Source organism: Kitasatospora sp. NPDC028961, from assembly GCF_055564815.1.
The window spans coordinates 67,701-179,769 of the sequence record NZ_JBVHVO010000014.1; the positions used below are offsets into that span (position 1 = coordinate 67,701).

The window sequence follows — 112,069 nt, forward strand, 5'->3', positions numbered from 1 at the left end:
TCAGGGGTGGGGGGGGGAGTAGCTTTGGTGTCCTCCCCCCCCAAACCTCGGACCAGCGAGGTTGCGCGGGGGGGTGCTTCGGGGGGGGGGGGGGGGAGGGGGGCCACGGCCGGGGTCCTGGCGACCCCGGCCGTGCCCGCCCGCGCGTTCTGCTCCCGTGCCCGTCCGGACACCGGTACCGCGCTCGGCGGCGCCGGTGGCTCAGCGGCGCCGGTCCTTGCCCGTCGCGGGCGGGTCCTCGGGCAGCTCCGCCTCGATCCGCTCCTTGCGGACCGTGCCGGTCACGGTCTCCTGCTCGACGAGCTCCTCGGTGGTCAGCCGCACCCGTTCCACCGGCACGGCCTCGGTCCGGACCACCGGCCGTTCCTCGTGCAGCACGACCTCGTGCTCGGCCTCGCCGATGGGCTCACCGGCGAGTGCGGCGTCCCGGTTGGCCTCGGTGATCGGCTCGCGTTCGACGCGGACCTCCTCGTGGCGCACCGGTACGGTCCGCTGCTGCTCCTCCTCCACGACGTACTTGCGCAGGCGGGCGCGGCCGGCCTCGTGGCGTTCGGTCCCGACGGTCATCCGTTCCTCGGAGCGGGTCATCGCGTCGTCCTGGTCGGCCGCGGTACCCGCCCGGGCGCCCGTACCCGCGGTGGCGGCGGCAGCGCCTGCCGCGCCGGTGGCCGCGGTCCGGTCCCCGGAGTGGGCCCACCCGCCGTCGCCGGGCTGGTTGGCCTCGTGCCAGGCGTTGTCCCAGGCGATGCCGTAGTGGTCGTACAGACGGTGCTCCTCCTGGGCGGAGAGGTGGTTGCCGCCGTCGACGTCGACGTTGGGCGCGTCCTTGACGGTGGCCTTCGGGTAGGGCACTTCGAGGTGGTCGTCGACGATCCGGGCGTCGCGGATCGGGACGAACGACTCGCTCGTCCCGAACCATCCGGTCTTGACGCTCACCCACTCCGGCTTGCCCGTCATGTCGTCGAGGAACAGGTGGTCGGCCTTGCCGATGCGGTGGCCGTCGGCATCGTGGACCGGGTGGTCGAGGACGGTACGGATCTGCTGTTCGGTGATCATCAGTTACGCCTCCTCCATGGGTCTGAGGAGCGCCTTGCCATCGGGACCGAGCCGAAACGGCCTCCCGCATGACGTTCGCTCAGCGTCACCGGTCTCATGAACCCGCTTGCGCCATGGCCCGGATGGGGCTGCGGCCGTGGTGGCGACGGAGCGTTGCCGGTGTCGGCGAGCGGGCCCCGGGAACGGGGCGTACCCGTGCTGGTGGCGACACGGTGGGTGGCGGGTGGTCGGCGGCGGGAGAGCTTGCGGTTCACCCGTTCGGCCCACCGCCGGGGTCGGTGCCGGTCACCCTCCGGAGCCGGTGGGGAGGACCTGGGTCGGGTGGATCCGGGACCGGCCGCCCGAGGGTCTCCGGCCTGCGGCTTCGGCCCGTGACTCCGGCCCGTGACTCCGGCCCGTGACATCGGCCCGTGACATCGGCCCGTGACTCCGGTCGACCCGTGGGGCACCATCGCCGGTGCGTCCGGAGCCACCGCTGCGGACGCACCGGCGATGGTGCCGGGTGGCCCGGCCTCCGCGTTCCCCGGACTTCGTCCTCGAACCTCCCGTACAGTGCGGTCCAGAGGGTGGGCCCATCGGTCGGCACGAGCCGATCCCGGGTCCCGGACGTCCTCGCCCCTTCGACGGGGGCGGAACTCCGGACCTTGCTTCGAGACCGGCCCCGGTTCCGGCCGGGACGCCGACGGGGGGAGACGACGTGGGGGAACTGGACGGCAAGGCCGCCCTGGTGACGGGCGGCTCGCGCGGGATCGGGCGCGCCGTCGCCCGAAGGCTCGCCGCCGAGGGGGCGTTGGTCGCGGTCCACTACGGTGCGAACCGAGCGGCCGCCGACGAGACGGTGGCGCTCATCGCCGAGGCCGGCGGTGTGGCGTTCGCGGTGCGGGCCGGGTTCGGCGAAAGCGGCGCGGTGGACCGGCTGTTCGAGGGACTGACCGCCGGGCTGGCCGAGCACGGCGCCGACGGTCTGGACATCCTGGTCAACAACGCGGGTGTCCACTCGGCCAGTTCGATCGGGCAGCTCACCGAGGAGGAGCTGGAACGGCTGCTCGCGGTCAACGTGCGCACGCCGATCTTCGTGATCCAGCGGGCGCTGCCCCTGCTGCGGGACGGCGGCCGGATCGTCAACGTGGGCTCGGCGGCCACCCGGATCGCGAGCCCCCTCCAGATCGGCTACACCGTGACCAAGGCGGCGCTGGCCGCTCTCGGCCCGTCGCTTGCCAACGAGTTCGGCCGACGCGGGATCACCGTGAACACGGTCGAACCCGGAGTGGTGCTGACCGACATGACCGCCGGGTGGACGGGCGCTCCCGAGGCGGTGGCCGGACTGGAGTCGATCACCGCGCTCGGACGGATCGGCGAACCGGAGGACGTCGCCGATGTGGTGGGCTTCCTGGCGGGGCCGCGGGGCCGCTGGGTGACCGGCCAGACCCTCGACGTCTCAGGCGGCACCTACCTCGGCCCGATCCCTGCGGGGTGATCCGCAACCCCCGACGGGTTGACACCGGACCGGGCGGGCGGAACATCCACCGGGCACTCGACCCACTTCACCTACTGAGCGGGGCTGGCCCGTTCATCCGCTGCTTGTCGGGTGCGCGCGTGCGGAACGCTCGACCGGGAGATCCCGGTCGAGCGTTCCGCGGTAGCTGACCCGCAGTCAGTTGGCGGCGAGGAGCTGGAGCGTGTCGATCACGCGGTTGGAGAAGCCCCACTCGTTGTCGTACCAGGCGACCACCTTGACGTGTCGGCCGTCGACGCGGGTCAGGGCCGAGTCGAAGATGGACGAGGCCGGATTGCCCGTGATGTCGGACGACACGAGCGGGTCGTCCGAGTACTCGAGGATGCCGGCGAGCGGCCCCTGCGCCGCGGCGCGGTACGCGGCGAGGACCTCGTCGCGCGTCACGTCGCGGGTGACGGTGGTGTTGAGTTCGACGATCGAGCCCACCGGCACCGGCACGCGGATCGAGTCGCCCGACAGCTTGCCGTCGAGGTTCGGCAGCACGAGGCCGATCGCCTTGGCGGCGCCGGTCGTGGTCGGCACGATGTTGACGGCGGCGGCACGGGCCCGGCGGGCGTCGCGGTGCGGGCCGTCCTGCAGGTTCTGCTCCTGCGTGTAGGCGTGCACCGTCGTCATGAAGCCGTGCTCGATGCCGGCGAGGTCGTCGAGCACCGCGGCCAGTGGCGCGAGGGCGTTGGTCGTGCAGGAGGCGTTCGAGACGATCGTGTGCGCGGCCGGGTCGTAGGCGTCGGTGTTGACCCCGTACGCCAGCGTCACATCAGCACCGTCCGACGGTGCGCTGACCAGGACCTTCTTCGCGCCGGCGGCGAGGTGGGCGCGGGCGGCCCCGGCCGAGGTGAAGCGGCCGGTCGCCTCCAGCACGATGTCCACGCCGAGTTCGGCCCACGGCAGCTGCGCGGGTTCACGCTCGGCGAGCACCGTGATGCGACGGCCGTCGACGACGAGGGCGTTCCCGTCGACGGTCACCGGGCGGCCGAGCCGGCCGGCCGTCGTGTCGTAGGCGAGCAGCCGCGCCAGGATGGCGGGCTCCGTGAGGTCGTTGACCGCGATGATCTCCAGGTCGCTGTCACGTTCCAGCAGCGCACGCAGCACATTGCGTCCGATGCGGCCGAATCCGTTGATGGCGATGCGCGTCATGAGTGGTGTCCCTTCGGTTCACCACCAAATCTCGCGTACGGCGCCCGCTCACGACAGCGGCGTGATTGCCACGGTTCAAAAGGATCACGCCAGCTCACCCGTCCTCGAAGGTGATCCGAGCGGGCCCCGGCCCTCGTCCAGGAAGGCGACGAGGCGAGGTCGTGCTCGGCTCCTGGTCCTGGACCGGCCCGGCCGCCCTGGGCAGCTTCGACGCCGACATCGAGGTCGTCGGCCCGCCCGAACTCGGGTGCGCGCTCGCGTACCTCGCCACGCGTTGCGCCCAGGCCGTCGGCGCCTCCGGCCCGCCCCCGGCCGGGACGCCGTAGACCCGGAACACCCCGCGTGGAACGGCCCGGCCCGGGCTGCTCCTAGGACTGCTGGGCCGTGAAGGTGCGCCGGTACTCGCTCGGCGTCGTGCCGAGGATGCGACGGAAGTGCAGCCGCAGATTGGCACCGGTGCCCAGCCCGACGTCGGCGGCGATCTGCTCGATGTGCCGCTCGGAGCGTTCCAGCAGCTCACGGGCCCGGTCGAGGCGGGCCCGCATGACCCACTCCATCGGCGTGTACCCCGTGTCGTCGACGAAGCGCCGCGAGAAGGTGCGCGGCGACACCGCGGCGTGCCGGGCGAGCAGTTCTAGGGTGAGGGGCTCGCCGAGCCGGTGCAGCGCCCACTCGCGGGTGGCGGCGAACCGCTCGCCGAGCGGCTCGGGCACGCTGCGCGGCACGTACTGCGCCTGGCCGCCGCTGCGGTAGGGGGCGGCGACCAGGCGCCGGGCGGCGTGGTTCGACGCGGCCACCCCGAGGTCGCCGCGCAGGATGTGCAGGCACAGGTCGATGCCCGAGGCCGCGCCGGCGGACGTCAGGACGCTGCCCTCGTCGACGAACAGGACGTTCTCGTCGACCTGGACGAGCGGGTGCTTCGCCGCGAGCGCCCGCGCGTAGTGCCAGTGCGTCGTGGCGCGCTTGCCGTCGAGCAGGCCCGTGGCGGCGAGCGCGAAGGCGCCCGTCGAGATGGCGGCGAGCCGCGCGCCCCGGTGATGGGCGGCGATCAGCGCGTCCACGACGGCCCGCGGCGGGTCGTCGCGGCCCGGGAACCGGTACCCGGGGACGAAGACGATGTCGGCCCACGCCAGCGCGTCGAGGCCGTGGGCGACGAGGTACGACAGGCCGTCGCCGCCGGTCACCGGACCGGGCGCGGCCCCGCACACCCGCACCTCGTACGGCATGCTCGCGCGGGTCGTGAAGACCTGGGCGGGAATGCCGACATCGAGCGGTTTCGCGCCCTCGAGGACGAGGACGGCGACGCGGAGCAGGCGGGAGTCGGGCACAGGACGAGGTTACGTGGAGCCGTGACCCCGGTCGGCCCCGGACGCGGGCCGGCCGGCGGCGCACCGGCCGGCCGTCGGCGGTGCGCCCGGTGGGTGCGTCAGTCGCCCTGGCCGGCGCTTCCGATCGGGCCGACCTCCACCGGGGAGCCGCCGCCGTCCGTGACGGGCAGGGCGCCGGTGCCCGGCCAGGTGAGGGAGACCGGCCTCGTCTCGTCCGGCGGGGTCACGACCGGCCCGGTGACGCGAACGCCCGAGCCGCGCCCGTCCCGCCACGCGCTCTCACCCCCGGCGCGCGCGGGCGGACCGGCCTCGGCTAGCCTGCCCCCTCGTGGACGATCGACCCGAGCCCTCGACCCTGCGCGTCTTCGTGGCGCTGGCCCCGCCCGACGATGCCAAGGACGAACTGGCCCGGGCCCTGCAACCCGCCTACGCCGGGTACCCGCGGCTGCGGTGGAACCGGATCGAGGACTGGCACATCACCCTGGCCTTCCTCGGTGAACTGCCCGCCACGGCGGTGCCGCTGCTGCGGTCGGCGCTCGCCGGCCAGGCCGCGTCGCGCCCGGCTCTGCGCCTGGGCCTGCGGGGCGGCGGCCACTTCGACCAGCGCCTGCTGTGGAGCGGGATCGACGGCGACCTGGACGGACTGCACCTGCTCGCCGCCGACGTCCGGAGCGTGATCAGGTCCTGCGGGATCGCGTTCACGGAACGCCCCCTGCGCCCCCATCTGACGCTGGCACGGTCCCGCCGCGACGACCCCACCAGCGTGCCGCAGGCCGCGGCCGGACTCGCCGGGTTCGTGGGCCGGTCCTGGCGGACCGAACGCCTCCACCTCGTCGGCAGCAACATCGGCCGCGGCCCCGGGCCGATCCGCTACCGCGACATCGAGGCATGGCGATTCGCCGCCGCCCGCTCCGGCGGCGAGGACGCTCCCAGCGAGCCGTGACCGACGGCCTCGCGGCCTTGCAGCTGCGGTGGGCGGCCCGGGGGATCAGCCGCCTCCGAGCGGCCCCCGAACGCCGGCCGGGGCGCCGTGCCCGGCGGTGCGTTCGGCGGTGCGTTCGGGGAGGTGACGGGGGGCTGTCGGTGATGACGGCGATCTATCAGTGATCGGTGAGTCGGCCGCTGTGTGATGGGTCAGGTCGGCGCCGCCGTCCGCACACCTCCCCCAGTCGAAGGAGCCACTCGTCATGACCCCCGCACCCCTGAGCCCGCCGTGGGACGTCCACCGGTTGCCGTCCGCCGCCGGCAAGTCCTTCCTGGTCACCGGAGGCAACGCCGGGATCGGCTACTTCGTCGCGGAGCAGCTCGCCGCGACCGGGGCCGTCGTGGTGCTCGGCTGCCGGGACCGGGGGAGGGCGGGTGCCGCCATGGCGGCGATCCGGTCGCGCGTTCCCGCCGCCCGGCTGCGCCACCTTCCGCTGGACCTCGCCGACCTGGCGTCCGTGCGCGGTGCCGCGGACGGCCTCGGGCTCGACCACCTCGACGCGGTGGTCCACAACGCGGGCGTCGCGCTCGACGACCCGCCGCGGCGGACGACGGGGGACGGTCACGAGCTGATGTTCGGGGTCAACCACCTCGGCCACGTCGCGCTGACCCGGGCACTGGCGCCCCTGCTGTCCGCGGCGCCGGCCGCCCGGATCGTCACGGTGGGGAGCTTCGCGGCGCGCTCCGAGCGGCTGGACCCGGACGACCTCCAGTCACTCCGGGACTACCGCCCCGGGCGCACCTACGGCCGGTCGAAGCTGGCGCAGATGTCCTTCGCCTTCGAGCTGGACCGCCGCCTGCGCGCCCGCGGCAGCACCCTGCTCAGCGTGGTGGCCCACCCCGGCGGCGCCCTGGACTCCCTGACCCCGAGCCGCCCGGGGGTGCACGCGGCGTCCCGGGGCACCCGGCTGCGCGCGCTGCCCGCCGGGCTGCTGCTCCAGGGCAAGGACGCCGGGGCGTGGCCGATCGTCCGGGCGGTCCTGGACCCGCGGGTGCGGGGCGGGCAGCTGTGGGGACCCAGGGCGTTCGGCCTGCGCGGCGCGCCGCGGCTGGAGCCCGCGCGGGCCCACATGACCGATCCGGCCGTCGCCGGGCGCCTGTGGGACGCCAGCTGCGACGGGGCCGGCGTCGAGCCCCACCTGGGCCTCCTCTAGACGCGGCTCCCGGTGCTCCGTGCCACCGTCGTGGTCGGCGCCGCCCCGGGAGCCGGGGCGGTCAGCGGGGGGCGGGTCAGCGCCGGGCGGTGGCGGTCAGCTCCGCGGTGGCGAGGATGTGTCCGCTCATCGCCATCGAGAAGGAGGCCACGGCGGGGGTGCTGGTCGCGGCCAGGCCCAGGCCGGGCACGTCCAGCGCCACCACCCGGAGCACGTAGTGGTGCGCGCGGTCGCCGGCCGGCGGGCAGGGGCCCAGGTAGCCGGTGGCACCGGTGTCGTTGGGCCCCGCGACCGCGCCGGCCGGCGTGGCGCCGGTGAGGGTCGTGACGGTGGCCGGGATGTCCCAGGTCATCGCGTGCCAGAAGCCGCTGCCGGTCGGCGCGTCCGGGTCGAAGAGCGAGACGGCGTAGCTGTGGGTGCCGGCGGGGGCGCCGGACCAGTGGACGGTCGGTGCCTGGTTGGCACCGGAGCAGCCGAAGGCGTTCGCGTAGCCGGCCGCCGGGACCGTCCCGCTCCGCCAGTCGGGGCTGGTCACGGTGAACCGGGGCGTGTGCCGGGGGATGCCCGCGCGCACCTCGGTGTGCCCGAAGCGGTCCGGGTGGGTGGCGGAGTGGGCCGCCGTCGAGGCGGTACCGGCGAGGGCGAGGGTGGCGGCCGTGGTGGCGGCGAGTGCGGTCACGCGGGTCGAGCGCTTCATGGGTGGTTCCGTTCCGGGTCGCACGGTGGTGTTCGGTCGGGACCAGCCTTCCGGCGCCCGGCATCCCGGGGGAGGCCGCGCGCATCCTGGTACGCGGCGTGCCACCCTCCGGCGTGGACCGCGCGGCGCCCGACCGGCGACGATGTCGCTGTGAACGATCGACGGAACGGGCCCCGCGCCGAACTGGGCGCGTTCCTGCGGGCGACGCGCGAGCGGACCCTGCCGGGCGACGTCGGCCTGCGGGCGGGCGCGCGCCGCCGCACCCCGGGCCTGCGCCGCCAGGAGGTGGCCGAGCTCGCGGCGGTGAGCGTCGACTGGTACATCCGGCTGGAGCAGGGCCGCGCCGGGACCCCCGGCTCGGCGGTGCTGGAGGGGATCGCCGACGCGCTGCGGCTGACCCCCGCGGAGCGCGAGTACGTGCACCTCACCGCGCGCGGCGAGGTGCCCCCGCGCCGGCATGTCGCCACCGCGCCGGCGGCGTCCCTGCGGGCGGTGCTGGACGGCATGCCGCTGCTGCCCGCCTACGTCATCGACCACCGCCTCGACGTCCTGGCGTGGAACAGCGCGGCCCGCGTGCTGTTCGGCGACGGGTTCGGCACCGGTACGGCCGCCAACACGGCGTGCCTGACCTTCCTGGACCTGGAGAACCGCCGGACCCAGCCGTCCTGGGAGCAGTTCGCGCGGGAGACGGTCGGCGCGCTGCGCTCGGCCTCCGCACGGCATCGAGGTGACCCGCGGCTGCACGCGGTCGTGGCGCAACTCCTGGACGGCAGCCCGGAGTTCGCCCTCTGGTGGGAGGACAGGACGGTGCGCGAGCGGTCCCACGGCAGCAAGCGGATGCGACACCCGGTGGGCGGGGAGCTGGCCCTCTGCTACGACCAGCTCGCCGCCACGGACGGCTCCGACCAGCGGCTGATGGTGCTCACCCCGGCGGACGGGGTGACCGAGCGGGCGCTGCGCCTGTTGATCGCCGGCTACTCGCAGGGCGCCGTGGGCACGTCGGCCCAGGTGCTCAAGGCGGCCCGGACGGCCTGAGCCGCCGGACCGTCCGGACGGGCCCCGCCCGGGCGCTGGTTCGGCCTGTGACGCTCGTGCCGGTGATCCCCGGTCAGCGGCGGCCGGTGGCCAGGGTGACGAGGAACTGGCCGCCGCCCGGCTCGATGTGGGCGGTCACCGGCAGGTCCGGTACCAGTCGGGAGAACCGGTCCACCAGCCAGTCCGCGGCTTCCTGGGCGTCCTGCCTGGTCGGGCAGCGGCCCACCATCTCGCGGCCGCCCTTGCGCTCCAGCCTCGCGGCCACGGCGATCAGCGGCGCGGGCTCGACCACGTACAGGCGGTCCGGCCAGGCGATGACCACCTTGACCGCGCCCTTGCGGGAGTTGCACCCGCGGTGCGCGAGCCGCTCGGCGACCTTGGCCTTCCGGTCGGCGGTCCGGCTGTCAACGCTGGGCCCGCGCGGGTCGTTCACCGACTTGTCGGGGTCGACCGGTTCGTCGCACACCCAGCATCGCCAGCTGTCGTGCTCGGCCACATCATCGAGGAGACTCACCCGAGTAAACTAGCCTGCCCCGCCGCGGCCCCGCGCAGCAGGGCCTCGGCGATCGGGTGGAGCGGCGCCCGCCCCTCGCGCGGGCGAGGCCGCGTCGGCCCGGCGCCGGCCGGTCCCCGGTCCTGCCGGCGTCCGCCATCCGGGTGCGGCGGACGCCCGCGCTCTCCGGGCCGGTCGGAGCCGGTCGGAGCCGGTCGGGCCTCGGCCGGAGTCAGCCGGGGCTGAGGAGACAGAACTCGTTGCCTTCCGGGTCGACCAGGATCGTCCAGTGGATCTCGGACTGGTCGATACCGGGGTCGGTGGCGCCCAGGGCGCGCAGCCGGTCCGCCTCCGCCGCGTGGTCGTCACCGCGGTAGGGGCGGAGGTCGAGGTGGACGCGGTTCCACCCGCTCTTGGTGTCGGGGGTGCGGATGAACTCCAGGTAGGGGCCGACGCCTGCGGCGGAGCGCATGGTCGCGTAGTCGTCGGTGACCTCGTGCAGCGTCCAGTCCATCGCCTCGCCCCAGAACCGGGCCATCGCCCGTGGGTCGGCGCAGTCGACCACCACCGCGGCGATCGGCCCGGTGTCCCGGTAGACCGGGCGGGGCTCCAGGACGCAGAACTCGTTGCCCTCCGGGTCGGCCATGACGGTCCAGGGGACGTCGCCCTGACCGACGTCGGCGAGCGTCGCGCCGAGGTCCCGCAGCCGTGCGACCAGCTCCGTCTGATGGGCCGTCGAGGTGGTGGCCAGGTCGAGGTGCACCCGGTTCTTGACCGTTTTGGGTTCCGGCCGGGCAATGAGGTCGATGCAGACGGCCGTGGGATCGGGATAGCTGAAGCCGACGGGTTCGAGGTTGGTCACGCCGGGCCCCTCGCTGTCGAGGCCCCAGCCGAGCGCCTCCGCCCAGAACCGGCCGAGCGCGGAGTCGTCCCGGGCCTTCATGTTGATCTGCACAAGTCGGGTTGCCATGCCGAAGATCATAGAAGCTGTCGCGGGCCCGCACCCGAGTGCGCGCGGAAGACCCGTCTCCCCGGCTGCCTCACCGGCCCGCGGCGTGGAGCCCGGCGGTGGCGACGACCGGCCGGACCTTGGTGAGCATCAGGTGCAGGAACTGGTCGGGGTGGCGGAACGACGCGAAGTGGCCGGCGCCCCTGATCAGGGCGAACTCCTTGACCGGCGCCTGCACGTCGTCGAGGAAGCACCGGGCCCGGCCGGTACGGGGCGTGGGCGTGGGTCTGGGAGCACGGCAGTTGGCTGTGCGTCGAGGACGACGGCCTGCTCGGTGAGCTCTCGGCGGGGACGGTGGCGCTGTCCCTGCACGCCAACGAGAAGCCCCTGGTGGACTTCCGCTACGCCGAGGACGGGCAGCTGGTCACCGGTCTGCACACCCTCCTAGGCATCGAGCCCCGGCACCGCACCGGCCGGGACCCCCACCGCTTCGACGCCGAACTGCGGGCGCTGGCCGCCTGCCCGGACACCGGGGAGACCGGACCCCTGGGCATGCGCGGCCTCTCCTACCGTCTCGCCGAGGGGCTCGGTGCGGGTGTCGACCCCGCCGGTCTCACCGGGGGGACGGTGCTCAGCGCCCAGCTCCGGCCACGTCCCGACCGGGTCGCGTGATCTGGCCGATCCGGTCGCCCGGCGCGGGCTCCTCCGCCGCTCCGCGCGCGCGGGCGGTCCGCCGCCGAGGTACCGGTTCCCGGGAGTGATCATTTAGCGTGTGCTCCCATGGAGAAGGCTCAGGAGTTCGAGGCGCACCGGCCTCGCTTGTTCTCGTTGGCGTACCGGATGCTCGGGTCGGCGGCGGAGGCCGAGGACGCCGTGCAGGACGCCTACCTGAGGTGGCACGGTGCCGAGCGGGAGCGGATCGCCGCGCCGGGGCCGTGGCTGGCCAAGGTGACCACCAACCTGTGTCTGAACCGGCTGACGTCGGCGCGGGCCCGACGCGAGGAGTACGTCGGACCGTGGCTGCCGGAGCCGGTCCGGACCGACGGCGGGGCGCTCGGGCCGATGGAGACGGTGGAGCAGCGGGACGCGGTGTCGCTGGCCGTCCTGGTGATGATGGAGCGGTTGACCCCGCCCGAGCGGGCGGCGATGGTGCTCCGCGACGCCTTCGACTACAGCCACCGGGACGTCGCGGGCGTGCTCGACTGCTCGGAGGCGAACGCGCGGCAGCTGTACCGCAGGGCCAAGCAGCATCTGGGCGACGAGCGGCCGAGGTTCGTCTCCTCCCAGGGGGAGAGCGGTGAGTTGGTGCTGCGGTTCCTGGCGGCCGCAGCGCAGGGCGAGCTGGCGCAGCTGGAGGAACTGCTCGCCGGACAGGTCGTCGCCTGGTCGGACGGCGGCGGCAAGGTGGGAGCGGCGCGGCGGCCGGTCGTCGGCCGGGAGAACGTGGCCCGGTTCCTGGCGGGTCTGTTCGCCCGGTGGGCGAACGGGGTGCGGATCGAGGTCGTCGAGGCGAACGGCACGGCGATGGTGCTCGGGTGGGAGGGCGGGGAACTGACGTCCTGCGGTGCGCTGGAGCTCGGTGGTGCCGGCATCACCGGCGTGCGGCTCATCAGGAACCCGGACAAACTGGCCTTTCTGGCGCATCAGTGCTCCGGGTTGTCACAGAACACGTGAGTCGTCGGTTCCTCATCGGTGACGGCAGAACGAGAAGGGCTGTGACTGATGAAGAACGACGCGATCATGGTGACCGGCGCAACGGGCGTGCTCGGCCGGGAGGTACTGGACCGGGCGCGCCGCGCCGGGCTGCCGGTGCGGGCCCTCACCCGCAGGTCGGTGCTGCCGGACGACCCGGGGGTGACCTGGTTCACCGGTGACCTGGCCGCCGGCACCGGGCTGGACGAGGCGTTCGCCGGGGTCCGCACGGTCATCCACTGCGCGACCGACGTCCGGCACTTCAAGAACGACATCCCGGCCTTCGAGCACCTGCTGGAGGCCGCGGCGCGCGCCGGGGTCGAGCACATCGTCAACATCTCGATCATCGGTGTCGACCGGATCCCGTACCCCTACTACCGGATCAAGCGGGAGGGCGAGCGGCTGCTCGCGGCCTCGGGCATCGGCTGGACCAATCTGCGCGCCAGTCAGTTCCCCGAGCTGCTGAACACGGCCTTCGGGTTCCTGTCCAAGCTGCCGGTGGTCGTCGTGCCGTCCGGTACTCCCTGCCAGCCCGTGGACCAGGGCGAAGTGGCGGACCGCCTGGTCGAGTTGGCCCTGGGCGATCCGGCCACCGGTGCGCCCCCGGCCGAGGGCTGGGGGCGGGTGCCGGACCTGGCCGGACCCACCGTGTACCCGGCCGACCGCCTGGCCAGGGACTGGCTGCGAGCGGCGGGCAAGCGCCGTCCCGTCCTGCCGGTCTTCATTCCGGGGAGGATCGGGGCCGCCTTCCGCTCCGGCGCCCTGACCGCGCCCGACCGCCCGGCGGGCAGGCGGACCTGGGAGGAGTACCTGGCCGAGAAGGTCGCCCGCTGACTCCGACACGACCGTACGCGGCGGCGCCGGTCGGGGCGGCGCCGCCCGTGCGGCCGGCCCGCCCGTCGGTGCGCGCCGCGGGCGTCCCCGCAGGCGCCTCTTCGGACGCCCATCAGGACTTCCCGGGGAAGGTGCTCGCCGGGAGGTACACCGAGGCGACCGCCACCCGGGCGACCGCCGAGGCGGCTCCGTTCCGATATATGGCCGTCGGGTGCTCCGAGGCGGCGATGACGGTGAGGATCGAAGGCGTCGAGGCCTCGGCCGAGATCCGGAACAAGGCGGGGGATTCGCTGACGTCCTGGTGGGACGGCCAGGGCGTGGTCATGGCCGTCGGGCTCCCCGGGGCCGTTCACCGGCCTGGGCCTGGGTCTCGGTCTGGGCGTGGCGCCTGATCGGCGGAGCGCGAGGCTGACGGGGCCCACGAGGAGCGGGCGCCGTCAGTGCTTCGGCGAAGTGGGTCGGCCGGTCGCGATACCGGCAATCGGAGGAGGCATCGCGCTCCTGCCCGCCGCACTCGGCGAGTCGCGGCTCGACGTCCGAGGCGCGGCTGGGGGCCGGTCCCGGCGTGGATTCACGGGACGGAGGCCGAAGTCGGCCGATGCCGCAGCGCTCACGGCATCGGGTGTGGGCTGGGGGAGGGTCGCGGTGGTCGGCTGTGCTCCGGTAGATTGCGTTCCATTGGTGTCACCATTGGTTCGAAATGATCGTTCGGGCCGCGGATCCTGGGAGTGCATGGTGCTGGGTGCAGGTTCGACGGGTACCGCGGTGGCGGGGGCCGCGGTGCTGGCCGGGGTGGCGGCGGGCGGCGCCTGGCTGTGGCGCAACCAGGGCGCGCTGGCGGTGCGCCGGCCCTTCAACGAGTGGACCTTCACTCACATGTCCGCCCTCATGCCCACCGAACCGGTCACCGGCTCGGGCCCGACCCGCCGCCTGCCCTCCGCGCCGCGCGACCTGGGCGACTTCCGCTACGGCCACGCGGGCGAGCGGCGCACCCTGGCCGACCTGCACCGGCGGACCGACACCACCGGGTTCGTGGTGCTGCACCGGGGCGCCCTCGTCCACGAGGAGTACCCGGGCCGGTTCGCCGCACCGGACCGCCGGTTCCAGCTGTTCTCGCTGACCAAGTCGGTCACCTCGATCCTGATCGGCTGCGCGCTGGCGGACGGCACGCTGCCCTCGCTGGACCGCAGCGCCGCCTCCTACTGCCCGCAGCTGGCCGGCTGTCCCTACGGGGAGCCGACCGTCGAGCACCTCCTGCAGATGACGAGCGGCGTCGGCGAGGTGGAGGACTACACCGACCCGCATGCCCTGATCAACCGGTTCGAGCGGGCGGTCACCGGGACGGGTTCGGTCCTGGAGGTCGTGCGGTCGGCCCGCGCCTTCGCCGAGCCCGGAACCGCCTTCAACTACTCGACCCTGGACAGCCAGGTCCTGGGATGGATCCTGGAGGCGGCCACCGGGAAGCCGCTGGCCCGGTACGCCGCCGAACGGCTCTGGACGCCCATCGGTGCGGAGCGCGACGCCTACTACTTCCTCACCCGCGGACGCCCCCGCACCGCCGTCGGCGGCGGCTCGTTCAACGCCACCGTCCGTGACCTGGCACGGGTCGGCCTGCTGATGGCGCGGCACGGGAACGTGGACGGCGTCCAGGTCGTCCCCGCCGCCTGGACCGAGCGCGCCCGCGGAACGGATCTGCCGCAGCTGCGGGTCGGCGCACTCGGGCCCGGAGGAGCACCGCACTACGGCTACGCCAACCAGTGGTGGACGCTGGGCGGCCCCCGCCGCGCCTACACCGGGCTCGGCATCCACGGCCAGTACCTCTGGGTCGACCCCGAGGCGGACACGGTCGTGGCCAAGACCAGCGCCTGGCCGACCGCCGACGACGAGGAACGTGACCGCGAGACGGTGGCGGCGCTGACCGCGCTGGTCGACTTCCTGGGCCGCGACGACCGGCCCGCCCGCGGTACGGCCGGGCCGGTGCCCGCGACCTAGGATGAGTCGCATGACGGACCCCGGGGCGAGCACGCCGACGACCAGACCGAGGCGCGGCCGACCGCCCACGACCTCGCTCAACCGCGGGCTGATCCTGGACACGGCCAGAGCGCTGATCGAGCGTGAGGGCCCCGACGCCCTCACGCTCCGCCGCCTGGGCACGGAGCTGGGCTCCAACCACACGGCGGTGCTGCGCCACTTCGCCAGCAAGGACGAGATCGTGCTCGGGCTGGCCGAGCGGCTGATCGAGGAGTCGCTGGAGGGGTTCGTCCCGCAGGAGGCCTGGCGCGAGACGCTCGCCTCGCTGGCGCGGCGGGTCCGCGCCGCCTGCCTCGCCCACCCCTCGATCGCCGTGCTCGTCGCGACCAGGGTCTCGCGTCGGGCGGCCGAGTTCCGCGGCGCGGACGCGGTCATCGGGGCCCTCCGGCAGGCCGGGTTCGGCGACCTCGACGCCGCGCGCTACTACCGGGCGCTGGCCGACACGGCCCTGGCCCTCTCCTCCTACGAGGCGTCGGTCGCGTTCCTGGACCAGGACGCGCGGCAGGGCGACCGGGCGGCCTGGCAGCGGGAGTACCTCGCCGTCTCGCCGGCCGACTACCCGCACCTGGCCTCGGTGGCCGGGCACCTGGCCGGGATCGACGCCGAGGACCAGTTCGAGACGGTCCTGGAACTGCTGCTCGACGCCGTGGAGTTGCGCGCGCTCCGGGCCGCCGGCCGGGGGACCGCGGGGCGGTAGCCGCGCCCTGCCGGGTGCGTCCGGGGTGGCACAGCGGGCGGCCGGATCGTCCGCCCTCCGGGCTTCAGTGCCCGGTCGCCGGGCGGGCCGCCCCGGTGCTGACGACCCGGCGGACCACCCGCAGCAGCGGGACCGCGGCGGCCGCGGTCGACACGGCCAGGACCGCGCCGAGCCGGGGCGCCCCCGCGGTGTCCAGGATCCAGCCGGTGGCGGCCGGGCCGAGCCCGGTGCCCACCGCCAGTGCCCCGCCGGCGGACGCGGCCCAGCGGCCGGTGGGGTCGGCCGCCGCGACCACGGCCAGCAACTGCACCAGCAGCGCCAGGTAGCAGACCTGCCAGACGACGGTGGACACCGCGTACACGGGCGGCAGCGGGCACGCCGCCACCAGCATCTTCGCCACCGCTTCGAGCGCCAGGACCAGCGCCACGGTGACCGGGCGCCCCCACCGGCGCGCCAGGACGGCGCCGCCGGCCACGCCGCCGAGCGCGGCCACCCCGGCGACGGCCAGCACGGTGGCCACGGCGGTGGGCGCCATCCCGGCGTGCCGTTCGCCCAGCACGTCGGCGTAGGACCAGGCGCCCTGGTCGGTGGCCGCGATGAGCGCGACCGCGCCGAGGAACCACCAGGGCGGCGCGCCGCCCACGGTCCCGGGCCCCGGCCCGCACTCCTCGGGCAGTGAGCGCACCAGCCACCAGGCCGGCAGGCAGCAGGCGGCCACGACCGCGAACCCGGCCGCGCCGCCCCACGCCGAGGCGGCCTGCGGGATCCCGATCAGCAGCAGCGCGATCACCACGGTGCTCCCGAACACGGCCGCGGTCGAGGCGCGGTCGCTGTCCCCGGTGGCCGCGAGCGCGGCCGCGGAGGCCGCGAAGACCGCGCCGAGCCCGGCGCCGGCCACGATGTTGGCCAGCACCAGCGCGGTCGCGCCGGGTGCGAGGGCCGAGCCGAGCAGCCCCGCCATCGCGACCGCGAGCCCGCCCCTGGCCATCGCCGCCCGCCCGGGCCGGGTCGCGCGGCGGGCCAGCGAGAGGGCCGAGGCGGCCGTCGACAGCAGCTGCGCGGCGGCGACGAGGCCCGCGGCGGTCCCGGACAGGTGGAACCGGGTACTGAACCCCGCCAGCAGGACCGGCATCACGTTGCCGCCCGCGCTGCCCATGGCGGTACCCGCGATCAGGGCCGCGCAGACGCCCGCCGTCAGGGCGGTGCCGCGCGGCTCACGGGAGCCGCGCGCGAGCGCGGTCGTCTCGGGCACGGCGGGCTCCTCGGCGTCCGGAGGCGCCCCGGGCCGGGGCGCGGCGATTTTTGAACCATAGCTGTCACCACTGGTTCATAACAAGATGAGGCGACCCGCCGGCTTCCGACGGAGGGGGGAGGGGGTCAGTGCGAGACGGGGGCTTCCAGGCGGAAACCGACGCCGCGCACGGTGTACAGGTAGCGGGGCCGGGCGGGGCTCTCGCCGAGCTTGCGGCGCAGCCAGGAGAGGTGGACGTCGATGGTCTGGACACTGCCGTAGCTGTCCTGCCACACGGCTGCGAGGATCTGTTTGCGGGTGACGACGGTGCCGGGCCGGGCGGCGAGGTAGGCGAGCAGGTCGAACTCGCGGCGGGTGAGTTCGAGTGGCAGCCCGTCGAGCGCGGCTTCGCGGCGCCGGGTGTCGACGGCGAGCCCGCCGACCCGCAGGACGTCCGAGGTCGGGGGTGCGGTGGCCGCGAAGCGGCGGAGCACGGCGGCGATCCGGGCGCTCAGGTGGCTGCCGGAGAACGGCTTGACCAGGTAGTCGTCCGCGCCGTCGTTGAGCAGCCGGACGATCTCGTTCTCGTCGTCGCGGGCGGTGGAGATGATCACCGGGATGTCGGTGACGCTGCGGATCATCTTGAGCGCGTCGCCGCCGTCCAGATCGGGCAGCCCGAGGTCGAGCACCACGAGGTCGCAGCCGGAGGCGGCGACCTCGCGCAGCGCGCCGAGGGCGGTGCCCACGCTGCGCACGGGGTGGCCGGCGGAGGTGAGGTGACGGATCAGCACGGTGCGGACGAGCGGGTCGTCCTCGACCACCAGGACGGTGGGCGCGGTCGGGTGCGGCATCGCGGGGGCGGATGCCGCCGGGTGCCGCGAGGAGGATTCGGGCATGCTCGGACTCTCTCGTGGGGCGGGAGGTGCCCAGGCCTCGGCGGCGTCGAGCACGGGGACGGCGGGGTACGGCGGGACGGGGGCAGGGCTGGACGGGGGTACGACGGGGGAGGGGCCCCCGTCGGGTGATCGTCCACCGCCCACCGTCCGCCGCCCGGCGGGCCCGCCCGGTGGCTTCGCCGCCATTCCTCCGCCGGGCGCCCGGCCCGGGTGGCCGGTCGATCGGACGGTATTCGATCATCTGCCGCCCACCTCGATCGCTTGCCGGGCGGTTGAGGCGGTGGCAGTCCAAGATCACCCTCAGTGAAACATGAGGGTGCCTCGGATAGGTCAGCATACTGTTGCCTGCGTGACCAATACTGCCAAACGGGAGAGTGCCGACAGGAATCCACGCCGAATCGGCACTGGACGTACCCGACGTCCGATTTATCCGCCCCCTGGGGTGATCACCGTCCGTGACGGAAGTGTCCGCCCGTGAGTGAGCCGGCGAAGGGGAGGTGCCGCCCGGTCAGGTGACGGACCAGCGCCAGGGTGCGGGGCCGACCTCGCCGCGCAGGCAGGCCAGGCGGTGCAGCGCCTCGCGGTGGTGCCGACCGCCCAGGTCCACCCGGCGCACCTCGCGCATGGTGTCGGCGAGTGCGAGGATCTCGCGCAGGACCGGGTAGCCGTCCCAGTCCGTCAGGTCGCCGCCGTACAGCGGGCCCGGGCTGAACTGCGCGTAGGCGGCGGCGAATTCCCGGTACGCGCCCTGGTGCCCGTGCAGCAGGTCGGAGCGCCAACGGGCCGCCGCCACGTCCCACTCCCGCTGTCCGCGCACGAGGGGCCTGGTGAGCACGAGTTGGCGCGTGCCCAGGTGCCGGTAGCAGGTCGCGGGATTGCGGCCGCCCAGGATGGTGGTGGGCGGGGTCGGCCAGTCGAGCCGCTGCCAGAGGTCGGCCAGCCACGCGGCCCGGTGGCGGATCCACTCGGCGTCGCCGGCCCGCAGCGGTGCCCCGTCGAGACCGTCCAGCAGGCCGTCGAACGGGTCGTGGGCACCGGCGGAGGAGGGCCGCAGCGGCGGGAGCAGGTGTACGGCGGCGGCGGCGTAGGCACTGGGGGACAGGTCGCCGTCGTCCCGCTGCCCCCGGGGCTGCTCCCAGAAGGTGACGAACCGGGTGCCTCCGGCGACGGCCTGGTCGAAGCGCGGCAGCAGGACGTCGAGGCCGCAGGCGCCGATCCGGTGGGCGCCGGCCATCAGCGGGTGCGCCTGCCAGGCCCGGTCGGGCGGGTGGACGTAGGCGAGTGCGTCGGCCCGGGGCAGTGACCAGACCGCGAAGGCGTCCTCCTCCCCGGCGAACTCCGCCTGCTCGGACGGGAGTCCGAGGGTGGCGGCGGCCTGGACGACGGCGTCGTGGTCGGCCTCCATCCGGCGTGCGCGGGCGGTGTTGCCGAGGCGGATCAGGGTACGGGTACGCGGTCCTGGCGACATGGGGGCCTTCCTGAGGTGGCTTCGCACCCGGCGCCGCCGGGGCCGGTGGGGGGCGCGGCAGGCGGTCGGGGCATGGCGGCGGCAGCGACGTTAGGGGACGCACGGGCCGACGGGGACCGCTGTTGGGAATCGTTGAAGGGGGGTTGGGGAGTTCTTCGAAGTCTGAGCCCCGCCCCGTCACTGCTCGTAGGTCTCCACCAGTGGGGCGTGACCGTTCCAGGTGGCGAAGACCGAGGAGGTGCGGCCGTCCTTGGTGAAGTCGACCCGCAGCCAGGTGTTGGTGCGCCACACCTGGACCGTCCAACCGGGGCCGGGTGAGGCGGAGATGAGGGTCGCCGAGTCGCGGCCGAGGGCCAGCGCCACCCGGCCGCCCCGGACGGTGTAGCCGCGGTTGTCGTCGCCCCCGGCGGCCGGGGACGCGGCCGGTGTCGCGGCGGCGGCCGGCGCGCCGGGGGTGGCGCTCGCCGGGCCCGGGCCGCCGGCCGCCGTGCCGGGGGCACTCGGGGTACCCGTGACGCTCGGACCGCCGCCGGCCTGGCCGGCGCTCCTGGTCGCTGGGGCCGCAGGGGGTGCGGCGGACGCGCTCGGCGTCCTGCTCCCGGACGGCGCGGGCACCGGGATGGAGACCGGCGGCAGGGTGCCGGGGGCGGCGTTCGTCCGGGCGGGAACGAATACCGCGTCCGGCGGGCCGAAGACCGCCTCCCGCAGTACCAGATTGACGCCGGCCCAGGATATCGTGGCCGCCGCCGCGGTGGCGGCGAGCCATGCCGTCGCCATGGTCCGAATTCGCATGGCCGCTATCCTGCACCACGCCGCCGCGCCACGGGGACGGCGGTCCGTAATTCGCGTGAAGTGGCGGTCCGGGTGCCGAGGGGTATTCGCTCACGAGCGGCCGGGGCCCTCGAATTCAGAGGTGGGGAAATATGTCGTGGACAGCGCGGGAAACAGCCGGGGCGCGGCTCCGGTGAGGGGCGCGATGGCCCGGTTCGCGGTCGCGGTGGCCGCGATGGTCGCACTGGCGTTCCTGATCCCGCTGGCCCTCACCGTTCGCGAGTTCGCCCGGGAGCGGGCGTTCACGCAGGCGGAGCAGCAGGCCGCCGCGATCGAACCGGTGCTCGTGGTGACGACCGAGCAGGAGCAGTTGCGGCGCGCCCTGGCGGGCATCCCGGCGGGCCAGGCGGGCCGCATCGCCGTCCACCTGCCGTCCCGGGTGGTGGTCGGCGCGGCCCACGCGGACGCCGAGCGGGTCGGCGCCGCCGCCGCCCAGGGGCGGGCGTACACCGCGCCGGTCCCGGGCGGGTACGCGGTGCTGCGGCCGGTGGTCCTGGAGCCGGGCGTGGTCGCCGTGGTGGAGGTGTACCTGGTGGACGCCGACCTGACCCGGGGCCTGCGGAGCACCTGGCTGGTGCTCGGCGGGGTCGCCGCCAGCCTGGTGCTGATCTCCAGTCTGGTCGCCGACCGGCTGGCGGCCCGGCTGGTGGGCGCCACCCGGGACCTGGCGGCGGTCGCCCGGACGCTGGGCTCGGGCGACCTGGAGGCGATCGCCGACACCCGGGGGCCGTACGAACTGCGCGAAGCGGGGCTGGCGTTCAACGCGATGGCCCGGCGGATGCGACAGATGATCACCGCTGAGCGGGAGTTCGCCGCCGACCTGTCGCACCGCCTGCGCACCCCGCTCACGGCGCTGCGCTTCACCGCGGCCGCGCTCGACGACGGGCCGCTGGCCGATCAGGCCCGGGAGGTGGCGGACTGGCTGGAGCGCGAGGTGGACGCCGTGATCACCAGTGCGCGGGCCGGCAGCGGGGCGCGCGAACCGGCGCAGTGCGACGCCGTCGAGGTCCTCGGCGAGCGGATGGCGTTCTGGTCCGCGCTGGCCGACGACCAGGGGCGCCGTTGGGACTGGACCTCGGACCCGGGGCCGGCCCCGGTACCGGTCGCCCGGGCGGACCTGGCCGCCGCGCTGGACGCCGCGCTCGGCAACGTCTTCCGGCACACCAGGGCGGGAACCGGCTTCGCGGTGGCGCTGCGGACCGGCGCGCATGTGGTGGTCACCGTCGGCGACGCGGGACCGGGCATCGCCGACCCCGTGGCCGCCCTGCGCCGCGGCCACGGCACCGCGCGGGACGGCTCCACCGGGCTGGGCCTGGACATCGTCCGGCGGCTGGCGTCCGACGCGGGCGGGGCGTTGCGGCTGGGCCGGTCCGTGCTGGGCGGCACGGAGCTCGAACTGACCCTGCCGGCCGGCCCGGCGCCGGACCTGTTCGTCCCCCCGGCCGGTGTCCGGCGGCCACGGGCCGGCCGGCGGCGCGCACGCCGGTCCGGCCGGGGTCGCACCGGGCCGGCGCCGGCTTCCGGCGGGCCCCGGCACGGCGAGTTGTAGCTTCTTTAAGAACGCCGGAAAGTGCCTTAAAGCATTCGTCACCGGAACGTTACCGGGCCGGTTTTCGGCGGCTCTCGCGCTGTTAGAGTCCGTTGTCGTGAAGACCGGAACCATAGACCTCGCCCGTATTTCCGTGACGCTTTCCACGGCACTCGCCGCAACGGCCTGCTCGGGAATTCTATTCGCCAGTCCGGCGCAGGCCGCCGACGCGCCGGGAAACGGCCGCTCGGCGTCCTGCCCAGGGCCCGGCCAATTCCCGCCGATCGGACACGACCCGAAATTCACCGACGCCAATCCGGCACTCTTCGCCGGCGGCGGCTACACCGTCGACGGCGGTGCCGCCGAGGCCGAGGGCCTGCTGGTGGTCGCCGGGGACGCCACCTTCGCCAAGAGCCCGGGCGGGGGAGTGTTCAACGTCGGCCGGGTCGGTGCCGGCTCCGGCATCCTGCCCGCGTCCGGCCAGGTGATGCTGGCCGTCGGCGGGAACCTGCGGATCGCCAAGGGCACCACGCTCGACATCGGCTCCGGCCTGACCAGCGGGCCCGGCTACGGCGGCGGCGTCCGGGCCGGCGGCGCCATCGACGAGCAGGGCGCGCTGCAGACCAACGGCGGCGAGCGCCGCTCCGGCGAGGGCGCGGCGGCCGCCCTCGGCCTGTACGCGGGCTTCGGCGCGACCGTGCAGGCCCAGTCGGCCGCGCTCGGCGCGATCAGGCCCACCGGCACCGCGCAGCGCTCGGGCGCGACCGTGACCTTCCGCAGCACCGGCCCGTCCACCGGCGGCCTGCAGGTGTTCGAGCTCGCCTCCGCCGACCTCGACGGGGCCTCCACCTTCGTGTTCGAGTCGATCCCGGCGGACGCCTCGGTGCTGGTCAACGTCACCGGCACGCACCCGGTGTCGATCGCGCCGATGGCGGTCGGCTACAACGGCGACCGGGTCGACCTGTACAGCTCCGCGCACTTCGGCGAAGCCTCCGCCAAGGTGCTCTACAACCTGCGCGAGACACCGAAGTTGACCCTCGGCGGCGGCGGCAACTTCATCGGCTCGCTGCTGGCCCCGAAGGCGTCCGCCGAGCTGACCGCCAGCACCAACGGCCGGGTGTACGTCGGCGGCGACGTCCACACCCACGGCTCGGGCAACGAGAGCCACAACTACCCGTGGACGGGCACCCCCGTCTTCTCCTGCACCCCCACCCCCGCACCGCAGCCCAGCCCCCCGGCGACCCCGGGCCCCACTCCCTCCACCCCGGCCACCCCGACGCCGTCCACCTCGGTCCCGGCCGCCACGGGCGACACGCCCTCCGCCGGACCGAGCGCCCCCGGCACGCCCGGCACCCCTGCCGGGCAGCCGAGCACCCCTGCCGGGCGCAAGCCCGCCCCGACGGCCACCGCCCCGCAGCCGGCCTCGCCGGGAGCCCCCGCCCCCGGCCCGTCCGCCTCGCCCGACAAGCCGTCGGCGCCGGGCAGTTCGCTCGCACTCACCGGCTCCACCGGCACCTTCGCCGTGGCCGGAGCCGGCGTGGTCGCGGTGGCCGGCGGCGGCGGCCTCCTGCTGGCCGCCCGCCGCCGTCGTCGCCGGAGCTGAACGCCTCCCGCCGTCGCCGGAGCTGAACGCCCCTCAGCCGCGGGCGCGGTGCCCCCTCACCGCGCCCGCACCCTACCGCTGTCCGCCCGCACCCCTTCGTCCAGACCCGCCCGACCGACCGTCCAGACCCGCCCGACCCGCCCAACTCCGCCCGTCCCGGAGGAACCGGACCATGTCGTACCCGCGCTGCAACCACTGCGGCTCCCCGCGGACCCGCGACACCTGCCGCTGCACCCCCGCGCCGACCGAGCCGGTCCCGCTGGTGCGCCCGTACGTCAGCACCGCCCGGACCGTCCAGGTGGTCGAGCAACCCGAGCCACCGGGGCGGTCCGCCCTCCCGGCCGCGGCGCCGGACCGCCGGACCGCGAGCCTGGGCGGGTACGCGATCGCCCCCGCGCGGGCGCTCCCGGTCGCCGCCGGCCGGCGCGGCGGCGCGCACCGGCTCCGGACTTGGACGGTGCGCCGCGCCCGGATCCTGCTGTCCTCCTCGTGCGTCCTCGCGGTGTGCGGGGGTCTCGGTGCGGCGCTGACGGCCCCGCCGCACGCCGAGCGCGCCGACCCGCCGCACCAGACCCTGGTCCTGCTCGAACCGACCGGCGCCGCCCCCACGACGGCCACCACCCCCACCGCCTCCCCGGGCGTCACCGGCCTCCCCACCGCCGCGCCGCACAGCACCCCGCCCCGGACAGCCCCGGCCCGTACCCCGCCCGCCGCCGCACGCCCGACCTCCCCGGGGACCACCCCCGCCGCCCCGCCGCCGCCCGCCGCCGCGACCACCCCCGCCGCGCCGCCCAGCGCCCCCGCGACCGCCCCGGCCGCTCCCGCCACCCCGACGACCCCCCGGCCGCCGACGCCCACGGCCACCCCCGACCCGGTGCTCCGGCTCGGCGACACCGGACCGCAGGTGCGCCGCCTGCAGACGCTGCTGCTGGACCTGGCCTGCGCGCCCTCCCGCTACCGCAACGCCACCGGCACCTTCGACGACTGGACCAGAGCCGTCCTGACCTCCTTCCAGCGCGGCGCCGGCGTCCACGGCGAGGACGGCACCTACGGCCCGGCCACCCGGGCGGCGCTGGAAGCCGCCGTGCCCCGCTGCTGACGCGGCTCCGGTCCGGCCTCCGCCACCACCCCACGAACCAGCGACCACCCGACGGGACGGACACCGTGAACGCCCCCCCAGCCCGGCGACGCCCTCGCCACCGTCCTCGACGCCCTGCCCGACCCCGCCCTGCTGATCGACAGCAACGGCACCGTGCTGGCCGCCAACACCACCGCCCACCAGGCCTTCCAGGCCCCCGGCACGGTACTGGTCGGCCTGGGCGTCCTCGACCTGCTGCCCGGGCTCGACCCGCGCCGCATCCCCGGGTCGATGCGTCCCGCGGGCGGCCTCGGTCCGACCGAGACCGTCCGGACGACCGCGCGCCGCACCGACGCCACCACCTTCCCCGCCGAGGTCCGTACCAGCGAGATCGACAGCGCCTCGGCCGCCCTCCTCCTGTCGCCCGGCGAACACGTCCGCCCCACCGGCCTGCTCCTGCTGGTCGCCCGGGACCTGACCGACAGCCGGCGCACCCACGCCGAACTGCTCCGGCTGCGCGTCGAGACGGAGACGCTGCTGCGCACCTGCTCCGAGGGCATCGTCGGGGTCGACGCCGACGGGAACTGCGTCCTGGCGAACCCGGCCGCGCTGCACCTGCTGCACTATCGGGCCGGCGAACTCGCCGGCCGCCCCGTGCAGTCGCTGCTCCACCCCGGGACGCCCGCCGCACCGCCCGCCGTCCTGGCCGCCCTCACCACCGGCCGGCGCCGCACCGGTCGCGCGACGCTGCGTCGCAAGGACGGCGCACCCGTCGCCGTCGACCTGCGTGCCCTGCCCCTGCACCTCGACGGTCAGGTGGTCGGCGCGGTGATGGCCTTCACCGACCGGCGCCGCGAACTGTCCGCCGCCGCCGAACACGCCTACCTGACCGCCGTGCTGCGCAACAGCGTCGCGCCGTCCACCGCCTCCCTCGCCGCCCGGCTCGCCCGGCTCGCGCACGACCCGGCGACCCGGCTGTGGCCCGAGGCCGCCGGCGAACTGCGCCACCTCGCCGAGGAGTTCGCCCGCGCCCAGGCCCTGGTCGAGCAGGCTCTCGGCGACCGCCCGGCGGCGGTTCCCGTCGGGACCGTCGATCCGCTGCGGGTCGATCCACGGTGGGGCGAAGCACTGCCGGCTGATGCGCCGCGCTTCGATCCACCGCGGGCCGAAGCACCGCGGCTCGACCCGGTGCGCGCGAAGCCGGTGGCGCTGCACCAGGTGCTGCGGCGGGCCGTCGACCGGGCCGACGTCCTCGCCGGGTTCGACCGGGTGCGCTTCACCGTGCACGCCGCGGCCGTCGAGGTCAGCGCCGACCCGCACCTGCTGGCCGAGGCACTGGCCCACCTCGCGGCCGACGCGGGCGCCACGGGCCGCCGACCCGCCGTCGCCGGACCCGTCGGCGGCGGGCCGGCCGGTCCGGACCTGCCGACGGTGCTGCTGGTGGGCGAACAGGACGCCGACGGCATCAGGATCGAGATCACCGGCCCCGGCGGCGACGGCCGCACCGGGTACCTGCGGCTGGCCCGCGAAATGGTCGAGGTGCACGGCGGCGTGCTGCAACCGCGCCGCCCGGCCGGCCATGACGGCATCACCTACGTCGTCGACCTGCCGCTTCCCGCCGTCGCCCACGCCGAGCCGCCCCCGCGCCGCCGGCACGCCCGGCCTGTCGCCGGACCGGGGCTGCCCGGCGGGACACCTGCCGCCATCGCGCCGGCCCGGCCGACGCCGCCCGCCCTCGCACCGCCACCCGGCCGGACCGGCGGGCGCCACCGCGCGGGCTCCACGCTGTCCGCGCCGGCCGTCGGTCGGTCGGCCTGACGGTCCGTCATGTCCACCGGATTCCAGTCGTGAAGACGGCCCAAGCGTCGGTGTGTTCGTCACTTCCGGGCCGTTCCTTCCGGTCGCCGAGGACGGCCCACGTCCGGACGGGCTGCGGCGCCGAACGGGATTGCGTATCGCTCCACAACCTGATTTCGAGGGCACCCCGGCCGTCCCCACCGGCGCACAACCGGCCCGCCGCCGTGCCCTGATCCTCCCCGTGCCGCACGGGGTGGACGGCGTGGACCGGTGCCTGGCACGCCGTCGGTGGTGGCGCTGTGGCGCTGTGGCGGTGGCCTGCGGACCTGGCCGGCGGAGGTGGCCGCCTCGCGCGGTCGCTGCCGCGCGAGGCGCCCGGTTGATGCGGGTGGGTCGAGCCTCAGCGGAACGCGGCGATGTTGCGGGTGACCCACGCGGTGAAGGGGTGCGGGGCACGGCCGAGGACTCGTTCGACGTCCGGGCTGATCCGCAGTTCGGCCGGGGTCGGGGCGGAGATGATGTCCAGGGTGTCGTCGGCGAGTTCCACCGGCACGAACCGGGTCATCGTGGCCCTGGCCTCCTCGCGGGTGAGTTCGTGGAACCGCAGGGGGGAGCCGAGCACGGCGGCGATCGCCGCCGCCTGCCGACGGGGCGTGATCACCTCCGGTCCGGTCAGCTCGTACACCCGGCCGGTGTGCCGGTCGTCCAGCAGGCAGGCCGCCGCGACCCCGGCGATGTCCGCCGGGTCGACGACCGGCACCCCCACGTCGCCGAAGGGTGCGGCGACCGTCCCCTCGGTGCGCACGGACTCCGCCCAGGCCGAGGCATTGGAGGCGAAGCCGCCCGGACGCAGGACGGCCCAGTCCAGGCCGGACTCCCGCAGGGCGTCCTCCACCGCGCGCATCGCCACCCGTGACGGATCGAGCGGCCTGGTCGCCACGCCCTGCGAGGAGAGCAGGACGACCCGGCGGACCCCGGCGGCCGCGGCCTGGCCGATGATGTCGGCCGGCGTGGCCCCGGCGGCGTGCAGGTCGCCGGACAGCAGGAGGAACAGCGCCTTCGCCCCGTCCAGCACGGGCGCGAGGCTTGTCGGCTCGGCCAGGTCGGCCACCACGTGCCGGACTCCGGCCGGTACCGCCGCCGCGCGCCGCGACACCGCCGTCACCTGCTCGCCCGCCTCGGCCAGCGCCTGCGTCAGCGGTCGGCCCACGTTCCCGGTAGCCCCGGTCACCACGATCATGTTCAGCTCCTGGTTCGTTGTGTACTGCGGCAACTGACGCTAGGAAAGGGGCTTACTTCTCGTAAGAACGTACCCGGAGGTAAGCTCCGGACATGAGGGAAGGCGCGCAGCTGAGGCAGGCCGGGGAAGGCCGTCGGTATGAGGTGTTTCACACCGACTGCCCCGCCCGTGACGTGGTCGACCACGTGACCAGCAGGTGGGGCGTCTGGGTGCTGATCGCCCTGCGGAGCAACGACCTCCGGTTCTACGAGCTGCGCGACAGCATCCAGGGCATCAGCGAGAAGATGCTCGCCCAGACGCTGCGCGCCCTGGTCCAGGACAGCCTGGTCTGGCGGGAGGTGGAGCCGACGACACCGCCTCAGGTCACCTACGGGCTGACCGAGTTCGGCCGCGAGGTCAGCGAGCCGCTGACGGACCTGTTCGACCGGATCACCGAACGGCTGCCGCCCCGCGGCGCGCAATAACGCCCGGTCCCGTCACCCGCCCGCCTCCGCCGCCGTGTTGCGGTGACCGTTGCCTCGGCCGGGGGACCGTTCCGTCACGCCTGACGGTTCACGGGACCACCGTCCGGGCCGGTGTCGGTCCCGGCTGGGATGCTGGCGGCATGGACGACGAGGCACTGATGCGCGGCCGCGTGTACGGGGCTGACCACGACGACCCGGACCCCGGGCCGCGCCCCGGGCACGAGTACCGGGAACTGGTCGGCGGCCCGCTCGACGGGCTGCTCCTGGACGTCACCGGCTGGGACGCCGAGCGGCTCGACCACGGCGCGGCACTGGCCACCGAACTCGGCGCGTTCGGTGCCGGCGGCCGCGCCCACTACCGCCGGCGCCCCGCGGACCGGCGCCGCTGGGACTGGCAGGGCGACAGCCCCTGACGGCGCCGGTCCGGTGCGTCCGCCGGGCTGTCCGCCGCCGTTTGAACTCCGGCGAGAAGCATTTTTATACCCTGTTACGGTTGCCTCGGAATTGGCCGAGGGACGGGGTGGTGTGATGTTTTCGGTGGATGAGGTTCCGGAATTCAAGGTCGCCTACATGAGGCGTGTGGGGCCGTACGGGGCCGGGAACCAGGAGCAGATGGAACGCCTCAAGGGGTGGGCCGCCGCGAGCGGTCTGCTCCGGGACGGCTCGGTCGTCCTCGGGATCGCGCAGGACGACCCGGGGGTGGTCGCGCCGGAGGACTGCAGGTACGACGTCTGCCTCGTCGTGCCGCGGGACACCGGGATCGGCGGGGCCGGAATCGAGGAGGCGTGGCTGCCGGGCGGGCGGTACGCGGTCCGCACCGTGGCCCATACGGCCGAGGCCCTGGCGCGCGCGCCTGGGCCGGTCTGCTCCCGGCGCTGGCGGACGCGGGATTCCGTTTCGATTCGGCACGGCCGATTATCGAGCGATTTGCTCCCCGCATGCTTGAGAACCACTTGTGCGAGATCTGTGTCCCGGTAATCTGAGTTTTGGGGCCGGACAGTGGCGGAAGGTCGCGGTCAGCGCTCGCCAGGCGGTGGCGTCGGCGAAGCAGCGCCCCCGACGCCGCCCCGCCCGCGTCCGGCGGTCCACTACTGCTGCCGGGGGGCGTCCATGTGCAGGCGGATGGTGGTTCCCCCGGCGCGGCTGGAGCGGATCTCGACGAGGTCGCAGAGCTGGTGGGCGAGCCACAGGCCGCGGCCGCCGATCTGTTCCGCGGTGGGGCGGCTGCGGCCGGCCATCACGTCGGAGATGTAGCCGGAGTCACGGAACTCGCAGAGGAACGTCGCGTCCTGGGCCCAGGTGCGCAGGGTGCCGTGGCCGCCCCCGTGGCGGATGCTGTTCGTCGCGATCTCCGTGACCGCGACGGCCAGTTTTGGCAACCGGTCCCGCAGGACGCCCGCGTCGGTCGCGCACTGCGTCACCTTCGCGCGGATCGCGGCCATGTCACCCTCTGTGTAGCTCAGTTCCTGGAAGGGGTCGCACGGGCCGGCCAGCTCCTCGAAGGGGTACTCCTCGGCGCTCAGATACTCCTCGTTGGCCGCATTCCGGTCGCCCCGGCGGATCAGCGGATGGCAGAGCGAGAGCGATCGCAGGGCATCCTCGTCGTCGTCGGCGGCGTCGTAGGGGCACAGCATCGACCAGGTGGCGCTGCGCGCGAAGGCCCGGTTCAGCAGCCACTCGTGGTACCGCAGCTCCGAGAGGTGCGCCGTGCTGCGCGCATGGCGCCAGGCGGTCTCACCGATGGCCCGCACCGGCCTGCCGCCTTCACCCCGCTCGGTCATCCAGGCCGACCAGGCAGCGATGTGCCGACCGGGATTGGGCCCGGCCGTCGTCGTGTCGACGAAGGTGACGGCGGGCTCGTCGACGAGTTCGCCGCGCAGCAGCGAGGTCTTGTCCGAGGGGACCGCGACGACCACCGCCTCGTCGGCCTCCAAGGCCTCGTGGATGAATCCCAGGGTCCCGGACAGGAACTGCGCGTCCCCGCGATAGGGGTACAGCTCGTGGCGGAACGGGCTCTCGCCCCGGTCGGACGTCGGGGGCACGGTCGCGGTCATGTCGCCATCACCACCGGCAGGTCGGCGGCCGCGTAACCCGCCAGCTCCCAGCAGAGGAGCACGGTCTCGTTGGCGCCTTCCACGACGATCCGGCGGCCCGGCAGGTGACGGGCCGCTTCGACCAGAGCCTGCATGCCGGCAGCGTCGATGAGTTCAAGATCGTCGAACCCCAGCTTCACCATCGACGAATTCCTGACCGCGGCGCGGACCGCGGCATTGAACGCGGCCGCGCCCTCAGAGTCGACCACGCCGTCCACGCTCCACCTGTTGGCGCCCGTGCTGAACATCCGAAAGGACGGACGCGGAGCACGTGTGCCCACCTCGTGAGGATGCATGCACGCCACACCGTCCAGGGTAGTCCGGTCCCACCGCGACGGCCGGAACGCGCACACCACCATGGCGCCGCTCTCCGAAGCGAACTCGTCGAGTTTGAGCTCCCCGGCCAGTAGTTCCTCCGCCCCGGAGGCTGCCGTCGGGGGCATCCGCTCGGTGAGGACCCGTACGGACCGGAAGCCCTCGCGGGTCGCGGTGTGGACTTCCCTGCGCACCGCAGCCAGCATCATGTCCATGTCCAGTGCGTCCGGCAGATCGAGGACCACCGAGGTGGAAGGACTGCCGTCACGCTCGATCCCGGCGGTGCCGTGGGAACCGATGACCACGACCTTGTCCCCGTACAGGGCGCCGTCCGCCAGATAGGCCCGCGCGTCGGCGAACGTGGCAGCGGGGCCCATCCGCCAGCAGACGTGGTCACCGAGACCGACCTCGTCCAGTGTCGCCAAAGCCCGCGCCGCTCTCACCCCGCCCCCTTCCCAGGTCACCCCTGCCAGCAGTGATAGGAGAATAACGGTTTCCGGCAGATGCCCCGCTGTTTCGGGCGGCCGGAGTGCGGTCTACGCCTGCCCACCAGGGGCGACACCAACCCTCCTGCGTCGGAGCCCGTCCTGCGAGGACGACCCGCCCCGTCCGCCATGGAGGGCATGGGTGACTCGCCACGGTCGCTCATTACGCGGAGTAGCCGCCGCTGGGGGGCCGGATCGGTCCGCGGTGGAATTTCGACCAGTGCTGCGACCAGGCCGGGTCACCAGGTCACCACCGAATCCGGCGCCTCTGCGGGTGATCCGCAGCGGCCGCCGCGCCTCGGCGTCATCGAGCCCGCGCACGCGCACACGGTCAGCAACCTCAGCACCGCGACGCGCCGCCCGGCACGGAACCCGGCGGCGCGTCACCTCACTCGGAGCTGATGTCACCTGATCCGGCGTCACACACCCGTGGTGCCGTCGATGCACTCCCGGAGCAGGTCGGCGTGGCCGTTGTGGCGGGCGTACTCCTCGGTCATGTGCACGTAGATCCAGCGGAGGCTGACGTCCTGCTCCATGAAGCGGCCGGTGTCGGTCAGGGGGCGGTCGGCGCAGAGTTCGCGCGCGCGGGTGACCTCCGCCTGCCAAGTGGCGAGGGCGTCATTCAGTGTCGCGCCCTCGGCCAGTTCAAAGCCGCCGTCGGGGGCCGACGGGTCGGCCTGCGGGTCGTAGATGGGCGAGGCCTCTTCGCCGGCGAACACTCGGCGGAACCAGTTCCGCTCCACCTCCGCCATGTGCTGGACGAGGCCGGTCAACGTGAAGCCGGACGGTGGCACGGACGCGACGGCGGCCTGCTCATCGTCCAGACCCTCGCACTTCATGGCGAGGGTGGCACGGTGAAAGTCGAGCCAGCCTTCGAGCGTGGTGCGCTCGTCGGCGTTCAGGGGCGGGAAAGGGCGTTCGATGGTCATCGGTCGATTATCGCCAGCTTCTGAGGCCACCGACCGGCAGGCCCTCTGAAAGGGCCGAACGTAGCCCGATGCGGCACCCGGTAGTGGCGAGTCCGCAGCCCGACCTCGTCCATGCCCGCCCCGTTCCCACGCACCTCCACGGCACCTGTTGTCGCGATCGCCCGACACCGGGTCCGGCCGTCACGTCCTGCCCCGGCCTTCCCGGTCGGCCGGCGGGGCCGTCACGGCCGGGCGTGGCCTCGAGGCGGTTGAGCCGCAGGAGCGCGGCGTGCAGGTGGGCCGTGAGCTCCGTGCCGCGCAGCAGGAAGCCCGGTGAGTGGGGCGCTGCGGACAGGACCAGGGCGCTGCTCAGCGCGTCCAACGCGCCCTGCCGCGTGTGAGGTTGGTGGAGCAGGGCGGCGTCCCCGGTGGCCAGGTGCAGCCAGGCGGGCCAACCGAGTGCGCGCACCTCGTGGGTGGGAACGCCGTGGATGCACGCCATGGCGAGCTGGGCCGACAGCTCGGGCGCGATCCGGCCCGATTCCCAGCGCGCCACCTTCTCCCGGCGGGCGGCCGTCGGCCCGAGCCCCAGCGCGGCGTGCGTCTGCGCGACGAGGCGGGCGTATTGCGGCTGGGAGAGTCCAATCGCCGTTCGCAACAGTGAGAGGGGGTGTGCCATAGCTGATGCCTCGAATGATCACGACGATGCCGGGTGGGACTGTCGGCGCCTGTGGTCGGATCCTAGGCAACGCGTTGACCAGACACGAGAGATCGAGGCACCCCCGGAGGCACGACCGCGGCCCTTGCCCACGGAGGCGGTTCCGGTCGCGGGCGGGCGGGCCGCACATCGCGGCGGTCCCGCTCCGGCGGGGCGTCTCGGGGAGTGGAAGACCCACCCGGCTGCCCGTCCGCCCGCATCCGCGCCTTCCTGACCGCGCTGGCGCCCAACGGTCAGGCCCCGGGCGCCGTGAGGCCACCACCCTCCGACACCGTTCAACCGCCGCAACCCCGCACTTGAACACCCGCATTGGGCCCCGATGACCGCACAGCGTTGCGTCTGCTTCTCGCACTGGATCTCGCGCGGTACTGGTGTGCGTGGGGCCCTCTGAAGGGACGAGCTGCGCCCTCAGTGGGAGAGTCCGCCGGTCGCACGTCGCCGCCGGGAGTGTGGCTCGGTGGCGGAAGCCGGCCCCGACAGTGACCGGAGTGGGAGCGCCTGCTCAGTACCGAAGACCTTGATCGGGCGGACGAGCGGGAGTGGTCGAGGCCCGGGGCCTTCCTGCAGCAAACGGCCGAAAGAATCCCACCTTTTGCGTGTTCGAGCGATTGCGCAGCGTATGGTGGTGTCGCATTTCGTTGCGGCTGGGTACCGCATCGAGCTTTGACTCTGGGGGGAGATTGCGGTGGCCGACGTCAACGTCGTTCCGCAGGAACTGCACGCGTCGGCCCAGGTGGTGAGGGGGCTCGCGGAGGAACTGGGCACTCCGGTCCAAGCTGCGCTGACCTCGGCCACGACGACGAGCGGCCAGCTCGCCGGTTGGTCGGTCGCCGCCGGACTGGGGCGGTTGGGGAGCAGTTGGAGCGCGCCGCTCGCGGCGCTCCAGGAGCGGATCGCGGCCACGGGGACCAACCTCGACGCGAATGCCGATGCTCACAGCCACAACGAGCAGGCGGTGGCCGGTGCCTGGAGCCGGCAGGGGGCGAAGCAGTGAGCAACGTGTACGAGCTGTTGGTGAAGTTCGACCCACAAGGGCTGCGCGACGTCGCGAAGAACTGGAAGGCGCTGGCACACGCCGCGGAGACCGTGGGCTCGCGTCATCGCAACCAGGCGAACGGGCCGCTTCACCAACACTGGCAGGGCGCCGACGCCGAGGCGGCGTTCCCGTTCATGGCGCGGACCGAGCAGCAGCTGGACGTCGTCCGGGTGGAGGCGGAGGCGGTCGCGCTGACGCTGAACACGGTCGCCGACCGGATGTACCAGGCACAGACGAACCTGGCGAACGCGGTACACCGCGCGCAGGACTCCGGCCTGATGGTCTCGGCCGACGGAAGGGTCGACCTTGCGCCGGAGCTCCCGGAGGAGCGCAACGACCCGGACGCCCAGACCGCACGCCGCAACCTCATGGGCCTCAAGGCCGGCTACCAGAGCCGGATCGACCAGGCGCTCAAGGACGCCCAGGCGGCGAGCGACCAGGGCAACACCGCCCTCGGGCGCCTGAGCGGGGAGATCCTGGACGGCCGGAGGGTGGACGGGGCCGTAGCCGAGACGCGCACCGACGCCGCGGACGTGATGAAGGACCTGGGCCTGGCCGAGGCCTACATCCCGGACGGCAAGGACCCGCAGAAGAACGCCGAGTGGTGGAAGGGCCTCACGCCCGGCCAGCAGGAGACCTACCTCGCCCTGAACGCGGCCAGGATCGGGAGTCTGGACGGCCTGCCGGCCACCGTCCGGGACGAGGCCAACCGGCTCGTGCTGGACCAGAAGCTCGACGCCCTGCAGGCCGGCACTCCAGCCTCACTCGGCCTCGACCAGACGACGTACGACAAGCGCAAGGCGGCGCTGGGCGAGATCAAGAAGAAGCTGGAGGACAAGGCCGACGCGAAGGACGAGGAACACCAGATGTTCCTCCTCGGCATCGACCCCGAGGCATATGGCGGGGACGGACGCGCCATCGTCTCGACCGGCAACCCGGACAAGGCCACCCACACCTCGGTCTTCGTGCCCGGGACCAACACCGAGCTGCCGGGTGTTCCCGGGCAGATCGACCACATACGCAAGCTGCAGAGGAATGCCGGGGCGTACGCGAAGGAAGGCGAAACCGTCGCCGTGATCTCCTACCTCGGCTACGACACGCCGGAGAGCATCCCGGCGGCGGCGAACCCCATGCGCGGCCTCGACGCCGCCGACGACATGCGCCGCTTCTCCGACGGGCTCAGGGTGGCGCACGGCGAACCGAAGACCCACCTAAGCTACATCGCCCACAGCTACGGCAGCTTCGCAGTCGGCGTCGCGGACAGCGAGAAGGGCGGCCTGCGGGCCGACGACATCGTGACCCTCGGCAGCCCGGGCATGGGAGTCCTGACCGCGGACCAGCTGACCGTCGATCCGGACCACCTCTGGATCGGAGAAGCCACCGACGACGCCACGAGGGTCGTCGGCGGGTTCTCCCTGGGACCCAGCCCCCACATCGTGGGATTCGGAGGGCACAACATCAACATCGACACTTCCGGGCACGGCGGCTACTGGGATGACGGCTCGCAGAGCCTGATCAACCAGGGCAAGATCATCGCCGGCCGGAAGCCCAGCACTGTCCCCAAGGAAGACCCGTTCTGGGGCTCGTTCCCCCACTGAGCCGCCGCCCCGGAGAAGCCATGCCCCGCCCGCGCACCCGCTCGTCCGCCACGGCACTGAAGTACCTCGTGGCAGCGACCCTGACAGTCTCAAGCCTTGGAGCCTGCATGGCGAACCCCAGCACCGGAAAAGACGCCCCGCTACCGGTCAAGTCCCGCGATGAAGCGCTCACTTGGGCACGTCAGATCACTGAGCACTTGACCCAGACCGCCGGGATCCAGATCAACGCCGAACCGGCCGACCCGTTCTACAGCCCCTGTGTCGGACGCAACGGAGAATCCGCACCCGACGACCGCTACACACTCTTCTACGCAGTCCACAGCTACGTGCCCAACACCCAGCACAACGACGTGGTCCGCAAGGTCAGGGACCTCCTCACGAAGGAAGGGCTCACGATCTCCGACTATCAGGAGGCGCCCGCCACCCAGGCGAACTCGACCGTCACCGCACGCCATCCCGACAGCAGGTACGTCGTCGACGTCTCCAGCACCGCCGGGGACAACCGCATGGTCCTGAGCGTCACCACCCCGTGCCTGAAACCCCCCTCCGCCCCGGACACGCCCACCCCGTAACGCCCCGGCCACGGCGGCGCCGCAGTTACCGCGTTACCGCTGAACCGGACGGCGTGTCCGGCCGACCGGCTGTCGCGCCTGCGGGGCGACGGCTGCGGTGAACGCCTCCTCGACGCGGGCGCCGTGCCGTGCGGAACGCAATCGCGAGGTGCTCCCGCGACCCTGGCCGGCAGAAGCTGGGGTCGGCGGTCGAGAGTTCCGGCGCGTCAACGAGGCGCTGCTCGGCCCGGAGAGGCTGTTCGCGGAGGCTGCGAGAAAACCCGTTTGGTGGACGCGGGGTGCGCTGCTACATTTCCGGTGGCCGTGCGAGAGATCGAGGAGGTGGTACCCGTGAACGCAATATCGACATGGGTGCTCCCCTCCGGGGTCACGGTCGGGCGATAGGCAGGTCGTCCGGGAGCGCCGTTCAGTGCACTCCCGAAAGGCACGACCATGCGCTTCACCTCCGAGCAGCGCCTCGACGAAGGCGTCCTCGAACGCGAATTCACCCTCGGTGAGATTCCGGGCATCCTGTGGACGCCCGCGGCCGTATCCTCACCGCTGCCGCTGATCCTGCTGGGCCACCCGCCCCTCGGACTGCGGAAGATGTACCCCCGGCTGGTGGACCGGGCCCGGCACTCCGCGGCGGAGGGCTTCGCCACGGCCACGATCGAGCTCCCCGGAAGCGGTGACCGGCCCCGTTTGGCCGCCGTCGATCAGGCCCGCGCAGACCTGCGCCGGGCGATGGAGGCGGGTGAGCCGGTCAGCGACGAGATCGTCGACGCCCTCGTCCTCCCGCTGGTCGAACAGGCGGTCCCGGAGTGGCAGGCCGCCCTGGACGCCCTCCTTGCGCTGCCCGAGATCGGCGGCCCGGTCGGGTACTCGGGGGGTGTGATCTCGATCGGCATCCGGCTCGCTGTGGTCGAGCCGCGCATCGTGGCCGCCGGGCTCTTCGCCGGGAGTCTCGTGCCCCGCGCCATGTTCGAGGAGGCCCGGCAGGTGACCATCCCGCTGCACGTCCTGCTGCAGTGGGACGACGAAGGGAACGACCGGCAGGCGGCTCTGGACCTCTTCGGCGCCTTCGGCTCCCAGGAGAAGTCCCTGCACGCCAACATGGGCGGACACACCGGCGTCCCGCAGTTCGCGGGAGACGTCGCGGTCCAGTTCTTCGCCCGCCACCTGAGGAAGTGAGGTCGGCGTCGGACCGGTGACAGGCGGTCGCTGAGGTCGGCCGGTGTGCCGCTCGGACAGCGGCCGACCCTCCACAGCGCTCCAGACCGTGGGCCCTCGCTGAACTCCGGCAGGGGCCCACGGCGGCGCCACGCCTCCTCGATGTCCTTCGTCATTACTCCGGGCTGCCCCAGGCGCCGGTGACGGCGATGATGTCCCGGGCCAACGCCACGGGGCGCTCCCGCGCGATGAGGTGTCCGGCACCGTGGACGGACCGGACGGTGGTGTGCGGGGCCAGGCGCAGCAACTGGTCGATGTCCTCGGCGGTGACCGATGAACCGGTGTCGCCGTGGACGAGCAGGAGGGGAAGGTCGAGCGCGCCGGTGATCTCCCGTAGCCGGGGGACCTGGGCGAGGATGTCCTCGACGAGCTCGGTGTGGGTGCCGGCCAGGCCGCCGGCGGCGAGGAAGCGGCGGACTCGGGCAGGTTCGAGGCAGGGGACGACGTCGACCAGTACCAGCCCTGCCACCCTGGCCCGCACCGCCGGATCGCCGAGGGCGGCGACGGCGGCGAGCCCGCCCAGTGAGGCACCGACGACCACGCACCCCGGCGGTTCGGCGAACAGCATCGCGGCGACGTCCGCCGCGCACGCGGTCAGCGTTCGAGCACGGCCCTCGCTGTCGCCGTGGCCCCGCTGGTCGAAGGCCACGCAGCGGAACCCGGCGTCGACGAGCACCTCGCTGACCGGTGCCCACACCTGACGGCGTTCGCCACCGGCATGCAGCAGGAGACAGGTCGGTCCGGCACCGATTTCCTCCCCCCGCAGGATCGCATCGGGGCGAGCGATCCGCCGCGCCCGCGGAACGGTCGGGTCGATCGTGTGACTCATACCTTCCCCTCTCCCACGCGCGCCCGCGGAGGTCGCAACGCCGGGGGCCGGTCGCTCCCCGAGCCGAACGCGGTTTCTCCCCCTGCCCGAAGGGGCGCTCCGGGAACCGAAGCTACACCGACCGGATGCCCGCGGGGAGGTAAGGCCGTCCTGTCACGCACAGGCCGGCGGCAGCGGGTTCCCGGGTCCTGAGTCGGGCCGCCAGGCGGTGTCGGCCGGGCGGTCGCCGCGACGTCCGCCGCGACGTTCGCCACCATGCCGGCGATGCTGCGGGGACCTCGCGGCATGCGCTCGACCCTGCGGGACCCAGGCCGCATCGAGTCGGTCATAAACGACGAGCGCTTGGTCAGCGGGAGCAGGCACCACCAACTGGCGCTGAGCTCGCGGCCGCCGCCGGTCAGGACGAGCCACGACACCGACGCGCCCCCGGGCCGACTGTCGGGGGCGGCGCTACACACCGGTGGTCCCGGCGGCGCTCGGCCCGGTGGGCGACCAGCGGTGGGGCGCGGCCCACAGCCGCCGGGCGGCGGCGACCTCCGAGCGCCCGACGGCCGGTCTCCGGGTGCGCGTCCAGGAGCCCCACCAGTCGGGGGCGAGCGGCAGGGCGGCGCGGGCGGTCGGCTGGTCCGGGTGCAGGCCCAACGGGCGTAGCGCACCGGCCCGGACCGACACGGTCACGAAGCCCCGCCAGCGGCCCGACTCGCGATCGGGCCCGCAGGTCAGGTCGCAGCGGATGTCCTGCTCGTCGACCGGCGACCAGTCGATGCCGTGGTCGCGCAGTCAAACGGCGAGGGCCACTCCGGGGTGCGGCATGCCGGTCGCGTTCTCGACGGTGAAGATCCTCACCCAGTCCTCGTCAGCCATCCGTTCAGACTGTCACACGGGCTGCCGGGCCGTCGCCTCGGTTTCGCGGCGCCGGCCGGGTCGTGGTCGGGGCCGGAGAGTGGCCCTGTCGGAATTCGGCTCCGAACTGACGGCTGCCCGTGGGCTATCGCGGGAGGTGGCCTACGACGTGGGCCCCCGAGCCGAGGAAGGAGCAGTGGGCGCCGGCCAGGAACACCCACTCCAGGGGCGCCAACCGCCACCGACCGCGGGCCGTCAGCACCCACTCGTTCACCGCAGAACCGACGGCGAGCCCGAGCAGGGGGAGCGGCAGGGCGATCCAGTAGGACCAGACATCAGCAAGTCGAAGACGGCGAGCAGCGCACCGCACACTGCCGCGGTCAGGAACCGTCCCGGCTTCCGCTCATCCGCGTCGGCGCGTTCCAGGCTTGAGGCGGCCGTCACTTGAGAGCCTGCTTTCCCAAGAGGCGGATCCGGTTCCGCGGTCAAAGCGGCCGAACCGATCGGCGCCTTCGGGCATGTGTGCTGAGGCTCAACTCGAGCTATCCGCAGAGGATTTACCGGACCGGTCGGTCGGTGCTGTGACCGACCGGCCGGTCCGGGTGGAGGGTCAGCCCATCGTGCAGGCGAGCTGGGCCTTCACCGCGTCGCGGAGGTTCTCCTGGGCGCGGCAGTCGGCGTTGAAGACGTCCTGCCACTGGGGGCTGATGAAGTGGACGTTCACGATCTCGGTGACGATGTTGACGTCCTGGGCCTTGATGGTGTTCTTGGCGATCAGCACCTGCGGTGTCGGAGCCGTCTGGGCGCCGATGACGCCGCCTTCACCGTAGAACAGGTTGGTGATCTTGGTGTAGACGGTGACCCTCTTCCCCTGGATGTCGTTGCCGACGATGGCGACCGTCCAGTCCTTGTAGTTGCGCTGCCAGCCGAAGTTGGTCGCCCGGTTGAGGGCGGACACGGTGCCGTACTGGGCCTTGATGATCCAGTGGTGCCTGAGCAGTGGGCGGCCGCCCGGGTGGTCCCGGGGGTGCGCCGGTTCCCCCGCCTGCACGGCGTCGCGCAGGTCCTGGTTCCCGACGACCGGACGGTCCGCCGTCGAACCCGGGGCGAGCGTCGCCGCGCCGGCCGGTGTGGCGACGCCGCCGGCGACGGCGAGGGCCGCTGCCCCGGTGACCACGACGGTCCTCCACCGTGCGACGGACCGCTGACTGGTTGCCATCCTGGTACTCCTCGTTCACGTGCGTCGACGGTCCCCGCGGCATGCCCGCGCGCCCGCCACCGGGAAGTACCCGGTGCCCTCGACCCTGGCGGACCCGAGTGCGGTGCACATCAGTCGTATGACTGACGGAACAGACGATCCGTCAGTGACCGACGACGTCGGTCACGGGGGAGGCCCCGGGTAGGGGTGCGCCGGGTGCGGGCGGCCGTCCCGGGCCTGCCGCGGCCGTGGACCGCCTTGCCCGCCGCCGGTCAGCGCCGCGGACCGCTCCCGGCCGCCGGCTCGGCGGGCCTCCGTCCCTTCGGTACGCATCGCTGCGCCGACCGGGCCGATCGGGCTGACTCGGGGGTCACCCGGAGGTGCAGAGCGGCGAGCAGGAGGCAGAACGCGGCCATGGCCGACCACAGCGCGGTCGTCCCCACGTGAGCGAGCAACTGGGTACCGAGGAGGGGCGCGAGCGTCGCGGCGATCCCCCAACTGGTGCCGAAGACGGCCAGGTAGCGGCCGTTTTCGCCGGGCGGCGCGAGGTCGGTGACCGGTGCGTAGACGCGGCCCATGACCAGGAGGTCCCCGAGGCTCTTCACGGCAGCGAAGGCGAGCAGGGCCGGCAGGGTGCGGGTGAGGGCGAAGCCGGTCAGGCCCGCGGCCAGGAGGAGATGGGCGAGGGCAAGGGTGGCCGGTGTGGTGAGCCGGGTCGTGAAGGACAGCCGGATCAACGGCTGGGCGAGCACGGTGGTGGCAGCGGCGGCGGTGAACAGCAGCCCGGCGTCGGCGGCCGGCAGGCCCTGCCGTTCGAGGGCGAGCGGCAGGGTGACCACGGTCTGCTCGATGCGCACCGAGCCGCCGGGCCGGAGCCGCCCCGAGCCGGCTGTTGACCATGTTCGCGGGGTCACTCCCGAAGGTTCTTCTCCTCGATGTCCACGCCCACCCCCGTCAGCCGCCCGTTCTCGCCGGAGGCTATCCGCCCCCGGTGACACGGGAGGCGGTAGGGCCCTGGCGACCGAGTTGTGCACGAGGCCGTACCTTCATGCTCGGCCGACCAGCGGATCACCCGACCGGGACGGAAGACTCGACCTCACTTCGTTGCCGTGCTGAGGATCGACGCCTGCGAGCCGGCCGTACTGGGGAGGCCGCGAGTCGGGCGCGGCCGGGGCGCCCGTGATCCTCGCGGCCCTTCTGCTCAGTGCCAGCCGGAGTTCCAGTCCTGGTTCGCCGGTCCGGCGTCACCGCCCAATGAGGACAGAAGGCCGACCAGGAAGAGGACCGCCACGATCAGCCCGAGCAGCACCAACCAGAAGGTGTCCTCAAAGCCGGGACGATACGGGCCTTTTGGCCGGTCCGGTCGATTCGGCTGGTCGCCGTCGCCGTCTTCCTCGTCGCTCCGGCCCTCGGCGTCGCTGTCCTCGTCGGCCACCGTGTGCCCCCCTCCGTCCGGACTCATGGCACCGCGTCGCACGGCCGGCGTCAAGCCTTCCGGCGGTGGCTTCTTCTGCGGCCCTGGCGCGGTGCGAAGTCCACGGGGTCGGCCGGGCAGTACCCGCGCACGACCGTCAGCGCCCGGGCGTGCGACATCGGACGGCCCCGTCCTTGGTACGGGAGCCGAGGGCGTCGGCCCTGTAGAGCGCCCACGCCATCGGGACGGCGGTGACCGCCGCAACGGTGAGTTGCGCCCAGTACGACGGGATCAGGTGATCGCCGACCACGACGACGGCGATCCACGAGGCCAGTACGGCGGCCTTGGCGGCTACGAGGCGCAGCCGGTTCACCGGAGGAGCGAGGTCAGGCACCCCGGTGCCCCGCTCGCCGCTCGCGACGTTTTTCACTGGTCTGGTCCTTTGATTCGGGCGTGCTTGCGCCGCCGCCGGGTCACGGCAGCGGCGTGTCCGGGCTTCACGGTAGGGATGGCTCACTGGTGGGCGAAAGCACTCGGGACGTGCCCAGGGGGTGCCTCCGGTCGCTGTGGCCCCCTCCCGCCGCCCGGGAGGGGGCCGGTTTCGACAGGTGGCCGGAACACCGGTGGCGCGGGGGCGTGGTGGACGGCGCCGAGGGCGCGCTCGGCGCCGTCCGTCGCTTCAAGTCCGGTGGAACGGCGTGATCCAATCCGATCAGGTGGTCTTGACGGATCCGCCGTCGATCAGCAGGTCGGCGCCGGACATGCCGGCCGCCAGCGGCGAGGCGAGGTAGGCGACGGCCGTGGCGACCTCGGAGGGCTCCAGCAGGCGGCCGGTGGTCATGCCCATCGCGGCCGGGAGCCCAGCCAGCAGCTGTTCCTGGGTGACTCCCATGGAGCGGGCCAGCTCCGCGCCGTAGCCGTCCGGGCTCTCCCACATCGCGGTGCGTACCGGGCCCGGCGAGATGGTGTTGACGCGCACGCCCTGCGGTCCGAACTCCTCGGCCAGTGCCTTGCCGAAGGCGGTCAGGGCGGCCTTCGCGGTGGTGTAGGGGACCGGCCCGGCGTGTGGCATCCGGGCGCCGTTGGAGGAGATGTTGACCAGTGCGCCGCGGCGGCGCAGCAGGCTGGGCAGCGCCGCCCGGCTGGTCCGTACGGCGGCGAGGAAGTTCAGGTCGAAGGACTGTTGCCACTGCTGGTCGGTGAAGGAGAGGAAGCCGCCGGTCTGGCCCGCTCCGCCGTCGCCGCCGCCGACGTTGTTGACGAGCAGGTCGAGGTCGCCGAGTTCGGCGGTGGCGTGGTCGATCAGCCGGGCGGGGGCGTCGGGGGCCAGCAGGTCCACCGATACGGCCAGGGCGCCGGTCTCCTTCAGCTCCGGGGTGATGGTGCGGGCGGCGGCCACCACGCGAACGCCCTCGGCGGTGAGCGCTCGGACGGTGGCCAGTCCGATGCCGCGGCTCGCGCCGGTGACCACGGCGGTGGTGTTCGTCAGCTGCAGGTCCATGGATGTGCTCCCGTCGGGGCGATGCATGAGTCGCGACTTGAATGACGCCATCAAGCTAATAGATGCAACATCGATGATGCAAGTAGGTCGTGATCGGCGTCCCCGATGTACTGTCTGGTCCATGGAGACGAGAGGGCGCGCGCTGCGCGCCGATGCCGAGCGGACGGTGCGGGCGATCCTGGAGGCGGCCGAACGCGTCCTGGCCGCCGATCCGGCGGCGACCATGGAGCAGATCGCGGGGGCGGCCGGGGTGGCCCGCACCACCGTGCACCGGCGGTTCGCCAGCCGCGAGGCGCTGGTCGAGGCGCTGGCGGCCTGGGCGACCGAGCGGTTCCACCAGGCCGTGGAGGCCGCCCGCCCGCTCACCTCCCCGCCACTGGTCGCCCTGCACCAGGTGACCGCCAACGTCCTTCAGGTGAAGATCGGGTGGAGCTTCGCGATGAGCCGGAGCGCTCCGTCCGACCCCGAAACCGCGCGCGTGCAGGCCGACGTCCTGGCCCAGTGCGATCAGCTCTTCCGTCGCGCGCAGGAGGCCGGCCTGCTGTCCCCGGACACCGACCTGGAGTGGGCCCGCCGGGTCTACTACGCTCTGATCCACGAGGCGGCCGAAGAAGGGCGGAAGGCCGTCGACATCGGCGCCGTGGACCGGCTGGCCGCACGCGTGGTGGACACCCTCCTGCACGGGGTCGGGACGGCTCCCGCGTAGAGCACACCGCCAGGGCCGGCCGGGAGAGGCGGCCGTCCGGCCTCGATCCCAGCGCGCGTCGACAGCCGGCGGTCCCTTCGCGCCGTGGGCGTAGCGCCACCCGGGTGGTTCGGTGCGCGAAGCCCCCTTCAACCACAGCTGGTTGAAGGGGACTTCGACGAGTCGACCGGAGGCGGCGGGTCGACGTGGCACGCGGTAGGCCGTACTACTCGGGCGGCTGCGCCTCCACGGCGACGGGCGGCGCCAAGTCGCCTCCGAGAGCCGACCCGGTGTCGGCCCGCCCGCTGCTCGCCGACGAGGTCGGTCGGCAGGTGGCATCCGCGTGTGGTGTACGTGCGGATCAGCCCGGGTCGGTACCGCAGACGTAGTACGCCTTGCCCAGCCCGGTGACGGTGCCGGTCAGCATCCCGAGGGCGGCGCCCGCCGCCGCTCCCTCGGGGCCGGCGGCGGCGCCGAGCTGGCCGCCTCGCAGGGCACCCAGCAGGGCGGCCTTGGCTGCGCCTTCCACCATGCTCTTGCCCAGCTCCTTGGCCATGCACTTGTTCCACTCGTCCGAGTTCTTCGGGTGCTCGCGGTCGGGAATCGGCCAGAACGCGGGGCGCACGGTCGACTTCGCGGAGGTGGTCGTGAAGGCGGCGGTCGTGACACCGGCGGTCGTGGCACCGCCGGTCGCGAGGCCGCCGGGCTTGGCGGCCGGAGCGGTGGTGGTGTTGTAGCTGACGGACGGCATGGTCATGGAGCCGTCGATGGTGTCGCCGGGAGCGTTCTCGATGGTCTGCGTGATGACGTTGCCGGAGACCGTCAGACTGACCGGGTGAGTGGTCCCTTTGGTGTCCACGACGGCACTCGGCTTGATCGTGCCGATCCTGGCCCCGGTGGCGGTGTCGACGAGCTTCACCGTGTTCGGGCCGTCCTGCGACGCCGTGGTGCCGTCGGGGAGGTCCGGGGTGAACGAGGCCTTGGTGGCCATGGTCAGCGCCGGCGCGTCAGCGCTCGTCACGCTCGTGGTGCCCGGCTGGTCCGGGCTGGTGTGGGCGACGTACATCGTGGAGCCGGCCGTGGAGTTGATGACCGGGACGGTCACGGTCGCGTCGGTGGTCCACGGCTGGTTGTCGGTGTCGAAGGTCCACGTTCCCGTGACCTTCTTGCCGACGGCCGCGAAGTCGACCCATCCGTAGTTCTTGGCGGGAACGGTCACCGCGATGCCGTTGATGGTCGACTGGTCGGACTCGTAGGTCGTGGTCGTCTGCAACTGGGTGGAGACCATGGCCTGGACCGGGACGGACACCCCGACCGAGGAGGACAGGCCCACACCGAACGACTGCGACCAGCCCGAGTGGTAGATCGTGGTGAAGACCTGCGTCACCTTGTCGGCGGTGTCGTTGTACCAGACCGACGAGGCGGGCTGGCGGGGCAGGACCTCGGGCTGCCCCTCGGACTTCTCCGTCCACGAGCAGGTGGCGGTCTTCCTGGCGCACAGGTCGGCGTAGTAGTCCAGCGCCAGGCTCCTGGCTTCGGCCGCCTTCGCCGCGGGGACCCTCCACTCCTGGGCCGCGCTGCCGTTGCAGACGTTGGGCTGCGCCAGGATCCCCCACAGGTGCAGGCCGCCCCGGTTGTCCATGCACCACTCGGTGCCGCTGGCGTCGTCGCGGCGGACGATCCCGAAGGAGTTGGGCTTGCCGTCCACCGGGCGGAAGTGCCACTGTTCGCCGTCCTGCCCGCAGGACTTCTGGGTGGCCGGCTGGGTGGCGTAGACGCACTTCCCGGACGACGTACTGGCGATGTTGAACTGGCCGGGGGTTCCCAGCTTGATGAGGCGGAAGTTCTGGTAGTTGGTGCCGTCCGGCGTGACGGAGATCTGGTTCCCGTCGTTGTTGCCCGTGGCGTTGAGGGTGCCGTCGCCGTTGGTGAACGTGTAGGCGTCCGTCGCGGCCGCGGCGGTGGCCGCCGTGGTGGAGGTCGCCGCGGCCGGGGTCGCGGCCAGGGCGAGGGCCGGGCCCAGCAGGGCGGTGACGGTAAACGGGACGGACAGGAGTCGTCCGACGCGCCTGAAAGAGAGCTTCATCTCGGCCTTCCTATGAGGTGTCCATGCCATGCTCACCTACCGGGCATGCCGGGCCGGGCGGAATGTGACCTTCCCTCATGTGATCCACGTCTCGTACACGTTCAAGACATGTCGATGAACGGTTCTCCGTGCCCGTACTTCGCGCACCGCGCGCCGCGGATCCACGCCGAGCGTTGCCGCATCAGGACGTGAGCGGCGCACATCCGGTGACACCCTCACCGGATGTGCGCCTCATCGGCATCCGCCGGACCTGTCGCCCGGCAAGCCGAAGCACTCGTTCGACGGCAGCCGCGATCGGCAGCGATTCGGCGGCGAACCGGCAGCGATTCCGCGGCGGTTCAGCCGCGGTGAAAGACCCGGCGGCGCCCTACCGGCGGACCGCCGAGATCAGTCCGCCGGGTCGTTCCTCGCGCCGCGGCGGGGTGCTGATCGGGCGGCCGTAGGCGGTACCGCACTCGCGCAGCGTGTGGCAGTCGGCCTCCCAGCCGTGCCCGGCCAGCCAGCGCGCCGGGTCGTCGGGCATCTCCGAGACCCACAGGGACGCCGCCGACCCCGGCGCGGCGTCCGCGCCGAAGCGGTCGATCACGCCCCGCGAGCCCAAGGTCAGCCCCATCCGGCTGCCCGCCGCCGACCGTGCGCCGATCCGGGCCAGCAACAGCTCCACCGCGCCCTCGGGCAGGTAGATCAGCAGTCCTTCGGCGATCCACACCGTCGGCGCGGCCGGGTCGTGCCCTGCGGCGGCCAGCGCGCCCGGCCAGTCCTCGCGCAGATCCACCGCGACGGTGATCCGATCGCAGCGTGCGACGGCCCGCTCCTGGCGCAGCACCGAAGCCTTGAAGTCCAGTGGCGCGGCGGTGTCGACCTCGAACAGTCGGGTGCCCTCGGGCCAGTCCATCCGGAAGGCCCGGCTGTCCATGCCGGCACCGAGCAGCACGACCTGCCGGATCCCGGACGCGCAGGCCTGCCGCAGCAGGTCGTCGAGGAACTTCGTCCTGATGACGATGGAGTACGACACGGCCAGCCGGCGCCGCCGCGCGGCCTCGTCGTCGGGCAGCGGCGGCGAGGGGGGCCACAGGCCGCCGGCGGCGGCGAAGGCCCGGGCCAGTGGGTCGCGGAACAGCGCGTTCTCCCGCGCGGTCTCCAGCGCTCGCACCCTGGCCACCCCGACCGCCGTGGCCCACACTCCCGACGGCTGCGCCCGCTCCCGCTCATCAGTCACCGCGCCAGCCTAGATGACCGGCTCCAAGGGGCCGGGTGGAGGGAACCGGGTAGCTCATGCGGGTGGAGCGGTCCGGAGCGTGCCGGCTACGGCGCTGCGCAGGCGGCCAGCGCGGTCCGTGCCAGCCCGCGCAGCCAGGCGTGGGCGTGGTCGCTGTCGTGACGCTGATGCCACGACAGGTATACCGGCGCCGACGGCAGTTCGAGCGGCAGGGGTAGGGCGACCAGGCCGAGGTCGGCGACCGCGGTGCGCGTGGTGGCTTCCGGGACGCTGACCAGGACGTCGGAGCCGCGGGCGAACTCCAGCGCGGCCGCTTCCGTCGGCGCGCTCGCCACGACGCGGCGGCTGAGGCCGAGCCGGGCGAGGGCGTCGTCGAGGGCGTTGGCGAGGTTTCCGCGTCGCGAGACGGTGATGTGTTCGGCGGCGGCGTAGTGCTGCGCGGTGACGGCTTCGACGCGAGTGAGGGGGTGTCCGTGCCGCACGATGATGACGAGGGGGGTCTCGCCCACGTTCTCGGCACGGATGTCCGGTGCGGCCGGGCGGTTGGCGTTCGCCTCCAGATCGACCTCGCCGCGCCGCAGCCCGGGGGTGTCGCCGCTCGATTCGGCGAGGAAGCGCAGGCGCACGCCCGGCGCCTGCGCGCGGACGGCGGCGAGCAGGGCGGGGCCGCTCGCGGCGACCAGGGAGTCGTGCCAGCGGAGGGTGAAGGTGCGCTCCAGTGTCGTGAGGTCGAGTTCACGGCTCGGCGCCAGCACCCCCTGGACCTGGTGCAACAGCTCGTGCACCTGTTCCCGGACGGCGATCGCGTACGGGGTCGGGGTCATCGTGCGGCCGGTGCGTACCAGGATCTGGTCCCCGGTCGTACGGCGGATCCGGCCCAGACTCCGGCTCATCGCGGGGGCGGTGACGTGCAGGCGCGCGGCCGCCCCGGTCACGCTGCCCTCCTCCAACAGCGCGTCGAGCGCGGCGAGCAGATTCAGATCCAGTTGCATGGGAGTAATCCTAGCCTTGCTTGACATGCAGTTGTGGTTAATGGCTGGGCTGTCTACCTTCGAGATGTGAGCGCGGGACGCAACGGACCGCTCGGCCCGACCGGCCCTCATCAACCCTGCTGGGAAAGGAAGTTCCGCCATGTCCGCGATGCTTCAGAACACCACCGCCGTCGCCGCCTCCGACGCCGACCTGCTCGCCCAGGTCGCGATCGCCGTGCGCGAGGCCGGCTCCGCGCTGCTCGCACGCTTCGGTGACGTGGTCCACTACCGGACCCGCGAGGAGTTGATGCACGCGCTCACCGCCAACGACGACACGGCCCTCGACATCCTGCGCCCCCGCCTCACGCAGCTGCGCCCGGAGGCCGGGTGGGTGGAGGACGAGCTGGACGGCGGGGCGCTGCCGCCCGGCGAGTGGTGGGTCGTCGACCCGGCCGAGGGCAACGTCAACCACCTGCACGCCCTGCCGGATTGGGCGGTGACCGCCACCCTGGTACGCGAGAACCGGCCGGTGCTCACCGTGGTCCACCTGCCGTTGACCGGCGAGACCTACACCGCGCTCGCCGGCGCGGGCGCGCACCTCGACGGCCGGCCGCTGCACGTCTCCCCGACCGCGGACCTCGGCCTGGGCATCGTGGCCACCAGCCAGGCCCGGCCGGACGAGAACGAGGAGGTCGTGCGGCGCGTCGGCTCCTCCATCACCGCGATGCTCTTCGACGCGCTGGTCGTCCGCACCGCCGTGCCCGCGACCCTGCACCTGGTGAACGTGGCCGCCGGCCGGATCGACGCCTTCTGGCAGTTCGCCGGCGCCCGGGCGGACCTGCTGCCCGGGGCACTGCTCGTCACCGAGGCCGGCGGGCGGATCTCCGACGCCCAGGGCCGCCCCTGGACCCCGCTGAGCGAGAGCTTCCTGGCCGCCGCGCCCGGCGTCCACGCCCAGGCCGTCACCACGCTCTCGCGCTGAGCGCGCCCCCGCACCACGGCCACCCGCACCACGACCACCACGATCCCGTACGAACGGAAGGACCCCCTCACCATGACCACCATCGCAGTTCTCGGCAACGGCCGCGTCGGCGGCAACCTGGCCACCGCCCTCACCCGGGCCGGACACGAGGTGACCGCGGCGGACCGCACGCCGGGCGCCGCAGCGGACGCGGCCCGCACGGCCCGGATCGTCATCAACGCCACCCCGGGCGACGGCTCGTTGGAGCGGCTCACCGCCCTGCGCGACGAACTCCGGGGCAAGATCCTCGTCGACGTCTCCAACGCCACCGCGGACGGACCGGACGGATTGCCGGGCGAACTGCTCCACCCCGGGTCGAGCCTCGCCGAGCAACTCCAGGAAGCCCTCCCCGAAACGCACGTCGTCAAGACCCTCAACACCATGCTCTTCCCGGTGATGACCGCACCGGCCATGCTTACCCAGGCACCCGACGCCTTCCTCTCCGGCGAGGACCCGCAAGCCAAGCAGACCGTCCGCGAACTGCTCAACGACCTCGGCTGGCACGACGAGTGGATCACCGATCTCGGCGGCATCCGGACCGCCCGCGCCACGGAGGCCGCGATCCTGTTCGTCCCGCACATGATCCGCTCCAACGGCTTCTCGCCCTTCGCGATCTCGATAGCCCGCTGACCCGAGCACAGCGCACCGCACCGCACCGTGTCCCGGTGCGGTGCCGCCAACCCGTTAGGTGGGTTGGGCGTGGCGTGGTGCGGGAAGCGTCTGTTGCACGGCGGGGATGTTCTCGCGCTGCGGTACGGGGGACGGGGGAGAGCGGTGAGCGGGGAGTTACGCGTCGAGGAGAGACTGCAGCTCGCCCAGTGGCACCTCGTGCGGGCGGACGGACTGCGTCTCGGTCTGGTGAATCGGGCCGGCACGCTCCTGAGCGCGGACGCGCTCGTCATCACGGGTGTGGTGTTCGCCTCCGGAGCGACGTCGTCGGACGTGTCGCCGGTGATCGGGGCTGCCGCGCTTCTCGCGCTGGTGGTGAGCGCGGGTTCGGCGGCCCTGGCCGCCTCGGTGCTCACCGGGTTCCGTAGGCTCCCGGGAATGTCGCGGCCAGCCGGCTTCCCGGTGCCGATCGCCTTCGGCTACGGCGACACCGTGGGTGCGTTCGGCTCTCCGGAGGAGTTCCGGTCCGGCTTCTCCGCCCAGAGCGTCGAGGCGGCGGCCGACTCCGCGGTTCTGGAGCTGTGGCGCTGCATCAGCGTTCACCAGCTCAGGGCGAGAAGGATGCAGCGTGCGACGCAGTGCCTTCTGGCCGGCGCGGCCCTCCTGGTCGTCATGGCTGCGGCGCGACTGGTCACCGCCCTGGCGTGAGGGCGCGCGGTGGCCGCTCCGCCGCTCTGGTCACGGCGCGAAGTACCGGCAGTACAGGTCGAGATGCTGGTCCGCACCACTGCCGGCCAGGGCCGGCACACGTTCAAGGACGTCCACCGCGCTGTCCGGTGAGATCTCGTCGTCCACCACGCAAGAGCTGTGGCGCGGAGCCGGTCTCTTCCCGCGGCGGCCAGAGCCGTGCACGGTGGTTCCGGGACGGCGAAGGCGGCGAATCCGTCGTTGGCCGGGGGCACCACCGCTCGGAGTGCGCTCTCGGCGCCGGTCAGCTGAATCTCCCACTTCAGAACCGCGTCATCCGGGTAGCTGCCGTCGCACGGCACAGCCGGGAAGTCGTGACGACTGCGGGGGCCCCTCGCTGGGCCAACTCGTCGTCTCGTGCGAGGAAGAACTCGCCTGTGCGCACCATCCGCCGATCTTCGCATCCAGTCATGCGGGCGAGGTTGGCGAAGCGGCGGGCTGAATCGGCGCCTGGCGAGAGCCCCTGGGGCCGGTGGCCTTCCGTCCACCGGCCCCAGGGTCCACCTGTTCAAGCGATCGACGCTCCGGAAATCTGTTCCTCATCCACCGGTGAACCCCACACAAAGGCAGGGCCGGACCCCGGCGATCGAAGAGCCGGGCACCCCGCCTGCCCACCGGAATCGTCTTGGAAGGAACCACCATTCCCATGCGCACCCATGTGCGGGCAGCCTCCATCGCCGTCATCGCTACCGCCACCCTGATGGCGGCCGCACCGCTGGCCACAGCCGCACAGCAGCACACCACCCGGACAGCCTTCGAGGCCTCCGTCACTGATGGCGAGACCGTCGAGCTCACCCCGGCCGAGCTCGCCGGGATTCAGCGCATCGCGGACGAGATCAAGCGTGAGACCGGCGAGAGCGACGGTCCCACGCCGGGGACGTCCATGTTCAGTGCCAAGGGCGACGCCGCCAAGAAGATCGTCGCGCTCCTGAAGAAGTCGCCCAAGCTCTTCAAGTCGGCCATCGGCAAGGCCAAGGAGGGCAAGGACGCCTTCGACAAGTGGATGGGCAAGCAGAACGTGGTCGTCCGCGCTGCCTGGTGGGCCGCGGGCGGTTACGCCCAGGGCGTGGTCATCGACGAACTGGCCAAGATGGTCGGCTGACAGTCCCGTCGCCCCCGGTCCCTGGGCCGGGGCGGCCCGGCGGGGACGACTGCCGAGCGCGGCCGGAGCACCTGACGAGCCGCCGGTGGTGTCCCAGCCCCCATCCCTCCTGGCCTCCCCGATCCGTCGGGTAACCGACCTCCTCGCGGTGGCGCGGAACAGCCATACGCCACCCGTCGTCAAGGAATCAGCGTGACCGACCCCGCCCGTCGCACCTCCACCCTCCAGGACATCGTCGCTCACACGAGCGTGCCACTGCTCCTCTCCTCCCTCGTCCTTCGCATGGCCGCCGACCGCACGGGCACCCACCCCGGCTATCTCACGATCGCCTGGATCGCCCAGGGCCTCGCTCTGCTCTGCCTCCTTGTCGGCATCGCCATCGCCGTGCTGCGCAAGGACCGCCCGTCCCCTGGCGTGTGGCTCCTGCTGGTCGTGTGGACGTTCGGTACGGGAGTGGCCGTCCTGCACGAACTCCCGTAAGAGCGGGGGCCGGTCCGCACCGCTGGTTCGGCCACCAGGAGCCGGAACGTGTCGAGGCCAAGTTCCCTGCCCGCCGCCGGAGTTCCGGCACAAGCGAACGACCCCGGGGGCATTGATCCACCCAGGTTGCCGAAGGGGCACGGGAAGGCCCTGGAGGCCTTTTCGATCTTGGGTCGACGGTCGACGGTCGTCGACGGCGATGGCCGGTTGAGCGCCCGCCCCCCGCAGCGAGGGGGAGAGCAGGAGCGACAGCCCGGGCTGAACAGCCGATCCCGGGCGCGGGCGAAACCCCTTGACCAATGGTCAAGAAACGTTGACCATTAGACCCATGCCTACCGCTGATCTTCCCGAGACGTTCCACGTCACCACTGACGAGCAGCTACGCGCCGTCTCCAACCTCACGCGCCACCGGATCATGGCCGTGCTCCGCTTCGAGCCCGCGACGATCACGCAGATCGCCGACCGGGTGGGCCTCGCGAAGGGGAGCTCCAGCTACCACGTGCGGCTGCTGGAGCGGGCCGGCCTGGTGAAGGTGGTGCGGACGCGGAAGGTCCGGGGGGTCACCGAGCGGTACTACGCCATGGCCGCGCGGTCGATCGTGCTGCCGGATCCGGGCGAGGGAGGGCCGGACCTGCTGATGCGGCATGCGGTGGCGGACCTGGAGGCGGCGCCGGCGGACGGCGAGCGGCACGTGCGGATGGCGCACCTTCGGCTCACCGACGAGCAGTTCGCGGAGCTGGGGGCACGGCTGCAAGCGCTGGCGGACGAGTACCGGGAGCTGTCCGATCCGTCCCTGCCGGACGCGTCGCTCGTCTTCGCGCTGTTCCACCCGGCAACCCGCGTGCAGGCCGAAGGAGACGCCAAGTGACCTCAGAGCTTCGGAAGTTGCCGGCCGGGTTCGGACGACTGTGGACCGCGCAGACGGTGTCCTCGCTCGGTGACGGCGTGACACATGCCGCGCTGCCGCTGCTCGCGTTGACGCTGACGCGGGATCCGATGGCGCTCGCCGTCGTCACTGCCGCCGGAACGCTGCCGTGGCTGCTGTTCGGGGTGCTCGGCGGTGCGCTGGTGGACCGCTGGGACCGTCGGCGCACGATGTGGGTGACGGACGCGGCGCGTGCGGTGCTCCTCGCGATACCGGCGGCAGCGGCCGCGCTCGACCTGCTGAGCGTTCCCCTGCTCGCGGCGGTCGCCTTCCTGCTCGGCCTCGGCGGACTCTTCTTCGACACGGCCGCCACCGCCTATCTGCCGGACCTGCTCGGCCGCGACCCCGCACTCCTGGAGCGCGCCAACTCCCGCCTGCGCGGCGCCCAGACCGCCGCGTCCGGCTTCGCGGGACCGCCCGCGGGCAGCGCCCTGCTCGCGCTCGGACGGGCGGTTCCGCTGCTCGCCGACGCGGTGTCGTTCGCGTTGTCCGCCCTGCTCGTACGCTCGCTGCCCGCCGCGCCGCGGCCCGTGCCGCAGGCCCGCGAGTCGCTGCTGCGGCAGGCACGGGACGGCGCCTCGTACGTCTTCCGGAACCAGCTGCTGCTCGGGCTCGCGCTGCGTCCGGCGGTCGGGAACATCGCCTTCCTCGCCGTGGAGACCGTGCTCGCCCTCTTCGCGCACGACCGCCTCGGCATCGGCGCCTTCGGCTTCGGCCTGCTCCTCACCGCGGAGGCCACCGGCGGTCTGCTCGGCGCGGGCATCGCCTCCTTCCTCGGCCGACGGCTCGGCACCGGCACCGCGCTGACCTGCACGGCCGCCCTCGAAGGGCTTGCCGTCCTGGTCCTCGCCGCCGCCCCGAACCCGTACGTCGCCGGTCTCGCGCTCGCCGTCTGCGGTGCGGGCATGGGTGCCACGATGGTGCTGGCCCCCTCCCTCCGGCAGACGATCGTCCCCGCCCACCTGATGGGCCGGGTCGCCTCGACCTCCCGCATGCTCTCCATGTGCGCCGCCCCGTTCGGCGCCTTCCTCGGCGGCTGGCTGGCCACCACCTACGACGTACGGACCCCGCTCTACACCGCCGCCGGTCTCCTCCTCACCATGACCGCCGTCACCGCGACCATGACCAGCAACCGCCAGGTCGAGGCGGCACTGCGCGCCGCCGCCCCGGCCGACGATCCGGCCCACCCGGGATCCCGGCAGCTCGTTCACGAGGGTGCCGTGTAGGACGCCGCGGAGGCCGTCGAGCCAGTCGGGCGCACGACGGCGACGGCGACCGCGACCACGGCGCCCGGCCGGCCCCGCAGACCGCGCTACCGGCGGGCCGCGCGGCGGTAGTGGTCGAGGACGTCCTGGCGCAGCAGTCCGGCGAAGCCCGCGCCCTCGATCCGCAGGCCGAGCTGGGGCTCGGTGAGGCCGAGGGAGGCGGCGGCGCTCGGCAGGTGCCACTCGTGGGCGGCCAGCCGGTCCAGCAGGTGGCCGCGCCGGACCTGGGACTCGGACAGGCGGAAGGTCTTGAGGTAGGCGAGCCGGCCGTGCTCGTCGGTGATCGCCTCGCCGATGTGGTTCTCCTGCTTGGGACGGAACTCCGGCAGGAACCGGGCGAGCCTGAAGCGGCCCAGTCGACGCACCTCCCGGGCCCGGTAGTCGGGGTCGAGCAGGCCGCCCGCCATCGTGTCGTCGTGGAAGTCCGCCCAGGCGCGCTCCTGCCCGGCGACGGCCGCGCGCAGCTCGGCCACCGAGTTGACCGGGCCTGCCGTGCGCAGGTCGGCGCGGAAGTCCGGGACGGCGGCGGACAGGAGGGCGTAGTGGTGGATCAGCTCACCGTAGAGGTCGAGCAGCAGCGTCCGGTGCAGCGCCCGGTAGTCGTCGGGGTGCGGGACGACGAACGCCGCGGCGAGGGCGTCGGCGACGTACACGAGCAGCCCGCACTGGCCGGGGTGGATCTCGAAGACCCGCAGCGCGTCGGCGAGGCCGCGGACCCGGTCGCCCGCGTACGCCTCCTCGGCGCGCGGCGACAGCCCGTGCCGCACGGCGCGGTCGGACCACTCCTCCCAGGCGATGGTCGGGCCGCCGAAGTGCAGCGCGAGGTACCCCTCCAGGGCGAGGTGCAACGGCAGGAAACGCAGCCGGGTCCGGCTCTCGCGCTTGGCGAGCCGACGCGGCGCCCGCACCCGGATGCGCTCGGGCGGGGCGCTCGCGCCGATGGCGGAGGGCGCGTCGAGCCGGGTGCCGTAGGCGGCCGCCGGGGTGCCGTCGCGGGTCCAGTCGGCGACGAAGCCGTGCGGGACGTAGACGAGGTAGTCGGTGTGCCGGCCGACCGGGACGGCGGCGTACTCCGGCTCGTACAGCTCCTGGTGGAGGCGGAGGTCCTCGATCGGTTCGGCGCGGACCAGCGGGACGAGGCGCACGCCGCCCCACACCTGGGCGGGGCGGGTGTCGAGGCCGGCGAGGTCGATCCGGAAGGCCGGCCCGGACGGGGTCGTGGTCATCGGACGGTCTCCTGGGCGGTGGGGCGGCGCCCGGTCGCGCCGGCCGCCAGGAAGCTCTCGGTGCGGGCCGCCAGGTGCGCCGTCAGCTCCGCGAGGTCGGTGCGGCCCTCGGCGAAGCGCGCGAACTCGACCAGCGCCGGCAGGTCCTCGGCGTCGCGCAGCCCGGCCGTCGGCACCGTCGGGGCGAGCCGCCGGACGTCGAAACCCTCCGCGTCGTACACCGGGTTGAGGTGCACGACGCTGGTCCGGTGCTCCGGGTCCAGGCGGGTGCGCCACACCCGCAGCACCTCCGCGGCCAGGCCCGGCGGGGCGTTGTCCCAGCCGTCGGAGACGATCACCAGTCGCTGCGGCGCGGTGTCCAGGGCGTCCAGGATGCGGCGCCCGAGCGGGGTCGGGCCGGCCGGGCGGGCGAGCAGCGCGTCGGTGCGCCCCGAGGTCCACAGCCCCGTGTACTCGCCCGCCAGCGCCGCCAGCAGGAAGTGGCAGGCGAGCGCGGCGGCGAGCGGCCGACGGCGCTTCACGCCCGAGCCGTACGCGGACCAGCTGTCGTCGAGGACGGCCGCGACCCGGCCCCAGCCACCCTCCTCGGCGCCGGCCGCGCGCACCGCCCGGCGCGCCGCGCCGCGCAGGGCGCCGGTCAGCTCCGCGCGGCGGGCGACCCGGTCGGCGGGCGGCAGACCCAGCACGTACGAGGCGAGCCGGGTGAGCGGCATCCGGGCGAGCGCCGCTTCGTCGGCGGTGACGGCGGTGGCGCCGGCGGCGCGCGCGGACTCCTGGAGGCGCAGCCGCTCCAGGCCGGTCAGCCGGGGTTCGATGCGCTCCAGGAACGCGGCCCGGGGGATGCCGTGGCGCCGGGCGAAGCCCTCCGCGACGGTGTACGGCAGCTCGTAGAGGGCGGATTGCTGGTGGTGGGCGCGGCGCCAGGCGTCCAGCAGCGGTGCCTGGTACGCGCCGCGGCGTCGCGGGGCGTACAGGAAGTCGCCGGTCTCCGCGGCGGCGGGCCGCAGGTGGGTGTGGCGCAGCGCGCGCTTGAGCCCGGCACGGTACTTGACGGCGTCGAGGGTCTGGTCGGGACGGGCGGCGAGCCAGTCGCGCACGATCGCACGGGTCCGCCGGTTGTTGACCTTGGCGCGGCGCAGCTCGCCGATCAGCCGGTAGACCCGCTGTGGCGGCAGCAGCTCCAGCCGGCGGGCGATCAGCCGCCCCTCGGTGTGCCGCTGCTGCGCGGTGGCGTCGCGCGAGGTCTCCAGCAGCCGCCGGACGATCAGGGCGGCGTTGTGGTCGTTGATGTCGAGGGCGAGCGCGGCGGCGTACGGGCCGCGGTAGTTGACGAGCATGTACTCGTGCAGGAATTCCAGCGAAAGCTGCTGCTCGGCGGCTCCGCCGTGGAACTCGCGCTGGCCGGTGCCGGTGATCGCGGCGTTGACGAACAGCAGCACGTCCTCGGCGGCGACGAGGTCGCCGTACGTCTCCACTGCGCGCCCCCGGTGGTCGTGTGGGAAAGGCCGGCCGGGGAATGGGGGCACGAGCTGCGAATCATTGCGGTAAAGGCACATTCCGGAAGTCGCACCGGAGTCCCGCGGCCGGCCGGTCGACCCTAACACCGGGCGGCGGCGGGGGCTCAGCTGTTATCCGCCCGCGGCCCGCGGACCGAGCGCGCTGCCCGTCCGGGCGACGACGCGGCGTCGCACTGCGCGACCCGCACGGCCGCGAGGGCCGGCCCGACCAGCGGTCCGGACCCGGCCGCCGACGCGGCGGGCGCGAGCTGCGTCGGCGGCCGAGCCCGGTCACCACGGGGTCGAGCAGGACCGGCTACAGACCCGGTGTGGTGCCGGCCCCGGCGGCGGGTTGGTCCCCGGTCAGCCGAGCGTGGTGCCGCGCTCGTGGGCCAGCGACTCCAGGCCGTACCGTGCCACGTGCTCGGCGTTGCTCAGGTCGATCGTCCGGGTGCCCTCGGCGACCAGCCGCGCGTTGATCTCGTCCAGGTGCTGCTGGACGAGCTGCTTCTCGGCATCGGTGGTGCGGCCCTTGTGCGGCCTACCGGCGTGCTCCAGGCTGGCGTAGTTGACCCGCTCCCTGGTGCCCGTCGGCACCGCGGCCTGGCTCGGGACGGTCCGGGCCACCCGCTTGGCGCCGCGCAGCACGTCGGCCATCGGAGCGGCCGAGGCAAGCCGGTTGAACGCTTCGGCCTCCAGGACCACCGTCTCCGGCTCCTCGGCGTCCGGGAAGTGCAGCTCGATCGTCACCAGGTCGAGCGCCAGCTCTTCCACTGGGGCCAGCTCTTCAGCCAGCGCCTCGATCTCGACCGGCCCGCCCTCCAGGTCGGGGTGCTGGCGCACCACGACGCGCACCAGGTCGCCGTCGTTCTCGACGTGCTTGCCGGTCAGGTCCGAGAACCGAATGATCTTCTGGCCCATGTCCACCTCTCGTGACTGCTGTGATCATCGGAGAGCCTACGCCGGGACCGATCGGTGGCGTCGCCGAACGTTCGGAAGCGCGGGGCAGGCGCGGCGGCGGCTCTGCAAGCGGCCCGTGCGCTCGAACGCCGTGGCCTCATGGGCTCCTGGCTGCCCGACGGGGCCCCCAAGCGGACCGAGCCCGCCGCGGAGTGCCCCACGGATCAGGCCTCGGTCTCTACCGCTGGGTCGTTGGGCGCGTGGAAGGTAGGACAAGCTCAGGAGCCGGCCCCCTGCGTGATGAGGCCGGTGAGTGCCCGCCGCATGATGCGCTCGAACCGCAGTTGCCCGTCCTCCGCCGGGTCCGCTTCCGCCTGCTGAGCCAGGGCCGCTGCGACGTGCGGGTGCCCGCCGCGGGCCGCCGTCTCGCCGAGGTACGCGGCCTGCGCCCCCTGGCGGCTTGTGAGTCCGCGGTCGGTCTGCAACTCGGCGCGGGAGAACTGCTCGGTCAGGGCGTTCAGCAGGGCGACGATCTCCATGCTGGTCCGGCTGGGCAGCCCGGCGGGGGCGAGCGCCTGGAGCGCGTACTCCAGGAAGTCCATCCCGTTCGGGCCGATCCGGAGCGGCTCCGGGGGGACGTCGAGGAGCCAGGGGTGCCGCAGCCGCGCGTCCTTCGCCCGGACCGCGAGGGCGACCAGGTCCTCGACCGGGTCACCGGTCAGCGGGACGTCCAGGTCGATCTCGCCCGCGACCGCGTCCGTCATCAGGTCGAGGAGGTCGTCGCGGGAGCCGAGGTAGCGGTACAGCGACGCCTGGCCGGTGCCCAGTTCCGCGCCGACCTGGCGCATGGACACGGCCGCGAGGCCGCCGCGGTCCGCCAGCCGGACGGCAACCTCGGCCAACTCCGCACGGGTGTGCACGGCGGCGGGCCCGCGTGTGCCGCGCTCCGGCCGGGTCCAGACGATGACGGGCTCCTGGGCCACTCGTGCACCTGCTCTCATCCGTTGTCGTGCTGCTGCCTGCGAGCGCCCCCTATACTAAAACTGCGAACATCGATCGCACTTTATTGGGAGGCCGCCATGTCCGAGTCCACCGCGTACCCGTGGACCCCGGTCCGCTTCGCCGAGAACGAGCCGGTCAAGCTCGCGTACGACCGGCTCACCGAGGGGACCGGCGGGGAGCCGCTGCTGCTGATGACCGGTCTCGGCGTCAACCGGCTCTGGATCCCGGACGGCCTGTGCCACCTGCTCGCCGACGCGGGCTTCGCCGTCGCCCGCTACGACCAGCGCGACGGCGGCGAATCGACCCACCTGCCGCCCGCCGCCAGCGGGCACCCCGTCTCCGCGCTGTTCCGCAAGCGCGGCGAGGCCTATACGGCCGAGGACATGGCGGACGACGCGATCGCCGTCATGGACGCGCTGGGCTGGGAATCCGCGCATCTGCTGGGCGTCTCCCTCGGCGGCGCCATCGCCCAGCGCGTGGCCCTGCGGCACCCGGAGCGGGTGCGGACCGTGACGACCATGTCCGCGGTTCCCGGCGATGTCGCGGGCCTGAGGACCATGCGGTTCATCCGGATGGGCACCCTCGCGAAGTTCGCCAAGCTGAAGTTCCCCGCTACCCGGGAGGGCGCGATCGCCGCCAGTGTCGAGGTCTCCCGGCTGCTCGCTTCGCCGGCCCGCCCCTTCGACGAGCACGCCGCGAGGGAAGCCGCCGAGCGCACCGCCGACGCGGGCGTCCACGACCAGCAGGCGCAGAGCCGCCAGATCGGCGCCCAGTGGCACGGCGGGCCGATCAGCGGCATCCAGCGGCCGACACTGGTCCTGCACGGCGCGGACGACCCCCTGATCAAGCCCGCCGCCGCGACGGCGATCGCCTCCCGGATCCCGAACGCTCGCAAGCTGCTGCTGCTGGAGGTCGGTCACGAACTGCCCGAACCGGTCTGGCACACCATCGTCGGCGAGATCCGCGCCCTGGCCGACGTGGCGGCGCGCAGCTGAGGGGAGCTTCGACGAAGGCCCGGCCATCGGCCTTCGCGAAGGCCTCGAACAGTCGGCCCGTCGGGCCGCCGCGTGTGGACCCGGTGCCGGGGGAGGTCGCCGAGGCCGTGGTCGGCGCGCTCGGTGCCAACCCCGCAAGAGCTTCTCGCACGACTGGGACGACGTACGCGAGGAGGCCTGCGACGTGGCGCTCACCGCCTTGGTGACGCTCGCCCGTATGCGCGGCGACCCCCGCCGCTTCTTCGGCGAGCACCTGCGCCGGGTCGCCGCCCGCGACACCGCCGGCGGCGCCCCGGACTGACCACCGGGTCGCTGCGCCACAGGGCTACCGTGCAGCGATGACCAGTTCTGCACAGCGTCCGCTGCTCTTCCTCGATGTCGACGGACCGCTGATCCCGTTCGGGGCCACCGCGCAGGAGCTTCCGGACGGTTATCCGACGTTTGGGACGGCTACCGGACTGCGGGGGGCCGGCGCGAATCCGCTTCTGGCCAGGATCGATCCCGCGCACGGGCGCCGCTTGGCGGCGCTGCCGTGCGATCTGGTGTGGGCCTCGACCTGGATGGCCGAGGCGAACGAGTACGTCGCACCGCTGATCGGCCTGCCGGAACTGCCGGTGGTGACCTGGCCCGAGCCGACAGACCAGGACGAGCAGGACGAGCTGGACGGCCTGCACTGGAAGACCCGCGCCCTGCTCGACTGGGCGGCCGGCCGCCGTTTCGCCTGGGTCGACGACGAGATCACGGACATCGATCGGGCCTGGGTGTCGGCGCGCCACGGCGGTCGGGCCCTCCTCCATCGCGTCGACCCCCGGTGGGGTCTGACCGACGCCGACTACGCCGTGCTCGACCACTGGCTGCGCCAGGCCTGAGGCAGATCCCCGGCCAGGCGGCCGGTGCTGTCCGGGCCCTCGTGGACGGGACAGGGCGTCGCTCGGCCACTGGGTCGTCAAGTCGGCACGAGGCCGCGAGGCTGCGGTACTGCCGGGACCGCGTCGGCGACGGCGACGGGTTGGGCCCGGCAGGCACCGGCCGGGGGTGCCGCGGCTCGGAAACCGGCTGCGGCAGGACCGAGGAGGCTGTCAGGATGCCGGGATGACGACCATCTCCGCTGCTCGCGACTCGTTGGAAGGTTTGGCTCTGGGGGACGGATTCGGGGAGCGCTGGTTCCCCCTCTTCCGCTCGCCCGAGGAGGCGGTCGAACAGATCCGGGCCCGGCGCACCCCGGAGGAGGGGCCCTGGCACTGGACCGACGACACCGCGATGGCGCTGTCGGTCTACGGGATCCTGACCGCCTTCGACGCGGTCCACCAGGAGCGGCTCGCCGAGGCCTTCGCGGCCAGCTACCGGGCGGACCAGGGGCGCGGTTACGGGTACGGCATGCACGTGCTGCTGCCCGAACTCGGTGCGGACCCGGCGAGTTGGCGTACCGCCGCACGGGCGCTGTTCGACGGCCAGGGCAGCCTCGGCAACGGCGCGGCGATGCGGGTGGCTCCGCTGGGCGCCTGGTTCTGCGCCGACCTGGACGAGGCGGCCGAGCAGGCGGCGCTGTCCGCCGAGGTCACCCACGCACATCCGGAGGGCGTGGCCGGCGCGGTGGCCGTGGCCCTGGGAGCGGCCCTCGCCGCGCGTGGCCGCTCCGGGACGGCGCCCGCCGGCGCGGACCTGCTGGCCGAGGTCGCGGACCGCACCCCGGCGGGCGCCGTTCGCGACGGGCTGCGCCGGGCCGCCGGGCTGCCCGCCGCCACCGAGCCCTGGCGCGCTGCCGACCTGCTCGGCAACGGGCAGCGGGTCCGGGCGAGCGACACCGTCCCGTTCGCCCTGTGGTCCGCCGCGCATCACCTGGACAGCCTGGCCGACGCCCTCTGGACCACGGCGGAGGGCCTGGGCGACGTGGACACCACCTGCGCCATCACCGGCGGCGTCGTTGCCGCCCGCACCGGCCTGGCGGACGTGCCGCGGGCCTGGCTGGCCTGCCGCGAGCCGCTGCCCGCCTGGGTCGCCGAGGCGGAGCCGGAGTCGGAGGACCGGGCCTGACCCTGCGTGGGTTCGGGCCCGGTCCCGGCGATCGCCGGGACCGGGCCCCGGAGCGCCGGAGGACGACTGGCACCCGGATACCGCCGAACCCGTCGAATGTCGGCGCCGCCGAACCAGGAGGACGTGCGGCCCGCCGGATCGCGTTGTCGCGTCCGCCGGTCACGGTGTGTCCGGTGGGCGGCGCCGACCGGGGCAGGCGGTCAGACGGTGGTGCGCTGCCACTGCTGGTTGTAACCGGTGTTGCAGGTCCACTGCTCCAGCGAAGTACCGTCCGCCGTCGACTGGTTGGTCACGTCGAGGCACTTGCCGCTGTGCCGTGCGACCAGCTTCACCGCCGTGGTGCCGGTGACCTTCTGGGTCTTCCACTGCTGCGAGGTCGCGGTGCTGCAGGTGTTCTGGACGATGGCCGCACCGTCGGCGGTCGACGCGCCGGCGACGTCGAGGCACTTGCCGCTGTGCCGCGCGATGATCTGGGAGTAGCCGGTGCCGAGGTCCTTGAACCAGAAGTTCTGGTTGGCTCCGGCGCCGCACGACCACTGGACGACCGGCGAAGACTGGGAGAAGTCGTAGTTCGCGACATCGGCGCACTTGCCGCTGTTGCGGGCGGCGAGCTTCTCCCACGGGCCCCCCACGCTCGCGACCGTGCCGGCGGCGGCGTCGATCGAGACCTGCGGGGAGTAGTCCATGGCCATGGTGGTCGTGGTCGGGAACCGGAGGGACGCCCACACGTACTGCGAGTCGTTCACCATCCCGCCCATGGAGTTGCCCCACCGGTCGCCCATGTACAGGTAGTTGGTCCCCTGGGTGCCCTGCACCGGCAGCACGAACGCGGTCTGGCTGCGGTACGTGGTCGGGTCGCCGACGTCCTGGAGGCCGCTCCACGAGCCCGTGAGGCCGGTCGCCGTCTGGTACCTCTGCTGGTTGGGGGACCAGCCGGTGGCGCTGGAGGTGAGCAGGAAGTACACGCCGTCGCGCTTGAACAGGGCGGGGGCCTCGCGCCACTGCCCGGGGGAGGGGTTGGCGACCAGGGCCTCCGCCGTGAGGTAGTCGGCGCTCAGGCGGTAGATGTGCAGGTCGGCGTTGCCGCTGGAGGACGAGATCAGGTAGGCCGTGCCGTCGTCGTCCTTGTACAGCGTCATGTCGCGCGAGTCGTAGCCGAGCGGGCGGAAGCTGCCCTGGTAGCTGTAGTCGCCGTCCACGGTGCCGGACGTCGCGACCGCCACCTCGCCCTGGCTGTAGTCGGTGCTGCTCCCCTCCTTGTGCATCCACATCACGAACTGGTTCGTGCTGCTGTTGAAGATCACCTTGGGCCGCTCGATGCTGGCGCCGTTGGCGAGTTCGGTCCCGCTGGCCTGGGTCAGGACGTGGTTGCGGAACTCCCAGGTCTTGAGGTCGGTCGAGCGGTACGCGGAGACGTAGTGGAAGGTGTTGTCCGGGTTACGGTCCTCGCCGAACCAGTAGTAGTACTGGCCGACCTTGATGACGCCACCGCCGTGGGCCTGCACGGGGTTGCCGGCGGTGTCGGCGAACTGCGTCCCGCTGGTGACGGTCACCGGCACCGCGTAGGCGGTACCGGCGGCCGCGAAGAGGCTGAGGGGGAGGGTGGCAACGGCGGCGAGGAGGACGGACGATCTCTTGCGCGACATGGTCGGCTACCTTCGCTTCTTCGTGCCGGTCGGAGGGCTGAGCGACCTGGCGGCGTCACCGCGCCAGGCGGGGAGGCGGACCCTCGGACCGAGTGTGTCCCGATCGACATCGCCGGCGGTCGGCGGTGGGTGGCCGCCGGGCCGGGGGTCGACCGGTCGTTCACGTGCACGTGGGGGTGGGGGGTGGGGGCCTGCTCACCTGGGCGGCACACCGGCCTCGCCCGGCTGGGGCTGGGGCGGCGGTCACGCACTCGGGTGGCGAGGGCGTGAGGGCGCGGCGGTGGGGTCTGTCCGCCCGGGGCCGCCTTCTCCTTCCCGTGGAGTCGGCAGGCCCGGTGGTTCTTGCGCACCTTCGGCGATGAGCCATGTTGGCGCAAACAAGCGGCTGGGTCAGATTCTGGGAGCGCGGTCCCGGGCTTGTCAAGGACTTCGCCGGTTGCCGTGCCCGGGCTGCCGGCGGGCACGGCGAGGCCGCCGGCCTGGGTGGTTCCTCCGCCGGGGCCGTGCGTCCGGTGTTGCACGTACGGTGTTGCGCCTCCGGCGCCTTGTGTGCGGCGCCCTGTGTACGGGGCCTGTGCTCGGGGCCCGCGTCCGGCCGGACGCACAGGCCCTGCGTTCCGGGGACGGTCTCGGTGGCGTCGAGGTCGTCCACAGGTCTCGACGCCACGCTGCGGGCGGCCGGGGAAGCGGGTTCAGCCGGCTGGGGAGCCGGTTCAGCTCCCGATGACGACGATCTCGGCAGCGGAGCTCCACGGTCCGCCGCCGCCCGCCTCCATCAGGGCCCGCAGCCGGACGTACCGCCGTTCAGCGGGGGGAAGGACACGACCTTGGGCCGGGGCGTCGTTCACGAAGGTGCCGGTGGCGACTGGGGTGCCCCGGGACACGGCGTCGGCGCCGACGCACACCTCGTAGCTCCAGGCGCGCCCGTTCGCCCCGCCGGCTCTGCTGCACCAGGTGCCGCAGTGCGGCTACCGTGTGCGGGCCTCCGGTGTCGAGCTGGATCTCGTGCGGCAGCGCGGCCGGTGTCGGGGTCGGGGTTGGGGATCAGGGTTCGTCGGCCGAGCCGTTGACCTGTCCAGCGGTCCGGGAGGTGTGCGCGGTCCTCGCCCAGGCCGGGCGCGGCGCGATGTTTGCGTCAACATCAGATGGCGCCAGTGTTCCAGCGGACGAGGTCGCCCCGCTGGTCGACCTCCCAGCCGCCCTTGATTCCCCACGGGGGCACGGCACCGGCGGGGTCGAACGCGGGGGCGATCTCGTACATCCACTGGCCGGGGTTGGCGCGGGCGCGGGAGCGCATGGCCTCGGTGATCGGCGGTGCGGGCGGTCCGGGGGGCGGGGGCGGGACGGTCATGGTGGTGTCCTTGCCGGTGGGTCGGGTCAGGGTCAGGTGCGGTCGGGTTTCGCCACTCCAGGCTGGACCCCGGGAGGGACAGTAGTACGGGTCGGGAACCGGCTGGTCCCGGATCCGGTCGGCCGGATTGAAGCCCCTGCTACGACGTGAGGTTCTCGAACTCCGGCTGGAGGTGAGGTCGGTGTGTTCACCGCCGGCGCCTGCCCGGGCCCGGTCGTCGTCCCGTCGCCCGATCCCTCCTGCCGCAGAACGCGGCCGTCAGGTCCGGCGGCCGAAGAGTGGGCCGAGGACGAGTTCGGCGGCGCCGGCGGCGACGGCCAGGCGGCCGGCGGTGCTGACGGAGACCGGGACGGGCTGCCAGTCGGGGTCCGGGATCCGGGACTCGAGCTGTGCGGCGACACCGGTGAGGTAGACGTCGGGGGCGGACAGGACGGCCCGCCCGCCGAGCACCACCCGGTCGATGTCGAGCAGTCGGACGAGGTTGGCGACGCCGACGCCGAGCAGCCGCGCCGCGGCGGCGTGGTCGCCGCGGCGCAGCTCGGCGAGGCAGAGCACCTCCAGGCAGCCGCGGTTGCCGCAGTCGCAGGGCGGTCCGTCGAGCTGGACGGTCTGGTGGCCGAACTCGCCGGCGTTGGTGCGGGTGCCGCGGTGCAGGGTCCCGTCGAGGAGCAGGCCCGCGCCGAGGCCGGCGGAGAGGTGGACGTAGGCGAGACCGCCACCGGGTCGCGGGGTGGTCGGGGCCTCGGCCAGGGCGGCGGTGTTGGTGTCCTTGTCGACGACGACGGGCAGGCCGTCCAGCCGGGCGGCGAGTTCGTCGCGCAGCGGGTAGCGGTCCCAGCCCGGGGAGTCCCGGGCGTCGAGCGGGGTGAACCAGTGCAGGACGCCGGCGGCGTGGTCGAGCGGTCCGCGGCAGCCGATGCCGGCCCCGAGCAGGCGGGCGCCCGGCGGCAGGTCGGCGGCGGCCCGGTGGATCCGCGCGGTGACGAGGCGGACGGCGGCGGCGGGGGTGAGGCCCCGCTCGACGGGTTCGGTGCGGACGTGGTGGTGGCGGCCCGCGAGGTCGACCAGCAGGACGGTGAGCTCGTCGCGTTCCAGGTGGACGCCGACGGCGCAGACGGCTTCGGCGCGCAGCCGGAGCAGGGTGCGGGGCTTGCCGCCGGTGGAGGCCGCCTGGCCGGCTTCGACGATCATGCCTTCGGCGAGCAGCCGGGCGGTGATCTTGCCGATGGCCTGCGGGGTGAGGCCGGTCCGGGCGGCGAGTTCGACGCGGCTGCCGCCCTGCGGGGCGGCCCGGAGCAGGCCGAGGACCAGGGCGGCGTTGTGGTCGCGCAGTCCGGCCAGGTTGGTGCCGGCCGGTCGGTGGTGGCCGGCCGGGCCGGGGGGCGGCGTCGTCATGGGCTCATTCTGCCTGGGGCCGGGCGGGTGGGGCTTGCACTTAGGAAACACCGTTGTTTAACTGGTTGGCATGACCTTCGAGAGCACCCCCGGTCCCGGGCACCCCGCCCTCCGCGTCGGACTGGTCGGCTACGGCCTGGCCGGAGCGGCCTTCCACGCCCCGCTGATCGCCGCCACGCCCGGGCTCCGCCTGGACGCCGTGGTCACGTCCGCGCCCGAGCGGCGCGAGCAACTGCGCCAGGACCACCCGCAGGCCCGCGTGGTGGACAGCGCCGAGCAGCTGCTGGCCGCTCCCGGCGCCCTCGACCTGCTGGTCGTCGCCTCCCCCAACCGCAGCCACGTGCCGCTCGCCCGGGCCGCCCTGGAGGCCGGGCTGCCCGTCGTGGTGGACAAGCCGCTCGCCGCCACCGCGGCCGAGGCGGCCGGCCTGGTCGAGCTCGCCGAGGCCCGCGGCCTGCTGCTCACCGTCTTCCAGAACCGCCGCTGGGACACCGACTTCCGCACCGTCCGGCAGCTGGTCGACACCGGCGCGCTCGGCACCGTGCACCGCTACGAGTCCCGCTTCGAGCGCTGGCGGCCGGAGCTGAAGGAGGGCTGGCGCGAGTCCGCCGACCCGGTCGACGCCGGCGGCATCCTCTACGACCTGGGCAGCCACCTGATCGACCAGGCGCTCACCCTCTTCGGCCCGGCCGTCCAGGTGTACGCCGAGGTGGACGTCCGCCGCGCCGGCGCCGCCGTGGACGACGACGCCTTCGTGGCGCTGACCCACGCCGGCGGGGTCCGCTCCCACCTGTGGATGAGCGCGCTGGCCGGCCGGCTCGGACCGCGCCTGCGCGTCCTGGGCGACCGCTCCGCGTACACCGTGGACGGCATGGACCCGCAGGAGGACGCGCTGCGCGCCGGACAGCGCCCGGGCCCGGGCTGGGGCGAGGTCCCCGCGTCGGGGTACGGCCTGCTCGGCACCACCGACGGCGCCGTCGGGTACCCCTCGCTCCCCGGCGACTACCCCGCCTTCTACGCCGGGGTGGTCCGCTCGCTGCGCGAGGGCGCGCCCGCGCCGGTCGACCCGCGCGACGCCGTGGCGGCGCTGACCGTCCTGGAGGCCGCCCGCCGCTCGGCCGCCGAGGGCCGCACCGTCACCCTGACCGGGAGGGTCGCCCGATGACCCCCGACGAGGCCACCGCCCTGATCCAGCGGGTCGAGGACGAGGAGCGCCGGCTGCGCCTGCCGCGCTTCGACAACGACGACGCCTGGCTGCTCGGCACCCTGCTGGTCGGCCTGGCGCGCGCCGAGGAGGCGCCCGTGGTGGTGGACATCCGGCGCAACGGCCAGCAGCTCTTCCACTACGCGCTGCCGGGCAGTTCGGCCGACAACGACGCCTGGATCCTGCGCAAGGCCCGCACGGTGGACCGCTACGGCTGCTCCTCCTACCTGGTCGGCCTGCGCTTCGCGGCCAAGGGCCGGACCTTCGAGGAGGACTCCCGGCTCGACCCCGACACCTACGCCGCCCACGGCGGCGCCTTCCCGATCCACGTGCAGGGCGTCGGGGTGGTCGGCACGGTGGCCGTCTCCGGCCTCCCCCAGGCCGAGGACCACCGCCTGGTCGTCACCGCCCTCGAACGGCACCTGGACCGGCGCCTCGAAGCCGTCTGACCCGCCGCCGGACGCCTACCGCCCCGGCGAGGCGGCAGGGGCCGGCCCAGGAGGGGGCCCGGCCCCGCCGGCCTGCTCACCCGCCGCCCGAGTCCGAGGCCCCGAGGTCGTTGATCCACTCCGGACGGACCCCCGGCCGAGGCGGCTCCCTCGGATGCGACCCCCGTGACGTGCATCCGGACGTACGCCGTCAGTAGGGCGCCCGGCCGGCGTCCCGTCACCCGCCGGTGGCGGCCTCCCGGAGGCGGCGGATCTCGGGGTTGCGGCGCAGGTCGGGGAAGCGGTCGCAGAGGCCGCGCACCACCTCGCCGAGGAAGGCCCGGGTGGCGGCCTCGAACTCGGCGTACTCCGCGCTGCCCTTGCCGTCCCGCTCCCGGTGGATCCGGACGGTCTCCTTGCCGCCCCGGCGTTCGAAGCGGTACTCGCCGGCGCCCCCGGCGGCCGAGTAGCGGGCGCGCCCGGCGCCCGCCAGCTCCCGGGCCGCCGTGAAGAGGCCTAGCGCGAGGTCCAGGACCGGCCCGGTGCCGCTGAAGTCGGCGCCCTCGACCCGGAACGTGTAGGGGCCCCAAAACGCCTCGCAGGTGAGGTCGTAGAGGTCCGCCGCGGCGAAGTCCATGGTGCCGCGGGGTCCGCGGTCGGCGCCGCCGGTGTCGGCGGCGGAGAAGGACAGTTCGATCATGATGCTCGCATTCTCGCAGGTGGGCGGGACGGCGGATCGCCGGGGGCTGATGCTCCAGCCCCCGGCGATCCGGGTCTCACGGTCGGGACCGTTCGGTCGGTGCGACCCCGGTCAGTACGGGTGCGCCGTCCTGGCCGTCCTCCGTCCCTTGTGCTGCTTCACGACGACGCGCAGCCGCGTGGTGTGCCGGCCGTTGCCGTCCCGGCCGATGATCCGGCCGAAGTCGTGCTCGTAGATCCGGCCGTCGCGGCCACCGGTGTTGGCCCGGCTCTTGCCCTTCTTGATCGTGGTGTGGATCAGGTACTTGACCTCGCGGACGTTGCGCGAGCGGAACCGGCTCTTGCCCGCCACGCGGGACTTCGCGCCGTGCCCGCCGAGGATGTGCGGCAGGTCGATGTGGCACGCGTTCTTGTTGTGCGCGACGACCCAGTCGTCACCGACCCGCACGCTGTAGGTGTGCTGGTCGCCGATGGTGAGGTTGACGACCAGCTGGTCGGCGATCTCGCCCCGGTCGGTGACCCGGGTGACCGGGACCGGGGTGCCGGCCGGCGTCACCAGGGAGTCGCCGACCCGCACCTGCGCGGCGTCGGTCCAGCCCTTGCCGCTCACCCAGACCGGGTGCTCGGCGGTGACCCGCAGCGCGGCCGCGGTGTCCGGGTCCCCGGTCGCGCTCGCCGGATCCGCCGTCGCGGTCTCGATGTCGACCAGGTGCTTGGTGCCGTACCCGTAGATCACCGACAGCACCGGCTCCGGCCGGGTCTGACCGGTCGCCGGGTCGGTGGAGAGCACCAGGTCGCCGACCTGGACCTCACCGATCGGCAGCTGCCCGCCGTCGCCCATCAGCACCGGGGTGCCCGGGTCGAAGGAGTTGCAGCCGGTCCGCCGGAACACCGAGCGGACCCGGGAGGAGACGCGCCGCACGCGCGCCGCGCCCCGCGAGTAGCGGGCGGCCGCGAAGCCGGCCCGGACCGCCGTGTTGCCGCCGACCAGGCCGGCCGCCGCGGTGATGCTCATCTCGGCGGCCTTGCGCCAGTTGCCGGTCGCCGCGTACGAGACGGCGGAGACGGCGGCCGCGGCGGAGCCGATCGGGCCCGGGATGTACGACGCGACCTCGGCGACCTTGGCCACCACGTGCACGGTCTTCTTCAGCCACTTGGGCATGCCCCAGTGGCCGTCGAGGTCCGTGCAGTTGACCGGGTCGCCGGTGCAGTAGTCGTACGCGCCGGCGTTGCCGCCGGGCTCCGGGTCGACCTGGAGGAAGCGGCCGAGCGCCGGGCTGTAGAGGCGGGCACCCATGAGGATGTCGCCGTCCTGGGCCTCGGCGGAGCGCTGCTTGCCGCCCAGCCAGCCGTACCGCGCGGCGGCCTGGCCGTCCTGCGGGATGCCGAACTCGTCGAAGTCCAGCACGACCGGCTTGGTGAGCGCCGGGTCGGTCGTCAGCACGACGGAGCCGAACAGGTCGGTCAGCTGGAGCTGGACGTCACCGGTCCGGCTCGTGGTGGCCACCAGGTCGGTGTCCGGGCCCGAGACGTTGCGGGTCACGGTGCCCTGGGTGGTGTCCTCGACGACCCAGCGGACCTCGTCGGAGTCGTCGCCGTAGTGGTTGAGCTTCGACGTGGCGTTGGCCCACGAGCCGTCGGTCTGCTTCTTGGCCGTGGTGAACGCGGTGAGGCGGTGGGCGGCGTCCTGGGCCCACTGCTGCCTGGTGTCCCCCTTCTCCTGGGCGGCGACCTTGTCGTTGGCCCAGTAGGTGTTGGTCGCGCCGGTCGCGGTCCGCACCGTCCGCCCGAAGGCGTCGTACCCGAAGCCGGGGTCGGTGAGCCGGTCGGCGGAGTCGTAGCCGTGGTTCTCGACGGTGGCCCCGGTCGTGCCGCAGGTGCCGTCGAGGGCCGAGGGCAGGGTGGTCTTCGACAGCCGGTTGGAGTGGGCGTCGAAGGCGTACTGCCGGGTCACGCAGCCGGTCGTGGTGGTCGACTGCTGGGCCTTCACCAGTCGGCCGAGCCGGTCGTAGCGGTAGGTGCGGGTGGCGGTGGAGCTGGTGTCCCTGGCCACCTGGCCCTGGGTGGAGACGTCGCTGGTCTGGGCCCAGACCACGGCGTTGTCGGAGGAGCGGGTGTAGGTGCGGCCGGTGGCCTCGCCGACCGCGTTGAAGGTGTCCCTGCGGACGATCCCGCCGGGGTAGGTCTGTTCGACCAGCTGGCCGTCCGGACCGTAGGCGGCGGTGAACTCGCCGGCCGTGCTGTCGTTGACCGAGGTGACCAGGCCGCGCGGCTCCTTCGCGCGGTCGTAGGTGTAGGTGGTGGACCCGGTCGGGTCGGCGACCTTCACCGGCTTGCCGAAGGCGTCGAACTCCGTGGTGGTGGTGCCGCCGTCGGCGTCCGTGTAGGAGACCAGCCGGCCCAGCTGGTCCATGACCCGGGTCAGCGACTTGCCGTCGGCCGTGGTCCGCACCGCGTCACCCGTGGCCGGGTCGTACTCGGTGGTGACCTTCGGCATCGCCACGCCCTCGTCCGAGGTGATCTCGGTCGAGGTGATCCGGTCGGCGCCGTCGTAACCGACGACCGTCCTGCGCGACTTGCCCGCGTTGGTCTCGGTGGTCTCCTCGGGCTCGCCGAACGGCGAGTACCGGGTGACCCGCTTGACGGGCAGCGTGGTCGGCATCCGGGTGCCGTCGGCATCGGTGACCGCGCCGCCGGGCAGTGTGGCGCACGGGCTGCCCGCCCACTCGGGGCGGTTGGCGCAGGCGGGGTCCTCCGGGTTGGCACCGGCGGTGTAGAACACCGACCTGACCGTCCCGGCGTCGCCGCCCGTCGAACCCGGCTTGCGCGACTCCACGGCGCGGCCGGCGGCGTCGTACCGGATGGTCGCCGTCAGCTTGGCGCCGAGCGCGTCGGTGGTCACCGAGGTGGCCGCCTTCAGCGTCCAGCCGGCGGTGCCGCCGATCGGGGCGTCGTAGCCCGTCCTGGTGACCCGCAGCTCGACGTCGTCGGCGTAGCCGTCGATCCGGGCGCCGTCGGTGCTGGTGGTGACCAGGTGGTAGGCCTTGCCGTCGGGCTTGCCCTCGTCGTAGGTGTTGGTGTTGTGGTCCCGCGCCACGACCGGCGTGCCGGCGGCGAGCGTGGGGTTGAGCGTGGTCTTGGTCAGGGTGACCCGGTCCAGACCCGCCTGGTAGGAGGGCGCGACGGCCGCCGGGTTCTTCCCGGTGACGGTGAGCCGCAGCTCGTGGTCGCCGCGGGCGAGCCGGCCGGTCGGACCGGCGGCGAACGGGGTGGTGGTGACCGCCGCGCTGTAGCCGTCGAAGGGGGCACCGACGTTCTGGCCGTCGATCGACAGCTGGACGATGCCGTAGTCGGCCGCCTTGGTCAGCAGCGCGCCGAGCTGGTACGTGCCCTCCTCGGGGACCGAGATCCGGAAGGAGGCGTTGTCCCCGACCGCGTCGGCGGCCAGGAACACCTGGCCGCCGCCGGACCAGCCGGCCCCGGCGCAGCAGGTGGCCAGGGTCTGGACGCGCACCGGGTCGGTGGCGCCCAGCTGGACCAGGCTCTCGCCCTCGGCCGTGACGGTGACGGGTACGGTCTGGCCGTCGACCTGCTCGGCGAGCGAGGCGCGGTAGACCGGTCCGAGCGTCTCGGTGACGTCGAGGCCGTCCGGCGTGTAGAGGGTCCGGGAGTCCAGCAGACGGGCCCGGGACGCGGAGTCGGCGGGCAGGTTCAGTTCCGCCGCGAGGCGTTCGGTGTCCGGGTGGGTGCCGAGCGCGATGGCGCGGTTGGTGGCCTCCAGAGTGCGGACGGCGTGGCCGTAGCGGTCGTACTCGGTGGTGTCGATGTCGCCGCCGGGGGTGGTCGACGGCGTCGCCGTGTTGACCTCGTTGCCGGAGGCGTTCAGGTAGTGGACGACGGCCGGCCGGTAGCCGTCCGGTCCGGGCCTGGCCGCGGTGGCGGTGCCGGTGCCCGGGTCGTCCTCGGGGCCGTAGACGGCGGTGGCGTCGGTCGGCGCGTCGGTCTGCGCCCAGGCGGCCACGTCCGGGCCGCCCAGGTCGTACGGACCGCCCGTGGCGCGCGTCAGCGGCACGTCGTAGACGACCTTGCTCGCGGTCTCACCGCTGACCTGGTCCTTGCTGCCCCTGGCCAGGGCCGCGCGACGGACCTTCAGCAGGCGTCCCGGGTCCTGGTCCGCGGCGGCCCTGCCGTAGTCGAGGTTCCACGGCAGCTCGCCCGCGGGGGTGATCCGGGTGACCCGCCCCGCGTCGTCGTAGTCGTAGGCGGTCTTCAGCGGCTGGGCCAGGCGCGGGTCCCAGACCTGGGCCAGGCGGCCGCGCTCGTCGTAGACGTAGTGCGCGACCTCGACCGCTTCCTGCTTGGCGGTCACCGGGTTCCAGGACCAGACCTTCACGGACCGGATCCGGTCGGTGAAGTCGCCCGGGGCCGCGGCCGTGGCGGTGGTGGCGGACGCGTAGTCGTAGTCGGTGACCTCGCAGCCGCGCGGCAGCGGGTCGACGGTGCAGCCGTTCGCGTCGTCGACGCCGGGCTCGACCGGGGCGATCACCCGCTTGACGAGCGAGCGCCGGTCGGTGGAGTCGTAGACGTAGCGGGCGGTGGACCCGGCGTCCGGCCCGCTGGAGGACTGGACGCTGTACACGTCCGAGCCGGCCTGGCGGGCGAACACCGTGGCGGACCCGTCCAGTTCGGACAGCGTGTAGGTGTCGCCGGTCGCCTTCAGGACGAGGTGCTCGGCGCCCGGCTCGGGGAAGAGCGTGCCGTCCTGCGCCCGCGCGAAGGTGAGCGAGGTGTCGTCGACGCCCTTGAGGACGGCGGCGTCCGCGCTCGGGAACGCCAGCGACACGTAGTCGGCGGACTCCCCGTGCGCCCCGCCGGCCCACTGCGGGCCGAACGGCGCGACCAGTTCGCGCACCGACATGCCGTCGAAGTAGACCGGCTTGTCGGCGTTGTCCGAGTGCCCGTTGTAGAGCCGGATCTGCGCCTCGGTGGCGTCCGCGGCGAGCGTGACGTCGGTGGTCAGCTCGGCCCAGGCGTCGGTGTACGGCGCCTTGCGGGAGACGGTCGTGGTCAGCGCGCCGGCCTTGCCGTGGACGGCCACGATCCGCATGCCGCGGTCGTCGAGGCCCGCGGTCAGCCCGGTCGAGGAGGGGACGTACACCCAGGCCTTGACCCGGTAGGTGTGGCCGGGCTTCATGCCCAGCTGGAGGCCGCCCGAGCCGCCGAGCAGCGCGTAGGTGTCACCGCTGCGGTTGGCGTCCGGCAGGACCTTCAGCGAGTCGGTCGAGCCGCCCTGGCCCCGGTCGGTGACCCGCAGGGCGGTGCCCGGGGTGGCCAGGAAGCCGGTGGTGTCGGTGGAGACCTGCTGCTGGTTGGCGGTCAGCCGCTCGCCCTGTTCCTGCCAGCCGCGGGTCGCGCCGCGGGAGGAGGAGGAACGCGTGGTGGTCATACCGAACTCGTCGGTGTCGGTGACGTCCACCGAGTAGTCACCGGTGAGCAGGTTGACCGAGCCGGGGCCGACCTCGACGCCGGTGGCGCCGTCGGCGTTGGCGTCGGCGGTGAAGGTGGACCAGGCCGTCGGGTAGGCCGGGTCGCTGTCCTTGTCCGTGTAGAGCAGCGCGCGGACCTGTACGACGCCGCCGATCTGCCCCAGCGACTCCAGCACCGACCAGTTGGCGTGACCGCCGAGTTCGGCGAGCCGCGGCCGGGTGCCGGAGGTCGGGGTGTTGTCGGCCTTGGTGAGGTGGGCCGCCGGGATGTCGTACTCGGTGGCGCCGGGGCCGCGGCGGTACTGCCAGGTGACCCGGGTGTACTGGGTCTGGGCGTCGACCGCGAGCTTGACGCGCTTGGCGGTCTCGGAGCCGTCGACCGGGGAGCTGACGCCGGCCCGGCCGACCCGGAAGGTGTGGACGGCCGGGTCGGAGAGGTTGTCCGCCCGGTCCTTGGTCTGCACCTTGAGGGTGTGCGTGCCGTCGGTGGGCGGGGTGATCGACGCGGTGGTCGCACCGGTCGCGTCGACCGTCACCGGTGCCTTGCCGTCCAGGGTGTAGACGTAGCCGACCACGTCGTCGGTGCCGGCCGGCGGGGTGAGGGTGAACCGTCCGGTCTGGCCGGCGGCGCCGTGCCACACATCGTCGGCGGGATAGTCGGCGGAGGTGACGAACGGCGCGCCCGGCCGGGTGGTGTCGGCCACGACGACCACGTCCTGCGGGGCCCACGGCGAGTTGTCGGTGCCGTCCCAGAGCCGGGCGCCCATCGAGTACTGCACGCCCTCGTCGAGCTTGGCGAGGCCGAAGTCGGCCGGCTTCACCTGGGCGTAGCTGCCGTTCGGGACCTCCTTGTACACGCGCTTGACGAGGACGCCGGCGCGGTAGAGGTCGAAGTCGGCGCCGACCTTGCCGCCGCTGTCCGGGTCACTGGCCAGGACCTGGAAGGTCGGGGTGGCCGAGGAGGTGAAGCGGGGGTTGCCCTGGCGGGCCGGGAACACGTCGACCGCCGGCGGCGCCGCGGGGACGGTGTTGTAGGTCACCGACAGGAACGGCGGGTGGCCGCCCTGGGAGGAGTCGAAGCGCTTCCACGAGTACGGGCTGGTCTCGGTGGAGGCGCGCAGGCCGAGGGCGTTGTTGGTGTAGCCGTTGTCGGACCAGGCAGTGACCAGCGAGGTGACGTCCTGGGCGACCCAGGCGTCGCCGCAGCCGGCGTTCTCGTTGCCCTTGGTGGCGTTGCTGACCGCCCACTGCTTGTTCCAGTTGGGCTGGTTGGTCCACCGGGAGCCGGTGGAGGCGAGGCCGGTGTCCCAGACCTCCCAGGACCAGGGCTCGCAGGACCACGAGTGGGTGTTGTACAGGTTCAGCTTCGCCGAGAGGATGTGCTTGCCGTGGTACGGACCCTCGGGGAAGTGCAGGAAGGAACGGGCGACCTGGCCGCTGCCGTTGTTGCCGAGCTTCAGCTCGGTGGCGGACGACTGGTCGGTGGTCCAGCCCTGCTGGACGAAGGTGTCGAAGGAGGCGCCGACGGTGAGCGCCGGGTCGATCGTCACCGGGTAGCTGGTCGCCGGGTCGCCGAGGAAGCCGGCGTCCGGGGTGAAGACCAGCTCGGCCTCCGCGCCGGCACCGCGCAGCTCCATCGCGACGGGCGCGCGGCGGTTGTGCTCCAGCGACTGCGGGTCGACCGCCGCGTCCCACATCACGGGGGCGGGGATCTTCGCCTGCACCTTGCCGGACGGACGCTCGGTCAGCTCGATCGAGCCGTCGTCCTTGCGGTCGACGTCCAGTCCGCTGGTGTCGATCGGCAGCACGACGGTGCCGGCCTGGGAGACGGCCGAGCGGTCCTTGACGATCAGGTACTGCTCGAAGCCGGTCCGGGTGGCCTCCAGGACGAGGTCCACTCCGGGGCGGGCGTCGACGTAGGTGGCCCGGCTGCCGTCCAGCCTGGGCTTGGGCAGGCGGCCGAGCCAGCCGAGCTGCACCTGCTGCTCGCCCGCGCCGATCTTGACCAGCTCGCGCTCGGCGGGTTCCCCGGTGGCCGGGTTGGGTGCGGCGGCAGCGGCGGGGGCCGAGTCGGCAGGCTTGGCGAAGGCGGAGCCGGGGCCGGGCGCGGGGCCGGAGCCGGGTGCGGTGGGCAGCTGCGGACGGGTCTCGTCGCGGCCGGCCCGGGCGTCGGCCGCGGCCGCGTGCGCGGGGGCGCCGGCGGCGGGGGTGCCGGCGGCGGGTGCACCGGTCCCGGTCGTGCCGGCGGGCGGGGCGACGGCGTCACCGGTGCGCACGCCGGGGTCGCCACCGGTGAAGGTCAGGCCCTCCGGGTGGACCTTCGGCGCGACCTTGCCGTCCGGGGTCTCCACCAGCGTGGTGTCGACCGGGACCCAGGCGTCGCCGACCTTGACCCGGACCGGTCCGGTCGCGGTGTCCTGGGTCAGCGTCCCCGCGGGGTCGGCCCAGAGCGTGGTGGTGGCGGTCCGGGCGCCGGTCACCTCGACCCGGTGACCGTTCAGCCGGGCGGCGAGCAGGGCGGAGGCCGCGTCGGGGGCCTCGTTGACGGGTGCGGTGGCCGTGGCCTTGGGGTCGGTCGCGGGTGCGGCGTAGGCGGAGTCGGCGGTCAGCGCATCGAGCGCGACCCCCGTCTCCACCAGGAGCGCGAGCGCCGCCAGAACGGCTGTCCGCCGCATTCGGCGCGTAGTGAAGGCCCCGCCCCCAAAAACGGGCGGGGCCTGCTTCCTCGATGGCAAGAGAGTTTTCTCCACGAATAGTGATGGCAAAGAAGTCGTGCCACACCAAGATCGCAGAGCGGCTGACCGGGAATCCCCGGATCCGGATATCGAATCGGCAAAGATTGGTCGACCGATGCCCGCTTTGCCCCGATATTACGTGAAATGCTGACTGCATGTCAGTTGGCCGGGAAAGGAGACGCTTTGCTCGTCGACGCCCGACCCGCACCCCCGCAGATCGGCGGGGGTCGGCGATCATGATTTGACGGCAGACGATCATGTTGTGGATAGTCATTTCCGGGCCGACCGGGGGCGATGCCGAATCCCGCTCGGACGCGACGAGCACGGGGGCGGGAGGCGATGTCCGAAGGCCGTGGGGATAGCGCCTTCGGCGGCACCGCGGTCCTCCCGGCGTCGGCCACCTGCGCCGAAGGCGGGCAGGCCGCGGTTGGCGGGACGCCCTTCCCGCAGGTCGTCGCGCAGCGGGTCGCGTGCCGGGTGGCGACATCCCCTCGTCCCCTCGCCCGCGCGTCCGTTCGATCCGGCCGACACCGTGGACCACCTCGGCGGCGCACGATTCGCCGGGAAACCCGCGCCCGGTTTCCACGGGTCGGCCGGGAGCGGTCGGGTCATGCTCCGGAATCATCGTGACTACGACATCCGGATTGACCCGCCGAATATCCCGCCCGCTACGGCGGCGGAGAAACGAACGGCATTCCTCGACGCCCCCGGATCGAATCGCCAGGCGGCCGGCTGGTCAATTCCGGCGGGTACGATCCGCAACCGGATCCGGACGAGGTCAACTTCCTTTCTTCGCCGCGGAGTTTCCGGTCCGGCGGTACCCGCGCCGGTCGAACGGCACGCCTTGGGCGGCCCAGGACAGCACCGGTACGCCGAACGCCTTCCCGGTGCTGGACCACTCCGGGCTGCCCTTCGCGGCGAGCGTCTCCCGCCCGCCCTCGGCGTGGCGCGGGACGCCGCCGGGCTGATCCCCCCGTCGCAGCCCCGCCCCGTCCTCGGCGCCGATCCAGGTACGTACCCCCTCGGGATCCGACCGGCCGCCCGGCACGACCCGCACCCGGCCGACACCACATCACCGTCGCGGTGACTAGGTTCGTGGTGGGGCCCGATGCCTCCGGCCGGGCACCCGCCCGGCCGGACGGGCCGGAGTCGAGGAGCGGTGACAGTGACGATGCGGGAGTATCCGCTGGTGGGCGGTCCGGTCGAGGTACGGGGGGCGCTGGATCTGGAACGGACGCCGGCCGGGGTGATGCCGCGCCGGCTGCCGGCGTGGACCAAGGAGCAGTACCAGAACCCGACGGTCTACGGGGGAACGGTGATGCCCTCGGGCGTGCGGCTGGTGTTCCGCACCGAGGCTCGGGTGCTCGAGTTCGAGGTGCTCACGTCCACGGGACAGCTCGACGGCGACCCGGAGCCCCAACCGACCGGGATGCTGGACCTGACGGTGGACGGCGTCCTGGTCGGGCGGCAGCGGGCGCCCTTGGGCAACGTCATGCGGATGGCGGGCCCCGGGGCCGAGCAGCGGCTGATACCGGGGAAGCCGGGGACGGCGCGCTTCGCCGGTCTGCCGGCCGGGATGAAGGACGTCGAGCTGTGGCTGCCGCAGCAGACCCCCACGGAACTGGTGGCGCTCCGCGCCGACGGTGAGGTCCTGGCACCGCTTCCCGACGGCCGGCCCCGGTGGGTGCACCACGGGAGTTCCATCAGCCACTGCCTCGAAGCCGACGGTCCCACCGGCACCTGGCCCGTGGTCGCGGCGTCCATCGGGGGCGTGGAGGTGACCAACCTCAGCGAGCCGGGCAACGCCATGCTGGACCCCTACGTCGCCCGGACGATCCGCGACCTGCCCGCCGACCTGATCAGCCTCAAGACCGGCGTCAACATCGTGGGCCTGGCCACCTTCCGCCTGCGGACCTTCGGCCCGGCGGTGCACGGATTCCTGGACACCATCCGGGACGGCCATCCCGACACCCCGCTGCTGGTGATCTCCCCGGTGAGCTGCCCCGCGCTGGAGGATCGTCCCGGCCCGACCACGGTGGGCCCGGACGGAAGGATCACCGCGCTCGGGGACCCGGCCGACCTGGCCCGGGGAGCGTTGTCGCTGCGGGTGGTCCGTGACGAGTTGGCGAGGATCGTCGCGGCCCGGCAGGCCCACGACCCTCACCTGCACCACCTCGACGGACGCGACCTCCTCGGCCCGGCCGACGTGGACGACCTCCCCGACGGGCTGCACCCGTCCGCCGCCGCCTACCGCCGCATGGGCGAACGCTTCGCCGCCCACGCCTTCGCCGCCGCCGGCCCGTTCCGCGCCCGCCCCCGCACCCCGCCGGCCGAGTGAGGCGGCCGGGGGTGCGGCGCCCGAGGAGCCCGGGGCCGTCCGAGGCGTTCCCGGCAGCCTCCGCCCCCGGTGGCGACGGGGCCGCCGAGGTAGCGGAGCGGTCCGTCGGGGCCAGTACTGGACCAGGACGGCGCCAGGTGCTCACTCTGGCCCTTGCCTCCGGTGGGCATGTCCGCGGACAGCTCCGGCTTGGGCGTGGTCCTGCCCTCGGACCAGGCCGCTGCCGGCATCCGGACCAGCAACGCGAGTTTCGTCTACCCCGGCGTTCTCACGAGCGGCAGCGTGGTCGGGCAGCGGTTGGATGACTCGCCGCGTGACGCTACAGCTCGGGCAACCGGTCAACGGGTGTGGGGGACCGCCGCTCCTCCAGCCAGTAGAGGTAGATCCGCAGGTCGGTCGCCAGGCCGCCGGCGATGTAGAGCTCGAAGCCGCGGACGGCAGCGGCTATGCCCTGGTCTGCCCTGGCATCGCCCTCATCCCACGTGCTCCGCTGCTCGGACAGGTACTGCACAACCTTGCTGCGATTGCGCCACCACTCCCGGACCGATTGCGGTGTCCATCGCGAGTCGCCATCACAGCCGTACCCGAGGAGCGGGTCGTTGTCTGCCGCCTCGACCAGCAGGGCCGTGTCCGCAGGCGTTCTGGGCCGGCGATAGACGTACGCGCTGAGGTACTCGCCCCCGTAGAGGACGTGGGCGGGTGCCGAAAGCCGCCCCGTCCAGCAGGTGTCGGTCTCCCCCCCGTAGAAGGGGCCAGGGACGTTGAGCCAGAGCCGGTCCTCCCACCGGCCCCGAAAGGCATCGCGGTCGCTGCCGAGGACGGCCACCGGGTCGAAGTAGAGCGTCATCCGCAGAGACTGGGCCATCCGTTCGGGCCGAACGACGGGCTGCCGATGGGAAGAGGACTGACTGGTCTCACGGGCTCTGGTACTCGCCGGTTGACTCTCAAGCTCATGGGATGTCTGTCACCTTCCCCGGTGCAACCGTTGGGCCTCGGATTCCCGGGGTGGCGCGGTCGCGTCGCCGTCACCCATGGCACCGACCTCTCGTCGCCGGTGTGCCGGGCCGGGGGATAGGGTCGTGGGCATGTGGGAGGGACTGGACGCGGTCGACTGGGCGGCGCTTCGGCATCACTACGGGTCCGCCGACGACGTGCCCGACCTCATGCGCCGATGCGCGGGACCGGATCCGGACGACGCCGTCGATGCGGCGTTCGATCTACTCAACCAGCTCTTCCACCAGGGCGGCTGGATCTGCTCAGCGGCCCCGGCCGCGCTGCCCTTTCTGTTGCGCCTGGCCGCGGGCCCGGATGTACCGCTCCCGAGTCGCCGCGTCGTCCTGGAGCTGGTCTGGCAGCTGGCGGCCGAGGCCGGGCAGGTGGCGGAGAGGTTCCTTGACCCCGGCTGGCAGTCGGCATGGGCACAGGCGCTGCCGAAGGTGCTCGTCCTGCTCACCGATCCCGCCCCGGAGATTCGGCGGGACTCGGCTCACCTGGTCGGTGTCTGCGACAGCGCCGGTGAACTCGTCCTGTCGGCGCTCGTGCAGTGCTGGCAGGCGGAGGCCGATCCGGCGACCCGCCTCGATGTGGTCCTCGCGCTCGGCAGGGCGATGGAACGACAGCCGGCCGGACCGTGGGCCTCAGAGGTACTGGAGCTACTCCGCGGGCTGCTCGCCGCCCCGCAGGCGCAGACCCGTCTGGCGGCGGTGCATGCGCTCGCCTCGGCTGACCCGAACCTTCCCGCACAACGGGCTGACCTCCTGCTGGAAGCGGTCCGGGACCCGAGCGTCGAGCTGTGGCGGCACACCGGCTCGGTCGGTGCCGGTGTCCAGGGTGTTCACCACTGGACGGCAGCATTGTTCACCGGGCCGTCCGCCGCCTTCACTCTCGGTCTGCTGGAGGACCATCCCGACGTCGACCAGCGGGTCGGAGCACTGGCCCAGGCGGGCGGGTTGCTGGCGCAGTGGCGTTCGGTGAGCGCCGACCTTCTTCCCGCTGTCGCCGCGCGGCTGGACGATCCCGCCCCTGAGGTCCGGTTCCGGGCGGCCGAGCTGCTGGCCTGCCTCGGCCCGGCTGCCGCGGCCCACGCCGACAAGGTCGCCGTCCTGTTCGGCGACACCGCCGCGCGGGACACCCGGGAACGGGAGACCGTCGCCGAGGCCGCCGTGTGGGCGCTGGCCCGGATGAACGATCCGCGCTGCCTACCGGGCCTGATCGGGCCGATGACTGGCACTCGATCCGGCTTCGCCGGGGCCTCCGCCCACTATCCCGTCACCGCGGGCCTGCACCATGTCGTGCTCCCCTCGCTCCACGAGGTCCTGAGCTGCCTTCCCGACCACGCCGAGCAGCTCCTGCCGGCGATCTGCGAGCAGCTCGATGCCGCCACGGACGACCACGTGCGCACCAGCCTCTGCCAGGTGCTCGCGGGCTGGGGGCCCGCTGCGAAGGCAGCGGTTCCCCCACTGCTCAGTCTCTTGGAGGACGACCGGTCCTGGGCAGCGGCAGCGAGAGCGCTGGCAGGGATCGGGATGGCGGGGAACGGGGCACGAGACCTGCTGTTGGCCCGATCGAGCGGCAGCGAAGCACGCGCAGAGGTCGCGGCCTGGGCCTACTGGAAGGTCGGCGGCGAGCCCGGCCCGGCCCTGGAAGCGCTCGGACGCGCCGCCGTCGAGCGAAGCATTCCGCTCCCCTCCCTGCGCATGCTCGCCGACCTCGGCCCGCACGCCGCCCGCTTTGCGGACCGGCTCCGGGCCATGGCCGCCGACAACGACCCCTGGACCCGTGTCGAGGCGGCGCATGCGCTCTGGGCCACGACCGGCGATACCGAGACCAGCGTTCCGGCCATGACGAGTGCTGTGCAGGCGCTGACCAGGGGCATCTACCTCCCGGTCATGCTCCCCGCCGTTCGCCATCTGGTCCAGGTCGGTCGCGCCGCTCGACCCGCCGCGCGGCTGCTACGCGACGCGCCGGAACGTGATCAGCGGTTCCGCAGCGACGGCGGCTGGCGGAGCTTTGCCCAGGACGAAGCCATCCGCGCCGCGGTCGACGAGCTGCTCGCCGCCTGCGACTGACCGGCCGTGAGCACCATCTGAAGCTCGACCGAGTCACATCGCGGGGTCGGCCCCTGCGCTGCCGCAACCCTTCAGGTTCCGATGGTGGGAACGGAAGGACGTCGTCGGCGGGCTCAGCAGCTCCTGCCTCCCGGTTGATCCGGCCAGCGAGGACGGCCCCCGCAAGGGCGAGTCTGGTCATCGGCTGGCGAAGTCCTGGATCCCGGCGATCTGGTGGGCGACGATCCGCTGGAACTCGACGACCGTTCCCGGAGCCGTTTCCTTGTCCTTTGGCGTCAAGTACCCCTGGCCGGCGGGTGTGTGGCTGGGGCGTTCACCCTGGACGGCCGCCACGCCACGCGGACCCGTCCGGAGGTGGGAGCCGCGCAGCACCGGCCGTCCACGGTCCGAGCGCGAGCATCGCCTCGCTGACCTCGCCGAGGGCCGCGTCCGGCATCGCGGTGGCGGCGTCTTCGAGAACGAGCAGTCGTGCCCGGGGGATCGCGCGCGCGATCGCCTCGCCGTTGCCGACGGGGAAGAACGGGTCGCGGCGGCCGTGGACGACGAGGGTGGGGATCCTGATCTCTGGCAGGCGCTCGCGCCAACGGGGCCGGCAGTCGAGCTTGGAGAACGTCATGCGCAGCTGGTTGGCCGTCTGGACCGGGGGCGCGGTCCCGGGGGTGCGGTCCCAGATGCGCGCGGAGGTCGCGCGGGCGGCGGCGGGGTCGTCGCCGAGGATCTCGGCGCCGGCGGCGGCGAACTCGGCGACGGCCCGGCGGTCGGTCCAGTCGGGCATCGGGCGTGCGAACAGCCGGCTCATGGTCGCGGGGTCGTGGTCGGGGAGGTCGTCGTCGGGCGGGCCGGGGGCGACGGGACGGGTGCCGACGAGCGTGAGCGCCGAGAAGCTGTCCGGGTGGTCGAGCGCGGCGACCTGGGCGACCATGCCGCCGACGCCGATGCCCGCGAGATGGGCGGGGCCCCCGCCGAGCGTCTCGGCGAGGGCCGCCGCGTCGGCGGCGAGGTCGCGCAGGGTGTAGCCGGGCGCCTGCGGATCCGCAGTCGTCGACTCCCCGCTGTCGCGCAGGTCGTAGCGCACCACGCGGCGTCCGCCGGCGGCGAGGCGTTCGCACAGCACGTCGGGCCAGGAGAGCATCGTCGTTCCGCCCGCGAGCAGGACGAGTGGCGCGTCCTCGCGGCCGAACGACTCGATGCCCAGGGCGATCCCGTTGGTATGGACGGTGGTCATCGGGTCACCGGGACTCGTCGCGGCCGAGACCGCGGTCGGGCGCGCTCATGTCGCCCGTCGCGGGCGTGCCGTCGGCGAGCCCGTAGCGCAGGTAGACGGTGCCTTCCGGACCGGCGACCGGCGGTTCGAGGAGGGTGAGGTTCGTGGGCACCGCGCCGCCGTCGAACACCTTCTTCCCGACGCCGAGCGTGATCGGGTGCACCCAGAGGTCGAGACGGTCGAAGAGCTTCTCCCGCAGGAGGGTCTGCACCAGGTCCAGGCTCCCGACGACCTTCACGTGGTCGTGCCGCTCGCGGATCTCGCGCACCGCGCCGGCCAGGTCCGGGCCGAGCCGGGTGGACCCGGCCCACGGGAGGTCGGGCGTGCCCCGGGAGGCCACGTACTTCGGGACGCGGTTGAAGAGCTCGGCGATCTCGCCGTCCTTCTGGTGCGGCCAGTAGGCGGCGAAGATGTCGTACGTGCGCCGGCCGAGCAGCAGGGCGTCGGTGCCCTCGTAGGCGGCGACGATCTGCGCGCCGGTGGCCTCGTTCAGCAGGGGCGCCTGCCAGCCGCCGAACGGGAACCCCGCCGGGTCCTCGTCGGGTCCGCCTGGCGCCTGCGCGACGAGGTCGAGGGTCGCGAACAGCTCGATGTGGATGAGTCCCATGTCTGTACTCCCGATGAGTCGGTGATCCCGGTCGAGATATAGACCTGCCGGGGCCGGAAAACTCATCGCCGCGCCGGAACCCGGTTTCCGTATCCGCCGGTCCGCCGGTCCGTCGGTGGTCCGGGCCGCTGTGTCGTTCGCACGGCCGGTCACCGACGTCCCGCCTCGGCCGCGCGCGGTGTCGAGCCTGGCGATGCGACTGCTGTTCGGCCGGCTCGACGGCGCGGACGACGCACCGGGGGTCGAACCCGTCGAGCCCGAAGCCCTGGAACGCCGCGCCACCGCCACCCGGTTCGACGCGGCGTGCCGAAGCCTCGTCCCGGGTCAGGCCGGTGCGAGCAGGGTGGTCAGGCCGGAGGTGCCCAGGCGGGTGCCGTCGGACAGGATCACGAGGGCCTCGATGCCGCTGCGTCGCTCGGCCCAGTGCAGGGCGGCGGCCGGCCCCATGGCGAAGGCGGCCGTCGCCAATGCGTCGGTGAGCGCGATGTCCTGGCCGATCAGGGTGACCGAGAGCGCGCCGTGCGGCGGGCGCCCGGTGTGCGGATCCAGGATGTGCTGGCCGCGCTCGGCCGTACCGGATCCGGCGACCGCGAGGCGGTCGCGCGCCTCGACGACGGCGGCCAGCCGGCCGGGGGCCGCCGGGTCGGCGATGCCGACGCGCCACGAGCGGCCGGGCGCCGGGGCTCCGGCCGTCTGGACGTCTCCGCCACCGGTCAGGCTGTGGTGCGGGAACCCGGCGGCTGTGAGCAGGTGGGAGGCGCGTTCGATCGCCCAGCCCTTGACCCAGCCCGACGGGTCCAGGGAGCCGCCGGCCCGCGCCGAGAAGTAGCCGGCGGTCTCCCGCGCCACGGCGGCGCAGTGGTCGAGGGCCTCGGCCACCAGCGGATCGCACTGGGCGAGGGTCAGCTCGCCGCGGGCGAGTCGGCTGATCTGGCTCAGCGGGCGGTAGGTGGAGAAGAGCCGGTCGAGCCGGTGGAGTTCGGCGAGGGCCGGGGCGAGGTCGGCGGGCGCGGCGTCGCGGACGGCGAAGGAGAAGACCGTCCCCATGGCGTGCTCGGCGTGTCGGAGCATCAGACGCCCGCCTGGTCGAGGGCGCTCTGCAACGACCGCTGGTAGCCCTCGCTGGTGTAGGTGGCGCCGGCGACGGCGTCGACGCGTGCGCTCTGCGCGGAGACGGCCTCCTGATTGAGCCGGGGCAGCGCGAACTGGTTGATCTCCAGGTCGCGCCTGCTCTCCGACGGGTACTGCACCACCTCGGCCTTGGTGATCCGGCCGCCGCTGAGGGTGATCCGCACCTGGACCGGTCCGTAGCGGGTGTCGACGGCGTTGCCGGTGACGACCCGGGCGCCGGAAGCGGTACCCGCTCCTGCGGCGGCCGAGGGCGACGACCCTCCGGAGGACGACCCTCCGGACGACGACGCCCCGGGCGTCGCCGGGGCGGCGGACGCGGTACCGCCCGGATCGGAACCGATGACGGGGGCGGCCCCGGGGGAGGCGGAGCCGTGCGGCTTGAGGGAGAGCAGCAGGACGACGCCGGCTGCGGTGACGGTGCTGGCCAGAACGGCGCGGCGCATGGCGGGCTCCTTCAGAGGTCGAACGACTCGTGGTGGATGCGGTGGGCGGGGACACCGGCGGCACGCAGCTCGCGCGTGACCGCCCCGGTCATGGCCGCCGGCCCGCACAGGAACACGTCGTGCTGCGCCAGGCCCGGCACCAGCCGGCCGAGCGCGGCCGCGGAGAGCGGGTCGCCCGTCTCGTCACGACGGCCGACGAGGTAGGACAGGCGGGCCGAGCGCGTCCCGGCGATCCGCTCCAGTTCCTGCCGGAACAGCAGGTCCTCGCCGTCCCGGGCCCGGTAGAGCAGGGTCAGCTCACCGGGCCCGGCCGGCAGGGTCTCGAACAGGGTCCGCAGCGGGGTGATGCCGACGCCGCCGGCGATCAGCAGGACACGCCGCTGGGTGCGCCGCCGGGCGGTGAAGGCCCCGTACGGGCCCTCGGCGCGCACCCGGGTCCCCGGGCGCAGGCCGGCGAGGGCGGCGCTGTGGCCGCCGAGTCCCTTGACGGTGAAGCGCAGGAACCGGTCGGTGGGCGGCGCGGAGAGCGAGTACGGGTTCGCGGCCCACCGCAGCCCCGGGGCGAGGAACTGGAGCCGGAAGAACTGGCCCGGTTCGGCGCGCAGTTCGGCCAGCCGCTCACCGGTCAGGAAGACGGACACCACCCCGGGACCCTCGGGGCGAACCTCCGCGACGTGCAGCCGGTGGCGGCGGTCGCGGAGGAACGGGACGGCGAGCCGGTACCAGCCCAGCACGGCGAAGGTGGCGACGTAGAGCACGTACCAGCCGGCGCGGGCGGGCCCCCGGCCGAGATCGGCGCCGTTGGTGAGCTGGTGGGCGAAGCCGAGGGCGACCGCGAGATAGGTCGCCAGGTGCAGGTAGTACCAGGTCTCGTAGCCCAGCCTGCGGCGGGCCGCCCGGGCCGAGACGGCGCCGGTGCCGAGGAGGAGCAGGGTGGCCGCGGTGGCCTTGAGCATGTCCGGGTCGTGGAGCACCATCCGCACGGTTTCGCCGACGACGGCCCGGTGCGCGGTGAGCGCGGACCCCCAGACGACGGTGAGGACGTGGACGGTGACCAGACCGACCAGGTAGCGCCCGCCGATCGCGTGCCAGCGCGCCAGCCGGTCCGCACCCACGTCCCGCTCCAGGGCGGGTATCCGGGCCATCAGCAGGAGCAGCACCGGCGCGGCGTACCCGGCGAGCAGACCGGTGATCCGGCCCGCACCGGTGAGCCACTGGTCGGCACCGGTCACCGCGTAGGTGTCCTGCCACCACAGGGCGAGCACGGCGCCCGCTCCGAGGGCCACGGCCGGCGGGACGAGCCGGGCGAGCAGCCACGGCGGGAGCACCGGCCGCTGTGAGGTGTGCTGGTGCCGACGGTGGACGGCAGGCGCGGCGCGACGCGGTCGCTGGACTGCGGTACCCATGGTCCTGTTCCTCTCTGCGCGGCTCCGACGTCCTGCGCGCGGCCCGGGAGGGTGCGCGGACGACCGTGATCCGGAGACCGGCCCACCGTGTCAGCCGTACCTCTCAGTTCCCTCTGAGTTCCGCCGCCACCGACCCTCCCGCAGGGAGTTGTGCCAGCTCAGGGCCATGATCGACGGTTCGCGGTCTCAGCGGATTCTCACCCTGGCACGGCACAATGGCGCGGAGAGCGACCGCACGCCCCCGGCGACCGGGAGCGCCGACCGGATTGGATGCCATGCCCGTGCCCACCCCGCGTGTCCTGGTCGTCGACGACGAACCCGACCTGGTCGAGGTGTTGTGCGCCGCGCTGCGCCACGAGGGCTGGGAGTCGCGCGGGGCGGCCTCGGGGGAGGAGGCGGTGCTGGAGTGCCGCCGCTGGGAGCCCGACGCCGTCGTGCTGGACATGATGCTCCCCGGCCTGGACGGCATGGCGGTGCTGGCACGCATCCACGCCGAGCAGCCCCAGGTACGGGTGCTGTTCCTGACCGCCCGCGACGCCGTCGAGGACCGGATCGCGGGGATCGAAGCCGGCGGCGACGACTACGTCACCAAGCCCTTCAGCCTGCAGGAGGTCGTGGTCAGGCTGCGGCGGCTGCTGCGGCGGGCCCGGGCGGCGGACACCTCCGCGGCCGCAGTGCCGGCGGGCGCCCTCGTGCTGGGTGACCTCGTCCTGGTGGAGCAGTCCAGGGAGGTGCTCCGGGGCGGCACCCCGGTCGAGCTGTCCCCGACCGAGTTCCAGTTGCTCCGCTACCTGATGCAGCATCCGCGCCAGGTGCTGAGCAAGGCCCAGATCCTGGATGCCGTCTGGTCCTACGACTTCGGCGGGCAGGCCCACGTCGTGGAGCTCTACATCAGCTACCTGCGCAAGAAGGTCGACGCGGGCCGGCCGGCGATGATCCACACCGTCCGGGGCGCCGGCTACCTGATCAAAGCATCGGTCGCGTGAAGGGCCGCTCGGTGAAGGGCCGCCCCCTGAACGATCGCTCGGTGAAGGGCCGGCTGGTGAAAGGCCGGCTGGTGGAGAGCCGCCTCGTGCCGCGCACCATCCGCAGCAGGCTGGTCGCAGGCCTGCTGGCCCTGCTGGCCGTCACCTTCGCCGGTGTCGGCCTCGCCGTCACCACCGCGCTCGACCACTACCTGGTGAACCAGCTCGACCAGCGCCTCGCCGACGCGGGCGGACGGTACGCCGCGAGCCTGGAACACGGCGGCGCCGGCCCGGGACCACGCGGTGACACCCGCGCCCAGAGCCCCGGCACCTTCGGCGCCCGCCTGGTGAACGGCCAGGTCACCAACGCGGGCGTGGTCGACGGCGACGCCGACGACGACGGGGTCGCCGAGGGCACCCTCCCGGCCGACACCGACGACACGGTCGCCCTCACCCAGCGGGACCGGCAGAACCTCGCCCGGCTCCCGGTTGGCGGAACACCCGGCTCGGTGCGCCTCTCCGGCCTGGGCCCCTACCGCCTCCGAGCCGTCGCCGGGCGCGACGGCGACGTCCTGATCACCGGCCTCCCCCTGCACCAGGTGCACGAGACCGAGAACCGCGTCGTCGCACTGGAGCTGGCCTCCTTCGCGATCGCCCTCGGCATCACCGGCGTGGCCGGCGCCCTCTGGGTAAGGCTCTCGCTGCGCCCGATGAACCGCATCGCCGACACGGCGGAGCGGATCAGCGCCCTCCCGCTCGCGGCGGGCGAGGTCGTCCTCGACGACCGGGTACCGGGGGCGGACCCGAGGACCGAGACCGGCCGGGTCGCCCTCGCCTTCAACCGGATGCTGGGCCACGTCGAAAACTCCCTCGCCCAGCGCCACGCGTCCGAGAACCGGCTGCGGGCCTTCGCCGCCGACGCGGGCCACGAGCTGCGGACGCCGCTCGCCACCATCCGGGGCCACGCCGAACTCGCCCTCGGCCACCCGGGAGGCGCTCCGGCCGAGGTGACGCACTCGCTGCGCCGCATCGATGCCGAGTCCGTCCGGATGGGAGCCATCGTCGAGGACCTGCTGCTGCTCGCCCGGCTCGACGCGGGGCGGCCGCTCGCCCGCGAGGAGGTCGACCTCACCCGCATCGCCCTCGACTGCACCCAGGACGCGCGGGTCGCGGCGCCCGGCCACCACTGGCGGCTCGAACTGCCGCCCGAGCCGGTCGTCGTGACGGGGGACGAGCACCGGCTGCGCCAGGTCGTCACGAACCTGCTCTCGAACGCCCACCGCCACACCCCCGACGGCACGACCGTCGTCCTGCGGGTCGAAGCCCGCCGCGTCACGGTCTCCGACGACGGGCCGGGGATCCCTCCCGAGCTCGCCCCGCACGTCTTCGAACGGTTCGTCCGGGGCGACAGCTCGCGCTCGCGCACGAGCGGCGGCACCGGACTCGGCCTCGCCATCGTCGAGGCGGTCGCCACCGCCCACGGCGGCACGGTGACCCTGTCCCGGCGCCCGGGCGGCGGTACCGTCGTCACGGTGACTCTCGGCTGCCCCGATGCCCGGGCGGCGGCATCTTCGTCACCATGACTCCCGGCCGGCCGGCGCCCGGCCGGCCGGCGCCCGGCCGGCCCGCGCCTCACGGCGCCGTCGGTGCAGCGGTCGGCCACCGAGGCGTGCTCAGCCCCGGCGAAGCAGCCTGCGCGCGCCGTAGACGGTGGCGCCCAGCGCGATCACGGCGGCGCCCCACAGCACCGAGGCGGCCGGCAGGGCGGCGGCCAGGACGAGGCAGCCCGCCGCGCCGACCACCGGCACGGCCCGGGGTGGGCGTCCCTCCGCGGGCGTGAGGGTCCAGGCGCAGGCGTTGGCGACGGCGTAGTAGGCGAGCACGCCGAAGGAGGAGAAGCCGATCGCGCCGCGCACGTCCGCGGTGGCCGCCAGGACGGCGACCACCGCGCCGACGGCCAGCTCCGCGCGGTGCGGCACGCCGAAACGCGGGTGGACGGCGGACAGCCGGTGCGGCAGGTGGTGGTCGCGGGCCATCGCCAGGGTGGTGCGCGAGACCCCGAGGATCAGTGCGAGCAGCGAGCCGAGCGCCGCTACGGCCGCACCCGCGCGCACCACCGGGGCCAGGCCCGGGGCGCCGGCGGCCCGGACGGCGTCGACCAGCGGCGCCGCCGCGTGGGCCAGACCGGCCGGGCTGAGTACGGCGAGTACGGCGAGCGCGACGAGGCCGTACACCACCAGGGTGATGCCGAGGGCGAGCGAGACCGCCCGGGGGATGGTCCGTCGCGGATCGCGCACCTCCTCCCCGAGCGTGGCGATCCTCGCGTACCCGGCGAACGCGAAGAACAGCAGGCCGCCCGCCTGCAGGACGCCGTGGAAGCCGGCGTCCGCGCCGACCGCCCAGTGCCCGGCGTCGGCCGTCGAGCCGGTCAGGCAGGCGGTGACCACCGCGGCCAGCACGGCCAGGACGGCGGCGACGATTCCGCGCGTCAGCCAGGCGGCTTTCTGGACCCCGGCGTAGTTGACGGCGGTCAGCGCCACCACTGCCGCGACCGCGACGGCGTGCGCCTGGGCGGGCCACACGTAGGAGCCCACGGTGAGTGCCATCGCCGCGCACGAGGCCGTTTTGCCGACCACGAAGCCCCATCCGGCCAGGTAGCCCCAGAAGTCGCCGAGGCGCTCGCGGCCGTAGACGTAGGTGCCCCCGGACTGCGGGTAGCGCGCGGCCAGCCGGGCCGACGAGGTGGCGTTGCAGTACGCCACCACGGCCGCCAGGGCCAGGCCGACCAGCAGCCCGGAGCCGGCCGCCGAAGCGGCGGGCGCGAGCGCCGCGAAGACTCCCGCGCCGATCATCGACCCGAGCCCGATCACCACGGCGTCGAACAGGCCCAGATGCCGTCCCAACGCCCCCGGAGCGGCTGGTGACGCCGACGTGTTCATGGACTGCCCTTCGCGGATTCCGATGTCGGCGCACGATACGCGAACGAGGTGGCGGGCACCTGAACGGGCCCGCCGGCCGGCTGCGGCGGTCCAGCGTGCCACCGGCCATTGACCACCGTCACGTCCGGTCCTCACGCGGCGCCGCGTACGACCACCCCGGGGAAATCGGTGCCGGTACCCGGGGCGAACGTCATTCCAGCTCTCAGCCTTCCGGAGGTCCCCGGGAATCACGCCGAGATTCAACTCCCTTTGCCGACGCCCGCCTGACCCGCAAACGGCCGTTCCTCTGGGAAGTCAACGAGTGTCGAATTGAGCTGTGGAACGGTATGACCGCGCCCTTGTGGTGAACGCCGAACCGTTGTTCCGCGAGTGTCACCAGGCCTTGCCGTCCCGGGCATTGGCTGAACTGTGACCATTCGTTCGCCCCGGTGTTACGGCTGGATCCCGAGCTTGTTCGACAGGAATCTGATCCGGTCCAGGCCGTTGCATCACGTGCCGATTCCGTGCAAAGTGACGGATCAGGAACAGGGCAATAGATCCAGCGAAGTATCACTTCCCTTGGCCTCCCGGCCTGCTGTTGCGCGTCCGGTCCCATTCATTCGCCAAGGTGCTGTCGCGACCTGTGCCACGGACACCACCTCAGCCGATGCGCCGGATACGCATCAGAGCGGCAATCGTCTCCAAGTCAGCCCTGCCAAGATCGAAACTGACGCGAGCCCCTCGGGTCGCATCTCGACGCCCTTGGCAGAGGTCAAAAAGAACCAACCCGGAGAAATGCTCGGCATGTCCTGGCAACGGGACTTGCCTAGGGCTGCACTGAGAACCTGCTTGCTCTGGTTCTCCGGCGTGCCTCCAGTTCCTGCGCCTTACCCCACCCATTTGCAAGGAGTGTTCATGGCTCACCGAAGGAACCGTCCGGGCCGTAGATCCGTCTCGGCCACCGCCGCGCTTGCGCTGCTGGCCGGCGCCGCGGCCACCGTCCAGCTCTCGGCGCCGCCCGCCGCGGCCGCCGAGATCCCACTCGCGGCGACTCCGCCGATGGGCTGGAACTCCTGGAACGCCACCCGGTGTTCGGGCTCACTCAACGAGGAGACCGTCAGGAGGACCGCGGATCTCTTCGTCTCCAGGGGGCTGAAGGACGCGGGCTACCAGTACATCGTCCTGGACGACTGCTGGGCCGCGCCTCAACGCGACGCCCAGGGCAGGCTGCAGGCCAACCCGACCCGATTCCCCAGCGGGATCAAGGCACTGGCCGAGTACGTCCACTCCAAGGGGCTCAAGTTCGGCCTGTACTCCAGCGCGGGAGAGACGACCTGCGCCGGAGTGGGCCCGGTGGACCCGAACGACCCCGAGGGCCGCCAGAAGAAGGGCTTTCCGGGCGGCCTCGGCCACGAGCGGACCGACGCCGAGACCTGGTACGGCTGGGGGGTCGACTACCTCAAGTACGACAACTGCCCCCACGGTCAGGCGGACACCCAGAAGCGCTTCAAGGCGATGAGTGACGCGCTGCGACGGGCCGGCCAGAAGCACGGCCGGGAGATCCTGTTGGCCATCTGCGACTGGGGTCTGGACGACCCCTGGACCTGGGCCGGGCAGTTGGGCAGCACGTGGCGCACCACCGGCGACATCGGGAACTTCTACACGTCCCTCCTCAACAACCTCCACAGGAACATGATCCTCTCCGACTACGCGAAGCCGGGCCGGTGGAACGACCCCGACCTGCTCAACGTCGGGAATCGGGGGATCTCCAAGAGCGACGCCAAGCCGGGGTTCACCCCGGCCGAGGAGCGCACCCAGGTCAGCCTCTGGGCCCAGATGGCGGCGCCGCTGATGATCAGCACGAACCTGCCCGACCGGGACAAGGAGGAGCAGGCGGGCCAGGGGAAGGGGTCGTTCGACATCCTGACCAACAAGGACGTCATCGCCGTGGACCAGGACCCCCTGGGCAAGCAGGCAACCGTCGTCTCGCAGACCGTTCTCCAGCCCGGACGCAAGCCCCTGGAGGACAGGCTGGCACTGGTGATGACCAAGCCCCTGTCCGACGGCAGCCGCTCCGTCACCTTCACCAACGAGAGCGACCAGGAGACGGTCCTATCCACCACCGCGGGGGCCGTCGGCCTTCGCGATGCGGCCGGTTACACCGTCAAGGACCTCTGGACTAAGTCGGTCACCACCAGGACCGACTCCACGTTCACCTACAGCGTCCCCCCGCACACCACCGTCATGGTCAAGGTCACCCCGACCTCCTAGCCTGCGCCGGGCCCGACCCTGCTCGGAGCTACCGCCCTGGCCACGGCGGCAGCTCCGAGCAGTGTGGCGAAGTCCCGAGCGGCGGGAGGACCTGTACGTGCGGCTGCACACCGGCCAGTGGCCCGTCTGACTCCCGCGGACGAAGGGGCTTGAAGAAGGCCGCACGGGAACGGTCCACCACCTCCAGGCCGTCAGCTGGGCGGGCGACGCCTGCGGCGAAGGGTCAGAGCCACCAGCGAACGAAGGTGACGGCGCCGAGGGCCGCGAAACCCAGAAGGGCCAAACCGACGACGGCAAGACCGACGCAGGCCAGCGGTCCGGCCGAGTCGTCCTCGGCGGCGTGCGGGGCGCGGTCTCGCTCGTGGCTCCAGTGGACCGGGCGACCCGCGTGTACGGAGGCGGCCTCACGAAGCTCGGCCAGCCGGGTGCGAGCGGTCTCGGTCTGCGCCGAATGCTCGGACCCACGCCAGGCGATGGCTGCCATCCGGTCGAGCGGGTCAGGGTGGCGGGCCTCGAAAGCCGCTGTCTCAGCCGAGGACCGGTCGGTGTCGAGGTAGGCCCAGCGTCCCGCTTCGGCCGGCTCGTCGTACAGCCGGTAGACCTCGGCCAGCCTCCTCCTGACCGTGAGGTCCGCCGGGTATGAGGACGCCAGGCCGCGCAGGCGTTGACGAGCAACGGGTATCCGGCCGGCGCGAAGGTCGGCGTCAACCTTGACGAGGGTGGTCTCAACTGTCACCGGAGCATGGTGGCGGACAAAGAATTCCTGGTCAAAGGACATTCCGACTCGCTCGGACAAGCTGAACCTGCCGGCGACCTGCCTCGCTGTGCCCGCGCCGCAGTTGGCGCCGGCGGACCGCTCGGACAGGACCTCGACGGGGGCGGATCTCGATGTCGATCAGGGCGGTGCGGTTAGGGGCGGCCCTTACGCAGGGCGAAGTCGATGACGCCGAGCACGCGGACTCGCCAGGTGGGCGGGCCAGGCCGTGCGCGGATCAGGCGCATCAGGGTGACCGGCCGCTCCCGGCTGCCAGGTGCTCGGTCGGCCGGGCACCGGCCCGGCCGACCAGCGAGAGGGCGACGGCCTCGCGGACCCTGCGCAGAAGCATCACCCTGCCCCACGCGGGGAGTTCCACGTAACGTGACCGATGGACCGACACACCGGCCGCTACCGGAAGGGGAGTTCATGCAGGCGGGGACCGCGCTGGGCAGACGCGGCGAGCTCGTCAAGCGGATCGGCGAGGGCGGCTTCGGACAGGTCTGGGAGGCTGGCGTCGGAGGGCGTAGTTCTCGACGAAGCGAGGAAATACATTGCCAACAATGACTTCGCGCGCCCCAGGGCTTTCGAGTGAAATTGCTCAGATGGAGGTGCGGGTGATTGGGTCCGAAAGAGCCCCAGGTTGGGTTCGTGGCTGGGTACGGTTGGGACTTTTGGCCGTCCCTCTGGCGTTCTCTCTGTCGCTAGCGGTCTCATGTACGGCGGTGGAGGAGAAGGGTGACGCGCCGATTGTAGGGTCATGGACGTCGAGCGTCGGCACGATCCAGTTCCTGGACGGCGGCGATCTCGGGGTGGTGAATTTGCTTCCCGCGACGTGTCGGGGGGAGCCGTCGCAGGCAGCGGTGAAATTCACCGGCACCTGGCGTCACGGGAAGTTGGACGATGCCGGGCATGGCGCGGTCGTTCAGTTGGTCTCTGTCGCCGGGGATCTGAAGTGTGAGAGGTACTTCCAGTACTTCACCTACAACGGTGAGGAGAGACTGCAGCTGACGGGTGTGAGTGTGACGAATGAGCCGTTCGTGCGGCAGTAGCCCGGTGATCGCGAAGAGCTGCTGAGCCGGATGCCCCGTCCAGGCTGTCGCGCGGAGCACTCTGGCTGCACGCGGGGAAATCAGCATGGGAACGGTTGAGCAGATCCGTCAGTCTCGAAGTGTTCGATGGAGCCTTGAGTTCGCTGGATGGGCTTGGTTGTGTGGCCGTCACGGCGGGAATTGGGGTGGATCCGGCCCCGCCGTGGCAAATATGGACCGAACCCGGGTGGGTGGGGATGTACGAGCGGGGGTGCTGAGGGCGCTGGAGTGGCTTCAACGGCCCTCTCGAAATTCGGCATTCGGTCTCGGGGATCCTGGCGTGTATTCTCCGCCAAGGCCGAGGTCGGCCGCTGGTTCGGCGCCGACAACAGGTGCGTCCCGGCGGCCGAGCCTGACTAAGTGACGGTGCCGACGCTGGTGACCCAGATGGGGAAGGGCGCGATCTCCGGATCGGCCACTGTCTGTTCCGAGGGCTCCTGCGCCTCATCCAGGGCCGCCAAGGTGATGACACCCGGGCTGTCGTCTGCCAAGAACCCCACCACGATCCGCTCAAGGTCGCCGGAAGGCACATAGGTACCACCGAACGGCAACTCGCTCGGCGGTACCGATCCGGTTGAACACCTCAGCTGCCCGGCCACCTCGTCGTGCCATACGTAGAACGTCGCCACGCCTGAGTACCCCATGCCACGGATGCGGATCCGAAGGGCCGCTGCAGTCCGCTCGAAAGCAGCCACCACCTTGGGGACGGACAGCGAACGTCTGTCCCCGACCTCCGCATTCAGCCACCAGGTGTTGGTCTCCCATTCCACCCGTCGGTCGGCCGGCTCCAATACCAGAGGTTCGTCCGCCACCTCGGCGATCCATGTCAGCAGCACTACGGCAGTATCCCTGCAGGCATCAAGTCCCACGAACCGCTATGAGGCAGGACGGCTGAATGCAACGGCATCGCGGTGAGGGCGGCGGCTGACCCCTGCTGACGCGGGGAGGACCTCACTGCCCGCGAGTGTGCCGCAAGGAACGCCGGCTGCCCTCGCCTGCGCGGGGTCAGCCGAGGTGCCGCCGGCCGGCACCATCGGTAGGCCCGCACCGGGACTGCCGAGCAGCGCCACAACCGGCAGCCACCACCGCTCCTCCGGCCCCTTCTCGGTCGGCCCGAGCCGGCGACCCCCACAGGGGCGGGATCGGCGGTGCAACTGGACCTTCCGGCATGTGCTCGCGCTCTGTCGGTGCCGCCGCTCTACGATCAACTTCGTATGCCGAACACCGGTGCGACACGTGAACATGGCAGGGGGACCACGATGAAGCGGACGAAGACAGGCACGCTCACCGCAGCGGCCGGGGCGCTGGGGGTGACACTGGCATTCGCCGGGACGGCGTCGGCGCAGCCCGCCGACCCGGCAGCGGCCTCGGACGAGCTCTTCGGTCAGCCAGGGACAGGGCGGATCCTGCCGCCGGCGTCGGACGAGGACACCATGTTCTCGATCCCCGACTGGATCGGGAACGGCGGCGCGGTGACGGCCTCGGTGGTCGAGACGCTGCCGATCGCCGTCACCGTCGGCTGTCAGGGCGGCGGTTCGGTGCAGGTGCACGTCGGCGGCCTGGCTCCGGCCGACTTCACGGTGCAGTGCCCGGTGGACTCCGTCGGCGTCGGCTCGGTGGACATCCCCGCCCGTCCCGGGAGGGACTTCCAGTTCACCGTGCACACCTCGCAACCGTCGATCCACTGGGGCATCAACGCCCTCCAGATCCGCTTGGCCGACTGACCCGGATCCCGGTCCCCGGACTCCGCCCCGCACGCTTCGCGGACCGGCCGGTGGCGGCCGTACCCAACCCGCCCCGCCCGGGTGCGCAGACCGCGGTCGGCGGCGCCCACCACGCAGGCCCGCGCCGGATGCTCGGCGCGGGCCTCGCGAACCAGTTCCACGGTCCGGTCGGCCCCGCCACTGCCCGGGGTCGCCACGGCGGGCAGCCCGGGCACGCCCCGGGCCGAGCGTCCAGCGGCCCGAGGAGCTCGGGCACCGGTCCCGCCACATTCCCACCGTCCAGCACCGAGTTCGATCCCCGCTGCGCTGCCACCCGCAGCCACCGGCCCGCTCGTCCACCCCGTAGGGGCCGGACGTCGCGGCGAGCCCCACGCGGGGAGGATCTTTGGCATGTTCTCCGGAATCGGGGCCGTGTGGCCGGAGGTCCGCGGAGGCCAGACTTGTGGCGCTGTCCGCAGGTAGCACCAGCCGTCCTTGTAGTGGCGTGTAGACATGGCTACGCTTCGGCCATGAAGCAGCTGAATGTGCGGTTGGACGACGAGGCGCACGAGGCGCTGGAGCAGCGCGCGGAGGCGGCGGGGATGACGCTGCCGGACTACGCGCGCAAGGTTCTCGCGGAGGAGGCGGACGAGCGGCGTGAGCGGTTCCTGACCGCGGCCGCGCACTTCTCCCAGGCGTGGGCGCCCGCGTTCGAGGCCGAGTTCGGCCCCTATCCGGACGCCGGGCGTGGCGGGGCGGCGGAAGCCGCGTGATCCTTCGCGTCGACCGGGCCTGGTTGCTCGACATCGCCCACCAGTTCCTGCCCTCGGATCCGGACATCACCGACTACGGGACCCTGGCCGCAGCGGTGGCCCGCCACGTCGACGAGGTGATGGACGTCGCCGTCTACGGCGGCGTGAACCAGCGGGCGGCGGCACTCATGCACCAGCTGATCCGCGTCCCCGCCCTCGAGTTCGCGAACGAGCAGTTCGCGGCCGTCGTCGCGGCGTCCTACCTCGCCGGCTCCGGGGTGATCGTCACCGCCGAACCGAAACAGGCCGTCGAACTGGCCGGCCGCATCCGCGACGGGCAGGCCGATGTCCGCGAGACCGCCACCGCCATCCGCACCTGGTACCGCTGACACACCCCGGCCAGCAACCCGCCACGGCGCCACGGCCCCACGCCTCCACGGACGCCGGGTCGACAGCGACGACCAGCACGCTCCCTCGCCCCGCACGGTGGTCAGCCGCCGTCCCGCCGTCTGCGTCGATGAGGCTCGCGGTCCCGCGCAGGCTGCCCTGTGACCGGTCGAGGAGGGTGACCTGCGCGCCGGCGCGGGCGCTCCTGCCGGTGAAGTCGTAGGTGGTGGTCACGGCGTTCTCCCATCGGTGCGAAGGGCGGAGGCCGGGGGCGGGTCAGTGCCGCACCGGCGCCGGCGCCCCGTCGCGGCCCGGGCCCGGTACCGCAGCCAGAGCCCGCCGTGGCGTGCCGCGCAGCGCGAGGGCGGCCAGCGGCAGCAGGGTGAGCGCGGCGAGGACGCCGCCGACGAGAGGGGGCCCGGTCAGGCCCAGGCCGGTGTCCAGGGCGTGGCCGGCGAGAGCGGAGCCGGCGGCGATGCCCGTGTTGTAGGCGGATGTGGTCAGGGCGGAGGCCAGGGTGGGGGCGTCGCCGGCGAAGCGGACGGCCAGCGAGGTGACGACGGGGTTGACGGCGAAGCCGGTCAGCGCCATCAGGAAGACCAGGGCGACCGCGGCGACCGGACGGGTGGAGAGCGGGGCGAGCAGCAGCAGGGTGGCAGCGGTGGCCGCGGCGGCGGTGATCGTGGTGGCCATGGGGCGGCGGTCGCCGAGCCGCCCGCCGATGGTGTTGCCGCCGAGCGCGCCCGCGCCGAAGGCGATCAGCACCAGCGGCACGGCGGCCTGCGGGATGCCGGTACGGCCGGTCAGCAGCGGTGTGAGGTAGGTGTAGGCGGCCAGGACGCCGCCCATGATCAGGACGGCGGCGGCCAGCGCCAGCCACAGCGGGCCCTGCCGCAGGGCCCGAACCTCCGCCCGCACCGACACCCCGGCCCGTTGCTCGGTGGCGGGGACGAGGCAGCCGACGACCACGGCGGCCAGGGCCGCCAGGGCGGCCAGCGCCCAGAAGGGGCCCCGCCAGCCGGTGGCCTGCCCGACGACGGATCCGAGCGGGACACCGACGACGTTGGCCAGGGTCAGGCCGCCCATCATGACGCCCACCGCACGGGTGGAGCGGCCGGGCCCGGCGGCGGCCGTGGCGATGACGAAGCCGACGGCCCAGAACGCGCCGGTGGCCAGTGCGGTGGTGAAGCGTGCGGCGAGCACGACGGCGAAGGAGGTGCCGGCGGCGGCTACGAGGTGTCCGAGCGCGAAGACGGCCAGGGCGAGGACCAGGGTCAGCCGCCGGGGCAGGCGCAGAGTGGCCAGGGCCATAGCCGGCCCGCCGACGATCATGCCGACGGCGAAGACGGTGATCAGCAGCCCGGCGCGGGGAACACCGACGTGCAGGTCGCCGGCGATCTGTGGAAGGAGTCCGGCGACGACGAACTCGGTGGTGCCCATCAGGAAGGTGCCGGCGGCCAGCACCCACACGACGGAGGGGAGCTTGCCGGTGACGGGTCCGGCGGGGCGGGACATGGGGGCTTCTTTCCGTACGGGGGCGGGTCAGTGGGTGGTCGGAGCTGCGGTGTACTCCTCGTCGGTGACGGGGCTCAGCCACTGCACGACGTTGTGGTCGTCGTCGCCCTCGTTGATCGCGAGGTGGACCATGAGCCGGTTCGGCGCCGCGCCGTGCCAGTGCTCCTCGTCGGCTTCGAACAGGACGCGGTCGCCGGGCCGGATGACCTCGACGGGTCCGCCGCGGCGCTGGCACAGGCCGATGCCCTCCGTGACGAAGACGGTCTGGCCCAGCGGGTGGCGGTGCCAGTGGGTGCGGGCGCCGGGCATGAAGTGCACCAGGTTGGCGGTGACCCGGGAGGGCGTGGGCGCGGCGGCGACGGCGTCGATGTAGACGTCGCCGGTGAACCAGTCCGCCGGGCCCTTGGCGGTGTCGATCGAGCTTCGGGTGATCTGCACGAGTGCTCCTTGTACAGGGGTGGGGCGGGTGTGGGGGCGGGGGCTGTCAGGGCGTGAGGAGGGTCTTGATCGCGCGGCGCTCGTCCATCGCCTTGTAGCCCTCGGCGACCTGGTCGAGGGGCAGGGTGAGGTCGAAGACCTTGCCGGGGTCGATGCGGCGAGACAGGACGCGTTCGATCAGGTCGGGCAGGTAGCGGCGCACCGGGGCGGGGCCGCCGCGCAGGCCGACGTGGGAGAAGAACAGTTCCTGCCCGTCGAGGGCGACCTCGTGCGGGACGCCGACGAAGCCGACGTTGCCGCCGGGGCGGGCGGAGTGCAGGGCCTGCTGCATGGACTGGGCGGTGCCGACGCACTCCAGGACGCTGTCGGCGCCGATGCCGCCGGTCAGTTCCCTGATCCGGGCGATGCCGTCCTCACCGCGTTCGGTGACGATGTCGGTGGCGCCGAAGGCGCGGGCGAGGTTCTGCCGGGAGGCGTGGCGGGACATGGCGATGATCCGTTCCGCGCCGAGCTCCTTCGCGGCGATCACCGCGCACAGGCCGACCGCGCCGTCACCGACCACCACCGCCGTGGAGCCGGGGCGGACGTGGGCGGCGTCGGCGGCCCACCAGCCGGTGCCCATCACGTCCGAGTTCGCCAGCAGGCCCGGCCAGAACTCCTCGCCGGGGACCTCGTCCAGGGCGACCAGGGTCCCGGCGGCGTTCGGAATGCGTATGTACTCGGCCTGGCAGGTGGACATGAACTCCCGGTGCAGGCAGTTCGACTGGAAGCCGTTGCGGCAGTTCGGGCAGGTGTTGTCGGAGGTCGCGAACGAGCCGACCACGAACTGGCCCGGCCGCAGACCGGTCACCTCGGAGCCGACCTCCTCCACGAAGCCGACGTACTCGTGGCCCATCGGGTGCGGATCGCCGATCGGCTCCGCGCCCCGGTAGGGCCACAGGTCGGAGCCGCACACGCAGGTGACGGCCGTGCGGATGACCGCGTCGGTGGGGTGGAGGATCTTCGGGTCGTCCAGCGTCTCGAAGCGGACGTCACCGGGGGCGTGGATCACTGCGCCGCGCATGGGGATCTTCCTTCGCGTTCCGGGGCGCGGAGGCCGGGCGAGCCGGCCGCCGCCGAGTACGGGTCGGGCGCACACTCCGCTCGGTCCTGTCGGCTCCGAGGCGGAGAGCGCCACGTGCTCCAGGAAACCCGGTGCCGGCGGGCGCAGCGAGTCACCGTCGAGGGGTGTACCGGCAGTACACCCCTCGACCGCCCGGATCGCCGTACCGTCGAAGGCGTGGACAACAGCCAGGAGGTCCGCGAGTTCCTCACCTCGCGGCGCGCGAAGATCACCCCCGAACGGGCGGGCATGCCGGCGGGCTCCCGCCGCCGGGTGCCCGGCCTGCGGCGCAGCGAGGTCGCCGCCCTCGCCGACCTGAGCGTCGAGTACTACGCCAAGCTGGAACGCGGCAGCCTCGCCGGTGCCTCGCCCGCCGTCCTGGAGGCGGTCGCCCGCGCCCTGCAGCTCGACGACGCCGAGCGCGCCCACCTGCTGCGCCTCGCCCAGGCCGCCGACGGCTCCGACGCTCTCGCCCGCCCCCGCCGTCGCACCGGCGGCCGCCCGTGGACGCCGCGCCCCAGCCTGCAGTGGATGCTCGACGCCGTCACCGCCGGGCCGGCGTTCGTCCGCAACAGCCGCATGGATCTGCTCGCCGCCAACCAGCTGGCCCGTGCGTTCTATGCCGAGGTCTACGACACACCCGGCAACCGGAACAACCTGGCCCGGTTCAACTTCCTCGACCCCGCTTCCCGCCGTTTCTACCCCGACTGGGACCAGGCCGCCGACATCGCCGTCGCCATCCTGCGCACCGAGGCCGGCCGGGACCCCCACGACAAGGACCTCCATGACCTCGTCGGTGAGCTCTCCACCCGTAGTGACGAGTTCCGGACCCGCTGGGGCGCCCACGACGTCCGCCACCACGGCACCGGCACCAAACGCTTCCACCACCACGCGGTCGGCGACCTCACCCTCGCGTACGAAGGCCTGGAGCTGGCCGCCGAACCCGGCCTCACCCTCACCGTCTACTCCGCCGAACCCGGCTCCGTCTCCGACGAGGGCCTGCGTCTGCTCGCCTCCTGGGCCGCCACCCGCGAAGCCGGGAGTGGGTCTCGGCAGAGCGAACAGTCGGCATCGACTCCTCACCAGTGAGCGCGTACCGCTGTGCGGACCCTGAATCCGGGATCGGCACCGCCCCCACGACGGCCGGGCCCCTCACGCTCGTCGAGATGGGGAGCCCGGCCGTCCGAGCCCTGGGCGTGGCGCGTGCTGCGCCCCGTGTTCGGGTTGGCTTTCGCCTTGAGTGCTTCCCTCGCGCGCGGCCGGAAGCGGCGCAGCCACGGCCCGGGTCGGGCGGGCGCCGCCAGGTGGCCGCTGCCGCTGTCGGCATCCGGGGGCCCCGGATGGGATGGGGCGGCTCGGTGTGAGGGTGACGGTGATCGGGCAGGCGCGGGGTCATGGTGAGAATCGGATACACGATGATGACCGAGCAGCGCGGCCCGCGTGACCTGGTCGCGGACGTGGTGCGTGCCGAGCAGTCCGGGTTCGACTTTTCGGTGATCTCGGACCACTCCTTCCCCTGGCTGGACGAGCAGGGTCACGCTCCGTACGCGTGGGCGGTGCTCGGTGCCGCCGCGCAGGCCACCTCCCGGATCCCGCTCATGACCTACGTGACGTGCCCGACGTTCCGCTACCACCCCGTGGTGGTGGCGCAGAAGGCCGCCACGTTGCAGTTGCTGTCCGAGGGCCGCTTCCGGCTCGGGCTGGGCAGCGGCGAGAACCTCAACGAGCACGTCATCGGCCGGGGCTGGCCGGCGGTACCGGTGCGCCAGGCGATGCTCGACGAGGCGGTACAGATCATCCGGGCACTGTTCGACGGCGGGTACGTCACCCGGCGAGGCCGGTACTTCGACGTCGAGGGCGCCAGGCTGTGGGATCTGCCCGACCGGCCGCCGCCGATCGGGGTGGCCGTATCAGGGCCGGACTCCTGCGAGCTTGCCGGCCGGCTGGCCGATCTGGTGATCGCCGTGGAGCCGGACCAGGCGCTGATCACCGGGTTCGCCGAGCACGGCGGGGCCGGAAAGCCGGCCGTGGGTCAGCTTCCGGTGTGCTGGGACACCGACCGGGACACCGCTGTCCGGCGGGCCCACGAGCAGTTCCGCTGGTTCGGCGGCGGTTGGAAGGTCAACGCCGAGCTGCCCGGGACGGCGGGGTTCGCCGCCGCGAGCCGCTTCGTCCGCCCCGAGGACGTCGCCGAATCCGTTCCGTGCGGTGACCGGGTCGACGACTTCGTCGAGGCGGTGCGGCCGTTCGTCGACGCCGGGTTCGACGAGGTGGCCCTCATACAGGTCGGCGGCGACAGCCAGCCCGCGTTCCTCGACTGGGCGGAGGGCACCCTGCTGCCGGCCCTGCGTGAGGCGTTCTGAAACCTGGTCGGCTCGGCCACGCCGAGGCTCCGCCGGGCACAGGACGGTCGGGGCATGCTCGACGACGCCCTCGCCAAGGCGCTCGCGGACCGCCCTCCCGGGCCGATCGTCGATCTGACGGGCGTGACCTGGTCCGGGGGAGGCGCCGGTGGACACGGACAGAACCGACACCTTCCGGCGGGAGGTCGTCGGGGAGGCCGCCCGGCCGCTCGAAGGACCGGTCGGACCAGGCCGGCCCGCCTGCCCGCACGCCCAGGCCGCCTCCGCAGACACCGCCGACCGGCGCGCTGGGCCCAGCCGATACACTTCCCGTCATGAGCATGGTCACGGCGGTCGAGCGCGTCATCCACGAGGCGGAACTCCAGCTCACCGACGGGACCTGGGAACTCACCGCGACCGACTCCGCTCTGGCCCGCAAGACCGCCGCAGCCCTCGATGCCGCGGTCGGCCCCGCCGACACCCACCAGGCGCTGTCGAGGATCGAGCGGCTCGCCGCACTGCGCGAAGCTCTCGCGGCCCTGGCACTGACCATCGCCCGCACCCATGGCCACCTCGCCTGGTTCCTCGCCGACGCCAGCAGCCACCTCGCACCGGTCCTTCACTGGCGCGCCCTGGACGCCCCCGGCAACCGCACCTTCGGCGCCGTCCTCCCCACCGGCGACGAACTCGCCGACGCCGAGGCCGCCACCCGCCTCCTCGCCGCCATGCTCACCCGCGGCAGCCGTACCACCTGACCGGCCAGCGGGCGCCGAGCAGGGTCAGGACGGCCCGGGCGGCCCCCTCGGCCTCCTGGGGGGTGTCGTAACCACCGCGTTCCCGGATTCCGCCAGGAACGCCTCCCAGGGAAGAGTCACCGCGATTCTCCCTCCACCCCCAGAGCCGGTGTCCGGTCAGGGCAGCACGGCCAGGCGCCGGTGCAGACCGGTGAGCTTCAGCAGGCGGATGACGCAGCGCCCGGCTCCGCGCACGATCAGGCGCCTGCCGTTGCGGTCGGCCTGGTTGCAGGCCTGGACGAGGGCGCCCAGGCCCGCGCAGTCCATGAAGGTCACCTCCGACAGGTCGAGGACGACCTCCCGGTGCGACTCGAGCGCGGTGGCCAGGGCATGGCGCAGGGCCGGGGCGGTGTCGAGGTCGATCTCGCCGTTCGCCCGCACGATGAAGGGTTCGCTGCTCCGGCTGTTCATGGCGTTTCCGCGTCGCTGCGGGCGGGCCGGTCCGGGCGGGGCCGGCCCGCGGGCGGGGGTGTTCCGGCCGCCCCTTCGATCGAGGGGGGAGAGATCGGGGGCGGCGCGGAACGGCATCGGGGCGGGTCAGGCCTGGATCTGCGTCCGGCTTCCGCTGTGGCTGATCGCGACCTTGCGGGGCTTGGCCCTCTCGGCGACCGGGATCTTCAGGGTCAGCACGCCGGCGTCGTAGTCGGCGGTGATCCCGGCGGGGTCGAGGGTGTCGGACAGCATGACCTGGCGGGAGAACACCCCGAGCGGGCGCTCGGACAGCTCCCACTTCACGCCCTCGCTCTCGCGGCGGGGGCGACGCTCGGCCTTGACGGTCACCATGTTCCGTTCGACGTCGATGTCGATGGCTTCCGGGTCCACCCCGGGCAGGTCGAAGCAGATCACGTACTCGTCCCCGGCCCGGTAGGCGTCCAACGGCATCGGTGCCGGCCGCGACCAGGTTCCCGTGTTGCCCAGGAACTGCTGGGTCAGCCGGTCCAGCTCGCGGAACGGATCAGTGCGCAGCAGCATCGCGAAACACCTCCACTGATCGAACGGGTGCCAGTGCGCTTCGTCTGAGACCGTTGTAGCGCGTCATCCATCCGATGACAAGTCTTCGCGTCGCCTATAGAGTGACTGTCATGAATGAGAAGCCCCGCAGACCCGCCCCCGACGGCCCCCGGCCGGTCGAACCCGCCTCGTTCCTGGCGGCCGCGGCGGCGCTGGCCGCCATCGACGACGCCGTCCGCACCGCCCGCGACCCCGGTACGCAGCCCCCGGGCGCCCTTGACGCGCAGGACGGCCCCGAGCCCGCTCTGGCCGCACTCGTCCTGCTGCGGGAGCTGCGTACCGAGCTCGCCGGCTGGGAGGCCGGACTGGTGCGGACCGCCCGGGAGGCCGGTGCCACCTGGGCCGACCTCGCCCACCCCATGGGCGTCGCCAGCCGCCAGGCGGCCGAGAACCGCTACCTGCGCCTCAAGCCCGCCGCAGGCCGCACGACGCAGGCCGGTACCGGCGCGGAACGCGTCAAGGCCGTCCGTGACCGCCGAGCCGCCGACCGCACCGTCACCGCCTGGGCCCGTGACCACGCCGCCGAGCTACGGGTCCTCGCCGCCCAGATCACCACGACCGCGCTCGCCCCCGGCGCTCGCCCCGCCCAGGCCGCCCTGACCGCCGCCCTCGGCGCCACCGACCCAGCCGACCTCATCGAGCCCCTCGCCGCCGTCCGCCCCCACCTCGGCGCCGGCCAGGACGACCTCGCCACCCGCCTCGACGCCCTCACCCACCACACCACCCAGCTCCGCGATGACAGCGACCAACGCCGCGCCTGATCCCGTCGCCGCCGAGGAGCGCTGGCAGGAGCTCCTGGACCGGATTCACGACCTCGAAGCACGAGTGGCCGCTACCACGGTCGCCGTCACCACCGCCCTCGACTCCCACCTGGCCCGGCTCGACGCCCTGCGCCACCAGCTCGCCCGACCCGACTGGCCACTGCCCGCCCCCGGTCCAGCCAGCCCCCGGGCCACGCCGGCGAGCAACCAGCAGGCCTGACCCGGCCAGCCAGCAGGCCTGACCCGGCCGGGAGGCGCCCGCGGCCCGCGACCGCCGTACGGTCCGCGTCCGTGTCCCACCGGCGCGCCCCGGCGGCGGTCAGCGCCAGTGGCCTCCAGCGGCCTCCAGCGGCCTCCAGCGGTCTACCGCTCCAGGTGGCCCCGATGTCGGACGCTCGGCCGGCCGGCGGCATCACGCCGTCGGGGCGCCCTTGACGTTCAGCCGCTCCCCGAGCCGGCTCCGGTGCAGGGCGGCGACGGGCTCCAGGAGGTCGGGGTGGCGCAGCAGGACGGCCGCCTCGGTGTCGCGGATGCCGGGCTCGGTGAGGCGTCGCAGGGCTCCCGCCCCGGTGTGGTGCTCGGTCGTGGCGAGGGTCTGGTGGGCGTGCGAGGCGAGTGCGGGGTCGGCGAGGAAGCAGGCGGCCCAGCTGACCACGGTCTCGTCCACCCAGGTCCGCCACGCGGCGTCGTCCGGACGGGGGTCGTGGCCGGTGAGCCGGTCGAGGCGGTCGGCGCCGCCGGGGCCGAGCAGGTCCAGGAGCTGGACGTCCATCGGGGTGGGGTAGCACAGGGCGGCTGCCAGGGCGGTCGCCTGCCGGGCCTGGCTCTCGGCGAGTGCGCGGCTGAAGGCGCCGGCCGGGGGAGGGTAGGCGTTCAGGAGCCAGCGGGTGCAGGAGGCTATGACGGGTGACAGGTCGGGCACGGGGATCGGTCCCTCGGGGAGGTGCTCGCCTGGTCCGGTGCCGGTGGTGCGAGCCGTCCGGTGCGGAGCCGCGCTGCCCCGCTCGTGGCCGCCCAGTGTAGGCCGCTTCCTTGAGGGGGCGGCATGACGGGCATCACGCCGGCCCGATCCTGGCGTCGGGGCAGGGTGGGGCCGTGCGACGGCCCCGCCCCGACGCCAGGATCGCCGGCCGGTGGCGGGGGTGGATCAGGACTTGCCGCGGCCGGTGACGAAGTCGCGGGCCCGGTCGACCAGGCCGACACCGGGAGCGAGCAGCTTGCTGGCCGCGGGGCTGTCGGGTGCGGCGGGGTGGGGGCGGGTCGGCGCCATGGACTTGGCCCGGCGGATCTTGTCACCGAGGTCGTTCAGCTGCTCCGGCGTACACGCTTGGCGCAGCATGGGGAAGAGGTTGTGCTCCTCGTCCTGGACGTGTGCCGCGACCTCGTCCATGAGCCGCCGGAGCAGGGGGCTCATCTGCGGGTCGTCCGTCTTCGTGTTCTCCAGCTTCTTGAGGAGTTCCTCGACCCGGCCGTGGTCGGCGATCTCCTTGTCCGCGAGCCGGTCGCCGCCCTGGACGTGCTCGCGCACCGCCGGGTAGAGGTACTGCTCCTCGGCGACGGAGTGCCGCACCAGCTCGATGGTGACCTCGTCGACCACGTCCCGCAGCTGCTGGCCGCCGCCCGTCATCGCCTGGATCCGGGCGAACATCTCCTCCACCTCCCGGTGGTCGGCCATCAGTTCGTCGATCACGTTTCCGCCGTGTCCCATGAAACGCCTGCCTCTCGTTCGTTCCGTCCGGGCCGGGCTGGTCCCGGCCACCTGGCAGTCGTTCCCCGGCGGGTGCGTGCGGTGGGCGACGGCGACGCCACCTCACTCGAACGGGGGCCGACCGCGGCCAGGTCCCCGGTCCCGGGCCCCGAGGCCGGAGAGGGCCGCGGCACGTGGCCGGGCCCGGCGCGGGGGGCAGCGCGGCACGGCGCACCGTCGGGACGGGCACGGGCGGGCCCGCGAGTCGGCCCTTACGTTCGGGGTAGACGCCGCTGCGGAGCACCGTCAGAAGGAGGAGTCATGCCTGCCGGATCGAGCAAGAAGCGTGAACGCCAGTACGAGCACATCAAGGACAGTGCCCTGGACCGCGGGGAGAGCAAGAAGCGGGCCGAGGAGATCGCGGCCCGGACCGTGAACAAGGAACGGGCCCGGCACGGCGAGTCGAAGACGGCCAGTCGCTCCTCCACCCACGACACCTCCTCCTCCCGGCGCGGCGGCCAGCGTTCGCACTCCGGCTCCCAGGGGCCGACGAAGGAACAGCTGTACAACGAGGCCAAGCAGCGCAACATCCACGGCCGCTCGAAGATGACCAAGAAGGAACTCGCCAGCGCTCTCGGCCACTGACCGACCGCCGCCCGCGCCCCCTGAGGGTCCCCAGCGCCACCGCGCAGAAGTTGCCTCCCGACCGCCGGGGTCGGCGATGGAAGGAGCACGACCGTGGACCGGACCGCCGATCCCTGGGGGCCCCGCACCCCGTACGCCCCCGGCACGCCGTGGCCCGCCCGGGTCGACCTCCAACTGGCCCCCGGGCTGAGCGAGGCCGACGTGCAGCGCTGGGTGCCTTCCGCGTCGCTTCTGCACTCCAACGGCGACGCCATGGACATCGCGGTCCGTGACGGGAGGATCGTCGGTGTCCGCGGCCGGGCCGGGGACCGGGTCAACCACGGCCGCCTCGACATCAAGGACCTGTTCGGGTGGCAGGCCAACGCCTCGCCCGACCGACTCACCGCGCCGCAGGTCCGCCGCGGCGGCCGACTCGTCGCCACGGACTGGGACACCGCCCTGGACACCGTCGCGGGGCGCTGCCGGTCCGTGCTGGAGGACCACGGGCCGGACGCGGTCGGCTTCTACACCTCGGGGCAGCTGTTCCTGGAGGAGTACTACACGCTGACCGTCCTCGCCCGCGCCGGGATCGGTACCAACCACCTGGACGGCAACACCCGCCTGTGCACCGCCACCGCGGGCGAGGCCCTCAAGGAGTCCTTCGGCTGCGACGGCCAACCCGGTTCCTACCAGGACATCGACCACGCCGAGGTGATCGCCCTGTGGGGCCACAACGTCGCCGAGTGCCAGCCCGTGCTGTGGATGCGCGTCCTCGACCGGCTCCACGGAGCGGACCCGCCGGCACTGCTCGTTCTCGACCCCCGCCCCACACCGACCGCCCGGGAAGCCACGATCCACCTGGCGCCGCGCCCCGGCACCAACCTCGCCCTCCTCAACGCCCTGCTGAACGAGGTCATCGCCACCGGCCGCGTCGACCACGCCTACGTGCGGGAGCACACGGTCGGTTACCCGCAACTCGCCGCCCGGGTGGCTCGCTGCACCCCCGAATGGGCGGCCGGCATCTGCGGACTGCCCGCGGGCGAGATCCGCCGCGCCGCCGAGCTGATCGCGGGCACCGACCGGCTCGTCTCCACCGTGCTCCAGGGCGTCTACCAATCGCACCAGGCCACGGCAAGCGCCGTCCAGGTCAACAACCTGCACCTGCTGCGCGGACAGCTCGGACGCCCCGGCGCCGGCGTCCTTCAGATGAACGGCCAGCCCACCGCCCAGAACACCCGCGAGTGCGGCGCCAACGGCGACCTGCCGGGTTTCCGCAACTGGGCGAATCCGCGCCACGTCGCCGAACTCGCCGAGCTGTGGAGCATCGACCCCGCGGTGCTGGACCACGGCGGCCCGCCCACCCATGCGCTGGAGATGTTCCGCCTCGCCGAGACCGGCGCCCTGAAGTTCCTGTGGATCAGCGCCACCAACCCCGCGGTGTCCTTGCCCGACCTCGCCAGGATCCGCCGGATCCTCGCCCGGCCCGACCTGTTCGTCGTCGTGCAGGACATCTTCCCCACCGAGACCGGCGAGTTCGCCGACGTGGTCCTGCCGGCCGCGACCTGGGGCGAGAAGACCGGCACCTTCACCAACGCCGACCGCACCGTCCACCTCTCGGAGAAGGCCGTCGACCCACCCGGCCTCGCCAGGTCCGACCTCGACATCTTCCTCGGCTTCGCCCACCGAATGGACCTGCGCGCCCGCACCGGCCGTCCACTGATCACCTGGCAGGACGCCCCGTCGGCGTTCGCCGCATGGCAGCAGTGCAGCAAGGGCCGCCCCTGCGACTACACCGGGCTCAGCTACCAACTGCTGCGCGAACACGGCGGCACCCAGTGGCCCGCGACACCCGCTCTCCCCTTCGGCACGCCGAGGCTCTACGCCGAGGGCCGCTTCTGGGCCCATCCGGAGACCTGTGAGACCTACGGCCGCGACCTCGACACCGGCGAGCCCGCGACCGAGGCCCAGTACCGGGCCCTGAACCCGCACGGCAAAGCACTCCTCCGGGCTGCCGACTACGAGCCGCCCCCGGAACCGCCCGACGACGCCTATCCGCTGTGGCTGACCACCGGCCGCACCATCTACCACTTCCACACCCGCACCAAGACCGGCCGTGTTCCCGAACTCCAGCGCGCCGCGCCCGAGGTATGGGTCGAATGCTCCCGGGCCGACGCCTGCCGACACGGCCTCACCGACGGGGACAGGGCCGTCCTGACCACCGCCCGTGGCTCCGTCACCGCCCGGGTCCGGATCACCGGGATCCGCGAGGGGCTGCTCTTCCTGCCGTTCCACTACGGCTACTGGGACCACGGCCCCGACCACGCCGACAGTCCGCCGCGCCGCGACCGCGCCGCGAACGAGCTCATCGCCACCCGCCTCGACCCCTCGTCGAAGCAGCCGGTCTTCAAGACGGCCACCGCCCGCCTGGCCCGCTCCGAACACCACCGCTGACCCCGCACCCCGAACGCCCCCGGGGATCCGGGAAGTCAGGGTGACGGGCGGCTACCGCAAGGCCGAGGGCCCTGCGCACCTCCAGGACGAGGTCGACGGGAGGGAACGAGCGCCGGCCGCACAGCCCGCCACCACCCGGGAGACCGCCGACCGGTGAGGAGGAGCGACAGAGGAGGCGGCGGGGTGGCCGTTCCTCGGGGGAGCGGGTGTGTCGTGCCGGGCGGGTCGCCGCCGATCGGGATAGTCGTTCGTACAGCACTCGTGGGCGTGGCGCCGTTCCGGCGATCGTGCCCGCGGGTGCCGGACCTGACCCGATGCCGGAGGACATGATGGACGACAAGCCGGGACCCGTGAAGAGGATCGTCGACGCCGTAGCCGAGGCCGTGCGCGAGGACGGCCGGCCGCCGGGCGGTGTGCCCGGAGCGCCGGGCAGCACACCGCCTCAGGTGGCGGAGCCGCTCGAACCGAGGGCTCCGCTGCCCGCGAAGCGGGACCAGCAGGGGCCCCTGCCGGTGTCGCCCACCGGCCGCGACACCGGCCTGCCGGCAGACGCCCTGTCGCAGAACGGCGGGTACCTGACGACCGCGCAGGGGGTGCGACTGCCGGACGGCGACCATTCGCTGAAGGCCGGGCCGCGCGGCCCGGTGCTGCTGCAGGACCATCACCTGCGCGAGAAGATCATGCACTTCGACCACGAGCGGATCCCCGAGCGGGTGGTGCACGCCCGCGGCGCCGCAGCCCACGGCATCTTCCGGGGCTACGGGACAGCGGCCGCGGTCACCAGGGCCGCGTTCCTGGCGGAAGGCGTGGAGACGCCGGTGTTCGTACGGTTCTCCACCGTGCTGGGCTCGCGCGGGTCGGCGGACACCGTGCGCGACACCCGCGGCTTCGCGACCAAGTTCTACACCGGCCAGGGCGTCTTCGACCTGGTCGGCAACAACATCCCCGTCTTCTTCATCCAGGACGCCATCAAGTTCCCGGACGTGGTGCACGCCGCCAAGCCGCACCCGGACCGGGAGATCCCGCAGGCACAGAGCGCCCACGACACGTTCTGGGACTTCGTCTCGCTGCACACCGAGGCCACCCACCACACCATCTGGAACATGTCCGACCGCGGCATCCCGCGCTCCTACCGGACGATGGAGGGCTTCGGAGTCCACACCTTCCGCCTCGTCAACGCCGAGGGCGCCAGCACCCTGGTGAAGTTCCACTGGAAGCCCATGGCCGGCGTGCACTCCCTGGTCTGGGAGGAGGCCCAGCTGATCAGCGGCATGGACCCGGACTTCCACCGCCGCGACCTCGCCGACGCCATCGAGTCCGGCAACCACCCGCAGTGGGAGCTCGGCATCCAGACCTTCCCCGACACCCCCGAGCAGACGTTCGCCGGCATCGACCTGCTCGACCCCACCAAGATCGTCCCGGAGGAACTCGCCCCGGTGCAGGCGATCGGGCTGCTCACCCTCAACGCGAACCCGACGAACTTCTTCGCCGAGACCGAGCAGGTCGCCTTCCACCCCGGGCACCTGGTGCCCGGCATCGACCTCACCGACGACGCGCTGCTCGCCGGCCGCCTCTTCTCCTACCTCGACACGCAGATCACCCGCCTCGGCGGACCGAACTTCGCGCAGATCCCGGTCAACCGCACCCACGCCCCGGTCAACGACATGCTGCGCGACGGCTTCCACCAGGACGCGGTGCACAGCGGCGTCGCACCGTACAAGCCGAACTCGCTCGACGGCGGCTGCCCGTTCTTCGCCGGCGCGGGCGAGCACGCGTTCGTCGAGTACCCGACCCCGATCGCCGCCGCGGCCAAGGTGCGTGAGGCACCCGCGTCGTTCGCCGACCACTTCAGCCAGCCCCGGCTGTTCTGGCTCAGCCTCAGCCCGGTGGAGCGCGAGCACGTGATCGCGGCCTACACCTTCGAACTGTCGAAGGTGTACGAGCAGGCGATCAAGGAACGGGTCCTGACCGTCCTGGCGCGGATCGACGAGCAGCTCTGCCGGGAGGTGGCCGACGGCCTCGGCCTGCCCGTGCCGCCGACCACTGACACGCCCAACGCCGAGATCGCCCCCAGTCCGGCC

At 73.3% G+C, this 112,069-nt stretch carries 101 protein-coding genes and 2 pseudogenes (1 of these 103 running past the window's edge); 51 read left to right on the plus strand and 52 right to left on the minus strand.

Going from position 1 to position 112,069, the window contains the following annotated elements; translation table 11 throughout:
- Positions 1–201: 201 nt before the first annotated feature.
- Positions 202–1,056: a PRC and DUF2382 domain-containing protein gene (locus ACZ4UX_RS23330; protein WP_465708068.1), complete on the minus strand. Its 855-nt coding sequence runs from the start codon at positions 1,054–1,056 to the stop codon at positions 202–204.
- Between the two features lie 697 nt (positions 1,057–1,753).
- Here ACZ4UX_RS23330 and ACZ4UX_RS23335 point away from each other — a divergent pair.
- The gene (locus ACZ4UX_RS23335) at positions 1,754–2,533 is read left to right on the plus strand and encodes an SDR family NAD(P)-dependent oxidoreductase (protein ID WP_465708069.1); all 780 of its coding nucleotides are present in this window, start codon (positions 1,754–1,756) and stop codon (positions 2,531–2,533) included.
- Between the two features lie 177 nt (positions 2,534–2,710).
- On the opposite strand, the gene gap is transcribed toward ACZ4UX_RS23335, so the two are convergent.
- Positions 2,711–3,709, minus strand: a complete 999-nt coding sequence (gap, locus tag ACZ4UX_RS23340) for a type I glyceraldehyde-3-phosphate dehydrogenase (RefSeq protein ID WP_329491662.1) — start codon at positions 3,707–3,709, stop codon at positions 2,711–2,713.
- 161 nt (positions 3,710–3,870) lie between these two features.
- Here gap and ACZ4UX_RS23345 point away from each other — a divergent pair, with 161 nt between their 5' ends.
- Entirely contained in the window at positions 3,871–4,035 is a 165-nt protein-coding gene (locus ACZ4UX_RS23345) for a hypothetical protein (protein WP_465708070.1), read from the plus strand.
- Positions 4,036–4,077: 42 nt separating this feature from the next.
- Here ACZ4UX_RS23345 and ACZ4UX_RS23350 read toward each other — a convergent pair whose 3' ends face one another.
- Together ACZ4UX_RS23350 and ACZ4UX_RS23355 are read right to left on the minus strand one after the other, a co-directional pair.
- The gene (locus tag ACZ4UX_RS23350) at positions 4,078–5,037 is read right to left on the minus strand and encodes a GlxA family transcriptional regulator (protein WP_329491663.1); all 960 of its coding nucleotides are present in this window, start codon (positions 5,035–5,037) and stop codon (positions 4,078–4,080) included.
- Between the two features lie 98 nt (positions 5,038–5,135).
- Positions 5,136–5,303, minus strand: a pseudogene (locus ACZ4UX_RS23355) (DUF4232 domain-containing protein); the annotation flags it as partial.
- 62 nt (positions 5,304–5,365) lie between these two features.
- Between ACZ4UX_RS23355 and thpR the strand changes: the two are divergent.
- Together thpR and ACZ4UX_RS23365 are read left to right on the plus strand one after the other, a co-directional pair.
- Positions 5,366–5,980, plus strand: a complete 615-nt coding sequence (gene thpR / locus ACZ4UX_RS23360; RefSeq protein ID WP_465708071.1) for an RNA 2',3'-cyclic phosphodiesterase — start codon at positions 5,366–5,368, stop codon at positions 5,978–5,980.
- A 244-nt stretch (positions 5,981–6,224) separates the two neighbouring features.
- Positions 6,225–7,175, plus strand: coding sequence for an SDR family NAD(P)-dependent oxidoreductase (locus tag ACZ4UX_RS23365; RefSeq protein ID WP_465708072.1), 951 nt, complete (start codon positions 6,225–6,227; stop codon positions 7,173–7,175).
- Positions 7,176–7,251: 76 nt separating this feature from the next.
- Here ACZ4UX_RS23365 and ACZ4UX_RS23370 read toward each other — a convergent pair whose 3' ends face one another.
- Entirely contained in the window at positions 7,252–7,872 is a 621-nt protein-coding gene (locus ACZ4UX_RS23370; RefSeq protein WP_465708073.1) for a YbhB/YbcL family Raf kinase inhibitor-like protein, read from the minus strand.
- Between the two features lie 150 nt (positions 7,873–8,022).
- On the opposite strand from ACZ4UX_RS23370, the gene ACZ4UX_RS23375 reads away from it, so the two are divergent.
- Complete coding sequence (locus ACZ4UX_RS23375; protein ID WP_465708074.1) at positions 8,023–8,907, plus strand: helix-turn-helix domain-containing protein; 885 nt, start codon at positions 8,023–8,025, stop codon at positions 8,905–8,907.
- A gap of 73 nt (positions 8,908–8,980) precedes the next feature.
- On the opposite strand, the gene ACZ4UX_RS23380 is transcribed toward ACZ4UX_RS23375, so the two are convergent.
- The 3 genes from ACZ4UX_RS23380 to ACZ4UX_RS23390 form a co-directional block, all read right to left on the minus strand.
- Positions 8,981–9,421 carry a hypothetical protein gene (locus ACZ4UX_RS23380; RefSeq protein WP_329491668.1) on the minus strand — a complete coding sequence of 147 codons (441 nt, stop codon included), beginning with the start codon at positions 9,419–9,421 and terminating at the stop codon, positions 8,981–8,983.
- Between the two features lie 211 nt (positions 9,422–9,632).
- Positions 9,633–10,370 (minus strand): VOC family protein, encoded by a 738-nt coding sequence (locus ACZ4UX_RS23385; protein ID WP_352291508.1) that lies wholly within the window; start codon positions 10,368–10,370, stop codon positions 9,633–9,635.
- 70 nt (positions 10,371–10,440) lie between these two features.
- Complete coding sequence (locus ACZ4UX_RS23390; RefSeq protein WP_465708075.1) at positions 10,441–10,587, minus strand: hypothetical protein; 147 nt, start codon at positions 10,585–10,587, stop codon at positions 10,441–10,443.
- A 68-nt stretch (positions 10,588–10,655) separates the two neighbouring features.
- Between ACZ4UX_RS23390 and ACZ4UX_RS23395 the strand changes: the two genes are divergently transcribed.
- The 3 genes from ACZ4UX_RS23395 (at position 10,656) to ACZ4UX_RS23405 (ending at position 12,875) form a co-directional block, all read left to right on the plus strand.
- Positions 10,656–11,021, plus strand: a complete 366-nt coding sequence (locus tag ACZ4UX_RS23395) for a DUF6461 domain-containing protein (protein ID WP_465708164.1) — start codon at positions 10,656–10,658, stop codon at positions 11,019–11,021.
- Positions 11,022–11,129: 108 nt separating this feature from the next.
- Positions 11,130–12,023, plus strand: a complete 894-nt coding sequence (locus ACZ4UX_RS23400) for an RNA polymerase sigma-70 factor (protein ID WP_465708076.1) — start codon at positions 11,130–11,132, stop codon at positions 12,021–12,023.
- Between the two features lie 48 nt (positions 12,024–12,071).
- Positions 12,072–12,875, plus strand: coding sequence for an SDR family oxidoreductase (locus tag ACZ4UX_RS23405; RefSeq protein ID WP_465708077.1), 804 nt, complete (start codon positions 12,072–12,074; stop codon positions 12,873–12,875).
- A 112-nt stretch (positions 12,876–12,987) separates the two neighbouring features.
- Here the strand turns inward: ACZ4UX_RS23405 and ACZ4UX_RS23410 are convergent, their stop codons facing one another.
- Positions 12,988–13,200, minus strand: a complete 213-nt coding sequence (locus ACZ4UX_RS23410; RefSeq protein ID WP_465708078.1) for a hypothetical protein — start codon at positions 13,198–13,200, stop codon at positions 12,988–12,990.
- A gap of 407 nt (positions 13,201–13,607) precedes the next feature.
- Here ACZ4UX_RS23410 and ACZ4UX_RS23415 point away from each other — a divergent pair, with 407 nt between their 5' ends.
- Positions 13,608–14,867, plus strand: a complete 1,260-nt coding sequence (locus tag ACZ4UX_RS23415) for a serine hydrolase domain-containing protein (protein WP_465708079.1) — start codon at positions 13,608–13,610, stop codon at positions 14,865–14,867.
- 10 nt (positions 14,868–14,877) lie between these two features.
- Positions 14,878–15,603, plus strand: a complete 726-nt coding sequence (locus ACZ4UX_RS23420) for a TetR/AcrR family transcriptional regulator (RefSeq protein ID WP_465708080.1) — start codon at positions 14,878–14,880, stop codon at positions 15,601–15,603.
- Positions 15,604–15,667: 64 nt separating this feature from the next.
- Here ACZ4UX_RS23420 and ACZ4UX_RS23425 read toward each other — a convergent pair whose 3' ends face one another.
- From ACZ4UX_RS23425 to ACZ4UX_RS23440, 4 genes are all read right to left on the minus strand, one after another.
- Positions 15,668–16,855: an MFS transporter gene (locus ACZ4UX_RS23425; protein WP_465708081.1), complete on the minus strand. Its 1,188-nt coding sequence runs from the start codon at positions 16,853–16,855 to the stop codon at positions 15,668–15,670.
- A gap of 125 nt (positions 16,856–16,980) precedes the next feature.
- The gene (locus ACZ4UX_RS23430) at positions 16,981–17,685 is read right to left on the minus strand and encodes a response regulator transcription factor (RefSeq protein ID WP_465708165.1); all 705 of its coding nucleotides are present in this window, start codon (positions 17,683–17,685) and stop codon (positions 16,981–16,983) included.
- 553 nt (positions 17,686–18,238) lie between these two features.
- Positions 18,239–19,198 (minus strand): hypothetical protein, encoded by a 960-nt coding sequence (locus tag ACZ4UX_RS23435; protein ID WP_465708082.1) that lies wholly within the window; start codon positions 19,196–19,198, stop codon positions 18,239–18,241.
- 177 nt (positions 19,199–19,375) lie between these two features.
- Positions 19,376–19,990: a hypothetical protein gene (locus ACZ4UX_RS23440; protein ID WP_465708083.1), complete on the minus strand. Its 615-nt coding sequence runs from the start codon at positions 19,988–19,990 to the stop codon at positions 19,376–19,378.
- A gap of 172 nt (positions 19,991–20,162) precedes the next feature.
- On the opposite strand from ACZ4UX_RS23440, the gene ACZ4UX_RS23445 reads away from it, so the two are divergent.
- The 4 genes and pseudogenes from ACZ4UX_RS23445 to ACZ4UX_RS23460 form a co-directional block, all read left to right on the plus strand.
- Positions 20,163–21,578, plus strand: a complete 1,416-nt coding sequence (locus ACZ4UX_RS23445; protein ID WP_465708166.1) for a HAMP domain-containing sensor histidine kinase — start codon at positions 20,163–20,165, stop codon at positions 21,576–21,578.
- Between the two features lie 133 nt (positions 21,579–21,711).
- Positions 21,712–23,160, plus strand: coding sequence for a choice-of-anchor A family protein (locus tag ACZ4UX_RS23450; RefSeq protein WP_465708084.1), 1,449 nt, complete (start codon positions 21,712–21,714; stop codon positions 23,158–23,160).
- A 172-nt stretch (positions 23,161–23,332) separates the two neighbouring features.
- A complete protein-coding gene (locus tag ACZ4UX_RS23455; protein WP_465708085.1) occupies positions 23,333–24,259 on the plus strand; it encodes a peptidoglycan-binding domain-containing protein in 927 nt (308 codons plus the stop codon).
- Between the two features lie 105 nt (positions 24,260–24,364).
- Positions 24,365–26,056 (plus strand): annotated as a pseudogene (locus ACZ4UX_RS23460) (PAS domain-containing protein); the annotation flags it as partial.
- 379 nt (positions 26,057–26,435) lie between these two features.
- Here ACZ4UX_RS23460 and ACZ4UX_RS23465 read toward each other — a convergent pair.
- Positions 26,436–27,275, minus strand: coding sequence for an SDR family oxidoreductase (locus tag ACZ4UX_RS23465; RefSeq protein WP_465708086.1), 840 nt, complete (start codon positions 27,273–27,275; stop codon positions 26,436–26,438).
- A 92-nt stretch (positions 27,276–27,367) separates the two neighbouring features.
- Here ACZ4UX_RS23465 and ACZ4UX_RS23470 point away from each other — a divergent pair, with 92 nt between their 5' ends.
- The 3 genes from ACZ4UX_RS23470 to ACZ4UX_RS23480 all read left to right on the plus strand — a co-directional run bounded on the left by ACZ4UX_RS23470 (position 27,368) and on the right by ACZ4UX_RS23480 (position 28,717).
- Positions 27,368–27,739 carry a winged helix-turn-helix transcriptional regulator gene (locus ACZ4UX_RS23470; RefSeq protein ID WP_465708087.1) on the plus strand — a complete coding sequence of 124 codons (372 nt, stop codon included), beginning with the start codon at positions 27,368–27,370 and terminating at the stop codon, positions 27,737–27,739.
- 140 nt (positions 27,740–27,879) lie between these two features.
- Entirely contained in the window at positions 27,880–28,152 is a 273-nt protein-coding gene (locus tag ACZ4UX_RS23475) for a hypothetical protein (RefSeq protein WP_465708088.1), read from the plus strand.
- A 115-nt stretch (positions 28,153–28,267) separates the two neighbouring features.
- The gene (locus ACZ4UX_RS23480) at positions 28,268–28,717 is read left to right on the plus strand and encodes an AraC family transcriptional regulator (RefSeq protein WP_465708089.1); all 450 of its coding nucleotides are present in this window, start codon (positions 28,268–28,270) and stop codon (positions 28,715–28,717) included.
- A 110-nt stretch (positions 28,718–28,827) separates the two neighbouring features.
- Here the strand turns inward: ACZ4UX_RS23480 and ACZ4UX_RS23485 are convergent, their stop codons facing one another.
- From ACZ4UX_RS23485 to ACZ4UX_RS23495, 3 genes are all read right to left on the minus strand, one after another.
- Positions 28,828–29,793, minus strand: a complete 966-nt coding sequence (locus ACZ4UX_RS23485; RefSeq protein WP_465708090.1) for an anti-sigma factor RsbA family regulatory protein — start codon at positions 29,791–29,793, stop codon at positions 28,828–28,830.
- Positions 29,790–30,572: an MEDS domain-containing protein gene (locus tag ACZ4UX_RS23490; protein WP_465708091.1), complete on the minus strand. Its 783-nt coding sequence runs from the start codon at positions 30,570–30,572 to the stop codon at positions 29,790–29,792. The genes ACZ4UX_RS23485 and ACZ4UX_RS23490 overlap by 4 nt, the downstream gene beginning before the upstream one ends.
- A gap of 479 nt (positions 30,573–31,051) precedes the next feature.
- Positions 31,052–31,561: a DinB family protein gene (locus ACZ4UX_RS23495; protein ID WP_465708092.1), complete on the minus strand. Its 510-nt coding sequence runs from the start codon at positions 31,559–31,561 to the stop codon at positions 31,052–31,054.
- A gap of 1,382 nt (positions 31,562–32,943) precedes the next feature.
- Between ACZ4UX_RS23495 and ACZ4UX_RS23500 the strand changes: the two genes are divergently transcribed.
- The 4 genes from ACZ4UX_RS23500 (at position 32,944) to ACZ4UX_RS23515 (ending at position 36,634) form a co-directional block, all read left to right on the plus strand.
- Positions 32,944–33,252: a hypothetical protein gene (locus ACZ4UX_RS23500; RefSeq protein WP_465708093.1), complete on the plus strand. Its 309-nt coding sequence runs from the start codon at positions 32,944–32,946 to the stop codon at positions 33,250–33,252.
- Entirely contained in the window at positions 33,249–34,892 is a 1,644-nt protein-coding gene (locus ACZ4UX_RS23505) for an alpha/beta hydrolase (protein WP_465708094.1), read from the plus strand. The genes ACZ4UX_RS23500 and ACZ4UX_RS23505 overlap by 4 nt, the downstream gene beginning before the upstream one ends.
- 107 nt (positions 34,893–34,999) lie before the next feature.
- Positions 35,000–35,464 (plus strand): hypothetical protein, encoded by a 465-nt coding sequence (locus tag ACZ4UX_RS23510; RefSeq protein WP_465708095.1) that lies wholly within the window; start codon positions 35,000–35,002, stop codon positions 35,462–35,464.
- 432 nt (positions 35,465–35,896) lie between these two features.
- Positions 35,897–36,634, plus strand: a complete 738-nt coding sequence (locus ACZ4UX_RS23515; protein ID WP_465708096.1) for an alpha/beta hydrolase — start codon at positions 35,897–35,899, stop codon at positions 36,632–36,634.
- 154 nt (positions 36,635–36,788) lie between these two features.
- Here the strand turns inward: ACZ4UX_RS23515 and ACZ4UX_RS23520 are convergent, their stop codons facing one another.
- The 7 genes from ACZ4UX_RS23520 to ACZ4UX_RS23550 form a co-directional block, all read right to left on the minus strand.
- A complete protein-coding gene (locus ACZ4UX_RS23520; protein ID WP_465708097.1) occupies positions 36,789–37,502 on the minus strand; it encodes an alpha/beta fold hydrolase in 714 nt (237 codons plus the stop codon).
- A 450-nt stretch (positions 37,503–37,952) separates the two neighbouring features.
- A complete protein-coding gene (locus ACZ4UX_RS23525; protein ID WP_465708098.1) occupies positions 37,953–38,144 on the minus strand; it encodes a hypothetical protein in 192 nt (63 codons plus the stop codon).
- Between the two features lie 811 nt (positions 38,145–38,955).
- A complete protein-coding gene (locus tag ACZ4UX_RS23530; protein ID WP_465708099.1) occupies positions 38,956–39,564 on the minus strand; it encodes a hypothetical protein in 609 nt (202 codons plus the stop codon).
- A 251-nt stretch (positions 39,565–39,815) separates the two neighbouring features.
- The gene (locus ACZ4UX_RS23535) at positions 39,816–40,457 is read right to left on the minus strand and encodes an MFS transporter (RefSeq protein WP_465708100.1); all 642 of its coding nucleotides are present in this window, start codon (positions 40,455–40,457) and stop codon (positions 39,816–39,818) included.
- Between the two features lie 287 nt (positions 40,458–40,744).
- The gene (locus tag ACZ4UX_RS23540) at positions 40,745–40,978 is read right to left on the minus strand and encodes a hypothetical protein (RefSeq protein WP_465708101.1); all 234 of its coding nucleotides are present in this window, start codon (positions 40,976–40,978) and stop codon (positions 40,745–40,747) included.
- A 136-nt stretch (positions 40,979–41,114) separates the two neighbouring features.
- Positions 41,115–41,387, minus strand: coding sequence for a hypothetical protein (locus tag ACZ4UX_RS23545; RefSeq protein ID WP_465708102.1), 273 nt, complete (start codon positions 41,385–41,387; stop codon positions 41,115–41,117).
- A 282-nt stretch (positions 41,388–41,669) separates the two neighbouring features.
- Complete coding sequence (locus ACZ4UX_RS23550) at positions 41,670–42,458, minus strand: SDR family NAD(P)-dependent oxidoreductase (protein ID WP_465708103.1); 789 nt, start codon at positions 42,456–42,458, stop codon at positions 41,670–41,672.
- A 121-nt stretch (positions 42,459–42,579) separates the two neighbouring features.
- Between ACZ4UX_RS23550 and ACZ4UX_RS23555 the strand changes: the two genes are divergently transcribed.
- Positions 42,580–43,164, plus strand: coding sequence for a TetR/AcrR family transcriptional regulator (locus ACZ4UX_RS23555; RefSeq protein ID WP_465708104.1), 585 nt, complete (start codon positions 42,580–42,582; stop codon positions 43,162–43,164).
- A 340-nt stretch (positions 43,165–43,504) separates the two neighbouring features.
- On the opposite strand, the gene ACZ4UX_RS23560 is transcribed toward ACZ4UX_RS23555, so the two are convergent.
- From ACZ4UX_RS23560 to ACZ4UX_RS23570, 3 genes are all read right to left on the minus strand, one after another.
- On the minus strand, positions 43,505–45,229 hold the full coding sequence (locus tag ACZ4UX_RS23560) for a hypothetical protein (RefSeq protein WP_465708105.1): 1,725 nt from the start codon (positions 45,227–45,229) through the stop codon (positions 43,505–43,507).
- 367 nt (positions 45,230–45,596) lie between these two features.
- Positions 45,597–46,412, minus strand: coding sequence for a class I SAM-dependent methyltransferase (locus tag ACZ4UX_RS23565; RefSeq protein ID WP_465708167.1), 816 nt, complete (start codon positions 46,410–46,412; stop codon positions 45,597–45,599).
- A 122-nt stretch (positions 46,413–46,534) separates the two neighbouring features.
- Positions 46,535–47,440, minus strand: a complete 906-nt coding sequence (locus ACZ4UX_RS23570) for a LysR family transcriptional regulator (RefSeq protein WP_465708106.1) — start codon at positions 47,438–47,440, stop codon at positions 46,535–46,537.
- Positions 47,441–47,579: 139 nt separating this feature from the next.
- Between ACZ4UX_RS23570 and ACZ4UX_RS23575 the strand changes: the two genes are divergently transcribed.
- The 7 genes from ACZ4UX_RS23575 to ACZ4UX_RS23605 all read left to right on the plus strand — a co-directional run bounded on the left by ACZ4UX_RS23575 (position 47,580) and on the right by ACZ4UX_RS23605 (position 53,529).
- Positions 47,580–48,401, plus strand: coding sequence for an inositol monophosphatase family protein (locus tag ACZ4UX_RS23575; protein ID WP_465708107.1), 822 nt, complete (start codon positions 47,580–47,582; stop codon positions 48,399–48,401).
- A gap of 72 nt (positions 48,402–48,473) precedes the next feature.
- Positions 48,474–49,070: an NADPH-dependent F420 reductase gene (locus tag ACZ4UX_RS23580; RefSeq protein WP_465708108.1), complete on the plus strand. Its 597-nt coding sequence runs from the start codon at positions 48,474–48,476 to the stop codon at positions 49,068–49,070.
- A 144-nt stretch (positions 49,071–49,214) separates the two neighbouring features.
- Positions 49,215–49,757, plus strand: a complete 543-nt coding sequence (locus tag ACZ4UX_RS23585) for a Pycsar system effector family protein (protein WP_465708109.1) — start codon at positions 49,215–49,217, stop codon at positions 49,755–49,757.
- Between the two features lie 685 nt (positions 49,758–50,442).
- A complete protein-coding gene (locus ACZ4UX_RS23590) occupies positions 50,443–50,898 on the plus strand; it encodes a hypothetical protein (RefSeq protein ID WP_465708110.1) in 456 nt (151 codons plus the stop codon).
- Between the two features lie 192 nt (positions 50,899–51,090).
- Complete coding sequence (locus tag ACZ4UX_RS23595) at positions 51,091–51,378, plus strand: hypothetical protein (RefSeq protein WP_465708111.1); 288 nt, start codon at positions 51,091–51,093, stop codon at positions 51,376–51,378.
- A 328-nt stretch (positions 51,379–51,706) separates the two neighbouring features.
- Complete coding sequence (locus tag ACZ4UX_RS23600; RefSeq protein ID WP_465708112.1) at positions 51,707–52,246, plus strand: ArsR/SmtB family transcription factor; 540 nt, start codon at positions 51,707–51,709, stop codon at positions 52,244–52,246.
- The gene (locus ACZ4UX_RS23605; protein ID WP_465708113.1) at positions 52,243–53,529 is read left to right on the plus strand and encodes an MFS transporter; all 1,287 of its coding nucleotides are present in this window, start codon (positions 52,243–52,245) and stop codon (positions 53,527–53,529) included. The genes ACZ4UX_RS23600 and ACZ4UX_RS23605 overlap by 4 nt, the downstream gene beginning before the upstream one ends.
- Positions 53,530–53,615: 86 nt before the next feature.
- On the opposite strand, the gene ACZ4UX_RS23610 is transcribed toward ACZ4UX_RS23605, so the two are convergent.
- The 4 genes from ACZ4UX_RS23610 to ACZ4UX_RS23625 form a co-directional block, all read right to left on the minus strand.
- Entirely contained in the window at positions 53,616–54,794 is a 1,179-nt protein-coding gene (locus ACZ4UX_RS23610) for an ARPP-2 domain-containing protein (RefSeq protein WP_465708114.1), read from the minus strand.
- Entirely contained in the window at positions 54,791–56,269 is a 1,479-nt protein-coding gene (locus tag ACZ4UX_RS23615; RefSeq protein WP_465708115.1) for a hypothetical protein, read from the minus strand. Before ACZ4UX_RS23615 ends, ACZ4UX_RS23610 begins: the two co-directional genes overlap by 4 nt.
- Positions 56,270–56,653: 384 nt before the next feature.
- On the minus strand, positions 56,654–57,211 hold the full coding sequence (locus tag ACZ4UX_RS23620) for a hypothetical protein (protein WP_465708116.1): 558 nt from the start codon (positions 57,209–57,211) through the stop codon (positions 56,654–56,656).
- Between the two features lie 257 nt (positions 57,212–57,468).
- Positions 57,469–58,191 carry a TetR/AcrR family transcriptional regulator gene (locus tag ACZ4UX_RS23625; RefSeq protein ID WP_465708117.1) on the minus strand — a complete coding sequence of 241 codons (723 nt, stop codon included), beginning with the start codon at positions 58,189–58,191 and terminating at the stop codon, positions 57,469–57,471.
- Between the two features lie 78 nt (positions 58,192–58,269).
- On the opposite strand from ACZ4UX_RS23625, the gene ACZ4UX_RS23630 reads away from it, so the two are divergent.
- From ACZ4UX_RS23630 to ACZ4UX_RS23640, 3 genes are all read left to right on the plus strand, one after another.
- Positions 58,270–59,187, plus strand: a complete 918-nt coding sequence (locus ACZ4UX_RS23630; protein WP_465708118.1) for an alpha/beta fold hydrolase — start codon at positions 58,270–58,272, stop codon at positions 59,185–59,187.
- Between the two features lie 338 nt (positions 59,188–59,525).
- A complete protein-coding gene (locus ACZ4UX_RS23635) occupies positions 59,526–60,056 on the plus strand; it encodes an HAD domain-containing protein (protein WP_465708119.1) in 531 nt (176 codons plus the stop codon).
- A gap of 223 nt (positions 60,057–60,279) precedes the next feature.
- Positions 60,280–61,221 carry an ADP-ribosylglycohydrolase family protein gene (locus ACZ4UX_RS23640; protein WP_465708120.1) on the plus strand — a complete coding sequence of 314 codons (942 nt, stop codon included), beginning with the start codon at positions 60,280–60,282 and terminating at the stop codon, positions 61,219–61,221.
- A gap of 200 nt (positions 61,222–61,421) precedes the next feature.
- Here ACZ4UX_RS23640 and ACZ4UX_RS23645 read toward each other — a convergent pair whose 3' ends face one another.
- The 3 genes from ACZ4UX_RS23645 to ACZ4UX_RS23655 all read right to left on the minus strand — a co-directional run bounded on the left by ACZ4UX_RS23645 (position 61,422) and on the right by ACZ4UX_RS23655 (position 65,613).
- Positions 61,422–62,867 (minus strand): RICIN domain-containing protein, encoded by a 1,446-nt coding sequence (locus ACZ4UX_RS23645; RefSeq protein ID WP_465708121.1) that lies wholly within the window; start codon positions 62,865–62,867, stop codon positions 61,422–61,424.
- 1,141 nt (positions 62,868–64,008) lie between these two features.
- Positions 64,009–64,218, minus strand: a complete 210-nt coding sequence (locus tag ACZ4UX_RS23650) for a hypothetical protein (RefSeq protein ID WP_465708122.1) — start codon at positions 64,216–64,218, stop codon at positions 64,009–64,011.
- Between the two features lie 258 nt (positions 64,219–64,476).
- On the minus strand, positions 64,477–65,613 hold the full coding sequence (locus tag ACZ4UX_RS23655; RefSeq protein WP_465708123.1) for an ROK family protein: 1,137 nt from the start codon (positions 65,611–65,613) through the stop codon (positions 64,477–64,479).
- A gap of 70 nt (positions 65,614–65,683) precedes the next feature.
- Between ACZ4UX_RS23655 and ACZ4UX_RS23660 the strand changes: the two genes are divergently transcribed.
- Together ACZ4UX_RS23660 and ACZ4UX_RS23665 are read left to right on the plus strand one after the other, a co-directional pair.
- Entirely contained in the window at positions 65,684–66,778 is a 1,095-nt protein-coding gene (locus tag ACZ4UX_RS23660; protein ID WP_465708124.1) for a Gfo/Idh/MocA family oxidoreductase, read from the plus strand.
- The gene (locus tag ACZ4UX_RS23665; RefSeq protein ID WP_465708125.1) at positions 66,775–67,266 is read left to right on the plus strand and encodes a heme-degrading domain-containing protein; all 492 of its coding nucleotides are present in this window, start codon (positions 66,775–66,777) and stop codon (positions 67,264–67,266) included. Before ACZ4UX_RS23660 ends, ACZ4UX_RS23665 begins: the two co-directional genes overlap by 4 nt.
- 217 nt (positions 67,267–67,483) lie before the next feature.
- Here ACZ4UX_RS23665 and ACZ4UX_RS23670 read toward each other — a convergent pair whose 3' ends face one another.
- Both ACZ4UX_RS23670 and ACZ4UX_RS23675 read right to left on the minus strand, forming a co-directional pair.
- Positions 67,484–67,945 carry a hypothetical protein gene (locus ACZ4UX_RS23670; RefSeq protein WP_465708126.1) on the minus strand — a complete coding sequence of 154 codons (462 nt, stop codon included), beginning with the start codon at positions 67,943–67,945 and terminating at the stop codon, positions 67,484–67,486.
- 111 nt (positions 67,946–68,056) lie between these two features.
- The gene (locus ACZ4UX_RS23675) at positions 68,057–76,105 is read right to left on the minus strand and encodes a DNRLRE domain-containing protein (protein ID WP_465708127.1); all 8,049 of its coding nucleotides are present in this window, start codon (positions 76,103–76,105) and stop codon (positions 68,057–68,059) included.
- Positions 76,106–77,336: 1,231 nt separating this feature from the next.
- Between ACZ4UX_RS23675 and ACZ4UX_RS23680 the strand changes: the two genes are divergently transcribed.
- Positions 77,337–78,503, plus strand: coding sequence for a GDSL-type esterase/lipase family protein (locus ACZ4UX_RS23680; protein ID WP_465708168.1), 1,167 nt, complete (start codon positions 77,337–77,339; stop codon positions 78,501–78,503).
- 319 nt (positions 78,504–78,822) lie between these two features.
- Here ACZ4UX_RS23680 and ACZ4UX_RS23685 read toward each other — a convergent pair whose 3' ends face one another.
- Positions 78,823–79,350 carry a ferredoxin gene (locus ACZ4UX_RS23685; protein ID WP_465708128.1) on the minus strand — a complete coding sequence of 176 codons (528 nt, stop codon included), beginning with the start codon at positions 79,348–79,350 and terminating at the stop codon, positions 78,823–78,825.
- Between the two features lie 238 nt (positions 79,351–79,588).
- Here ACZ4UX_RS23685 and ACZ4UX_RS23690 point away from each other — a divergent pair, with 238 nt between their 5' ends.
- A complete protein-coding gene (locus ACZ4UX_RS23690) occupies positions 79,589–81,571 on the plus strand; it encodes a hypothetical protein (RefSeq protein WP_465708129.1) in 1,983 nt (660 codons plus the stop codon).
- Positions 81,572–81,884: 313 nt separating this feature from the next.
- Here ACZ4UX_RS23690 and ACZ4UX_RS23695 read toward each other — a convergent pair whose 3' ends face one another.
- From ACZ4UX_RS23695 to ACZ4UX_RS23715, 5 genes are all read right to left on the minus strand, one after another.
- Positions 81,885–82,796: an alpha/beta fold hydrolase gene (locus ACZ4UX_RS23695; RefSeq protein WP_465708130.1), complete on the minus strand. Its 912-nt coding sequence runs from the start codon at positions 82,794–82,796 to the stop codon at positions 81,885–81,887.
- Positions 82,797–82,800: 4 nt separating this feature from the next.
- The gene (locus tag ACZ4UX_RS23700) at positions 82,801–83,442 is read right to left on the minus strand and encodes a dihydrofolate reductase family protein (protein ID WP_465708131.1); all 642 of its coding nucleotides are present in this window, start codon (positions 83,440–83,442) and stop codon (positions 82,801–82,803) included.
- Positions 83,443–83,766: 324 nt separating this feature from the next.
- Positions 83,767–84,513, minus strand: a complete 747-nt coding sequence (locus ACZ4UX_RS23705; RefSeq protein WP_465708132.1) for an FAD:protein FMN transferase — start codon at positions 84,511–84,513, stop codon at positions 83,767–83,769.
- Positions 84,513–85,016, minus strand: a complete 504-nt coding sequence (locus ACZ4UX_RS23710) for an FMN-binding protein (RefSeq protein ID WP_465708133.1) — start codon at positions 85,014–85,016, stop codon at positions 84,513–84,515. Before ACZ4UX_RS23710 ends, ACZ4UX_RS23705 begins: the two co-directional genes overlap by 1 nt.
- An 11-nt stretch (positions 85,017–85,027) precedes the next feature.
- A complete protein-coding gene (locus tag ACZ4UX_RS23715) occupies positions 85,028–86,422 on the minus strand; it encodes a ferredoxin reductase family protein (RefSeq protein WP_465708134.1) in 1,395 nt (464 codons plus the stop codon).
- Positions 86,423–86,697: 275 nt separating this feature from the next.
- On the opposite strand from ACZ4UX_RS23715, the gene ACZ4UX_RS23720 reads away from it, so the two are divergent.
- A complete protein-coding gene (locus tag ACZ4UX_RS23720; protein WP_465708135.1) occupies positions 86,698–87,408 on the plus strand; it encodes a response regulator transcription factor in 711 nt (236 codons plus the stop codon).
- A gap of 56 nt (positions 87,409–87,464) precedes the next feature.
- Positions 87,465–88,970 carry a sensor histidine kinase gene (locus ACZ4UX_RS23725; protein ID WP_465708169.1) on the plus strand — a complete coding sequence of 502 codons (1,506 nt, stop codon included), beginning with the start codon at positions 87,465–87,467 and terminating at the stop codon, positions 88,968–88,970.
- 90 nt (positions 88,971–89,060) lie between these two features.
- Here ACZ4UX_RS23725 and ACZ4UX_RS23730 read toward each other — a convergent pair whose 3' ends face one another.
- Positions 89,061–90,326 (minus strand): APC family permease, encoded by a 1,266-nt coding sequence (locus ACZ4UX_RS23730; RefSeq protein WP_465708136.1) that lies wholly within the window; start codon positions 90,324–90,326, stop codon positions 89,061–89,063.
- 894 nt (positions 90,327–91,220) lie between these two features.
- On the opposite strand from ACZ4UX_RS23730, the gene ACZ4UX_RS23735 reads away from it, so the two are divergent.
- Positions 91,221–92,576: a glycoside hydrolase family 27 protein gene (locus ACZ4UX_RS23735; protein WP_465708137.1), complete on the plus strand. Its 1,356-nt coding sequence runs from the start codon at positions 91,221–91,223 to the stop codon at positions 92,574–92,576.
- Between the two features lie 223 nt (positions 92,577–92,799).
- Here the strand turns inward: ACZ4UX_RS23735 and ACZ4UX_RS23740 are convergent, their stop codons facing one another.
- On the minus strand, positions 92,800–93,312 hold the full coding sequence (locus ACZ4UX_RS23740) for a DUF6584 family protein (protein ID WP_465708138.1): 513 nt from the start codon (positions 93,310–93,312) through the stop codon (positions 92,800–92,802).
- Between the two features lie 743 nt (positions 93,313–94,055).
- Here ACZ4UX_RS23740 and ACZ4UX_RS23745 point away from each other — a divergent pair.
- Positions 94,056–94,382 carry a hypothetical protein gene (locus tag ACZ4UX_RS23745; RefSeq protein ID WP_465708139.1) on the plus strand — a complete coding sequence of 109 codons (327 nt, stop codon included), beginning with the start codon at positions 94,056–94,058 and terminating at the stop codon, positions 94,380–94,382.
- Between the two features lie 395 nt (positions 94,383–94,777).
- Here the strand turns inward: ACZ4UX_RS23745 and ACZ4UX_RS23750 are convergent, their stop codons facing one another.
- Positions 94,778–95,257, minus strand: coding sequence for a hypothetical protein (locus ACZ4UX_RS23750; RefSeq protein WP_465708140.1), 480 nt, complete (start codon positions 95,255–95,257; stop codon positions 94,778–94,780).
- A 423-nt stretch (positions 95,258–95,680) separates the two neighbouring features.
- Here ACZ4UX_RS23750 and ACZ4UX_RS23755 point away from each other — a divergent pair, with 423 nt between their 5' ends.
- The 3 genes from ACZ4UX_RS23755 to ACZ4UX_RS23765 all read left to right on the plus strand — a co-directional run bounded on the left by ACZ4UX_RS23755 (position 95,681) and on the right by ACZ4UX_RS23765 (position 97,265).
- Entirely contained in the window at positions 95,681–96,145 is a 465-nt protein-coding gene (locus ACZ4UX_RS23755; RefSeq protein WP_465708141.1) for a hypothetical protein, read from the plus strand.
- Between the two features lie 509 nt (positions 96,146–96,654).
- Entirely contained in the window at positions 96,655–96,897 is a 243-nt protein-coding gene (locus tag ACZ4UX_RS23760) for a plasmid mobilization protein (RefSeq protein WP_465708142.1), read from the plus strand.
- A complete protein-coding gene (locus ACZ4UX_RS23765) occupies positions 96,894–97,265 on the plus strand; it encodes a fic family toxin-antitoxin system, toxin component (RefSeq protein WP_465708143.1) in 372 nt (123 codons plus the stop codon). The genes ACZ4UX_RS23760 and ACZ4UX_RS23765 overlap by 4 nt, the downstream gene beginning before the upstream one ends.
- A 274-nt stretch (positions 97,266–97,539) precedes the next feature.
- Here the strand turns inward: ACZ4UX_RS23765 and ACZ4UX_RS23770 are convergent, their stop codons facing one another.
- Genes ACZ4UX_RS23770 through ACZ4UX_RS23780 form a run of 3 tightly spaced genes read right to left on the minus strand, consistent with a single transcriptional unit; the run spans position 97,540 to position 100,279 of the window.
- A complete protein-coding gene (locus tag ACZ4UX_RS23770) occupies positions 97,540–98,778 on the minus strand; it encodes an MFS transporter (RefSeq protein ID WP_465708144.1) in 1,239 nt (412 codons plus the stop codon).
- A 27-nt stretch (positions 98,779–98,805) separates the two neighbouring features.
- Entirely contained in the window at positions 98,806–99,216 is a 411-nt protein-coding gene (locus ACZ4UX_RS23775) for a (R)-mandelonitrile lyase (protein WP_465708145.1), read from the minus strand.
- A gap of 46 nt (positions 99,217–99,262) precedes the next feature.
- The gene (locus ACZ4UX_RS23780; RefSeq protein WP_465708146.1) at positions 99,263–100,279 is read right to left on the minus strand and encodes a zinc-dependent alcohol dehydrogenase family protein; all 1,017 of its coding nucleotides are present in this window, start codon (positions 100,277–100,279) and stop codon (positions 99,263–99,265) included.
- Between the two features lie 216 nt (positions 100,280–100,495).
- Between ACZ4UX_RS23780 and ACZ4UX_RS23785 the strand changes: the two genes are divergently transcribed.
- The 3 genes from ACZ4UX_RS23785 (at position 100,496) to ACZ4UX_RS23795 (ending at position 103,415) form a co-directional block, all read left to right on the plus strand.
- Positions 100,496–101,407: a helix-turn-helix transcriptional regulator gene (locus ACZ4UX_RS23785; protein ID WP_465708147.1), complete on the plus strand. Its 912-nt coding sequence runs from the start codon at positions 100,496–100,498 to the stop codon at positions 101,405–101,407.
- A 305-nt stretch (positions 101,408–101,712) separates the two neighbouring features.
- The gene (locus ACZ4UX_RS23790; protein ID WP_465708148.1) at positions 101,713–102,681 is read left to right on the plus strand and encodes an LLM class F420-dependent oxidoreductase; all 969 of its coding nucleotides are present in this window, start codon (positions 101,713–101,715) and stop codon (positions 102,679–102,681) included.
- 314 nt (positions 102,682–102,995) lie between these two features.
- Positions 102,996–103,415, plus strand: a complete 420-nt coding sequence (locus ACZ4UX_RS23795; protein WP_465708149.1) for a hypothetical protein — start codon at positions 102,996–102,998, stop codon at positions 103,413–103,415.
- A 156-nt stretch (positions 103,416–103,571) separates the two neighbouring features.
- On the opposite strand, the gene ACZ4UX_RS23800 is transcribed toward ACZ4UX_RS23795, so the two are convergent.
- Positions 103,572–103,865 (minus strand): STAS domain-containing protein, encoded by a 294-nt coding sequence (locus ACZ4UX_RS23800; protein ID WP_465708150.1) that lies wholly within the window; start codon positions 103,863–103,865, stop codon positions 103,572–103,574.
- Between the two features lie 126 nt (positions 103,866–103,991).
- Positions 103,992–104,426 carry an Hsp20/alpha crystallin family protein gene (locus ACZ4UX_RS23805; RefSeq protein ID WP_465708151.1) on the minus strand — a complete coding sequence of 145 codons (435 nt, stop codon included), beginning with the start codon at positions 104,424–104,426 and terminating at the stop codon, positions 103,992–103,994.
- Between the two features lie 110 nt (positions 104,427–104,536).
- Between ACZ4UX_RS23805 and ACZ4UX_RS23810 the strand changes: the two genes are divergently transcribed.
- Both ACZ4UX_RS23810 and ACZ4UX_RS23815 read left to right on the plus strand, forming a co-directional pair.
- Complete coding sequence (locus ACZ4UX_RS23810) at positions 104,537–105,226, plus strand: type III effector protein (RefSeq protein WP_465708152.1); 690 nt, start codon at positions 104,537–104,539, stop codon at positions 105,224–105,226.
- Complete coding sequence (locus ACZ4UX_RS23815) at positions 105,201–105,446, plus strand: hypothetical protein (RefSeq protein ID WP_465708153.1); 246 nt, start codon at positions 105,201–105,203, stop codon at positions 105,444–105,446. The genes ACZ4UX_RS23810 and ACZ4UX_RS23815 overlap by 26 nt, the downstream gene beginning before the upstream one ends.
- Before the next feature lie 192 nt (positions 105,447–105,638).
- Here the strand turns inward: ACZ4UX_RS23815 and ACZ4UX_RS23820 are convergent, their stop codons facing one another.
- On the minus strand, positions 105,639–106,148 hold the full coding sequence (locus ACZ4UX_RS23820) for a hypothetical protein (protein WP_465708154.1): 510 nt from the start codon (positions 106,146–106,148) through the stop codon (positions 105,639–105,641).
- Positions 106,149–106,373: 225 nt separating this feature from the next.
- A complete protein-coding gene (locus tag ACZ4UX_RS23825) occupies positions 106,374–106,934 on the minus strand; it encodes a hemerythrin domain-containing protein (RefSeq protein WP_329491735.1) in 561 nt (186 codons plus the stop codon).
- A gap of 300 nt (positions 106,935–107,234) precedes the next feature.
- Here ACZ4UX_RS23825 and ACZ4UX_RS23830 point away from each other — a divergent pair, with 300 nt between their 5' ends.
- From ACZ4UX_RS23830 to ACZ4UX_RS23840, 3 genes are all read left to right on the plus strand, one after another.
- Positions 107,235–107,558 carry a plasmid stabilization protein gene (locus ACZ4UX_RS23830; protein ID WP_352291593.1) on the plus strand — a complete coding sequence of 108 codons (324 nt, stop codon included), beginning with the start codon at positions 107,235–107,237 and terminating at the stop codon, positions 107,556–107,558.
- A 93-nt stretch (positions 107,559–107,651) separates the two neighbouring features.
- Positions 107,652–109,988: a molybdopterin oxidoreductase family protein gene (locus ACZ4UX_RS23835; protein WP_465708155.1), complete on the plus strand. Its 2,337-nt coding sequence runs from the start codon at positions 107,652–107,654 to the stop codon at positions 109,986–109,988.
- Between the two features lie 329 nt (positions 109,989–110,317).
- Positions 110,318–112,069 carry the 5' portion of a catalase gene (locus tag ACZ4UX_RS23840; protein WP_465708156.1) on the plus strand. The gene runs 525 nt beyond the window's last position, so the window shows 1,752 of its 2,277 coding nt (coding positions 1–1,752); its start codon is at positions 110,318–110,320; its stop codon lies off the right edge, out of view.

What these genes read in the sequence shown, in the direction of transcription:
- ACZ4UX_RS23330 (WP_465708068.1), bottom strand. Translation starts at nt 1,056, where the DNA reads ATGATCACCGAACAGCAGATCCGTACCGTCCTCGACCACCCGGTCCAC.
- gap (WP_329491662.1), bottom strand. Translation starts at nt 3,709, where the DNA reads ATGACGCGCATCGCCATCAACGGATTCGGCCGCATCGGACGCAATGTG.
- ACZ4UX_RS23365 (WP_465708072.1), top strand. Translation starts at nt 6,225, where the DNA reads ATGACCCCCGCACCCCTGAGCCCGCCGTGGGACGTCCACCGGTTGCCG.
- ACZ4UX_RS23370 (WP_465708073.1), bottom strand. Translation starts at nt 7,872, where the DNA reads ATGAAGCGCTCGACCCGCGTGACCGCACTCGCCGCCACCACGGCCGCC.
- ACZ4UX_RS23385 (WP_352291508.1), bottom strand. Translation starts at nt 10,370, where the DNA reads ATGGCAACCCGACTTGTGCAGATCAACATGAAGGCCCGGGACGACTCC.
- ACZ4UX_RS23400 (WP_465708076.1), top strand. Translation starts at nt 11,130, where the DNA reads ATGGAGAAGGCTCAGGAGTTCGAGGCGCACCGGCCTCGCTTGTTCTCG.
- ACZ4UX_RS23405 (WP_465708077.1), top strand. Translation starts at nt 12,072, where the DNA reads ATGAAGAACGACGCGATCATGGTGACCGGCGCAACGGGCGTGCTCGGC.
- ACZ4UX_RS23410 (WP_465708078.1), bottom strand. Translation starts at nt 13,200, where the DNA reads ATGACCACGCCCTGGCCGTCCCACCAGGACGTCAGCGAATCCCCCGCC.
- ACZ4UX_RS23415 (WP_465708079.1), top strand. Translation starts at nt 13,608, where the DNA reads ATGGTGCTGGGTGCAGGTTCGACGGGTACCGCGGTGGCGGGGGCCGCG.
- ACZ4UX_RS23420 (WP_465708080.1), top strand. Translation starts at nt 14,878, where the DNA reads ATGACGGACCCCGGGGCGAGCACGCCGACGACCAGACCGAGGCGCGGC.
- ACZ4UX_RS23430 (WP_465708165.1), bottom strand. Translation starts at nt 17,685, where the DNA reads ATGCCGCACCCGACCGCGCCCACCGTCCTGGTGGTCGAGGACGACCCG.
- ACZ4UX_RS23435 (WP_465708082.1), bottom strand. Translation starts at nt 19,198, where the DNA reads ATGTCGCCAGGACCGCGTACCCGTACCCTGATCCGCCTCGGCAACACC.
- ACZ4UX_RS23440 (WP_465708083.1), bottom strand. Translation starts at nt 19,990, where the DNA reads ATGCGAATTCGGACCATGGCGACGGCATGGCTCGCCGCCACCGCGGCG.
- ACZ4UX_RS23455 (WP_465708085.1), top strand. Translation starts at nt 23,333, where the DNA reads ATGTCGTACCCGCGCTGCAACCACTGCGGCTCCCCGCGGACCCGCGAC.
- ACZ4UX_RS23465 (WP_465708086.1), bottom strand. Translation starts at nt 27,275, where the DNA reads ATGATCGTGGTGACCGGGGCTACCGGGAACGTGGGCCGACCGCTGACG.
- ACZ4UX_RS23470 (WP_465708087.1), top strand. Translation starts at nt 27,368, where the DNA reads ATGAGGGAAGGCGCGCAGCTGAGGCAGGCCGGGGAAGGCCGTCGGTAT.
- ACZ4UX_RS23475 (WP_465708088.1), top strand. Translation starts at nt 27,880, where the DNA reads ATGGACGACGAGGCACTGATGCGCGGCCGCGTGTACGGGGCTGACCAC.
- ACZ4UX_RS23480 (WP_465708089.1), top strand. Translation starts at nt 28,268, where the DNA reads ATGTTTTCGGTGGATGAGGTTCCGGAATTCAAGGTCGCCTACATGAGG.
- ACZ4UX_RS23485 (WP_465708090.1), bottom strand. Translation starts at nt 29,793, where the DNA reads ATGACCGCGACCGTGCCCCCGACGTCCGACCGGGGCGAGAGCCCGTTC.
- ACZ4UX_RS23495 (WP_465708092.1), bottom strand. Translation starts at nt 31,561, where the DNA reads ATGACCATCGAACGCCCTTTCCCGCCCCTGAACGCCGACGAGCGCACC.
- ACZ4UX_RS23510 (WP_465708095.1), top strand. Translation starts at nt 35,000, where the DNA reads ATGGCGAACCCCAGCACCGGAAAAGACGCCCCGCTACCGGTCAAGTCC.
- ACZ4UX_RS23515 (WP_465708096.1), top strand. Translation starts at nt 35,897, where the DNA reads ATGCGCTTCACCTCCGAGCAGCGCCTCGACGAAGGCGTCCTCGAACGC.
- ACZ4UX_RS23520 (WP_465708097.1), bottom strand. Translation starts at nt 37,502, where the DNA reads ATGAGTCACACGATCGACCCGACCGTTCCGCGGGCGCGGCGGATCGCT.
- ACZ4UX_RS23530 (WP_465708099.1), bottom strand. Translation starts at nt 39,564, where the DNA reads ATGGCAACCAGTCAGCGGTCCGTCGCACGGTGGAGGACCGTCGTGGTC.
- ACZ4UX_RS23550 (WP_465708103.1), bottom strand. Translation starts at nt 42,458, where the DNA reads ATGGACCTGCAGCTGACGAACACCACCGCCGTGGTCACCGGCGCGAGC.
- ACZ4UX_RS23555 (WP_465708104.1), top strand. Translation starts at nt 42,580, where the DNA reads ATGGAGACGAGAGGGCGCGCGCTGCGCGCCGATGCCGAGCGGACGGTG.
- ACZ4UX_RS23560 (WP_465708105.1), bottom strand. Translation starts at nt 45,229, where the DNA reads ATGAAGCTCTCTTTCAGGCGCGTCGGACGACTCCTGTCCGTCCCGTTT.
- ACZ4UX_RS23570 (WP_465708106.1), bottom strand. Translation starts at nt 47,440, where the DNA reads ATGCAACTGGATCTGAATCTGCTCGCCGCGCTCGACGCGCTGTTGGAG.
- ACZ4UX_RS23575 (WP_465708107.1), top strand. Translation starts at nt 47,580, where the DNA reads ATGTCCGCGATGCTTCAGAACACCACCGCCGTCGCCGCCTCCGACGCC.
- ACZ4UX_RS23580 (WP_465708108.1), top strand. Translation starts at nt 48,474, where the DNA reads ATGACCACCATCGCAGTTCTCGGCAACGGCCGCGTCGGCGGCAACCTG.
- ACZ4UX_RS23590 (WP_465708110.1), top strand. Translation starts at nt 50,443, where the DNA reads ATGCGCACCCATGTGCGGGCAGCCTCCATCGCCGTCATCGCTACCGCC.
- ACZ4UX_RS23600 (WP_465708112.1), top strand. Translation starts at nt 51,707, where the DNA reads ATGCCTACCGCTGATCTTCCCGAGACGTTCCACGTCACCACTGACGAG.
- ACZ4UX_RS23610 (WP_465708114.1), bottom strand. Translation starts at nt 54,794, where the DNA reads ATGACCACGACCCCGTCCGGGCCGGCCTTCCGGATCGACCTCGCCGGC.
- ACZ4UX_RS23620 (WP_465708116.1), bottom strand. Translation starts at nt 57,211, where the DNA reads ATGGGCCAGAAGATCATTCGGTTCTCGGACCTGACCGGCAAGCACGTC.
- ACZ4UX_RS23625 (WP_465708117.1), bottom strand. Translation starts at nt 58,191, where the DNA reads ATGAGAGCAGGTGCACGAGTGGCCCAGGAGCCCGTCATCGTCTGGACC.
- ACZ4UX_RS23630 (WP_465708118.1), top strand. Translation starts at nt 58,270, where the DNA reads ATGTCCGAGTCCACCGCGTACCCGTGGACCCCGGTCCGCTTCGCCGAG.
- ACZ4UX_RS23635 (WP_465708119.1), top strand. Translation starts at nt 59,526, where the DNA reads ATGACCAGTTCTGCACAGCGTCCGCTGCTCTTCCTCGATGTCGACGGA.
- ACZ4UX_RS23640 (WP_465708120.1), top strand. Translation starts at nt 60,280, where the DNA reads ATGACGACCATCTCCGCTGCTCGCGACTCGTTGGAAGGTTTGGCTCTG.
- ACZ4UX_RS23645 (WP_465708121.1), bottom strand. Translation starts at nt 62,867, where the DNA reads ATGTCGCGCAAGAGATCGTCCGTCCTCCTCGCCGCCGTTGCCACCCTC.
- ACZ4UX_RS23650 (WP_465708122.1), bottom strand. Translation starts at nt 64,218, where the DNA reads ATGACCGTCCCGCCCCCGCCCCCCGGACCGCCCGCACCGCCGATCACC.
- ACZ4UX_RS23655 (WP_465708123.1), bottom strand. Translation starts at nt 65,613, where the DNA reads ATGACGACGCCGCCCCCCGGCCCGGCCGGCCACCACCGACCGGCCGGC.
- ACZ4UX_RS23660 (WP_465708124.1), top strand. Translation starts at nt 65,684, where the DNA reads ATGACCTTCGAGAGCACCCCCGGTCCCGGGCACCCCGCCCTCCGCGTC.
- ACZ4UX_RS23665 (WP_465708125.1), top strand. Translation starts at nt 66,775, where the DNA reads ATGACCCCCGACGAGGCCACCGCCCTGATCCAGCGGGTCGAGGACGAG.
- ACZ4UX_RS23670 (WP_465708126.1), bottom strand. Translation starts at nt 67,945, where the DNA reads ATGATCGAACTGTCCTTCTCCGCCGCCGACACCGGCGGCGCCGACCGC.
- ACZ4UX_RS23675 (WP_465708127.1), bottom strand. Translation starts at nt 76,105, where the DNA reads ATGCGGCGGACAGCCGTTCTGGCGGCGCTCGCGCTCCTGGTGGAGACG.
- ACZ4UX_RS23680 (WP_465708168.1), top strand. Translation starts at nt 77,337, where the DNA reads ATGCGGGAGTATCCGCTGGTGGGCGGTCCGGTCGAGGTACGGGGGGCG.
- ACZ4UX_RS23685 (WP_465708128.1), bottom strand. Translation starts at nt 79,350, where the DNA reads ATGACGCTCTACTTCGACCCGGTGGCCGTCCTCGGCAGCGACCGCGAT.
- ACZ4UX_RS23690 (WP_465708129.1), top strand. Translation starts at nt 79,589, where the DNA reads ATGTGGGAGGGACTGGACGCGGTCGACTGGGCGGCGCTTCGGCATCAC.
- ACZ4UX_RS23695 (WP_465708130.1), bottom strand. Translation starts at nt 82,796, where the DNA reads ATGACCACCGTCCATACCAACGGGATCGCCCTGGGCATCGAGTCGTTC.
- ACZ4UX_RS23700 (WP_465708131.1), bottom strand. Translation starts at nt 83,442, where the DNA reads ATGGGACTCATCCACATCGAGCTGTTCGCGACCCTCGACCTCGTCGCG.
- ACZ4UX_RS23705 (WP_465708132.1), bottom strand. Translation starts at nt 84,513, where the DNA reads ATGCTCCGACACGCCGAGCACGCCATGGGGACGGTCTTCTCCTTCGCC.
- ACZ4UX_RS23710 (WP_465708133.1), bottom strand. Translation starts at nt 85,016, where the DNA reads ATGCGCCGCGCCGTTCTGGCCAGCACCGTCACCGCAGCCGGCGTCGTC.
- ACZ4UX_RS23715 (WP_465708134.1), bottom strand. Translation starts at nt 86,422, where the DNA reads ATGGGTACCGCAGTCCAGCGACCGCGTCGCGCCGCGCCTGCCGTCCAC.
- ACZ4UX_RS23720 (WP_465708135.1), top strand. Translation starts at nt 86,698, where the DNA reads ATGCCCGTGCCCACCCCGCGTGTCCTGGTCGTCGACGACGAACCCGAC.
- ACZ4UX_RS23730 (WP_465708136.1), bottom strand. Translation starts at nt 90,326, where the DNA reads ATGAACACGTCGGCGTCACCAGCCGCTCCGGGGGCGTTGGGACGGCAT.
- ACZ4UX_RS23735 (WP_465708137.1), top strand. Translation starts at nt 91,221, where the DNA reads ATGGCTCACCGAAGGAACCGTCCGGGCCGTAGATCCGTCTCGGCCACC.
- ACZ4UX_RS23755 (WP_465708141.1), top strand. Translation starts at nt 95,681, where the DNA reads ATGAAGCGGACGAAGACAGGCACGCTCACCGCAGCGGCCGGGGCGCTG.
- ACZ4UX_RS23760 (WP_465708142.1), top strand. Translation starts at nt 96,655, where the DNA reads ATGAAGCAGCTGAATGTGCGGTTGGACGACGAGGCGCACGAGGCGCTG.
- ACZ4UX_RS23770 (WP_465708144.1), bottom strand. Translation starts at nt 98,778, where the DNA reads ATGTCCCGCCCCGCCGGACCCGTCACCGGCAAGCTCCCCTCCGTCGTG.
- ACZ4UX_RS23780 (WP_465708146.1), bottom strand. Translation starts at nt 100,279, where the DNA reads ATGCGCGGCGCAGTGATCCACGCCCCCGGTGACGTCCGCTTCGAGACG.
- ACZ4UX_RS23790 (WP_465708148.1), top strand. Translation starts at nt 101,713, where the DNA reads ATGGTGAGAATCGGATACACGATGATGACCGAGCAGCGCGGCCCGCGT.
- ACZ4UX_RS23795 (WP_465708149.1), top strand. Translation starts at nt 102,996, where the DNA reads ATGAGCATGGTCACGGCGGTCGAGCGCGTCATCCACGAGGCGGAACTC.
- ACZ4UX_RS23800 (WP_465708150.1), bottom strand. Translation starts at nt 103,865, where the DNA reads ATGAACAGCCGGAGCAGCGAACCCTTCATCGTGCGGGCGAACGGCGAG.
- ACZ4UX_RS23805 (WP_465708151.1), bottom strand. Translation starts at nt 104,426, where the DNA reads ATGCTGCTGCGCACTGATCCGTTCCGCGAGCTGGACCGGCTGACCCAG.
- ACZ4UX_RS23810 (WP_465708152.1), top strand. Translation starts at nt 104,537, where the DNA reads ATGAATGAGAAGCCCCGCAGACCCGCCCCCGACGGCCCCCGGCCGGTC.
- ACZ4UX_RS23815 (WP_465708153.1), top strand. Translation starts at nt 105,201, where the DNA reads ATGACAGCGACCAACGCCGCGCCTGATCCCGTCGCCGCCGAGGAGCGC.
- ACZ4UX_RS23825 (WP_329491735.1), bottom strand. Translation starts at nt 106,934, where the DNA reads ATGGGACACGGCGGAAACGTGATCGACGAACTGATGGCCGACCACCGG.
- ACZ4UX_RS23830 (WP_352291593.1), top strand. Translation starts at nt 107,235, where the DNA reads ATGCCTGCCGGATCGAGCAAGAAGCGTGAACGCCAGTACGAGCACATC.